At 32.2% G+C, this 115343-nt stretch carries 106 protein-coding genes (1 of these 106 running past the window's edge); 58 read left to right on the top strand and 48 right to left on the bottom strand.

Annotated features, from left to right (window positions below):
* Nucleotides 1-486, bottom strand: partial view of a sensor histidine kinase gene (locus BMZ09_RS06160; protein ID WP_090838569.1) — the 5' end (the start) only. The gene continues 657 nt to the left of window position 1, outside the view; the window shows 486 of its 1143 coding nt (coding positions 1-486); the start codon lies at nt 484-486; the stop codon falls past the left edge of the window.
* Between the two features lie 90 nt (nt 487-576).
* The gene (gene xerD, locus BMZ09_RS06155) at nt 577-1473 is read right to left on the bottom strand and encodes a site-specific tyrosine recombinase XerD (protein ID WP_090838567.1); all 897 of its coding nucleotides are present in this window, start codon (nt 1471-1473) and stop codon (nt 577-579) included.
* Nucleotides 1474-1830: 357 nt separating this feature from the next.
* Between xerD and BMZ09_RS06150 the strand changes: the two genes are divergently transcribed.
* Complete coding sequence (locus BMZ09_RS06150; RefSeq protein ID WP_090838565.1) at nt 1831-2421, top strand: outer membrane beta-barrel protein; 591 nt, start codon at nt 1831-1833, stop codon at nt 2419-2421.
* Nucleotides 2422-2501: 80 nt separating this feature from the next.
* Nucleotides 2502-2918, top strand: a complete 417-nt coding sequence (gene aroQ, locus BMZ09_RS06145; RefSeq protein ID WP_090838563.1) for a type II 3-dehydroquinate dehydratase — start codon at nt 2502-2504, stop codon at nt 2916-2918.
* 129 nt (nt 2919-3047) lie between these two features.
* Here aroQ and lpdA read toward each other — a convergent pair whose 3' ends face one another.
* A complete protein-coding gene (lpdA, locus tag BMZ09_RS06140; protein ID WP_090838561.1) occupies nt 3048-4424 on the bottom strand; it encodes a dihydrolipoyl dehydrogenase in 1377 nt (458 codons plus the stop codon).
* 119 nt (nt 4425-4543) lie between these two features.
* Between lpdA and BMZ09_RS06135 the strand changes: the two genes are divergently transcribed.
* On the top strand, nt 4544-5827 hold the full coding sequence (locus BMZ09_RS06135) for an NAD(P)/FAD-dependent oxidoreductase (protein WP_090838559.1): 1284 nt from the start codon (nt 4544-4546) through the stop codon (nt 5825-5827).
* Here BMZ09_RS06135 and BMZ09_RS06130 read toward each other — a convergent pair.
* From BMZ09_RS06130 to msrB (BMZ09_RS06120), 3 genes are read right to left on the bottom strand one after another with little or no spacing between them, the layout of a single operon-like run.
* Nucleotides 5824-6351: a DUF1572 family protein gene (locus tag BMZ09_RS06130; protein ID WP_090838557.1), complete on the bottom strand. Its 528-nt coding sequence runs from the start codon at nt 6349-6351 to the stop codon at nt 5824-5826. The two genes, BMZ09_RS06135 and BMZ09_RS06130, sit on opposite strands and share 4 nt — an antisense overlap.
* Nucleotides 6344-6739, bottom strand: coding sequence for a peptide-methionine (R)-S-oxide reductase MsrB (gene msrB / locus BMZ09_RS06125; RefSeq protein ID WP_090838555.1), 396 nt, complete (start codon nt 6737-6739; stop codon nt 6344-6346). Before msrB (BMZ09_RS06125) ends, BMZ09_RS06130 begins: the two co-directional genes overlap by 8 nt.
* Nucleotides 6732-7211, bottom strand: a complete 480-nt coding sequence (gene msrB / locus BMZ09_RS06120) for a peptide-methionine (R)-S-oxide reductase MsrB (RefSeq protein WP_090838554.1) — start codon at nt 7209-7211, stop codon at nt 6732-6734. Before msrB (BMZ09_RS06120) ends, msrB (BMZ09_RS06125) begins: the two co-directional genes overlap by 8 nt.
* A 134-nt stretch (nt 7212-7345) precedes the next feature.
* Here msrB (BMZ09_RS06120) and BMZ09_RS06115 point away from each other — a divergent pair, with 134 nt between their 5' ends.
* The 6 genes from BMZ09_RS06115 (at nt 7346) to BMZ09_RS06090 (ending at nt 16944) form a co-directional block, all read left to right on the top strand.
* Nucleotides 7346-8755 carry a glycogen synthase gene (locus BMZ09_RS06115; RefSeq protein ID WP_090838552.1) on the top strand — a complete coding sequence of 470 codons (1410 nt, stop codon included), beginning with the start codon at nt 7346-7348 and terminating at the stop codon, nt 8753-8755.
* Nucleotides 8756-8757: 2 nt separating this feature from the next.
* Nucleotides 8758-10023 (top strand): glucose-1-phosphate adenylyltransferase, encoded by a 1266-nt coding sequence (locus tag BMZ09_RS06110; protein ID WP_090838550.1) that lies wholly within the window; start codon nt 8758-8760, stop codon nt 10021-10023.
* 3 nt (nt 10024-10026) lie between these two features.
* Nucleotides 10027-11946, top strand: a complete 1920-nt coding sequence (gene glgB, locus BMZ09_RS06105; RefSeq protein WP_090838548.1) for a 1,4-alpha-glucan branching protein GlgB — start codon at nt 10027-10029, stop codon at nt 11944-11946.
* Nucleotides 11947-12103: 157 nt separating this feature from the next.
* Entirely contained in the window at nt 12104-14509 is a 2406-nt protein-coding gene (locus BMZ09_RS06100) for a glycoside hydrolase family 31 protein (RefSeq protein WP_090838546.1), read from the top strand.
* A 128-nt stretch (nt 14510-14637) separates the two neighbouring features.
* Complete coding sequence (locus BMZ09_RS06095) at nt 14638-15468, top strand: M48 family metallopeptidase (protein WP_090838544.1); 831 nt, start codon at nt 14638-14640, stop codon at nt 15466-15468.
* Between the two features lie 87 nt (nt 15469-15555).
* The gene (locus tag BMZ09_RS06090; RefSeq protein WP_090838542.1) at nt 15556-16944 is read left to right on the top strand and encodes an MFS transporter; all 1389 of its coding nucleotides are present in this window, start codon (nt 15556-15558) and stop codon (nt 16942-16944) included.
* Nucleotides 16945-16975: 31 nt separating this feature from the next.
* On the opposite strand, the gene BMZ09_RS06085 is transcribed toward BMZ09_RS06090, so the two are convergent.
* From BMZ09_RS06085 to BMZ09_RS06045, 9 genes are all read right to left on the bottom strand, one after another.
* Nucleotides 16976-18517: a polyamine aminopropyltransferase gene (locus BMZ09_RS06085; protein ID WP_090838540.1), complete on the bottom strand. Its 1542-nt coding sequence runs from the start codon at nt 18515-18517 to the stop codon at nt 16976-16978.
* A gap of 5 nt (nt 18518-18522) precedes the next feature.
* Nucleotides 18523-19287, bottom strand: coding sequence for a hypothetical protein (locus BMZ09_RS06080; RefSeq protein WP_090838538.1), 765 nt, complete (start codon nt 19285-19287; stop codon nt 18523-18525).
* Nucleotide 19288: 1 nt separating this feature from the next.
* Nucleotides 19289-19768 carry a DUF4178 domain-containing protein gene (locus tag BMZ09_RS06075; protein ID WP_090838535.1) on the bottom strand — a complete coding sequence of 160 codons (480 nt, stop codon included), beginning with the start codon at nt 19766-19768 and terminating at the stop codon, nt 19289-19291.
* On the bottom strand, nt 19768-20568 hold the full coding sequence (locus BMZ09_RS06070) for an ion transporter (RefSeq protein WP_090838533.1): 801 nt from the start codon (nt 20566-20568) through the stop codon (nt 19768-19770). Before BMZ09_RS06070 ends, BMZ09_RS06075 begins: the two co-directional genes overlap by 1 nt.
* 3 nt (nt 20569-20571) lie before the next feature.
* On the bottom strand, nt 20572-20934 hold the full coding sequence (gene speD, locus BMZ09_RS06065; RefSeq protein ID WP_090838531.1) for an adenosylmethionine decarboxylase: 363 nt from the start codon (nt 20932-20934) through the stop codon (nt 20572-20574).
* A 100-nt stretch (nt 20935-21034) separates the two neighbouring features.
* Entirely contained in the window at nt 21035-21814 is a 780-nt protein-coding gene (locus BMZ09_RS06060; protein WP_090838529.1) for a head GIN domain-containing protein, read from the bottom strand.
* Nucleotides 21815-21840: 26 nt separating this feature from the next.
* Nucleotides 21841-22923, bottom strand: coding sequence for a hypothetical protein (locus tag BMZ09_RS06055; RefSeq protein ID WP_090838527.1), 1083 nt, complete (start codon nt 22921-22923; stop codon nt 21841-21843).
* Nucleotides 22907-23458 (bottom strand): hypothetical protein, encoded by a 552-nt coding sequence (locus tag BMZ09_RS06050; protein WP_090838525.1) that lies wholly within the window; start codon nt 23456-23458, stop codon nt 22907-22909. Before BMZ09_RS06050 ends, BMZ09_RS06055 begins: the two co-directional genes overlap by 17 nt.
* Before the next feature lie 5 nt (nt 23459-23463).
* Nucleotides 23464-24018 carry an RNA polymerase sigma factor gene (locus BMZ09_RS06045; RefSeq protein ID WP_090838523.1) on the bottom strand — a complete coding sequence of 185 codons (555 nt, stop codon included), beginning with the start codon at nt 24016-24018 and terminating at the stop codon, nt 23464-23466.
* A 293-nt stretch (nt 24019-24311) separates the two neighbouring features.
* Here BMZ09_RS06045 and lon point away from each other — a divergent pair, with 293 nt between their 5' ends.
* The 9 genes from lon (at nt 24312) to BMZ09_RS06000 (ending at nt 34538) form a co-directional block, all read left to right on the top strand.
* On the top strand, nt 24312-26759 hold the full coding sequence (gene lon / locus BMZ09_RS06040) for an endopeptidase La (RefSeq protein ID WP_090838521.1): 2448 nt from the start codon (nt 24312-24314) through the stop codon (nt 26757-26759).
* A gap of 16 nt (nt 26760-26775) precedes the next feature.
* Complete coding sequence (locus tag BMZ09_RS06035) at nt 26776-27297, top strand: LysM peptidoglycan-binding domain-containing protein (protein ID WP_177183512.1); 522 nt, start codon at nt 26776-26778, stop codon at nt 27295-27297.
* 149 nt (nt 27298-27446) lie between these two features.
* The gene (locus BMZ09_RS06030; RefSeq protein ID WP_090838517.1) at nt 27447-28682 is read left to right on the top strand and encodes a lytic transglycosylase; all 1236 of its coding nucleotides are present in this window, start codon (nt 27447-27449) and stop codon (nt 28680-28682) included.
* 55 nt (nt 28683-28737) lie between these two features.
* Entirely contained in the window at nt 28738-29760 is a 1023-nt protein-coding gene (gene porQ, locus BMZ09_RS06025) for a type IX secretion system protein PorQ (protein ID WP_090838515.1), read from the top strand.
* Nucleotides 29761-29814: 54 nt separating this feature from the next.
* Nucleotides 29815-30240 (top strand): PaaI family thioesterase, encoded by a 426-nt coding sequence (locus BMZ09_RS06020; protein WP_090838513.1) that lies wholly within the window; start codon nt 29815-29817, stop codon nt 30238-30240.
* Between the two features lie 3 nt (nt 30241-30243).
* Nucleotides 30244-31359 (top strand): chorismate-binding protein, encoded by a 1116-nt coding sequence (locus BMZ09_RS06015; RefSeq protein WP_090838511.1) that lies wholly within the window; start codon nt 30244-30246, stop codon nt 31357-31359.
* Nucleotides 31360-31401: 42 nt separating this feature from the next.
* Nucleotides 31402-33153 carry a 2-succinyl-5-enolpyruvyl-6-hydroxy-3-cyclohexene-1-carboxylate synthase gene (gene menD / locus BMZ09_RS06010; RefSeq protein WP_090838509.1) on the top strand — a complete coding sequence of 584 codons (1752 nt, stop codon included), beginning with the start codon at nt 31402-31404 and terminating at the stop codon, nt 33151-33153.
* 124 nt (nt 33154-33277) lie between these two features.
* Nucleotides 33278-33622, top strand: a complete 345-nt coding sequence (locus BMZ09_RS06005; RefSeq protein WP_090838507.1) for a DUF2853 family protein — start codon at nt 33278-33280, stop codon at nt 33620-33622.
* Nucleotides 33623-33698: 76 nt separating this feature from the next.
* Nucleotides 33699-34538 (top strand): CvfB family protein, encoded by an 840-nt coding sequence (locus BMZ09_RS06000; RefSeq protein ID WP_090838504.1) that lies wholly within the window; start codon nt 33699-33701, stop codon nt 34536-34538.
* On the opposite strand, the gene BMZ09_RS05995 is transcribed toward BMZ09_RS06000, so the two are convergent.
* Both BMZ09_RS05995 and BMZ09_RS05990 read right to left on the bottom strand, forming a co-directional pair.
* Entirely contained in the window at nt 34522-34941 is a 420-nt protein-coding gene (locus tag BMZ09_RS05995) for an STAS/SEC14 domain-containing protein (protein ID WP_090838502.1), read from the bottom strand. The two genes, BMZ09_RS06000 and BMZ09_RS05995, sit on opposite strands and share 17 nt — an antisense overlap.
* A 202-nt stretch (nt 34942-35143) precedes the next feature.
* Nucleotides 35144-35569, bottom strand: coding sequence for a hypothetical protein (locus tag BMZ09_RS05990; protein WP_090838500.1), 426 nt, complete (start codon nt 35567-35569; stop codon nt 35144-35146).
* 289 nt (nt 35570-35858) lie between these two features.
* Here BMZ09_RS05990 and BMZ09_RS05985 point away from each other — a divergent pair, with 289 nt between their 5' ends.
* The 3 genes from BMZ09_RS05985 to BMZ09_RS05975 are packed head-to-tail and all read left to right on the top strand — an operon-like array spanning nt 35859 to nt 38295.
* Nucleotides 35859-36698: a 1,4-dihydroxy-2-naphthoyl-CoA synthase gene (locus BMZ09_RS05985; protein WP_090838498.1), complete on the top strand. Its 840-nt coding sequence runs from the start codon at nt 35859-35861 to the stop codon at nt 36696-36698.
* Nucleotides 36699-36701: 3 nt separating this feature from the next.
* Nucleotides 36702-37604, top strand: coding sequence for a 1,4-dihydroxy-2-naphthoate octaprenyltransferase (gene menA / locus BMZ09_RS05980; protein ID WP_090838497.1), 903 nt, complete (start codon nt 36702-36704; stop codon nt 37602-37604).
* Between the two features lie 13 nt (nt 37605-37617).
* Nucleotides 37618-38295 carry a metal-dependent hydrolase gene (locus tag BMZ09_RS05975; protein ID WP_090838495.1) on the top strand — a complete coding sequence of 226 codons (678 nt, stop codon included), beginning with the start codon at nt 37618-37620 and terminating at the stop codon, nt 38293-38295.
* 3 nt (nt 38296-38298) lie between these two features.
* On the opposite strand, the gene BMZ09_RS05970 is transcribed toward BMZ09_RS05975, so the two are convergent.
* Entirely contained in the window at nt 38299-39090 is a 792-nt protein-coding gene (locus BMZ09_RS05970) for an SDR family oxidoreductase (protein ID WP_090838492.1), read from the bottom strand.
* A 57-nt stretch (nt 39091-39147) separates the two neighbouring features.
* Between BMZ09_RS05970 and BMZ09_RS05965 the strand changes: the two genes are divergently transcribed.
* The 4 genes from BMZ09_RS05965 (at nt 39148) to BMZ09_RS05950 (ending at nt 45937) form a co-directional block, all read left to right on the top strand.
* Nucleotides 39148-40182 carry an o-succinylbenzoate synthase gene (locus BMZ09_RS05965; RefSeq protein WP_090838490.1) on the top strand — a complete coding sequence of 345 codons (1035 nt, stop codon included), beginning with the start codon at nt 39148-39150 and terminating at the stop codon, nt 40180-40182.
* Between the two features lie 3 nt (nt 40183-40185).
* On the top strand, nt 40186-41349 hold the full coding sequence (locus tag BMZ09_RS05960; protein WP_090838488.1) for a CPBP family intramembrane glutamic endopeptidase: 1164 nt from the start codon (nt 40186-40188) through the stop codon (nt 41347-41349).
* 3 nt (nt 41350-41352) lie between these two features.
* Nucleotides 41353-42411, top strand: a complete 1059-nt coding sequence (locus tag BMZ09_RS05955; protein ID WP_090838486.1) for an AMP-binding protein — start codon at nt 41353-41355, stop codon at nt 42409-42411.
* 91 nt (nt 42412-42502) lie between these two features.
* Nucleotides 42503-45937 carry a VIT domain-containing protein gene (locus tag BMZ09_RS05950; RefSeq protein ID WP_090838483.1) on the top strand — a complete coding sequence of 1145 codons (3435 nt, stop codon included), beginning with the start codon at nt 42503-42505 and terminating at the stop codon, nt 45935-45937.
* A 66-nt stretch (nt 45938-46003) separates the two neighbouring features.
* Here BMZ09_RS05950 and BMZ09_RS05945 read toward each other — a convergent pair whose 3' ends face one another.
* Genes BMZ09_RS05945 through BMZ09_RS05935 form a run of 3 tightly spaced genes read right to left on the bottom strand, consistent with a single transcriptional unit; the run spans nt 46004 to nt 50272 of the window.
* The gene (locus BMZ09_RS05945; RefSeq protein ID WP_090838481.1) at nt 46004-48001 is read right to left on the bottom strand and encodes a DUF3352 domain-containing protein; all 1998 of its coding nucleotides are present in this window, start codon (nt 47999-48001) and stop codon (nt 46004-46006) included.
* A gap of 12 nt (nt 48002-48013) precedes the next feature.
* Nucleotides 48014-48598, bottom strand: a complete 585-nt coding sequence (locus tag BMZ09_RS05940) for a hypothetical protein (protein ID WP_090838479.1) — start codon at nt 48596-48598, stop codon at nt 48014-48016.
* Nucleotides 48599-48643: 45 nt separating this feature from the next.
* Nucleotides 48644-50272, bottom strand: coding sequence for an acyl-CoA carboxylase subunit beta (locus BMZ09_RS05935; protein ID WP_090838477.1), 1629 nt, complete (start codon nt 50270-50272; stop codon nt 48644-48646).
* A gap of 212 nt (nt 50273-50484) precedes the next feature.
* Here BMZ09_RS05935 and BMZ09_RS05930 point away from each other — a divergent pair, with 212 nt between their 5' ends.
* The 5 genes from BMZ09_RS05930 (at nt 50485) to ettA (ending at nt 54255) form a co-directional block, all read left to right on the top strand.
* Entirely contained in the window at nt 50485-51015 is a 531-nt protein-coding gene (locus BMZ09_RS05930; protein ID WP_090838475.1) for an NADPH-dependent FMN reductase, read from the top strand.
* Between the two features lie 21 nt (nt 51016-51036).
* On the top strand, nt 51037-51492 hold the full coding sequence (locus tag BMZ09_RS05925) for a MarR family winged helix-turn-helix transcriptional regulator (protein ID WP_090838473.1): 456 nt from the start codon (nt 51037-51039) through the stop codon (nt 51490-51492).
* Between the two features lie 45 nt (nt 51493-51537).
* The gene (locus BMZ09_RS05920) at nt 51538-52251 is read left to right on the top strand and encodes a pirin family protein (protein WP_090838471.1); all 714 of its coding nucleotides are present in this window, start codon (nt 51538-51540) and stop codon (nt 52249-52251) included.
* Nucleotides 52252-52351: 100 nt separating this feature from the next.
* On the top strand, nt 52352-52534 hold the full coding sequence (locus tag BMZ09_RS05915; protein ID WP_028281998.1) for a CAL67264 family membrane protein: 183 nt from the start codon (nt 52352-52354) through the stop codon (nt 52532-52534).
* Nucleotides 52535-52563: 29 nt separating this feature from the next.
* Nucleotides 52564-54255, top strand: coding sequence for an energy-dependent translational throttle protein EttA (gene ettA / locus BMZ09_RS05910; RefSeq protein WP_090838469.1), 1692 nt, complete (start codon nt 52564-52566; stop codon nt 54253-54255).
* A 725-nt stretch (nt 54256-54980) separates the two neighbouring features.
* On the opposite strand, the gene BMZ09_RS05895 is transcribed toward ettA, so the two are convergent.
* Nucleotides 54981-55760 carry an MBL fold metallo-hydrolase gene (locus BMZ09_RS05895; protein WP_090838463.1) on the bottom strand — a complete coding sequence of 260 codons (780 nt, stop codon included), beginning with the start codon at nt 55758-55760 and terminating at the stop codon, nt 54981-54983.
* A gap of 169 nt (nt 55761-55929) precedes the next feature.
* On the opposite strand from BMZ09_RS05895, the gene BMZ09_RS05890 reads away from it, so the two are divergent.
* The 10 genes from BMZ09_RS05890 to BMZ09_RS05845 all read left to right on the top strand — a co-directional run bounded on the left by BMZ09_RS05890 (nt 55930) and on the right by BMZ09_RS05845 (nt 66900).
* Complete coding sequence (locus tag BMZ09_RS05890) at nt 55930-57270, top strand: coiled-coil domain-containing protein (protein ID WP_090838461.1); 1341 nt, start codon at nt 55930-55932, stop codon at nt 57268-57270.
* A gap of 231 nt (nt 57271-57501) precedes the next feature.
* Complete coding sequence (locus BMZ09_RS05885) at nt 57502-58560, top strand: hypothetical protein (RefSeq protein ID WP_090838459.1); 1059 nt, start codon at nt 57502-57504, stop codon at nt 58558-58560.
* Nucleotides 58561-58635: 75 nt separating this feature from the next.
* A complete protein-coding gene (locus BMZ09_RS05880; RefSeq protein ID WP_090838456.1) occupies nt 58636-60597 on the top strand; it encodes an AAA family ATPase in 1962 nt (653 codons plus the stop codon).
* 154 nt (nt 60598-60751) lie between these two features.
* Nucleotides 60752-61051 carry a GIY-YIG nuclease family protein gene (locus BMZ09_RS05875; protein ID WP_090838454.1) on the top strand — a complete coding sequence of 100 codons (300 nt, stop codon included), beginning with the start codon at nt 60752-60754 and terminating at the stop codon, nt 61049-61051.
* A 248-nt stretch (nt 61052-61299) separates the two neighbouring features.
* On the top strand, nt 61300-61884 hold the full coding sequence (nudK, locus tag BMZ09_RS05870; protein ID WP_090838452.1) for a GDP-mannose pyrophosphatase NudK: 585 nt from the start codon (nt 61300-61302) through the stop codon (nt 61882-61884).
* 5 nt (nt 61885-61889) lie between these two features.
* Nucleotides 61890-62513, top strand: coding sequence for a hypothetical protein (locus BMZ09_RS05865; RefSeq protein WP_090838450.1), 624 nt, complete (start codon nt 61890-61892; stop codon nt 62511-62513).
* Between the two features lie 145 nt (nt 62514-62658).
* Nucleotides 62659-63159: a PIN domain-containing protein gene (locus BMZ09_RS05860; RefSeq protein ID WP_143067788.1), complete on the top strand. Its 501-nt coding sequence runs from the start codon at nt 62659-62661 to the stop codon at nt 63157-63159.
* A gap of 4 nt (nt 63160-63163) precedes the next feature.
* Nucleotides 63164-64399: a DUF6638 family protein gene (locus BMZ09_RS05855; RefSeq protein ID WP_090838446.1), complete on the top strand. Its 1236-nt coding sequence runs from the start codon at nt 63164-63166 to the stop codon at nt 64397-64399.
* A gap of 67 nt (nt 64400-64466) precedes the next feature.
* Entirely contained in the window at nt 64467-65003 is a 537-nt protein-coding gene (locus BMZ09_RS05850; protein WP_090838444.1) for a hypothetical protein, read from the top strand.
* 130 nt (nt 65004-65133) lie between these two features.
* Entirely contained in the window at nt 65134-66900 is a 1767-nt protein-coding gene (locus BMZ09_RS05845; RefSeq protein WP_090838441.1) for a UbiA prenyltransferase family protein, read from the top strand.
* Between the two features lie 38 nt (nt 66901-66938).
* Here BMZ09_RS05845 and BMZ09_RS05840 read toward each other — a convergent pair whose 3' ends face one another.
* The 3 genes from BMZ09_RS05840 to BMZ09_RS05830 are packed head-to-tail and all read right to left on the bottom strand — an operon-like array spanning nt 66939 to nt 68729.
* A complete protein-coding gene (locus tag BMZ09_RS05840; RefSeq protein ID WP_090838439.1) occupies nt 66939-67415 on the bottom strand; it encodes a GNAT family N-acetyltransferase in 477 nt (158 codons plus the stop codon).
* A 2-nt stretch (nt 67416-67417) separates the two neighbouring features.
* The gene (locus tag BMZ09_RS05835) at nt 67418-67708 is read right to left on the bottom strand and encodes a hypothetical protein (RefSeq protein ID WP_090838437.1); all 291 of its coding nucleotides are present in this window, start codon (nt 67706-67708) and stop codon (nt 67418-67420) included.
* Nucleotides 67701-68729 carry a formimidoylglutamase gene (locus BMZ09_RS05830; protein WP_090838434.1) on the bottom strand — a complete coding sequence of 343 codons (1029 nt, stop codon included), beginning with the start codon at nt 68727-68729 and terminating at the stop codon, nt 67701-67703. Before BMZ09_RS05830 ends, BMZ09_RS05835 begins: the two co-directional genes overlap by 8 nt.
* Nucleotides 68730-68830: 101 nt before the next feature.
* Here BMZ09_RS05830 and BMZ09_RS05825 point away from each other — a divergent pair, with 101 nt between their 5' ends.
* Nucleotides 68831-69715, top strand: coding sequence for a chromosome partitioning protein ParA (locus BMZ09_RS05825; protein WP_090838432.1), 885 nt, complete (start codon nt 68831-68833; stop codon nt 69713-69715).
* Nucleotides 69716-69866: 151 nt separating this feature from the next.
* Here the strand turns inward: BMZ09_RS05825 and hutI are convergent, their stop codons facing one another.
* On the bottom strand, nt 69867-71102 hold the full coding sequence (gene hutI / locus BMZ09_RS05820; protein ID WP_090838431.1) for an imidazolonepropionase: 1236 nt from the start codon (nt 71100-71102) through the stop codon (nt 69867-69869).
* A 221-nt stretch (nt 71103-71323) separates the two neighbouring features.
* On the opposite strand from hutI, the gene BMZ09_RS05815 reads away from it, so the two are divergent.
* Nucleotides 71324-71851 carry a Crp/Fnr family transcriptional regulator gene (locus tag BMZ09_RS05815; RefSeq protein WP_177183511.1) on the top strand — a complete coding sequence of 176 codons (528 nt, stop codon included), beginning with the start codon at nt 71324-71326 and terminating at the stop codon, nt 71849-71851.
* 151 nt (nt 71852-72002) lie between these two features.
* On the opposite strand, the gene fumC is transcribed toward BMZ09_RS05815, so the two are convergent.
* Nucleotides 72003-73400: a class II fumarate hydratase gene (fumC, locus tag BMZ09_RS05810; RefSeq protein ID WP_090838427.1), complete on the bottom strand. Its 1398-nt coding sequence runs from the start codon at nt 73398-73400 to the stop codon at nt 72003-72005.
* 229 nt (nt 73401-73629) lie between these two features.
* Between fumC and BMZ09_RS05805 the strand changes: the two genes are divergently transcribed.
* Nucleotides 73630-75246: a sensor histidine kinase gene (locus BMZ09_RS05805; protein ID WP_090838425.1), complete on the top strand. Its 1617-nt coding sequence runs from the start codon at nt 73630-73632 to the stop codon at nt 75244-75246.
* Between the two features lie 107 nt (nt 75247-75353).
* Complete coding sequence (locus tag BMZ09_RS16150; protein ID WP_177183510.1) at nt 75354-75527, top strand: hypothetical protein; 174 nt, start codon at nt 75354-75356, stop codon at nt 75525-75527.
* Between the two features lie 144 nt (nt 75528-75671).
* Here BMZ09_RS16150 and BMZ09_RS05800 read toward each other — a convergent pair whose 3' ends face one another.
* The 4 genes from BMZ09_RS05800 to prfB form a co-directional block, all read right to left on the bottom strand.
* Entirely contained in the window at nt 75672-78092 is a 2421-nt protein-coding gene (locus tag BMZ09_RS05800; RefSeq protein WP_090838423.1) for a TonB-dependent receptor, read from the bottom strand.
* A gap of 85 nt (nt 78093-78177) precedes the next feature.
* Nucleotides 78178-78558, bottom strand: coding sequence for an ArsC/Spx/MgsR family protein (locus tag BMZ09_RS05795; protein ID WP_090838421.1), 381 nt, complete (start codon nt 78556-78558; stop codon nt 78178-78180).
* 47 nt (nt 78559-78605) lie between these two features.
* Nucleotides 78606-78947, bottom strand: coding sequence for an arsenate reductase (glutaredoxin) (gene arsC / locus BMZ09_RS05790; protein ID WP_090838419.1), 342 nt, complete (start codon nt 78945-78947; stop codon nt 78606-78608).
* 3 nt (nt 78948-78950) lie between these two features.
* Nucleotides 78951-80061 (bottom strand): peptide chain release factor 2 gene (gene prfB, locus BMZ09_RS05785; RefSeq protein ID WP_143067787.1). Its coding sequence is split into 2 segments (ribosomal slippage): nt 78951-79997 and nt 79999-80061, totalling 1110 coding nucleotides; the frame shifts between segments, so codons are not numbered across the junction.
* 101 nt (nt 80062-80162) lie between these two features.
* Here prfB and BMZ09_RS05780 point away from each other — a divergent pair.
* Together BMZ09_RS05780 and BMZ09_RS05775 are read left to right on the top strand one after the other, a co-directional pair.
* A complete protein-coding gene (locus BMZ09_RS05780; protein WP_090838415.1) occupies nt 80163-81182 on the top strand; it encodes a threonine aldolase family protein in 1020 nt (339 codons plus the stop codon).
* A gap of 212 nt (nt 81183-81394) precedes the next feature.
* Complete coding sequence (locus tag BMZ09_RS05775) at nt 81395-83626, top strand: OmpA family protein (RefSeq protein ID WP_090838412.1); 2232 nt, start codon at nt 81395-81397, stop codon at nt 83624-83626.
* A 72-nt stretch (nt 83627-83698) separates the two neighbouring features.
* Here BMZ09_RS05775 and BMZ09_RS05770 read toward each other — a convergent pair whose 3' ends face one another.
* On the bottom strand, nt 83699-84019 hold the full coding sequence (locus BMZ09_RS05770; protein WP_090838410.1) for a YbaB/EbfC family nucleoid-associated protein: 321 nt from the start codon (nt 84017-84019) through the stop codon (nt 83699-83701).
* Nucleotides 84020-84156: 137 nt separating this feature from the next.
* Here BMZ09_RS05770 and BMZ09_RS05765 point away from each other — a divergent pair, with 137 nt between their 5' ends.
* The 3 genes from BMZ09_RS05765 to BMZ09_RS05755 all read left to right on the top strand — a co-directional run bounded on the left by BMZ09_RS05765 (nt 84157) and on the right by BMZ09_RS05755 (nt 88777).
* The gene (locus tag BMZ09_RS05765) at nt 84157-86220 is read left to right on the top strand and encodes a S9 family peptidase (RefSeq protein WP_090838408.1); all 2064 of its coding nucleotides are present in this window, start codon (nt 84157-84159) and stop codon (nt 86218-86220) included.
* A gap of 73 nt (nt 86221-86293) precedes the next feature.
* Nucleotides 86294-87334, top strand: a complete 1041-nt coding sequence (locus tag BMZ09_RS05760; RefSeq protein WP_090838405.1) for a cysteate synthase — start codon at nt 86294-86296, stop codon at nt 87332-87334.
* A 183-nt stretch (nt 87335-87517) separates the two neighbouring features.
* Nucleotides 87518-88777 (top strand): cysteate-C-fatty acyltransferase, encoded by a 1260-nt coding sequence (locus BMZ09_RS05755; RefSeq protein ID WP_090838403.1) that lies wholly within the window; start codon nt 87518-87520, stop codon nt 88775-88777.
* A gap of 57 nt (nt 88778-88834) precedes the next feature.
* On the opposite strand, the gene BMZ09_RS05750 is transcribed toward BMZ09_RS05755, so the two are convergent.
* Entirely contained in the window at nt 88835-89956 is a 1122-nt protein-coding gene (locus BMZ09_RS05750) for a GTP cyclohydrolase (RefSeq protein WP_090838400.1), read from the bottom strand.
* A gap of 15 nt (nt 89957-89971) precedes the next feature.
* Complete coding sequence (locus BMZ09_RS05745) at nt 89972-91030, bottom strand: transporter (RefSeq protein WP_090838399.1); 1059 nt, start codon at nt 91028-91030, stop codon at nt 89972-89974.
* 109 nt (nt 91031-91139) lie between these two features.
* Between BMZ09_RS05745 and BMZ09_RS05740 the strand changes: the two genes are divergently transcribed.
* Genes BMZ09_RS05740 through BMZ09_RS05725 form a run of 4 tightly spaced genes read left to right on the top strand, consistent with a single transcriptional unit; the run spans nt 91140 to nt 96652 of the window.
* Nucleotides 91140-91382 (top strand): DUF4834 family protein, encoded by a 243-nt coding sequence (locus BMZ09_RS05740; protein WP_090838397.1) that lies wholly within the window; start codon nt 91140-91142, stop codon nt 91380-91382.
* Between the two features lie 30 nt (nt 91383-91412).
* Nucleotides 91413-93851, top strand: coding sequence for a YfhO family protein (locus tag BMZ09_RS05735; RefSeq protein ID WP_090838395.1), 2439 nt, complete (start codon nt 91413-91415; stop codon nt 93849-93851).
* Nucleotides 93852-93887: 36 nt separating this feature from the next.
* The gene (locus BMZ09_RS05730) at nt 93888-95171 is read left to right on the top strand and encodes a glycosyltransferase family 4 protein (protein WP_090838393.1); all 1284 of its coding nucleotides are present in this window, start codon (nt 93888-93890) and stop codon (nt 95169-95171) included.
* A 29-nt stretch (nt 95172-95200) separates the two neighbouring features.
* On the top strand, nt 95201-96652 hold the full coding sequence (locus BMZ09_RS05725; RefSeq protein ID WP_090838390.1) for an oligosaccharide flippase family protein: 1452 nt from the start codon (nt 95201-95203) through the stop codon (nt 96650-96652).
* Between the two features lie 71 nt (nt 96653-96723).
* On the opposite strand, the gene BMZ09_RS05720 is transcribed toward BMZ09_RS05725, so the two are convergent.
* Nucleotides 96724-97899, bottom strand: a complete 1176-nt coding sequence (locus BMZ09_RS05720) for a hypothetical protein (RefSeq protein ID WP_090838388.1) — start codon at nt 97897-97899, stop codon at nt 96724-96726.
* A gap of 163 nt (nt 97900-98062) precedes the next feature.
* Nucleotides 98063-98725 carry a hypothetical protein gene (locus BMZ09_RS05715; protein WP_090838386.1) on the bottom strand — a complete coding sequence of 221 codons (663 nt, stop codon included), beginning with the start codon at nt 98723-98725 and terminating at the stop codon, nt 98063-98065.
* A gap of 205 nt (nt 98726-98930) precedes the next feature.
* Here BMZ09_RS05715 and BMZ09_RS05710 point away from each other — a divergent pair, with 205 nt between their 5' ends.
* Nucleotides 98931-99980, top strand: a complete 1050-nt coding sequence (locus BMZ09_RS05710; RefSeq protein ID WP_090838384.1) for a DUF3667 domain-containing protein — start codon at nt 98931-98933, stop codon at nt 99978-99980.
* Between the two features lie 135 nt (nt 99981-100115).
* On the opposite strand, the gene BMZ09_RS05705 is transcribed toward BMZ09_RS05710, so the two are convergent.
* Both BMZ09_RS05705 and uvrA read right to left on the bottom strand, forming a co-directional pair.
* A complete protein-coding gene (locus BMZ09_RS05705; RefSeq protein WP_090838382.1) occupies nt 100116-100688 on the bottom strand; it encodes a hypothetical protein in 573 nt (190 codons plus the stop codon).
* 25 nt (nt 100689-100713) lie between these two features.
* Nucleotides 100714-103497: an excinuclease ABC subunit UvrA gene (uvrA, locus tag BMZ09_RS05700; RefSeq protein WP_090838380.1), complete on the bottom strand. Its 2784-nt coding sequence runs from the start codon at nt 103495-103497 to the stop codon at nt 100714-100716.
* Between the two features lie 234 nt (nt 103498-103731).
* On the opposite strand from uvrA, the gene BMZ09_RS05695 reads away from it, so the two are divergent.
* Together BMZ09_RS05695 and BMZ09_RS16145 are read left to right on the top strand one after the other, a co-directional pair.
* Nucleotides 103732-104316 carry an RNA polymerase sigma factor gene (locus BMZ09_RS05695; protein WP_090838943.1) on the top strand — a complete coding sequence of 195 codons (585 nt, stop codon included), beginning with the start codon at nt 103732-103734 and terminating at the stop codon, nt 104314-104316.
* A 56-nt stretch (nt 104317-104372) separates the two neighbouring features.
* Nucleotides 104373-104528, top strand: a complete 156-nt coding sequence (locus BMZ09_RS16145) for a hypothetical protein (RefSeq protein WP_177183509.1) — start codon at nt 104373-104375, stop codon at nt 104526-104528.
* 126 nt (nt 104529-104654) lie between these two features.
* Here the strand turns inward: BMZ09_RS16145 and BMZ09_RS05690 are convergent, their stop codons facing one another.
* Both BMZ09_RS05690 and BMZ09_RS05685 read right to left on the bottom strand, forming a co-directional pair.
* Complete coding sequence (locus BMZ09_RS05690) at nt 104655-105056, bottom strand: GNAT family N-acetyltransferase (RefSeq protein ID WP_090838378.1); 402 nt, start codon at nt 105054-105056, stop codon at nt 104655-104657.
* Nucleotides 105057-105094: 38 nt separating this feature from the next.
* Nucleotides 105095-105742 carry an endonuclease III domain-containing protein gene (locus BMZ09_RS05685; protein WP_090838375.1) on the bottom strand — a complete coding sequence of 216 codons (648 nt, stop codon included), beginning with the start codon at nt 105740-105742 and terminating at the stop codon, nt 105095-105097.
* Between the two features lie 35 nt (nt 105743-105777).
* On the opposite strand from BMZ09_RS05685, the gene bcp reads away from it, so the two are divergent.
* A complete protein-coding gene (gene bcp / locus BMZ09_RS05680; protein ID WP_090838373.1) occupies nt 105778-106233 on the top strand; it encodes a thioredoxin-dependent thiol peroxidase in 456 nt (151 codons plus the stop codon).
* Between the two features lie 71 nt (nt 106234-106304).
* On the opposite strand, the gene BMZ09_RS05675 is transcribed toward bcp, so the two are convergent.
* From BMZ09_RS05675 to gcvT, 6 genes are all read right to left on the bottom strand, one after another.
* Nucleotides 106305-107024 carry a YebC/PmpR family DNA-binding transcriptional regulator gene (locus BMZ09_RS05675; RefSeq protein WP_090838371.1) on the bottom strand — a complete coding sequence of 240 codons (720 nt, stop codon included), beginning with the start codon at nt 107022-107024 and terminating at the stop codon, nt 106305-106307.
* Between the two features lie 138 nt (nt 107025-107162).
* Nucleotides 107163-109208: a carboxy terminal-processing peptidase gene (locus BMZ09_RS05670; protein WP_090838369.1), complete on the bottom strand. Its 2046-nt coding sequence runs from the start codon at nt 109206-109208 to the stop codon at nt 107163-107165.
* A 17-nt stretch (nt 109209-109225) separates the two neighbouring features.
* Entirely contained in the window at nt 109226-109519 is a 294-nt protein-coding gene (locus tag BMZ09_RS05665) for a 4a-hydroxytetrahydrobiopterin dehydratase (protein WP_090838367.1), read from the bottom strand.
* Between the two features lie 25 nt (nt 109520-109544).
* On the bottom strand, nt 109545-110375 hold the full coding sequence (locus BMZ09_RS05660) for a sugar nucleotide-binding protein (protein WP_090838365.1): 831 nt from the start codon (nt 110373-110375) through the stop codon (nt 109545-109547).
* A 16-nt stretch (nt 110376-110391) separates the two neighbouring features.
* The gene (locus BMZ09_RS05655; protein ID WP_090838362.1) at nt 110392-111306 is read right to left on the bottom strand and encodes a glutaminase; all 915 of its coding nucleotides are present in this window, start codon (nt 111304-111306) and stop codon (nt 110392-110394) included.
* Between the two features lie 6 nt (nt 111307-111312).
* Nucleotides 111313-112383 carry a glycine cleavage system aminomethyltransferase GcvT gene (gene gcvT / locus BMZ09_RS05650; protein WP_090838360.1) on the bottom strand — a complete coding sequence of 357 codons (1071 nt, stop codon included), beginning with the start codon at nt 112381-112383 and terminating at the stop codon, nt 111313-111315.
* A gap of 260 nt (nt 112384-112643) precedes the next feature.
* Between gcvT and BMZ09_RS05645 the strand changes: the two genes are divergently transcribed.
* Entirely contained in the window at nt 112644-113279 is a 636-nt protein-coding gene (locus tag BMZ09_RS05645) for an SDR family oxidoreductase (RefSeq protein WP_090838358.1), read from the top strand.
* 219 nt (nt 113280-113498) lie between these two features.
* Here BMZ09_RS05645 and BMZ09_RS05640 read toward each other — a convergent pair whose 3' ends face one another.
* Together BMZ09_RS05640 and BMZ09_RS05635 are read right to left on the bottom strand one after the other, a co-directional pair.
* Entirely contained in the window at nt 113499-114389 is an 891-nt protein-coding gene (locus BMZ09_RS05640) for a tetratricopeptide repeat protein (protein WP_090838357.1), read from the bottom strand.
* 91 nt (nt 114390-114480) lie between these two features.
* Nucleotides 114481-114867, bottom strand: a complete 387-nt coding sequence (locus tag BMZ09_RS05635; RefSeq protein WP_090838354.1) for a hypothetical protein — start codon at nt 114865-114867, stop codon at nt 114481-114483.
* Nucleotides 114868-115343: the final 476 nt, after the last annotated feature.

The following is a 115343-nucleotide window of genomic DNA, read 5'->3' as shown; positions in this document are numbered from 1 at the left end:
ATTTTGAAGTTTACTATTTTGCTTTACTACAAGGTTAAAGGTGTCTATTATCTTTTCTTCGTTTTCAACATATTCAGTGATGTCCACGTGTGTACCAATAATTCTAGATGCTTTTCCTGATTTATCTTTTTCAACAATTTTACCGCGATCCAAAATCCAGCGGTAGGATCCATCTTTATGCAAAACACGGTGCTTATTCTCGTAGATAGGTTTTAGTCCTTTGGAGTGGTCTTGAAAATCGTTATAATATTGCGCTCTGTCATCTGGATGTACACGGTTGTTCCAATCTGTGGCGTTATTACCAAATTCGTCATTATCTTCAAATCCAATTAGAGCTTTAGACGGTTGAGAAAAGAAAATACGGTCAGAAGTTCCGCAATAGTCCCAAATACCCAATTTACTAATTTGCAACGCTAATTGCCACTTTTCATTTTCATGAATGGACGTATTTGGATTTGGCAGAACACCATTTATTAACTCAGACATACAGTAAAATTTTAATCAAGCTAGTTCAGGGATTCCGTCTAAATCATTCAGACTGTGTCAAATATAAATAAATATATCGAGAAAACCCAACTATTTTCTTGGATGAAAATTATTAATTACTGCGGTTAATTGACTGCGATCTACGTGTGTATAAATTTCGGTAGTGGTAATACTTTCGTGACCCAACATAAGTTGTATAGCTCTAAGGTCAGCACCATTTTCTAATAAATGTGTTGCAAATGAGTGTCTAAAAGTGTGAGGAGATATTGTTTTATCTAAAGCAATGGTAACAGCTAAACCTTTTATTATAGTAAATATCATTGCTCGGGTAAGTTGCTTACCACGTCTGTTTAAAAACAGGATATCCTGATGCTCAGGGTGTATTTTTATATGGTTTCGTATTTGGTTTTTATAAATAGTAATATATTTTTGAGTGTCTTCTAAAATAGGAACAAAGCGCTGTTTATCACCTTTTCCGGTGACTTTTATAAAGCCTTCATCAAAAAATAAATCAGATATTTTTAGATTAGTTAACTCGCTAACACGTAGACCACAACTGTACAATACTTCTAAAATAGCGCGATTACGTTCGCCTTGCGGGTGACTTAAATCAATAGCTTCAATTAAATTATTGATTTCATTTTCGCTTAATGTATCCGGAAGTTTTCGTCCAATTTTTGGAGAGTCTATCGTATCCAGAGGATTGTCTTTGCGGTAGTCTTCAAAAATTAAATAGTTAAAAAAACCTTTTAAACCTGAAATTAATCGGGATTGTGATCTAGCATTTAACAGTTTAGCAACCTCATAAATAAATTGTTTTACTGTTGTCGTATCTATGTCAATGGGTGAAACGCTGATAGTGTTAGTCTCTAAATAATTTATTAGTTTTTTTACATCAAGAATATAACTATTAATAGAGTTTTCAGAAAGCCCTCTTTCAATTTTTAAATACAATGAATAATCCGTTAGTGCTTGATGCCATTTCATGAGGTTAAATATAGTATTTATAAAGACGAAAATAGAGCAGATTGCTGATAGTTTATATATTAGTTTGATTGTGATAAAAAATAAAAGCTAAGCGTGTTAATATGATGAGAATAATGCTTAAAATACATGTTTTTTTTTCATAATGTTTAATATGTATTTTTGTTGCTATCCTTTTGATATCGGGACTTTACAAGATTTTTAACTACTTTTTATCAAAATAAAACGTTAAACTTTTACTCTAAATGTGTGATTGATAGTGACTTGTTTTTTAGCTCTTTTTTTTTACGAAAATTTACTTGTTGAAGGTGTTTATAGCTTCTAAATTTGCAGTTCAAATGATTTAAAATTATATCAATTATGAAAAAATTATTATTTACAGCTGCAATCGCAGTATTAGGATTTACAAGTGTTAATGCACAAGAGGAGACTACTGTTGGTGGTTTCGAAAAAGGTGATGTTTTTGTTTCTGGTTCTGTTGGTTTTGGAACTGAGAATACAGGAGATCTTGATTCAAATGTATTTAACATTGCTCCAAAAGTTGGATATTTTGTTTCTGAAAACATTGCTGCAGGTTTAAAAGTTGGTTACACTTCTTTTTCTTCTGATAACGATGGAACAGATTTAGTTGATGCAAATGAATTTGCTGTTGGTGCTTTTGGAAGATATTACTTTTCTCCAGCTAACCAATTTTCTTTATTCACAGAATTAGGAGTTGATTATACTTCAGGTGAAGACAAGTTAGCAGATGCTAAGTATGATGGATTTGATGTTGCTTTTGCTCCTGGTATTAGCTATTTCGTATCTAAAAACTTTGCTATCGAAGCTTCTGTAGGTGTTTTAGGATACTCTACTACTAAGCCAGATTTTTCAGGTGCTGAATCAACTGATAGCTTTAACATTGGATTAGACTTAAGTGATATTAACTTTGGAGTTGTTTACAAGTTCTAAGTTTATAAAACTTTATTATAAAAATACCGAAGCTTAATCGCTTCGGTTTTTTTATGCTATAACTTTTGTATTTTTACAGTATGAAAAAACTAATCATTATAAACGGACCAAACCTAAACTTACTTGGTAAGCGAGAACCTAATATATACGGAAGTCTTTCTTTTACCGAGTTTTTAGATACAATAAAGGCAAAATATCCAACTGCGGCTATTGAGCATTACCAATCTAATATTGAAGGCGAACTAATTGATAAAATCCAAGAGGTAGGCTTTAGTTATGATGGTATAATCTTAAATGCAGCAGCGTATACACATACGTCTATAGGTATAGGAGATGCTGTTAAAGCTATAGAGACACCTGTTGTAGAAGTGCATATCTCTAATACTTTTGGAAGAGAGGAGTTTAGACATCAATCCTTTGTATCTCCAAATGCAAAAGGAATTATTTTAGGTTTTGGATTACAGAGTTATGAATTGGCTATTCAAAGCTTTTTATAGTCTTTAATAATAACTATTACAATAATATCTATATTTTAAACATAAAAAAAGTTCCAGAAATTTCTGGAACTTTTTTAGTATTGTAGTTTTCTAAATAGATTTTAGTCCTAAAGATTAAAATGTTTAGATTTATAAATGTATTACTTCTCCATAAGCATCTGCTACAGCTTCCATAACCGCTTCACTCATTGTAGGGTGTGGATGTACCGTTTTTAATACTTCATGTCCTGTAGTTTCTAATTTACGTCCTAAAACGGCTTCTGCAATCATGTCCGTAACACCAGCTCCAATCATATGACAACCTAACCACTCACCATATTTAGCATCAAAAATTACTTTAACAAAACCATCTTTTGCTCCAGCAGCACTTGCTTTACCTGACGCAGAGAATGGAAATTTTCCAACTTTAATATCGTAACCTTGTTCTTTAGCTTGTTTTTCTGTTAAACCAACACTTGCAATTTCTGGGCTAGCATAAGTACAACCAGGGATGTTACCGTAGTCTAATGCTTCCACATGCATTCCCGCAATTTTTTCTACACATAAAATAGCTTCTGCAGAGGCAACGTGTGCTAATGCTTGACCAGGAGTAATATCTCCGATAGCGTAGTACCCAGGGATGTTAGTTTGGTAATAATCGTTTACTAAGATTTTATCTCTATCTACAGCAATACCAACAGTTTCTAATCCAATATTTTCTATATTAGATTTTATACCAACAGCAGATAATACGATGTCAGCTTCTAATACTTCTTCTCCTTTTTTAGTTTTTACAGTAGCTTTTACACCATCACCAGAAGTATCAACACTAGTAACTTCTGCAGAAGTCATAATTTTAATACCACTTTTCTTAAAACTACGTTCTAATTGTTTAGATACATCGTCATCTTCAACAGGAACAATTTTATCAAGGTATTCTACTATAGTTACTTCTGTACCCATAGAGTTATAGAAATAAGCAAACTCAACACCAATTGCACCAGAACCTACAACAATTAATTTTTTAGGTTGTTCGGGTAATGTCATAGCCTGTCTGTAACCTATCACTTTTTTACCATCTTGAGGTAAGCTTGGTAATTCTCTAGAGCGCGCTCCAGTAGCTATAATAATATGATCTGCACTATATTCTTTTCCTTCTACATCAATCTTTTTTCCAGTTTTAAGTGTTCCAAAACCTTCAATAACATCAATCTTGTTTTTTTTCATTAAAAACTTAACACCGTTACTCATGCCTTCAGCTACGCCACGACTACGTTTAACTACAGCATTAAAATCTTTGTCATAATCTTTAACAGATAAACCATAATCTTCTGCATGCTTTAAATATTCAAAAACTTGTGCAGATTTTAATAAAGCTTTGGTAGGAATACAACCCCAGTTTAGGCATATACCACCAAGACTTTCTTTCTCTACAACAGCAGTTTTTAAACCTAATTGAGATGCTCTAATAGCAGCTACGTATCCTCCAGGACCACTTCCAAGTACAATTACATCGTATTTACTCATTCTATTAATTTTTGTAGTTTTTAAGAAGTTACGAAGTTACGAAACCAAATTTGAATAAAGAATTTAGATTCTTAAAAAATTACAACTTTATGCTACCTTTGCACAGCAAGTTTTTTATTATGAATATACCTAAATCTAGTTTTCCTCGAATTGTAATTATTGGTGGTGGTTTTGCGGGCATTGCGTTAGCTAAAAAATTATCTAAACAAGAAGTGCAGGTCGTACTTTTGGATAAGCACAATTATCATACATTTCAGCCTTTATTGTATCAAGTATCTACCGGTGGCTTGGAGCCAGACTCCATAGCTTACCCGATTAGAAAGGTATTACAAGATTTTCCTAATTTTTATTTTAGACTAGCAAAAGTATCCGAAATAGATACTGAAAAAAACACAATACAATCAAATATAGGAGCACTTAAGTTTGACTATTTAGTAGTTGCTTCAGGATCTAAAACCAATTATTTTGGTAATAAATCTATTGAAGATAATAGTATGGAAATGAAAACCATACCGCAGTCTTTAAATTTAAGAAGTTTAATTCTTGAAAATTTTGAAGAAGCATTATTAACGTCTGATTTAAATCGAAGAAATGCATTAATGAGTTTTGTTATTGTTGGTGCTGGACCAACAGGAGTAGAGTTGGCTGGGGCTTTAGCCGAAATTAAAAAAGGAATATTGCCAAAGGATTACCCTGATTTAGATACGCGGTTAGCACAAATAAATTTAGTGCAATCGGGAGATACTATTCTAAAAACAATGAGTCCAAATGCCTCTAAAAAAGCAGAAGATTTTTTAGAACAATTAGGAGTTAACGTTTGGAAAAATGTTAGAGTAACTAGTTACGACGGTACAACGGTAACAACAGATAGCGACTTAACGTTTGAGTCTGAAACTGTAGTTTGGGCAGCAGGAGTAAAGGGCGCTGCTATAAAAGGATTGGATGCCGAACAATTTGTCTCTAGAGGTAATCGAATTTTGGTTAACGAGTTTAATCAAGTCAAAGGAATTGATAATATTTTTGCAATTGGAGATGTCGCACAAATGGAGTCTGAAAGTGTACCACATGGCCATCCAATGATGGCACAACCAGCGATACAACAAGGTAAATTATTAGGTGATAATATCTTGAAGCTGTTAGATAAAAAACCAATGACACCGTTTGTTTACAAAGACAGAGGATCTATGGCAACTATAGGTCGTAATAAAGCAGTTGTAGATTTACCTAATTTTAAATTCCAAGGTGTTTTTGCTTGGTTTGTGTGGATGTTTGTGCACCTATTTTCTTTAGTTGGATTCAGAAACAGAACAGTTGTTTTTATTAATTGGGTCTACAACTATATTAGATTTGATAGAGAGGCACGTTTAATAATAAGACCTTATAAAAAGAAACTAAAATCCTAAGTTTTAGGTTTACTAAATTTTTCTGAATTAAACTGTACCGATTGTCCTTTTGGTATAGATAAAGATTGCCAATCATTATTTTTAATAATAACACCTATGTAGGCTATTTGACCAATATGATAACTGTAATGTCCTAGTTGTCTAAATATGGCGTCGGCTACAGTATGACTTTCATTACGGATATACACAGTACGCTCTAAATCTTTGTTTTTAAGCGGTTTTATAGCATCATATACACATTGCCATCCTTTTTCCCAATTGGCAATAAGTTGGTCTTTATTTGTGTAGGTCGCTTCAAACTCTTGTTCACGCTGGCGCCAATCTTTCTCGCCATCTTCTATTAAAAAATTAGTCCATCGACTTAACATATTTCCAACCATATGTTTTACAATAATAGACACGCTATTAGAATTGTCGTGAGATTGCCAATTCATTTCCTCAAAAGATAACTGCTGGAGTGTTTTGTCTCCAGCAGTTTTATAGTAATCAAACTGTTTTATTATACTTGTAATGTAGTTATTCATCTTTAAAATCTACACTTGCAGAGTTAACACAAAAACGTGTTCCTGTTTCTGTTGGACCATCGTTAAAAACATGTCCTAAATGTCCACCACAATTAGAGCACACGACTTCCGTTCTAATCATCCCATGCGTTTTATCCAATATGTTTGTAACACTTCCCGGGATTGCTTCGTCAAAACTAGGCCATCCACAATTAGATTCAAACTTACTGTTGCTTTTAAAAAGCTTTTGGTGACAAGCAGCACAAGTATAGGCGCCATCTTCAAAATGAAGATTATATTTACCTGTATGCGGCATTTCAGTACCTTTTTTACGTAAAATACGGTATTGCTCATCCGTTAATTCTTTACGCCATTCGTCCTCTGATTTTGTTACTTTATAATTACTCATTATCTGGTTTAAAATTTAATGCAACTCCGTTTATACAATGTCTTTCTCCTGTGGTTTCTTTTGGACCATCATTAAAAACATGTCCTAAATGTCCACCACAAGCCCCGCAATGTTCTTCATCTCTTGTGTAACCAATTTTAGTATCAGTTCCAAATGCAACATTACCTTCTATTTCTTGGTCAAAGCTAGGCCATCCTGTTCCAGAATCAAATTTATCTTTACTTTTAAATAAAGGCGTGTCACAGGCAGCACAATGGTACGTTCCTGATCTGTATTCTTTATTTAAAGCGCTAGAAAAAGGACGTTCTGTACCGGCTTGTCTTAATACATAATATTCAGCATCCGACAATTCGGCTTTCCATTCTGTATCTGTTTTAGTCACCTCAAAGGTTTCTTTTTTTGTTGTTTCCTGTGCTTCACTTTTGCAACTAAACAAAAGGCAAGTTAGGAGTACTAATGCAATATTTTTCATAATTTTTCTTTTTTTTAAAGATATCTTAAAAACTTAAAATAGAATTAATACTGTCGTAATTTTAATTTAAAAATAACATTTCACTATTTGTAATTTTAAGTGTAACTTTTCAACTTCTAATTAAATTATTGTAAATGAAAATATTTCATATTAGCGCAGAATGTTATCCTATAGCCAAAGTAGGAGGATTAGCGGATGTTGTAGGCGCCTTACCAAAATATCAAAATGGGTTAGGACATTCGTCTTCAGTAATCATGCCTTTTTATGATAATAAATTCACCCAAAGCAATAGTTTTACTACTGTTTACAAAGATCAAATAGATTTTAATGGTTCTCAAATTAGTTTTAAAATATTAAAAACAACGGATGACGTTTTAGATTTTAATACCTTTTTTGTGGATATACCAGAGCTTCTTTTTAAAGATTATGTGTATTCTACGGATGATACGGATCGTTTTTTAGCGTTTCAAATTGCAACTTTAAATTGGATTTTGACTTTACAAGCACTACCGGAAATTATCCATTGTCATGATCACCACACGGGGTTAATTCCGTTTATGCTACAAGAGAGTTTTAGGTATAAAACATTAAACACAATTCCTGTGGTGACAACTATCCATAATGCGCAGTATCAAGGTTGGTTTAGCTATGATAAATTACATTTAATACCAGAATTTGATCTAAACAAAACAGGATTATTAGACTGGGATAATAGTATTAACCCATTGGCAACTGCTATTAAATGTGCTTGGAGAGTAACAACGGTATCGCCAAGTTATATGGAAGAGTTAAAGTTAGAAGCTAATGGATTGCAAGATTTATTAAAACATGAAAGTAATAAGTGTGTTGGTATTTTAAATGGTATTGACACCGCTGTTTGGAATCCAGAAACAGACCATTATATAGAAGAGAATTATAGTATAAATACAGTCGAAATTGGTAAACTAGCTAATAAATTAGCGCTTTGTAAAACATTTGATTTGGATGCAACAAAGCCTTTAATTGCTTTTATAGGGCGTTTGGTTTACGAAAAAGGTGCAGATGTATTTCCTTCAGCTTTAGAAAAAGCATTAGAAGATAAAAATTGTAGTGTTTTGGTTTTAGGATCGGGTAATGCTGAAGCAGAAGCGGCTTTACTTCAGCTTAAAGCGAAAAATAAAGGTTACTACAACACATTTATTGGATATGACGAAAAATTGTCACACAATATCTATGCTGGAGCAGACTTTTTGTTAATGCCATCACGAGTAGAACCTTGTGGCTTAAATCAATTATACGCCTTACGTTATGGTACTATTCCGGTAGTGAGAAGTATAGGAGGCTTAAAGGATACGGTTGTGGATATTAGTAAAAAAGGTGGCTTTGGGATTAGCCATGAGCAGGTTACCGTTGAAGAAATTTACCAAGCAATTAAAAGAAGTGTCGATTTATACCATAAAACTACTATCTTTAAGTCACTAACTAAGCATATCATGACAATTGACCACTCATGGCATGTATCAGCAAACGCATATATCAATTTATACCAATCTTTAAAAAAATAACTATGATTAATAATAAAGTTTTATCTATCATTTTAGGAGGAGGACAAGGCTCAAGATTGTACCCTTTAACAGCAACTAGATCTAAACCAGCAGTACCAATTGCGGGTAAATACAGATTGGTAGATATACCTATTTCTAATTGTATTAATTCTGATATCAAACGTATGTTTGTGTTAACTCAGTTTAACTCGGCATCATTAAATCGTCATATAAAAAATACCTATCATTTTAGTTTTTTTAGTTCTGCTTTTGTGGATGTATTAGCTGCCGAGCAAACGCCTGGTAACGAAGGTTGGTTTCAAGGTACCGCAGATGCTGTTAGACAAAGCATGCATCACTTTTTAAGTCATGATTTTGAATATGCTTTAATATTATCGGGTGACCAACTTTATCAAATGGATTTTAATGCCATGGTAGATGCGCATGTTAAGGCTAAAGCCGAAATTTCTATTGCAACTATTCCAGTAAATGCAAAGGATGCGACGTCTTTTGGGATTTTAAAAACAGACGATAAAAATGTAATTACCTCTTTTGTAGAAAAGCCTGATGCGTCCTTATTACCGGATTGGACGTCTAAAGTTAGTCCAGAAATGGAAAAAGAAGGTAAAAATCATTTGGCATCTATGGGAATCTATATCTTTAATAGAAAGTTGTTGGTGGAATTAATGAGTAATCCGGATACTAATGATTTTGGTAAAGAAATCATTCCGCAATCTATAGAGAAACATAAAACCTTAAGTTACCAGTTTGAAGGGTATTGGACAGATATTGGTAATATCGATTCGTTTTTTGAGGCCAATCTTGGTTTAACGGATGATATTCCTAAATTTAATTTGTACGACAAAGACCAAAGTGTTTATACACGTGCAAGGATTTTACCGACGTCAAAAATATCAGGTACAGCTTTAGATAGAGCGGTAATTGCAGAAGGTTGTATTGTACATGCATCAAAAATCGAAAAATCGGTTATTGGAATACGGTCAAGAATAGGTAAAGAAACTACGATTATTAACACCTATATGATGGGAAATGATTCTTATGAATCCTTATCCGAAATAGAATCGAATAAAATAAATATTTTAATGGGTATTGGAGAGCGTTGCTTTATTAAAAATACCATTATTGATAAAAACACTAGAATTGGAGATGATGTCCGTATTAACGGTGGTAAACATCTTGAAAATATAGAAACGGATACGTACGTTATTAAAGACGGTATTGTGGTTATTAAAAAAGGAGCAATAATACCTAATGGGTTTGTAATATAACATATGGCAGATGTAACAGTATTTAGTTTATTTACAGAATTTGATATTAATCTCTTTAAGTCTGGAAAGCACTATAAGTTATACGAGAAGTTTGGGTCGCATATCACGACTATAAATGGAGTAGAAGGTACTTATTTTTCTGTGTGGGCACCAACTGCCAAGCAAGTGTCTGTTGTCGGAGATTTTAATTATTGGAAGGAAGGCGAACATTTACTAAATGTGCGCTGGGATGAAAGCGGTATTTGGGAAGGGTTTATACCAAATATTGGTAAAGGAAGTGCCTATAAATATAAAATACAAAGTAATAATAACGGTATTGTAACAGAGAAAGCCGATCCGTACGCTAGACGTTGCGAGCATAACCCCAATACAGCATCTATTGTTTGGGAAGACGATTATAGTTGGAAGGATTCCAAATGGATGAAATCTCGAAAAAAGAAAAACGCACTAGACGCACCGTATTCTGTTTATGAAGTGCATTTAGGATCTTGGAAAAAGCAAATTGAAGAGAATCGGTTTTTATCTTATGTAGAGTTGGCGGATGACTTAGTAAAATATGTCAAAGACATGAATTTTACACATGTAGAGCTGATGCCAATCATGGAGTTTCCGTACGACCCAAGTTGGGGCTATCAAATTACAGGATATTTTGCACCAACATCGCGATTTGGATATCCTGAAGAGTTTAAATTATTAGTCGATAAACTGCATCAAAATGACATCGGAATTATACTAGATTGGGTACCCTCACATTTTCCTGAAGATGCACATGGTCTTGGTTTTTTTGATGGATCTTGCTTGTATGAGCATCCTGATAAGAAAAAAGGCTATCATCAAGATTGGAAAAGTTTAATCTTTAATTACGGACGTAACGAGGTTAAATCCTTTTTAATAAGTAATGCTATTTTTTGGTTAGAACAATTCCATGCTGATGGATTGCGTGTAGATGCTGTAGCGTCTATGCTATTTTTAGATTATAGTAGAGAAGAAGGCGAATGGGAACCTAATATTTACGGAGGACGAGAAAACTTAGATGCTATTGCGTTTATGAAAGAGTTAAACGTCGCTGTTTACGATAATTTTCCGGATGTACAAACCATAGCGGAAGAGTCCACCGCATTTCCTGGAGTATCAAAACCAGTCTTTTTAGGCGGTTTAGGTTTCGGGATGAAATGGATGATGGGTTGGATGCACGATACATTGCAGTATTTTGCAAAAGAACCGATTTATAGAAAACACCATCAAAACGATATCACTTTTTCTTTAACCTATGCGTTTACTGAAAATTTCATGTTGCCTTTAAGCCATGATGAAGTTGTTTATGGCAAAAAATCTATTTTAGGACGTATGCCAGGAGACGAGTGGCAGCGTTTTGCAAACCTGAGATTGTTATACAGCTATATGTTTACACACCCAGGAACAAAATTATTGTTTCAAGGGGCGGAGATTGGTCAAAGTGAAGAGTGGGATTTTCAAACTAGTCTAGATTGGCACTTATTAGAATATCAATCTCATAAAGGGATTAATCAGTTTATTAAGGCTATAAATACATTTTATAAATCGGAGCCTGCTTTATATCAAAAGCAATTTTCTCATGATGGTTTTGAGTGGATAGATTATGGAGATGCAGAGCATTCTGTTATTGTTTTTATAAGAAAAGGAAATCAACCAAAAGACAATGTAATTATTGCTTGTAATATGACGCCTGTACCTTTAGAAAACTATCGTATAGGTTTGCCTAAAAAAGGAAGTTTAATAGAGGTTTTTAATAGTGATAATAAATCGTTTTTTGGAACAGGAGATTTTAAAAATAAGACCTTAATTAGTGAAGGGGCGCTTTGGCATTCTCGAAAAAACTCGACAGAAATAACAATTCCACCTTTAGGAATGGTCGCATTTAAGTATCAAAAAAGCGCAAAATAAATTATATTAAATTCTCTTTTTATCTGCTGATAATAAAGGTTTTAATAATTTTTGTTACCGAAATCGTTATAGTTAATAATTTGTGGTAATAACTGTAATCAATGTTTTTATAACATTAAAATTTTCCGTTTTTTTACTTTATAAATAATATACAATTATGATTGTAAATACAGAATTAGAACAAAAAGGAAATTTGTTTCCATCAAAGTTCGTCTCTTTTAAAAAAGATGTCGATACATTATATTTTTCAACAGATAATAATGTTGTCCTTCAATTAACCGTTTTTAGAGACAGTGTATTACGATTTAGGTATACAACCACAGGTACTTTTGATAACGATTTTTCTTATGCTATCACTAAGTATGCTAGCAAAGGGTATAATCATTTAGAGATTGTAGAAAATGATGAAGAATACCATATTATTACCTCTAAATTACTTTGTAAAATTGCAAAGGAAAATTTAAGAATACGTATTTACGATGTCAAGGATAACACTTTGATAAATGAAGACGAAATTGGTTTTCATTGGGAAGAAAGCTATGAGTATGGTGGTAACATTGTTAAAATGAGTAAAACCATAAATGATCGTGAAAGCTACTTTGGCTTAGGAGATAAACCAGAACATTTAAACTTAAAAGGAAAGCGTTTTGAAAATTGGGTAACAGATTCTTATGCATTTGGTAAGCAAACAGACCCAATATATAAAGCTATTCCGTTTTTTACAGGCTTACACCATAACAAAGCCTATGGGATATTTTTTGATAATACATTTAGAACGTATTTTGATTTTGGTCAAGAAAGACGAAATGTAACAAGTTTTTGGGCACAAGGAGGAGAGATGAATTATTACTTTATCTACGGGCCTAAAATGAATGATGTCGTGGAAAGTTATACAGATTTAACAGGAAAACCACACCAGCTGCCACCACTTTGGGCATTAGGATTTCATCAATGTAAATGGAGTTACTATCCAGAAGCTAATGTAAAAGAAATCACCAACAAGTTTAGAGAGTTACAAATACCATGTGATGCCATTTACTTGGATATCGATTACATGGACGGATTTAGATGTTTTACTTGGAATAAAGACTATTTTCCGGATCCTAAACGTATGGTGAAAGAGTTATTGGATGATGGTTTTAAAACGGTCGCTATTATAGATCCAGGTATAAAGATAGATCACGAATATTCTGTATTTAAAGAAGCACTAGAAAAAGACTATTTCTGTAAACGTGCTGATGGTCCTTACATGAAAGGAAAAGTATGGCCAGGAGAATGTTATTTCCCAGATTTTACTAAACCAGAAGTTAGAGATTGGTGGTCAGGTTTATTTAAAGAATTAGTAGAAGATATTGGCGTGCAAGGGGTTTGGAATGATATGAATGAGCCCGCAGTTATGGAAGTGCCAAACAAAACATTCCCTGATGATGTTAGACATGATTATGATGGTAACCGTTGTAGTCATAGAAAAGCGCATAATGTTTATGGTATGCAAATGGCGCGAGCGACGTACCATGGAATGAAAAAATTTAATTACCCAAAACGTCCGTTTGTTATAACCAGAGCAGCGTACTCAGGAACGCAACGTTATACGTCTACTTGGACAGGAGATAATGTGGCGACTTGGGAGCATTTAAGTATTGCAAATATTCAAGCACAGCGCATGGCTATGTCAGGGTTTAGTTTTGCAGGTAGTGATATTGGTGGTTTTGCAGAACAGCCTCAAGGCGAATTATACACGCGTTGGATCCAATTAGGCGTATTCCATCCATTTTGTCGTGTGCATTCTTCAGGAGACCATGGTGATCAAGAACCTTGGGCATTTGATGATGATGTTACTGATATTGTTAGAAAATTTATTGAACTACGTTACCAATTGTTACCGTATTTATATACGGCATTCTGGAAGCTGATAGAACATGGGACACCATTATTACAGTCGTTAGTCTTATTCGATCAAGAAGACCAACAAACGCATTACAGAACAGATGAATTTGTATACGGAAATCAAATATTGGTGTGTCCAATTCAAGAGCCAAATGCAAAAGGACGTAGAATGTATATTCCTAGAGGAAGTTGGTATAATTTCTGGACAGATGAATATGTTGAAGGAGGAAAGGAAAAATGGGTAGATGCAGAAATAGACAGTATGCCAATGTTTATAAAAGAAGGTGCTATTATTCCTAAATTCCCTGTGCAACAATATGTTGGAGAAATTGAAATTGAAGAATTAGCTTTAGAAGTCTATTATAAATTAGGGAAAGAAGTATCTGAATTGTATGACGATGCACATGACGGTTATGACTATACTAAAGGACGTTATAGTTTTAGAACGTTTAAACTAACAGGTAAGGCTAACGAGTTAATTATACAACAGCATAAAGAAGGTAAGTATGAGGCGTCTTATAAAACCTTTAAACTTAATTTACATGGTTTACCTTTCGAGATAAAAGAGATTCAAATTGATAACGAAATTATTTCAATAGAAAATTTACAAGTAAACGAAACGCTATCAATGGTTGTCGATAAAAACTTTGCAGAAATTCATTTAATAGGAAAATAACACAATAAAATTAACAGTTTACAGGTTCTTTTTTGACGTTTATCGATGTTACTAACATGATAAATACGGTCATTACTTAATTGTGGCTAAGTTTTTGTAGTTTTATAAAAGAATTAACAACAATCCATATGAAATTTAAGAATACAATAGTTGTGACATTAACATTAGTGATGTTTATGTCTTGTGCAACAAATCCGTTTACGGGAAAAAAGACGCTAGCATTTGTGTCTAACTCTCAATTATTTCCGACTGCATTTGCACAATATAATCAAGTGTTGACAGAAAGCAAAGTAGAAACAGGTACGGCTCGTGCTGATATGATTAAGCGTGTTGGTCAGCGTATAGCAGTTGCTGCAGAACGTTGGTTAAATGCAAATGGTCAACAAGGATATTTGAATGATTATAAGTGGGAGTATAACCTAATTGATGAAGATATTATCAATGCTTGGTGTATGCCCGGAGGTAAAATTGTATTCTACACAGGGATTTTACCTGTAGCAGAAAACGAATCTGCGGTAGCAGCCATTATGGGACATGAAGTTGCGCACGCACTAGCAAATCATGGTCAGCAACGTATGAGTGCTTCATATTTACAACAAGGTTTAGCTGTAGCTGGAAATGTTGCCATTAAAGATGATCAAACAAGAAATGCGTTTAACCAATATTACGGTGTTGGATCTAATGTTTTAGGGATGTTACCTTTTAGTAGAAGTCATGAAACGGAAGCAGACAAAATTGGATTGTATTTAACAGCTATTGCTGGTTATAACCCAGATGAGGCTGCAAACCTATGGAGACGTATGGCAGCAGCAAGTAGTGGAGAGGCGCCACCAGAGTTTTTAAGTACTCACCCTGCAAATCAAACACGTATTGATAACTTAACAGCATTGTCGCCAGCTGCGAAAGCAGAAGCAAAGAAGTTTGGAGTTACTAGCTTTAAGCCATTAGGAAAATACTAGTTACTTATTAAAATATTTAATTATTTTTAAAGCTGCTCTTTTATAGAGCAGCTTTTGTATTTTTAGGCTCTAACTAACACTTATTAAATGGCAAATCTTGAAAAGGGAAGTAAAAAACTACTTAATGCTTGGGCTTTCTATGACTGGGCAAATTCGGTTTACACGCTAACAATAGCATCTTCTATATTTCCTATATTCTATTCTGCACTTTTTGTATCACAAGTAGAAAAAACAGTACCTGCTTTTGGGATGGTATTTAAAAGTACAGCATTAATAACCTATGTTACAGCATTTACATTTCTAGTTGTTGCTTTTACTTCTCCAATTTTATCAGGTATTGCCGATTATGTTGGTAATAAGAAAAATTTCATGAAGTTTTTCTGCTACGTTGGAGGTACAGGTTGTATTGGGTTATACTGGTTTAGTATAGATTCCATTCACCTAAGTTTGTTCTTCTATTTTATGGGATTAATTGGGTATTGGGGCAGTTTGGTTTTTTATAACTCTTATCTACCAGATATAGCTTATCCAGAACAGCAAGATAGTATTAGTGCCAAAGGGTTTAGTATGGGGTACATTGGAAGTGTTACACTATTATTATTAAACTTAGCTATGGTAATGAAGCCAGATTGGTTTGGTTTTGATATTAGTATTTCTGAATCAATCAGAGAAACAGGAACAGAAGGACAAATAGCAGAAGCATTAAAAGAGGCTAAAAATGCAGCATCTTTTCAAGCCATGCGTATATCTTTTATAACCGTTGGTTTATGGTGGATATTATTTAGTCAGTACTCTTTTTATGTCTTACCAAAAGGGGTATCTAAAGGACATAAGGTAACTAGAGCTGTTGTTTTTAATGGTTTAAAAGAATTAAAGTTAGTTTGGATTCAGTTAAAACAGAACTTAAGACTTAAACGTTACTTAACAGCCTTTTTTGTGTTTAGTATGGCGGTACAAACCATTATGTTGGTTGCGGTGTACTTTGGAGAAGAAGAGATTAATTGGGGAGGCGCTGATGCTAAAACACAAGGGTTAATAGTAAGTATATTAGTTATTCAATTAGTTGCTATTTTAGGTGCTTTTTTAACTTCAGTAGCATCGTCTAAATTCGGAAACATTAAAACACTTATTGTTGTAAATATAATATGGATGTTCCTTTGTTTTTACGCCTATTTTATGGAAACACCAATGCAATTTTATTTAGCTGCTGGTTTTGTTGGTTTAGTAATGGGAGGTGTGCAAAGTCTAGCACGATCAACGTATTCAAAATTTTTACCAGAAACAGAAGACACAACGTCTTATTTTAGTTTTTATGATGTAGCAGAAAAAATAGGTATTGTAATAGGTATGGTAATTTTTGCGACAATAGATCAATTAACGGGAAGTATGCGTAATGCCATCTTGTTTTTATTCATATTCTTTTTAATAGGTATTGTGTTGTTATTTAGAGTACCAAAAGAGGGCGATTTGAATTAGTTATTTAAAAGTTTAATTTTGGTAATATTTATTAATACAGATTCCAATTACCTTCTTTGTAATAAGTATACAGCTTAGGGTTGAAAATAGTATTAATTTTAATATCCGTTGTATCTGCTAATGGTTTTCCAAAAGACGTCAACAAACCAATTGAGCTATTATTAAGCCATTTTAAGGACGGTATACTAGAAACATCTACATCATGAACCTGTTTTGTAGTTATCTTGTTTTTGCTACCTATAATCCAGCCCCATTCTCCTAAAGTTAAAATTTGATTATGTAATGGAATGGTATTTAATTGCGCAGCACGCATTGTTTTTTCTATACAGTAAAAGGCTTTTGTTGCGTAATAGGGACTTCCTGATTGGGTTATCATTAAGCCATTATCGCTTAACTTATTCTTACATAAATAATAAAACTCTTTAGTGTACAGTTTGTTTAGATCAACATTGTTTGGATCTGGAAGGTCCACAAATATGACATCATATAATATGTCATTTCTTTCTAAAAAAGAAAAGGCATCATCTGCAACAGTTGTTACTTTAGGACTGTTTAGAGCATCGTTGTTTAAGGTTTTAAACGTTTGGTTGTCTTTACCAAGCTCTAGCATTATAGGGTCTAAATCAACCAAAGTAATAGTGTTAACTGACTTGTATTTTAAAATTTCTCGAGCTAAACAACCATCACCACCTCCTAAAATTAAAATATTACTTTTTTTTGGTGCTAATCCCATGGTTACGTGTGCCATAGGTTCATGATACATAAACTCATCAAAAGAGGATAGTTGTTGGTTTCCGTTTATATATAACGAGTGCCAGTCTTTCCATTTAGTAATAACTATTTTTTGATACTTAGTTTGTTGACTAAACACTATTTTGTCCTTGTATTTTACTTGCTCTCCGTATTGTACTATTGGGCTAGCAAAATAAACGCCTAATGCAATACAAGTGGATACAATCACGTAAGTTATGGAAAGCATTTTTTTTGTTTTTGCAGAAAATGTGTCTTTAAGTACAATAAACAACCAAAACGAAACACTTAAATTAAGAAACCCAAGTATAAATGGCGTGTAGGTTAATCCTAAATATGGTAAGCCTACAAAAGCAAAAAATAGTCCTCCAATTAAACTCCCAAAATAATCTTTCTCAAGAATATTGGAAATGTTAAGTCTCAGCTCTTCGTAGTCATCATTTATTCGGGTTGCTAGCGGGATTTCTAATCCAATTAATAAACCTATTAGTATTGAAAACATATAAATAATCAACCATGAAAAATCTGTAAATCCATAAACCAAATAGCAAATAATTGCTGAAAAGGATATAAATACAGAAAGCACTAGCTCGGTTACAATAAACGATAAAACAACATTACCAGTAAATAATCTGGATAACCGACTACCTAAGCCCATTGCAAATAACATAATTGAAACAATTAATGTAAACTGCAATATGGCGTTACCAATAAAATAAGATGCTAAGGTTGACAGAATATACTCTGCCACGATACCGCTTAAGCCTGTAGCAAATAAGGCTACTTTTAAAGCGGTAGATTTTTGTTTTTTAGTATAACTCAAAATTACTATTTTCCAGTTCCACCTGATCTAGATCGTGTTGAAGACCCTGATTTGTATCTTGAAGAACTTCTACTAGTTCTTTTTTCTAAATTATTCCAGCGTGAGGTATTTTTACTTTGTCTTGTAAAAAACGAAGACCTTGTTTTTTTCTGGTAACTACTTCTGGTACCGTATCCATAAGTATTATTGCTATTTTGTCCATAATAGCTTCTGCCACTAGTATTGTATGTTCTGTAATTAGTATAATCGCTTCTAAATATACTACGTCTAGAACCTAACCAAAGCCAAAAAAATGGACTAGTAGAATGTGTTCTCCAACGTCTATGTGTTGTTCCGGAATTGGACGTGCTTGTAGAGTCTTTTTTAGTCTCTTCCCATTCGCCATGCGCTGTATTTCCAATTGCCCAACCAAAACCTACGGGTTGTGCTAATGTTGAAACTTTACCATTATGCCTTGATAAAATTTCCATTCCTAAATCATTTTTATGATTAGAAAAAAAAGTTTGATTTACAACAGCCCAGTCTTTATCTGTACTGTATAACGAATCTTTTTTAAGCTCTAAAACTTTATACTTGTGTTTGTGTATAATTTGATTCTCAGTTTCTTCAATAGTCATATCATCCAATACTAACGAAAAATCGTTACTTGGTATGTTTTTTAATATGGCTTGAGAAGGCTCAACAGTTATTGTTTTTACCTCTTTTTCCGTGTTATCACACGAAAACAATAAAAGGCTAATTACAGTAGCACATATAATTTTGTTAATCATTTTATAAGGTGTTAATGTTGGTTATTTTTTTAGGTTTTATTTCTTTTCCATAAAAGGATTCAATACTTCCGTCACTCCATTTTTCAATAGTAATACAATTGTCTTTGTAATAAAATTGATAACTAGTTAAGGTTTCAGTGCTTGTAAAAATAGTCATATTTCTGTAAGAGCCTGAATATGTTTCTTCTAATTTATAATCTTTACCTTCAAAATTAAAGTAACCATCATCAATAATTTCATCTAAATCAATAGTTCCTAGATGCAATGTTTCGCTATAGATAACTTCAAATTCACCACGATAAAATTCGACTTCTAAAAATGCTTTTTCAGCACCACTTTCAATGGTGTATTCTACACTCATATTTCCTGTATCCCAACTATATTCACCAAGTTCAAGGATGGTCCATTCTTTTTTTAATAAACTAAATGAAAACCCCACTTTTAGTTTATTTAATGGATGTTGTTTTTTGTTTCCAAACATTATTCTATTATTTCTTTATTACAATGTGGGCAAATACATTTTTCTGTTTTCTTTTGGCTACGTATTTCTTCAATATAGGCAGAGCTAATAATACCGGTTGGTAAGGCTACAAAACCAATACCTAGTAAAGCGATAAAAGCACTCATTATTTTACCAAGTCCTGTTATTGGGTAAATATCTCCATATCCTACGGTAGTTAAGGTTGCAACTGCCCACCAAAGTGCTTGTCCAATATTTTCAAAAGCTTCAGGTTGTGCTTTGTTTTCTATATAAAACATTAAAGTAGATGCTATTATTAGTAATATAAATACTAATATGGCTGAAACTAATATTTCATTTTTTGTTTTAATTATTACAGAACGTATTACCGCTAAACTTTTAAAATTTCGATTTAATTTTAAAACTCTCAATAATCTAAATAAACGTAACAATCTGATTATTCTTAAATCTAACGTGACTATAAATGGCAAATAGAATGGCAATATTGATGCTAAATCTACTATTCCCATAAAAGAAAGCGCATATTTTAATCGCGCTTTGGTAGGAGATAGGTGTGGGTAGATTAAATCTGAAACCCAAATACGAATGATATATTCGATTGAAAAAACAATGATTGTAAATAGTTCTAGTAATTGAAAAAGGGATTTATAACTGGTATAGATGCTTTTATAGGATTCTAATATAATGGCTAATACATTTATTAGAATTAGTACTGCTATAAAATATTCTAATAGTGCTTCTCCTTTAGCGTTACCTTTTTCGTCATCAAAATATTTTGCAATTGATTTTTTAAAACTCATAACTTAATGTATTTTTTCTAAAAATCCTCTTTGAGAAAATTGCTGCTCTATTTTATCAGATTCAAATTGTTCTTGGATCCATAGTATACCTTTTTCAAGATTGTTAAAGGTACTGCATGTAAAAAAGTCTAATGCGACATAGTTATGTTCTGGCCAAGTGTGTATTGCAATATGACTTTCTTTAATTACAATTACACCACTAATACCAATAGGAGAGAACTGGTGTATAGTTGTGTTAACTACATTAAGGTTCATTAACTTGGCTGCTGTTTCTAAAATAGTGGTTATTGTTGAGACTGAATTGATGGTGTTTTTATTACAATTATAAAAGTCTACTGTAGTTTGATATCCTAAGCTTTTTTTCATGACTCAAATATAGCATTCTAAATCAATAATTTTAGAACATAAAAAAAAGGATTTTACAATTAATTGCAAAATCCTTTAAACTATAGATTCACTTAGAGTCTTAATTACTAATATCTCCAGAGCCTGTAACTTTTTTATTTACGTTTGACGGGTTACCTTTATAATCTATATCTCCAGATCCAGTAACTTTTGCTTTTAAACTGTCTTTAGCGTAAACTTCTATTCCGCCGGACCCTGTAACTTTTACATCTGCATTGTCAGACTTTAAACGCTCAGCATGGATGTCTCCTGACCCAGTAACACTTGCTTCTAAGTTTTTAGTAGTACCAGTAATGGTTAAATCTCCAGATCCAGTAACCGAAGCTTTTACATTTGTAGCTTCTACATCTAAAGTAACATCTCCGGATCCAGATACTTTAGTTTCAAAATTTTTAGAGTAGAATGTTGCATTAGAAGTAACATCTCCAGAACCTGATAAAGTTAATTTATCTATGTCTTCAAATGGAACCGTAATTTTAATTTTATTGCTTCCGCTTGGTTTTAAATTTGTGTTATTTTCTATTTTAATTACTAATCCGTTAGATTCAACTTCTGTAATAATGTAGTCTAATAAGTTTTCTTCACCTTCAATAGTAATTGTACCTTCTGTTCCTTTTACTAATTCAAAGTCCATCCAACCAGCTAATCTAATGGCATCATAATCTGATGTTGATCTAGTAATGGTGGTAACATTTCCGTTTCCTTTAATCTTTTTACCGTTACCCCATTGTGCATTACAAGAGGAGAAAGTAACTAGAGTTAATGCTAAAAGTAATGTTTGTTTTAATGTTTTACTTACCGCATTTGTAATTGGTAAGTGTTTGTGTGCTGAAAAATTCATAGTGATTGATTTATATTATTAATTGATTATTTTTTATCAAAAGTGACGCTTCCGTATTCTGAGTTTATTTTAACTAAATTTCCTGTACCATTTTTTAAATGGTAACCAGAGTAGTACTTGTCTGTGTTTTTTATACTTTTTGTTTGTACTTCAAAATGGTCATCTCCGTTAAGTCCACCATATTCTAAGTTAATATCAAAGTTAAAGGCGTATTCTGCATCAATACCTATTTTAATACCCACGTAATCAGATTGGATGCTTATGTTTTTAGCATTTTTGGCCATTTTTCCTATTTTAATAGAACCATAATCTGCATTTATATTAACATTTTTATACACATCACCTAAGACAACTGTAAGGTAGTTTCCGTTACCAGAAATGCTATTAAGTTTATTAACACGTAAGCTTCCGTAGTCACAGTTATAATCTATGTTTTCTACAATTTCTATAAGTGATTTTGTGTAATCGGCAACTATAGTCAAATCTTTACTTTTTGCTACGGTAAACCCACTATAGTCGGCATTTATTTTTCCACTTTTTATATACTCAAAATAACTATTGTTTGTATAATCAAATTGGATGGTGTTGTTATCTGCTAATAACTCTTTAGTTGTAATCTTACCATAGTCGCACTTTATGTCAGCATGTCCTTCAAGCGTATCTAATGTAATATTACCATAGTCGTTATTTAAGCTTACGTTATTTGTAATAGGCATTTTAATAACATAATTTATTTTCATGTTCACGTCATTATTACTAGACCAACTCCACCAAGAGTTTTTCTTCTTTTTACCAATAACAGTTTCGGCAGAGACATGGTTAGAGGATGCGTTAAACTCGACATCAATTTCATTTAATCTTTTATCTACTTCCTCTGGATCATTACCATTGGTAGTAATTGTTACTTCAATCTCTATTGTGTTTCCTGTCCAGGTAACAATATCTACGTTTCCATACTTGTTGGCTACTTTTAGCGTTGCATCTTTACTTACAGTATAGGTTTTGTTAATGGTCTTTTTCTTAGTGTGTTTGCCATCCCAATTGCCATTATTTGAAAACGCGAAAAGCGGCAGCAATAGGCATAAGGTTAGTTTATAAAGTAGTTTCATAATTGTTTTGTTTTAATGTTTTTATCGCTTCGATTTGTAAAAGCGTGCTTTGTAGCAAGTCTATTCTGTTCTGAAAGTTGGTAATCATTGCGTAAATAACACGTTGATCTTCTCCGCTTTCTGTTAAATTTAATTTTAGTGTTTTGTATTCTTTTTCTAGCTGTCCTAATCTTAGTAAAGCATCGTTTACTAGTTTTTCTGTTTCAGGACTTTTCTCTGTATTTAATTTGTTTAATTCAAAGGTGATTGTATTTGCAAAAAAAGTTTGTGTTTCTGCCATTTCTGGAGACACACTAGCTAAATCTTTATCACTAGTATCAGGTTTTAAATTAAACGTAATGGTTAATATTAAAACTATAGAGGCTGCTACCGCTAATAATGGTTTCCAATAACTAGCTTTAGTATTGGCTACTTTTACTTCAATTTGTTGGTTATTTAATTTGTCTAAAAACCGTTGTTGGTGTCCAAAATTTGGAACTTCAACATCAAATTGATTGTCTAGGTTTTTAAATAAGTCTTCTATTTTATCGCTCATAACAATTAGTTTAATTGTTCTAATTTTTTTCTTAAACTGTCTTTAGCTCTAGACACGGTGGTTCTGCAATTGGCATAACTAATATCCATGATTTGGCTAATTTCTTCATAATCATAACCTTCAATTAAATTAAGGGTTAACGCAATTCTGTAATTAGATTTTAAGACATTTAAAGTTTCTAATACTTGTTTTGCTTTAGTAGACGTAATTTGGGTTGTTGTATCTAATCCTTGTTGGTCTTCAATTTTATATAATACATCGTCCAGTGCTACGTCTTCATTTTTTTTATTCTTATTAAACGCATGGATGCTATTATTAACAACAATACGTTTAAGCCAAGCACTAAATGTGCTTATTTCTTTTAGTGTCTTAAGCTTAGTAAATGCGGTCAAAAAGGACTCTTGCATAATGTCTTCAGCTTCAAAACTATTGTTCACAATTCTAAACGAGGTATTGTACATTGCTTTGTAATATCTGTTGTAAATCTCCAATTGTGCTAATTGGTTACCAGATAAGCAAAGCATTATAAGCTCTTCGATATTGTGTTTGGTTAGTGTCAAAAAATGGTTTGTTTTATATAAAGAGGAAAGTTAAAACACTTTGTTACACTTTTAGAAAAAATATTTTAAATTTTATTGAATCCAATTCTATTAACTTCCACACGGAATCTATTCGGTTTGAAAGTAAAAACTTAAAAAGTGGCACATTAATTGAATTTTTAATAATGAAATTAAGCCATACTGTTTTGTTAACAACAAGTAAATCAATAAGATGGCTTTTTAATAAGAATAATTTTTAAAAACAAATAGTCCAAATGAAACTACTAATGTGACATTTTGGCTTATATATATCTATGAAAAAATCTAACTTTATATCACTTGACAGTTTGTCATTGCAGGATTTTGACGAAAATTCAGAGTTAATACCTTTAATGACACCAGAAGATGAAGAAAAAATAGCTAAAGAAGAATTACCAGAATCTTTGCCAATTTTATCGTTACGTAATACGGTATTGTTTCCAGGTGTTGTAATTCCTATAACTGCAGGACGTGATAAGTCTATTAAATTAATTAACGACGCTAATAAAGGCGAAAAAGTTATTGGAGTAGTCTCTCAAATTGATGAAGAGGTTGAAGATCCAAAAGCTGAAGAGTTACACCAAGTAGGGACAGTAGCTAGAATTTTAAAAGTTTTAAAAATGCCTGATGGTAACACTACAGTTATTATTCAAGGTAAAAAACGTTTTGAAATTGATACAGTAATCACTGAGGAGCCATACATTAAAGCAACAGTAAAAGAAGTACCTCAAGCAACTCCGGCTAAGAAAAACAAAGAGTTTGCTGCTATAATAGATTCTATTAAAGAGTTGGCTGTACAAATTATTAAGGACAGTCCAAATATCCCAACAGAAGCTACTTTTGCTATTAAAAATATTAAAAGTGATGCGTTTTTAATCAATTTTGTGTCCTCAAACATGAATTTGTCTGTAGACGAAAAACAAGCGCTTTTAGAAATTAACGATTTAAAAGAAAGAGCTTTAGAAACGTTACGTTTTATGAATGTCGAGTTCCAGAAATTAGAACTTAAAAACGATATCCAATCTAAAGTACAAAGCGATTTAAATCAACAACAACGTGAGTATTTCTTAAATCAGCAATTAAAAACCATTCAGGAAGAACTTGGTGGTGGTAATGCTGAAGAAATTGAAGCGATGAAAAAACGTGCTAAAACTAAAAAATGGGACAAAAAAGTTAAAGAGCATTTTGAAAAAGAATTAGCAAAAATACAACGTATGAATCCTCAGGTTGCTGAGTATTCCATACAGCGTAATTATTTAGATTTATTTCTAGATTTACCATGGGGTAAATTTAGTAAAGATAAGTTTGATTTAAAACGTGCCGAAAAAATACTAGATCGTGACCATTATGGTTTAGATGACGTTAAAAAACGAATTATAGAACATTTAGCTGTTTTAAAACTACGTAATGACATGAAGTCTCCAATAATCTGTTTATACGGACCTCCAGGAGTTGGTAAAACATCTTTAGGTAAATCTGTAGCAGAAGCTCTAGGACGTGAGTATGTGCGTATGAGTTTGGGTGGTTTACGTGACGAAGCAGAAATACGCGGACACCGTAAAACATACATTGGTGCAATGCCAGGACGTATTTTACAGAGTCTTAAAAAAGCAGGAACATCTAATCCTGTATTTGTATTAGACGAAATTGATAAATTATCTAACTCTAATCAAGGAGATCCATCTTCTGCATTGTTAGAAGTGTTGGATCCAGAGCAAAACTCTGAGTTTCATGATAACTTCCTAGAAATGGGGTATGATTTATCTAAGGTTATGTTTATTGCAACTACTAATAGTTTAAATACTATACAGCCTGCATTAAGAGATCGTATGGAGATTATTAATGTAACAGGGTATACTATTGAAGAAAAAGTTGAAATAGCGAAACGTCACTTATTACCAAAGCAACTTAAAGAGCATGGTTTAACGGACAAGCATATTAAGATTGCAAAACCACAATTAGAGAAAATAGTTGAAGGTTATACGCGTGAGTCTGGTGTGCGTGGTTTAGAAAAGCAAATTGCTAAGATGGTGCGTTATGCAGCAAAAAACATAGCAATGGAGCAAGATTATAACATCAAAATATCTAATGATGATATTATTGAAATTTTAGGTGGTCCAAAATTAGAACGTGATAAATACGAAAACAATAATGTAGCAGGGGTTGTTACAGGATTAGCTTGGACTAGAGTAGGTGGTGATATTTTATTTATCGAATCTATTTTATCTAAGGGAAAAGGATCGCTTAATATTACAGGAAACTTAGGTAAGGTGATGAAGGAGTCTTCTACCATTGCAATGGAATATATTAAAGCACATGCTGAAGAATTGGGTATAGATCCTGATGTTTTTGAGAAATATAATGTACATATCCACGTGCCAGAAGGTGCAACTCCAAAAGACGGACCAAGTGCAGGTGTAACAATGTTAACATCATTAGTGTCATTATTTACACAAAGAAAAGTCAAAAAGAGCTTAGCAATGACCGGCGAAATTACACTTCGTGGGAAAGTTTTACCCGTTGGTGGAATAAAAGAAAAAATATTGGCTGCTAAACGTGCAAAAATTAAAGAAATATTACTTTGCGAAGACAACAGAAGAGATATAGAAGAAATTAAGCCAGAATATTTAAATGGGCTAACGTTTCATTATGTGTCAGACATGTTGGAGGTTGTTGATATTGCTATTACCGACCAAAAAGTTAAAAACGCAAAAAAACTTTAAAGCACACTTTAGTAACATGAAAAGATTAATTGTATTAGCCGTATTATTTAGTTCGTTAACTGCATTTGCACAAGACGATAATTATATTGAAGTTGTTTTAGACGGAAAGCCTGCTTTGTTAAATACAAAAACGGGCCAGTTTAAAGCAATGAATAAAAAGGATTTGGCAAAAATGTCATCCAACAAAAATAATACAGCAAGTAAAACAGTTAGTAGTGGTAACACAACTGGCGGTAATACTCATACAGTTAATAGGGGAGAAACATTATATTCTATATCTAAACAATATGGTGTAAGTATGTCTCAATTAAAGTCTATAAATAATCTAGAAAGTAATGCCTTAAGCATTGGACAGGTACTTAATATCTCTTATGCATCTGCAACTCAAGAGCCTTCAGAAAGTGCTTGGATTGTTAAAAAAGGAGATACTTTATATGGTATTTCAAGACAATCTGGTGTTTCTGTTACAGATATTAAAGCTTTAAATAATTTAGAAAGTAACACGTTGTCAATTGGACAGCAGTTAAGATTAAAATAAGACGCTAAAACCGTCTGTAATTATATTTTTTAAAACACCATTATCCTTTTTAACTAAAGTATAATGGTGTTTTTTTTATGTTAAATTCCTTAATTATAGCGGATAATAAGCAATAGCTTATATTTGCAGAAAATAATCCATTTATAAAAATGAAAAACATACTATTTATTTTAGTGTTTTTATTTGCTAACCTAGGTATAGCGCAAGAAGTAGAAGAAGAGTTTTTACCAATAGTAATAGAAGAAAAAGAGGCGTTTATGTCTACTTTAACAGGAGAATATGTGTTTAGAGAACATGCAAAAACGGATCCTGAACAATTACAAACAACACCAAGTGGTGTAGTTTATAATAACATATCTACGCACGTTGTTAAAAAAGGAGAAACGTTATCTGTAATTGCAGAAAAATATAAGTTAGGTCTTACGCAGTTAAAAAAAGATAATAATCTAAAATCTAACGCGCTTAGTTTAGGACAAAAGTTAAAAATTATCAATAAAGTTTTAGTAAAATCAAGTAGCCCGGTAATTAGTTATTCTGGAGACGATCGTATTATTGCTAAATTAAGACCAGGACAATCACCATCTACATTAGCACCGCCACCATCACAGACATCACAAACAATGGAAAGTGATACTAAGATAACAAAAACAGTAAATCCAAAAGACAAAAAAACAAAAGTTAAAGGAAGTATCTATTCTAAACCAATGATTATTCCTACGGTTTCAGAACCATCAAATACAACAGTTCCAGTAACAACAATCGAAGAAGAAGTTGTCGCAGCTCCAAAGGTTGAGGTTCAAGAAACTGTAATTACAAATCAAATAACAGTTTTGGAAGCTTCGGAAGAAGTTAGAAGGGCAGAGAGACAATTGGAAGATGCTAAGCAACGATTAAAATCAGCTAAAAAAGCGCAACAATCTAAAGTAACAGCGCCTGTAAAGATACCTGCAGTAGTAGAGCAAAAGGAAATAGTTGAAACCGTTGTTAATGAAACAGTTATTGAAGATACAGTTATTGAAGATACAGCTATTGAAGATGCAGTAGTAGCTAAGGACGTGGTAAAACAGATTGTAAAACCTGAAGAAATGGTAGTAGTTGAAAAAGCTGTAGTTGAAGAAGCTATAGAAGAAACTGTGGAAGACGTTTTAGAAGAAGAAACAGAAGGAGCAACTGAAGATACAGTTAATGATACTGATGAAGACAAAGAAGAGTCTGAAGAAGAAGCTAAAGAAGAAGTAGAGGGTGTCGATTACCATATAATTGTAAAAGGGGATAACCTTTACAACTTGGCTTTAAAACACAAAACAACAGTTAAAAAGCTAACATTACTAAACAACGTTAAGTTTAATAATTTAAAAATAGGACAAAAGCTTAAACTTAAGTAAAAAATAAATTTACTATATCTGCGTTTTAGGGTAGATTTATTTACTTTGCGAAACTATGTTTAAAAATAAAATAGTCCTTTTATTGCTATTGTTTGGTTGCACGTTTAGTTACGCGCAATTGGGAGGGCAATCGACTTATCAATTTTTAAACTTAGTATCATCCCCGCGTCAAGCCGCTTTGGGAGGTAAAGTTTTAACCAATATAGATTACGATGTCACGCAGGGATTATATAATCCATCGGCTATTAATCCAGAAATGGATAACCAATTCGCATTAAATTTTAGTAACTATTTGGGTGGTATTACTTATGGTACTGCTGCTTATGCTTATACTTGGGACAGACGTACTCAGACTTTACATGCTGGGATGACCTATATTAATTATGGCGATTTTGATGGCTATGATGAAGACGGAATTTCAACAGGAACATTTACTGGTACAGAAGCAGCCTTATCTTTAGGGTATGCATTGCAACTAGGTTATTCTGATTTTTATTTTGGTGCCAATCTTAAATTTATTACGTCTACTTTAGAGCAGTACAGCTCGTTTGGAGTAGCAACAGATTTGGGTTTAATGTATGTCGATGACGATTTAGAGTTTCAAGCTGCATTAGTAGTCAGAAACCTAGGAACACAGATTACAACCTACGCAGGACAACAAGAAAGTTTGCCATTAGACATCACTTTAGGTTTGTCTCAAACGCTAGAGCATGTACCATTGCGTTGGCATGTCACTTTTGAAAACTTGCAACAGTGGCCTATTGGAACCTCTAATCCGGCACGTGCAACCACAGATTTAGAAGGTAATCAAACACAAGAAAAGGTTGGCTTTTTAGGCAATGTAATACGACATACTATTTTAGGAGCGGAGCTTTTCCCAGACAAAGGTTTTAATATAAGATTAGGTTATAACTTTAGACGTGCAGAAGAGTTGCGTATTGTTGATCAACGTAATTTTTCAGGTTTGTCTGCTGGATTTGCTATTAAAATCAACAAATTGCGTTTTAGTTATACACATGCCAAATACACTGCAGCAAGTAATGCTAGCTTTTTTGGATTGCATATCGACCTACAGTAAAACTAAATAAATGCCTATTGTTTTGTATTTTTGCAAAATAAAACAAACCCTTACATGAAGTATTCTAAAGCACAAGTGTTAGCAATAGCAAATAAAGCAAGCAAAAACACTTTAATGGAAACCTTAGAGATAGAAGTTGTGGATTATGGCGAGGATTTTTTAGTGTCCAGAATGCCAGTGACACCACGTGTGCATCAACCAGACGGTGTGTTGCATGGTGGCGCAACAGCAGCTTTAGCAGAAAGCGTTGGTAGTTTTGCTTCGCATATTTTTTTAGATTCAGAAAATTTAATGATTAGAGGTTTGGAGATAACTGCCAACCATTTAAAAAGTATTAGCTCAGGCTATGTTTACGCTAAGGCTACTTTTTTACATAAAGGACGTACAACGCAATTACTAGATATTAGAGTAACGGATGATGATGATAACCTTATTTCGTTATGCAAATTGTCAACCATTTCTTTACCTAAAAAGAAGTAAGTTATGACGTCTTCAGATTTTTTTGAACAGCTTGCTCAGCAGTTTACAAATCAGCTTCCTTTTGTAGCGTATAAAAAGCCCAATCAATTAGCAGTAAAAGCAATACTTCAGGATAGCAATCAGCTTCATTTTACGACAAATTTTGAGGCTAGCGGTTTTGTGTTTTCACCTTTTAAAAATGAAGATAATACGGTATTATTTCCTTTAGATAAAAGCGAAGTAATAGATTGTTTGTTTGATAGTAAACCGGATCAGTCTAAAAGCCAATTAAGTAGCACGATAAATGTTTCAGCGAAAGCGAAACATATCCAAATAGTAGAGAAAGCTATTTCCGAAATTGAAGATGGTAGTTTTAAAAAAGTAGTGATATCTCGAGTTGAAACCGAAACTTTTCCTGAAGACAATACGCTTTTACTATTTAAAAAACTGTTAGCGACTTATAAAACAGCAATGGTGTATTGTTGGTATCATCCAAAAGTAGGACTGTGGCTAGGTGCAACGCCTGAGACGTTGTTAAAAGTAGAAGGCAACCGCTTTTTAACCATGTCTCTTGCGGGTACGCAACAATACAAAAACACAGTTGATGTCCAGTGGCAGTCCAAGGAACAAGAAGAACAGCAATTAGTTACGGATTTTATAGTAGGTAGTTTAGAGGCATCAGTCAGTAGTATTAATTTGGGCACTACAGAGACTATCAAAGCAGGGAATTTATTGCATTTGCAAACTAAGATTTCTGGACTATTAAAGCCTGAAAATGGATTGCAGTCTGTTATTGCTAAATTACATCCAACACCTGCAGTTTGCGGTTTACCTAAAGAAAACGCTAAACAATTTATATTAAAAAACGAAGGCTATAATCGTGAATATTATACCGGTTTTTTAGGCGAAATAAATATTAAACAAGCCAAAACAAGAAATACCAATCGCAGAAACGTAGAGAATAACGCTTACGGATCCGTAAAAACAATATCGCATTTGTTTGTTAACTTAAGATGTCTGCAAATTAAGGATAACCAAGCATTAATCTATGTTGGTGGGGGAATTACAAAAGATTCTATACCTGAAAACGAATGGGAAGAAACCGTTGCAAAATCTAAGACTGTTAAAAACCTCTTATAATGGTTTTATTTAGGATTTGGGTTTCGTATTTTTGTATAACACATGAAACACCCAAAAATACCTTTAGCGCAAACGGTAATTCAGCTTTGTAAAGCCAAGAATATCCAACACATTGTACTGTCTCCAGGAAGCAGAAATGCGCCATTAACCATTGGATTTACTCACGATCCTTTTTTTAAATGTTATAGTATTGTGGACGAGCGTTGCGCAGCTTTTTTCGCATTAGGTATCGCACAACAAATAAAGCATCCCGTAGCAGTGGTTTGTACTTCTGGTAGTGCGTTGTTAAATTATTATCCAGCAGTGTCAGAAGCGTATTACAGCCATGTTCCGTTAGTGGTTTTAAGTGCAGATAGACCTAAGTACTTGGTCGGAATAGGAGATGGACAGACTATAAATCAAGAAAACGTTTTTAAAAATCACATACAATATTCGGCTAATTTAAAGCAAGATTTAAATCCTGAAAAAGAAAACGCTTTCGCGGAAGACTTGCCAATAATGAAGAGTATTGAGAATAAAATCGAACGCTTTTTAGGGCTACAACAAGGAATCCAACAATACAACGAAACCGAAATTAATAAAGCCCTTAATATAGCAATAACAACACAAGGCCCTGTACATGTTAATATTCCGTTTGATGAGCCTTTATATCAAATGATGGATGCACTTACGGTAACTCCAGAAATAGTGCCCGTACCAAAACCTAATATAGGTAGTGAAGATTATAACGCTTTCGCTGAAATTTGGAATAACTCCAAAAAGAAGTTAGTATTAGTAGGTGTTTTAGCTCCAAACAGCGTAGAGCAGCACTTTATTGATGTTTTAGCAGAAGATGAAAGTGTATTGATATTAACCGAAAGTACGTCTAACTTACATCACGATAATATTTGTCCAAGTATTGATAAATTAATTGGTGCGCTTTCTGAACAAGAGTTACAAGGCTTACAACCAGAAATACTATTAACCTTTGGAGGCTTAATAGTATCAAAAAAAATAAAGAAATTTTTAAGAACCCATAAGCCAAAACAACATTGGCATGTAGCAGAAAATGGGGCAAATGACACCTTTTTTGTGCTAAATAAGTTGTTTAAGCAATCAATAAACTCGTTTTTCCAATCTTTTATACCATTAACTAAAGCTTTAAAAAGTGATTATAATCCATTTTGGAAAAACCAAATGGATATTAGAAGAGAAAAGCATTTGGAATACATGGGGTTGATACCATTTTCTGACTTTAAAGCATTTGATGTGTTACTAAAAAGTATACCAAATCATACGCAATTACAAGTTGGTAATAGTTCTGCTATTAGATATACACAGCTTTTTGATATTAATCCAACGTTGGACGTTTTTTGTAATCGAGGCACTAGTGGAATTGATGGAAGTACTAGTACCGCAATTGGAGCATCAATAACAAGAGATAATCCAACCGTCTTTATTACTGGAGATTTAAGCTTTTTTTACGATAGTAATGCGTTGTGGAATAACTACATACCTAAAAACTTTAGGATTATAGTTATAAATAACGAAGGAGGAGGGATTTTTAGAATCCTACCAGGACATAAAAACACAGATAACTTTGATTATTTTTTCGAAACCAAACATAATCTGTCTTCAAAGCACTTGTGTCAAATGTATGGTTTAGAATACACCCAAGTAACCGACCCAGACCAATTAGAAAATGCTCTAGAGCATTTTTACGATAAAACCGAGCAACCTAAGTTATTGGAGGTTATGACGCCAGCAAGAGACAATGATAGTATACTATTAGATTATTTTCAATTTGTTAAATAGTTTAATCGGAGAAATTGACCGTTAATCGTAATTGTAATTATATTTATTTTGGCTTAAAAAAGAGACCGAGAAAAATTGTATCTTTAGTAAGCTAAAAATTATTAATTTAAATTATAAAAAAATTATGAGTAAACGTGATGACTTAATCGTAAAGTACGCTGCAGATTTAAAGGATAAATGTGGAGTTAATCCAGATATGGATTTTTTAACTAAAGTTACTATTGGTTGTGGACCATCTATATATAATAAAGATGCAGCGACAGTGTCAGGTTCTGACGAATCAGAATTAGCTACTGTAAAAAATAATTTTTTAATTAAAAAGTTAGGTTTAGCAGATAGTGCAGATTTAGATAAAGCTATAGATTCTGTAATTGAAACTTATGGAAGATCAAATAAAAATAAATACAGAGCAGTTGTTTATTATTTATTGGCAAAACACTTCAAAAAAGAAGCGATTTACAACAAATAGAAAAAAAATAGAAAAAAATATATAAAAAAAGCGTTACAGTTCTGTAACGCTTTTTTTATATGCTTACATTTGCAAAATGATACAAATAGGAGAATTCAATACGCTTGAAATTTTAAGAGATACAGAACCTGGATTATTTTTAGGTGATGCAGATAATAATGAAGTTTTATTACCTAACAGATATGTTCCAGAACATTTTGAAATTGGGGATAAAATAGAAGTTTTTGTTTATTTAGATAATGACGAACGTATTATCGCAACAACTACAGAACCGTTTATAATTAACGGGGAGTTTGCTGTATTACGATGTAATGAAGTATCTAATTTTGGTGCCTTTTTAGATTTTGGATTGGTAAAAGAATTGTTTTGCCCATTTAAAGAGCAAGCATTTCCTATGAAAAAGGGTGGTTGGTACTTAGTACGTTGTTATTTAGACGATGTTACAGAGCGTTTAGTTGCATCTAGTAAGACTAATCAGTTTTTAGATAATAAAGAATTAACAGTAGCGCAGTTTGATCAAGTGGATATTATTGTATCTCATCCAAGTGATTTAGGGATGAATGTTATTGTTAATAATATACATACAGGATTAATATACAAGGATAGTATTTTTCAAGACTTAAGTGTTGGAGACAAACTAAAAGGTATTGTTAAAAAAGTAAGACCAGGAAATAAGTTAGATATTGGATTAGGAGAAATAGGCTATAGAAATATAGAGCCTAATGCTGATAAGATTATGCAAGAACTTACGGATAACAATGGGTTTTTAGCTGTAACAGATAAATCTAGTCCTGAAAAAATTAAAGACCTTTTACAAATGAGTAAAAAAACATTTAAAAAGGCAATAGGGACGTTATACAGACAAAAATTAGTGGAGTTAAAACCTGATGGAATTTATCTTAAGAAGCAAGATTAGCACTACTAAGGCGTTTTGCCCAGTCAATAGCCTCGTATAAATTATCAAAGCGTTCAATCTCTACATTAGAAAATAATTTTTCCATTAAAGCATTAAACCAACTGTTTTCACTTTTGGTAACTACAGCATAGGCATTTAGTCTATTGTTACCACGATAAAATTTTAACCAATCAGATGGTTTTACAGAGTATTTATTTATACGGTTGGACACGTAACTTACGTTTATTGTTGGACCGTAAAATGCTTTTGCTGCCTCAATAACTTTTTTAGCTTCTTCCCAAGTGTAGGTAATACCTTCGTCAAGTTCTGAAATTATAACATCGTCTAAAAAATAGAAGTTACCATAATCAGAGATGTATACATCTTTAATTTGGTCAGCAAGTGTGGAATCTACAATTTTCATAAGTTTAATAGCTTATAGCAAATTTAGCGCATGAAATTTTTTTAATGTAGTTATGTGGTTGTTAACTAAATAGTTTTCGATATAAATTATGTTTTTTAGGTTTAACTCCAAAAAAAAAGTTACTTAAAAAGAGTTTAGGGCTCTTAAAAAGTAACTTATAAGTTTCTATATAATAGTAACTTGGGGGGACTAATTTACGCTATCAATTAATACTTACTTTATTTTGTGCAACTGTATTGGAATAAGTAAAAGCTTCATTAAGGGTATTAAATGTTAATGTTTTCATTTTACTAAATCGTTTTTCAATTGAAATATTCATTTCACTAAAGCTTGAATATCCGATAATACCATACATACATATATTATCAAATAAACTACTATATTTTGGATAGTCTAAAACTTCAATAGAGTACTTATTTATTCTATTAGAAATTAAACTAAACGGTTTTTTTCTTTTTTCATAAAAATCATATAAGATTTCTAAGCAATCTTGTAAAGAGTCTATATCTACGTGCATGCCTTCATGAACTTGAATTACAGCTACATTTTCAAAAAGAAATAAATCACCTAGGGAGAGATTGTGTTCTTTTGAAATTGAATTATATAGGTTAGACTTGGTTACATTCATTAATAGAGGGATTTTAATATGCTACAAATATAAAAGTTGTTTTTAATTGTATTATGCTAATTGCTAAAGTTGTGATAACAAATAGATTAAAGACTGATTTCAACGTTTAAAACCAAAAACTGAGTTGATTTTTCCTACATTTAACACCTGTAAATCAAGTATTTACAAGTATTGACGCTCTCTCATCTTGTTTTTTTAGCCAAAAAGTATTCGGTAGTTAACCTTGAATATCGCTTCTTAAAAAAGATTTATTCCGTATTTTTATGACTTGAAAAATTAAAGAAATTTTATGGATAATATAAATTGGAAGAAAGCCAAAGATTACGAAGACATTACCTACAGTAAATGTAATGGTGTTGCACGTATTGCTTTTAATAGACCAAATGTTAGAAACGCCTTTAGACCAAAAACTACAAAGGAATTGTATGATGCTTTTTATGACGCAGGAGAAGATACCTCAATAGGTGTTGTGTTATTATCCGCAGAAGGACCATCTACTAAGGATGGCGTGTATAGTTTTTGCTCTGGTGGAGATCAAAAGGCAAGAGGCCATCAAGGTTACGTAGGGGAAGATGGTTACCATAGATTAAATATACTTGAGGTACAACGTTTAATTAGATTTATGCCTAAAGCAGTTATAGCAGTGGTTCCTGGTTGGGCAGTTGGTGGAGGACATAGTTTACATGTTGTTTGCGATTTAACTTTAGCAAGTAAAGAACATGCTATTTTTAAACAAACGGATGCCGATGTTACCAGTTTTGATGGTGGTTATGGATCTGCTTATTTAGCAAAAATGGTAGGTCAAAAAAGAGCTAGAGAAATATTTTTCTTAGGAAGAAATTACTCTGCGCAAGAAGCTTATGACATGGGAATGGTAAATGCTGTGATACCTCATGACGAGTTAGAAGCTACTGCATACCAATGGGCACAAGAAATTTTAGAGAAATCGCCAACGTCTATTAAGATGTTAAAATTTGCCATGAATTTAACAGACGATGGTATGGTTGGGCAGCAAGTATTTGCTGGAGAAGCGACACGATTAGCTTATATGACAGACGAAGCTAAAGAGGGGAGGGATGCGTTTTTAGAAAAGCGTAAGCCTAATTTTCCAAAACAATGGATTCCATAATATATGAAGAACCTTACCAAATGGTTGTCGGCAATGCGCTTACGCACATTGCCACTATCTATTTCTGGAATTATTGTTGCAGCCTGTTTAGCAAAATATAATGGTGTTTTTGATAGTGTAATACTAGTGTTTGCTATATTAACAACGCTTAGTTATCAAATACTATCAAATTTAGCTAACGATTATGGAGACGGTGTAAAAGGGACGGATAACGACCAACGCATTGGACCTGTTCGTGCTTTACAATCTGGCGCTATTACACATCAGGACATGTATAAAGCTATTAGATTAAACGTAATTATTTGCGTAGTGCTTACTCTAATTTTACTTTATGTGTCTTTTAAAGCTGAATATTTGTGGTTAGCACTATTATTTTTTGTGCTAGCAGGAATCTCTATTTATGCAGCTATAAAATATACCGTAGGAAACAATGCGTATGGCTATAAAGGTAAGGGCGATATTTTTGTCTTTGTTTTTTTTGGTTTAGTAAGTGTTTTAGGATGTTATGTTTTATTTGCTAAACAGATAGATTTTATTGTTGTTTTACCTGCAGTTGCAATAGGATTATTAAGTACAGCGGTACTTAACCTAAATAACATGAGAGATATTGTATCTGACGTAACAGCAAACAAAATAACATTGGCTGTAAAATTAGGTGCAGAAAAGGCTAAAAAATATCATTATTTTTTAATTATAACAGCTATTGTATTATCAGTTTTATTTGGTGTTATTTACTATAAATCACCTTTAAATCTGATTTACTTTGTAGCGTATATTCCTTTAGGATTACATTTGAAAAAGGTCAGATCGGTTACTAACCCTAAAGATTTTGATCCAGAATTAAAAAAGTTAGCATTAACCACAGTATTGTTAAGTTTACTATTAGGTATCGGACATTTACTGTAATAAATACATTACCATGAAAATTACTTTTTACGGTCACGCCTGCTTAGGTCTTCAAATAGAGGATACACATATTTTAGTAGATCCATTTATTTCAGGAAACCCTAAAGCTGCTCATATTGATATTAATACTATTAAAGCAGATTACATATTGTTGACACATGCACATCAAGATCATATTTTGGATGTGGAAGCAATCGCAAAACGTACGGATGCAGTCATTGTTTCTAATTTTGAAATTGTAACACACTTTCAGAATTTAGGTTTTGAAGGTCATCCAATGAATCATGGTGGGACCTGGGATTTTGACTTTGGAAGTTTAAAATATGTCAATGCAATACACACCTCTTCTTTTCCTGATGGTAGTTATGGTGGACAACCTGGAGGTTTTGTTCTTGAAGGCGAACATAAAAATATTTATATAGCAGGAGATACAGCACTAACATTTGATATGAAGTTGATCCCAATGCAAACCAAATTGGATTTAGCTATTTTACCTATTGGAGACAATTTTACAATGGGTATTAATGATGCTATTATTGCTAGTGATTTTGTAGAGTGCGATAAAATTTTAGGATATCATTTTGATACGTTTGGTTATATAGAAATTGATCATGAAGCAGCTAAGCGTAAGTTTTTTGAAAAAGACAAAGACTTAATGCTTTTAGAAATAGGAGAAAGTTTAGAGTTGTAATTATTATCTAACTTGGCTCTTCATTACAAAACGATGCAATAGCTTTGGAAAAAAGCGTTTTAAATACACGCCTAAAATTTCCTTTTTTCCAATATAAGCTTCAAATTTTTCTTTTTGAATAGCTTGTATCATGCGGTCACAAAACTCAGGAATAGGTAATCCGTTTTCTGTGGCGTCATCTTGGCTGTTTTGTAAACTACCATCGCCAATCAATGCATTTTTTGCAATATTAGTATTTACAAATCCGGGACAGATTAGTGTTACGTTTACATTGTCTTTTTGGTGTTCCATACGTAGCGCATCAAAAAAACCGTGTAAAGCATGTTTTGCACCGCAATATCCAGAACGGTAAGGCGAACTGAATTTACCCATCAAACTAGTTACTACAGCGTAATGTCCAGTTTGATTTTTAATAAAATGAGGTAGTAACGCTTTGCTTAAAGCAACAGTCCCTAAATAATCCACTTCCATTAGTTTTTTATCTACACTTATATCCGTATCAATAATCAAGGCGCGTTGGCTAATACCCCCGTTATTAATTAACAAGTCTATTTTTCCATACTGTTTTATAGCTTGGGCTACAACTGGTTTCATATGGTTGTAATCCAATAAATCAAACGGTAGGACTGCAATATTATCTGGATTAGGACACAATTGCTTAAGTTGATTTAAAGTGCTACTGTTTCTTGAAGAAATTATTAATTGACACTCTAATTTAGCTAAGGCTAGAACTAACCCTTTTCCTATTCCGCTAGAGGCGCCAGTAATCCAAACTACTTTATTTTTAAACGTCATGTAATCCTATATTTTTAGGTGAAATTACAAAATTATTTAAGTATTTTTGATTTTCTTATGAAAGCAAGCTACAAGAAACACATTTTAGAATTTAAAAGACCAAGTGGTACCTCTCGAGGTGTTTTAAAAACTAAGGAAACTTGGTTTATTATTATAGAACATGACGGTAAACGTGGTATTGGAGAATGTGGTATTTTAAGAGGTTTAAGTGCAGATGATAGACCTGATTACGAAACGCAATTGCACAACACATGTCAAGAAATAGAAAAAGGGTTAGCGTATTTGTATGCCAAGAATAGAGAATTCCCGAGTATTCAAATAGGACTTGAAATGGCTTTTAAAAGTTTAGAGAGTCAAGCCCCTTTTGTTTTATTTCCTTCAGAATTTACAAGTGGCAGTGCTTCGATTGATATTAATGGTTTGATTTGGATGGGCGATCAGGATTTTATGAAACAACAAATTGAAGACAAAATAGCGTCGGGATTTAGTTGTATAAAATTAAAAATTGGAGCCATAGATTTTCAAACGGAGTTGGATATTTTAAAGGGTATCAGGCATAATTTCAGCGAAAGCGATATAGAACTACGTGTGGATGCCAATGGTGCGTTTAAACCATCTGAAGCTTTAGAAAAACTAAAACAGTTATCAGACTTTAATTTACACTCTATTGAACAACCAATACAAGCAGGTCAGTTTTCAGAAATGGCAAAACTCTGCGAGCAAACCCCTTTAGATATTGCTTTAGATGAAGAATTAATTGGTGTGTTTGATGATGCTAAAAAGGAAGCCTTATTACACGCTATTAATCCGCAATACATTATTTTAAAACCTAGTTTTATTGGAGGTTTTAAAGGTAGTGATACATGGATTGCTTTAGCCCAAAAACAAAAGATAGGTTGGTGGATTACTAGCGCGCTAGAAAGTAATGTTGGACTAAATGCAATAGCGCAATACACGTATACAAAACAAAGTAATTTGCCACAAGGTCTTGGTACTGGCGGTTTATTTACTAATAATATTACATCGCCTTTAGAAGTAGAGCAAGGACGATTACATTACAATAACAATACTAATTGGGATTTTAAATTATAGACTATGGATTTTATAAAACAAGCTTTTAATTTTAAACACGAATTTTGGCGTTACCTAGTAGGGTCTTTAATTATTGCTGTTTTTGCATCATTAGGGCAAATTCCGTTTACAGTTGCAGCTATGCTTAAATATGTGGCAAATGGTGGATCCGCTTATAATATGGACGAAAAACAATTGATGACAATTTTAGAGCCTAATCTAAATTTGTTTTTATTATTACTATCCTTTGCTATTGGTTTTATAGGGTTAATTATTGCTGTTAAATATTTGCATAAACAAACGTTGTTATCTGTAACGACTGCTAGAAATAAAATAGATTGGAAACGTGTTATGTTTTCTTTTTTGTTTTGGGGTGTAATATCTTCAGGAATGATATTGATTGACTATTTAACGACGCCTGAGAGTTATGTTTGGAATTTTGAGTTAGAACGTTTTTTAATTTTAGCTGTTATTGCAGTATTGTTAATACCAATTCAAACAAGTTTAGAAGAGTACATTTTTAGAGGGTATTTAATGCAAGGTTTCGGGACGGTTACAACTAGTAATCAATTTCCTTTTGGATTTATTTTTACGCTGTTGTCTATTCCGATATGTTCTAATATAATCATGATTTATGATCTTGATGTATGGGAAGGTATTGGTGCAATTGGCGCTGTAATTGGAGTTGGTGCTTTAGTCTTTGATATTTTAAAAAAGAAAAATGCTTTTGAGTCTGAATTTAATAAAAACTTAGTGACTTCTTTAAGAAAAAAATGGGTTCCATTACTTATAACCTCTGTTATTTTTGGAGGTATGCACGTGTTTAATCCTGAAGTTGGTAAGCTAGGTTATGGTGTAATGGTATATTATATTGGTACAGGTGTATTTTTAGGAGTACTAACGTTAATGGACGACGGGATGGAGTTAGCCTTAGGGTTTCATGCTGCAAATAATTTATTTGGTGCGTTATTGGTTACTGCAGACTGGACTGTATTGCAAACACATTCAGTTTTAAAAGACGTGTCAGAACCAGGAGCAGGTTTTGGAGATGTAATTATACCAGTATTTGTAGTGTTTCCTATATTGCTATTTATTTTTGCGAAAGTCTATAAATGGACTAATTGGAAAGAGAAATTATTTGGAAACATTGAAGCACCATTAAAGGAAAATAGTAACCTTTTAGATTAAGTAATGACACCAACATTTAATAAAGTACATAACCGATTTAAGTTAAACGGGAATAGTTTTTCTTTTCAAGACTTGAAAGAAGTAGCGTATAGTTTTATTAAAGAAGGTGATTTGTTTGAAAAAGAAATCGGTGATTTTTTATCAGATTGGTTAGATGATAATGACTTTATTTTAGTAAAAACATCAGGGTCTACGGGACAACCCAAAACAATTACATTAAGTAAACAAGCCATGGTGCATTCGGCTATTGCTACTGGAGATTTTTTTAAGTTGCAACCTATTAATACTGCGTTACTGTGTCTTCCGGCAACGTATATAGCGGGTAAGATGATGTTGGTACGTGCTATGATTTTAGGTTTAGAAATAGACTGTGTACAACCAACAACTAATCCGGAATTTAATAGTAAAAAGCATTATGATTTTTGTGCTATGATTCCTGCGCAAGCAGAAAAGACAATTCAAAAATTAAGCAATATAAAAACGTTAATTGTAGGAGGTGCTCAAGTGTCTTCCAAATTAAAACAACAGTTTAAAGGTTTAAAAACTAATATTTTTGAAACTTATGGGATGACGGAAACCATTACTCATATTGCGGTAAAACAGATTAATGGTAAAACGACAAACTACTTTAAAACGTTACCAAATATAACCATTAGTCAAAACGATAAGGAGTGCTTGGTTATTGATGCGCCACAATTAAATACAACGCAAATTATAACTAATGATGTTGTAAAACTACATTCTAAAACAACGTTTGAGTGGTTAGGACGTATTGACAATGTTATAAACTCCGGAGGTGTAAAACTATTTCCGGAACAGATAGAGGCGAAGCTTCAATCTAAAATTGGACCTCGTTTTTTTATAACTTCAGAAAAAGACGAGACGTTTGGAGAGGTCATTGTAATGGTAATTGAAGCGGAAGACAATACGTTAAGTCCTGCTGTTTTTTTAGACCTAACAGCAATACAAACGCCTAAAACTGTATATTCTATTCCCGCTTTCGCGGAAACAACCTCAGGTAAAATAAATAGGTTAAAAACTATGGCACTTGTTAAATCGTAGGTTTGCCTAATTGAAAAGTAGCGTTCCCTCAATATTGGTTTTGTAATCTTTAGTTTGGTTATAAGTTTGTTTTAATTTTAAAACAACCATCATGAAACTAATCAAACTCTTTTTCTTTTTTATCTCAATTCAACTATTTGCGCAAGAAGTGCCACGAATTAAACTTCAAGATTCTACTTTTTTAGCGTTAAAGCAATTGGATGTTAAAACAGAAGTTGTAGGTAATATTGCTACAACTACTTATAACATGACCTTTTATAATGGTACAGATCGTGTTTTAGAGGGGCAGTTGGCTTTTCCTTTGGGGCAGGGTCAATCTGTGACTAATTTTGCAATGGATGTAAATGGTAAACTTAGAGATGCTGTAATTGTTACTAAAGAGTTGGGTCGTGTTGCTTATGAGTCTACTATCAGACAAACCATTGATCCTGGATTGTTAGAAATTACCAAAGGAAATAATTATAAAGCAAGAGTATATCCAATACCGGCAAAAGGTTATAAATTATTAAGTATCACATTTGAGCAAGAAATGAATGTAAGTAATGGTAAACACTTATATCAGATTCCGTTACATTTTTTAGATCCTTTAGACTTTAATCTAGATGTTGTTGTTTATAATGTAAATCAAGAACCGAGGGTTATTGGTGATAATCTGTATAAACTTAAATTCAAAGAAGTAGATGGCGTATTAAAAGCATCATCTAAGCAGACTAAAATTATTGTAAATACGGCTGTTTTGTTAGAGTTCCCTATAGGTAGAATGGAGAGTGTATCCACTTATAACGCATATTTTAATGTTTATAAATCATTTAAACCGAAAAGTAGGATTAAAGAAAAACCTAGAAATATTACATTGTATTGGGATGCATCTTATTCTATGAAGTTTAGAGATTTAGAAACCGAAATTAAGCTTTTAGAAGACTATTTTAAATATTTAAAGACGGTTAACGTCAATTTAGTTGTGTTTAGTAATGTAACTCAAACACCAAAACATTTTAGTATTACTAACGGAAATTGGGACTTATTAAAAAAAGAAATTCAGTCCGTAGTGTATGATGGAGGTACATCTTATTTGGATATTAAAAACACGGTAAAAGAGGAGGTTTTATTTTTTAGTGATGGTATGTTTAATTTAGGAGAGTTGCAAAATAAGTTTAACGGTCGTTTGTATACCATAAACACTGTTAAATCTGCCAATCATCAGTTTTTAGAGCACATAGCAAATCAAAATAACGGAAAATATATTAATCTAAATTTCAACAAACCTGATGCTGCTTTACATGCCCTTAAAACGGAATCATTTAAGTTTTTAGGTACTGATAAAAACAAAGCAGTTTCTGAAGTGTATCCGCTACCAAATACAACTGTGAATAGTGATTTTTCAGTGTCAGGAAAATTTGATTCTAATACAGAAGTAAAATTAAATTTTGGTTATAATGGTCAAGTTACAGAGCATTTAAAAGTAAACTTAATTAAATCTAGTTTTAATGGATTAGTAAAGCGCTTATGGGCAAAAAAGAAATTACAAGCATTGAATATAGATAAAGAAAATAATAAAGATGACATTATTAAACTAGCAAAAAAGCATCATTTGATATCTGAATATACGTCGCTAATAATTTTAGATAGAATAGAAGATTATGTCAGGTATAAGATTGAGCCACCATTGGAACTAAAAACAGAATATAAAGCACTTATAGCTAATAATAGTCAAGCTGAAGCTGAAAGACAAGAAGAAATACAAGACAGAAAAGAAGATCTTATTAAAGATTATCAAGATTTAATGGATTGGTATAGCACTAAGTATCCGATCGTAACTAAGATTAAAAAATCAAAATCTTTAAATACAGCAACGGTGACAACAGAAAGTACTACAGTTAACCTGCCAAGTATTACAGAACCTGAAGTTATGCCTGTTAGAAGTGTGTTACCGGAAACAGAATTAGACTCCAGTAGTAGGATAATATCAGGAGTCATAACTGACGAAAACGGACTACCATTGCCAAGTGCTTCAATAATTGTAAAAGGAACGTCTAGAGGTGCAACAACAGATTTTGAGGGGAATTTTAGCATTAATGCCGACGTTGGAGATAGTATTGCTATTAGCTATGTGGGGTATGTAAGTAAAGTGTTTGTTGTTGGTAGTAATACTACTGTTAATAGTACTTTAGAACCGGATAATAATTTAGATGAAGTGGTTGTTACTGCTTACGCTTCTATAACAAGGAAAAGTGTGACAAGTTCAGTTCAAGTTGTTAAATCAGAATCTGTTACAGACGCAGTACAAACATTAAGCGGTAGAGTTGTTGGAGTTAATATAGAAGACGATTCAGGGCAACCAGGAGGTAGTCCTCAAATAATTATAAGAGGACAAAGTACTATTGGTAACAATACACCGTTGTATGTAATTGATGGAGTAATAGTTTCTGATACTGAATTTAAAAAAATAGATACGGATTCTATTGATAGTCTTACGGTGCTTAAAGATGCTTCAACAACCGCCTTATTTGGAAGTAGGGCTAGTAATGAAGTTATAATAATAAGAACTAAAGCTGGTCTAAAAAATAGACCAGAGGAAATAGAAGAATTAGATAATAAAATTAGGGAAGACATTAATTTTAAACCTTGGTCAGCAGAGAATGATTATATCAAATTGTTAACGGCGCAAACTAGCATTGAAGATGCTTATAAAACGTATTTAAAGCTGAGAGGGAAATACCGCAATACACCATCTTTTTTTATGGATGTCGCAGATTTTTTTGATTCTAAACAAGAAACAAAATTAGCAATTAAAGTGTTGTCTAATTTAGTTGAAATAGATTTGGATAATCATGAAGTAATACGTGCTCTGGCTTATAAGTTAGAGTATTTTAAGCAAGATCATCTGGCACTGCATGTTTATAAAGAAATTTTAAAGTTGAGGCCAGAAGAGCCACAATCTACAAGAGATTTAGCTTTAGCTTTTGAAAACGTTGGACAGTACCAAAAGGCTTTTGACTTATTATATACATTAATAGATGGACAATTAGTTGAAAAGGATTTAGATGAACGCTTTTATGGAATAGAACACGTAGCATTTATCGAGGCTGGTCATTTGATACAAAAATATAAAGGTCAGATACAATTAACTGAAGTACAGAAAAAACGAATGCAGCCAATTAAATTAGACCTGCGTGTTGTTGCAGATTGGAATCATAACGATACTGATTTAGATTTATGGGTAGAAACACCTGAAGAAGTATCGATAAGCTATAAAAAGACCATATCAGATTTTGGAGATCATTTGTCAGAAGATATGACTGAAGGTTATGGACCGGAAGAGTTTATGATTAAAAAAGGACTGAAAGGAACATACGAAATTGAATTAGATTATTTTGCTGACGACGTTCAGAAAATTTCGGGACCAACCACTTTAAAAATTACAATATTCAAGAAATACGGAAGTAAAGAAGAAACGAAAGAGGTTAGAGTTTTTAGACTAGATGCTGAGAAAGATCTATTGGAAATCGGAACAATACAATTTTAAGTTTTAATTGTTACTAGTATTTAAAATAAAAAAGGAGCGCTAAAAGCGTTCCTTTTTTATTTTGTTTTAAAACCGTTTCTTAAAAATTAAATCTTCATTTAAATCGTAAACACGCCAAGTACCAACTTGTTTGTCTTTTCTGTATTTACCAGAAATTTTAAGAACTCCGTTGGAATAGTAGGATTTATAACGTCCGTGTTTTAAACCATCTTTTAATTCAACACTAAATTTGGTGTTTCCGTTAGCGTATTTTTTAGAAAATTGATCAGCAGTTAGATCTGTTGGATATATTTCAGGAATATTAAATACAGTAGTCTGATCAATAGTATCTTTATTAATTAATGAAGATGTATTACTATTTGGTTTGTTCGGTATAGTGGCATCTATAAAAGTATAATTAGATTTTACTTGATCAGGTGCCTGATAGTCTATTACTATTTTACTTTCAAAATAACGTTGTTCTGGTGTTAGTTGTATTCCTATTAATGGAAAACATATCACATAGTCTTTATTTACACTTAACTGTTGTTTAGTGGCATTATCTACAAATTGATAAGCGTTGTTGTATAAGCTAGGTGTATTGATGTAAGCGAAGACGCTAGAGCGTTTATCAAAGCGGTCGTCAAAATTATTAAAAGCCTCAAAATTACTTAATGTTTGTTTGTTAGTATACCCATTAATGATACTTTTTAAGGTGTTAGGCTCATTACTAAAAACAACATAATTATCTATAATGGTGTAGTATGGCTTTTCTATATCTGAAAACAAATCACCTAAAAGAATTTTAAAGAAGCCCTTTATGGACATAAAATTAATAGTATAGCCTTTGTAGTCAACCGCTTTGAATTTAACAGGAGATCGTTTTCTAATTTGTTCTAGAATAAAGTCTAGGTTTTCTTTGGCGTCATCAATGTTATTTATTTTTATAACTAAGGCAACATCTTTTTTAGAATCTGAAACGTTGGAATGGAGTTGTAGTAAAGCAATCTCATCATCAACCCAACTTATGAAGTGTTTTTTAATGTTTATTTTTAAAAAGTTTTCAATCTGTTCTGTACCGTCCAAATAGCTTTTAAATTGTTCTGGGTTTTCTTTTTGAATAGTCTCAAAATTGTTGTAAAAGTCTTTAAAACTACTAAAACCGAAGCTAAGATATAAAGCAGTTTCTTTTGGAGCAATACGACTTATTGTACGTTTTCCTTTTCCTGATTTTTGAAGTGCTTTTAAATAGGACGACGCTTGATTGTTTGTATTTGTAATTCCGTTAGCAATAATGGTATTATCGTCCAAGTCAAAACTAAAACCACTATACTCAAGACTTTCATTTAAAACTTGTGTTGTATACCCAGTAGTATTAGAAAAGACCTTAACAAACTGGTCTAGATAGTCATATTGAAAATACAGTCTAAACATATCATTATACCCGACTTGCTTTTTGACTTCAATAAAATTTAAATCTCTACCAATTTTAGGTTCAGAATACTGATCAATAGAAGCTTCTACTAAAGTATGCGTATAGGACGCAATCATTTGGTTTTCTATAAAACTAATATAAAGTGTTTCTCTGTTTTTAACATCGTAAACCTCTGTTATTTGATGGTCATGATATTTACGTTTACTAACCTTATAATTACTGTTTATTAATGAGTTTAAATTGTTTTTAAGTAAATTAAGTTTAGATATTTTCTGTAAATCTACAACATAGAAAAACCCATATTTTTTAGGCGCATAAACATGTGCAGAGATTAAAATCTCACGATTACCAATGCGATTAAATGTGCCTTGCTTTTGCTTAAAAATAGTATCTAACTTATTTAAGTTTTGAGCAAGGCTATTAAAATAGGTGTTGGTGTTTAAATGTTTCCAGATATCACTTTTACTAATGGCATCCCAATTGTCTATTGGTTTTTGGCTTTCAATAACATAAACCGCATCTTTAGGTACTAGATAGATGGATTGTATGTTGTTGTTATTGTCAAAATAAAACACATAAATTTGGTATAAACCATAACTAATAAATAGTGCAACTAGTAATGATAATATACCTTTTTTATTAAAACTCATAAAGGTTATTTTCTATAAAGCGTGCTCTTTTTTAAGCGCAAATACCATAGCATTAGCTATTTCTGGATTAAAATGACTGGCTTTAAAGTAATATCTTCCTGCTTTGTCAATTACAATTGTAAAATCACAGACTTCGTAGTTTTTGTTAAATAAAGAATACAGTAGTTTCTTTTCGTCTTTAGTACTATAAGTCGATTTTTTATTGTCATAATGAGCAAATACTAGGTCTGATACTATTTGTTGCTTTAATTTATCTGCATTAATCTTAGCTTGTTTAGAGTTAATATTTGCATAATTATCATACCAACAATCACCTCTTGATTTTAAATAAGAAATAGTTAAATATTCTGTATCATTAATTTCAATATTAAATAATTCTTTTATGTAACTTTTAAAAATAGGCAATGCTTCTTCTGTTAAAACACCTTTTTCAAGATTCTTTAGATGTTCCTTATACTCTTGGAAGTATTCTTTATTAATAGTTTGAGAGTTACTGTTGAAAGTTTTTTTTGAGTCCACTACTTTTGTACCACAACTACTTAATAATAAAAAAAATAAAACAGTAGAAAGAGCTAGAGATAATGCTTTTGTATTCATAAAAAAATAAGATTAAAAGTTAAAAGTTAAAAGTTAAAAGTTAAATTAAACCTGTAAAACCCCCATGTTAAATTGTTTCTCAATAGGTGCGTGGTTTGCAGCTTCAATACCCATGCTAATCCATGTTCTAGTATCTAAAGGATCAATTACAGCATCAGTCCAAATACGTGCAGCTGCATAGTACGGAGAGACTTGCTCATCGTAACGTGCTTTTATTTTATTAAACAGTTCGTCTTCTTTTTCTTTAGTAATAGTTTCACCTTTCTTTTTAAGTGATGCTGTTTCAATCTGTAATAATACTTTAGCAGCGCTATTACCACTCATTACAGCAAGCTCTGCACTTGGCCAAGCAGCAATTAATCTAGGATCATACGCTTTTCCGCACATTGCATAATTACCAGCTCCATAACTATTACCTAAAATAATAGTAAACTTTGGCACCACGCTATTACTAACAGCGTTTACCATTTTGGCACCATCTTTTATAATTCCAGAATGTTCGCTTTTACTACCAACCATAAATCCAGTAACATCTTGTAAAAAGACTAAAGGGATTTTTTTCTGATTACAATTAGCAATAAAACGGGTAGATTTATCGGCACTATCATTATAAATCACACCACCAAATTGCATTTCTCCTTTTGCATTTTTAACTAAGGTACGTTGGTTTGCTATGATACCGACAGCCCAACCATCTATTCTAGCGTAAGCAGTTATTATAGATTTACCATAATCGGCTTTGTATTCATCAAATTCAGAGTCGTCAACAAGTCGCTTAATAATCTCTTTCATATCATACTGATCCGCTCTAGATTTAGGCAAAATACCATAAATGTCTTGTGGGTCTTCTTTTGGTTTTTTCGACTCGTTTCGGCTAAAGCCAGCTTTGTCATAATCACCAATTTTATCAATAATACGTTTAATTTTTTCTAAAGCATCTTTATCATCTTTAGCTTTATAATCTGTTACACCACTAATTTCGCAATGTGTTGTTGCTCCACCTAATGTTTCGTTGTCTATAGATTCTCCAATAGCAGCTTTAACTAAATAGCTACCTGCTAGAAAAATACTTGCAGTTTTATCCACAATAATAGCTTCGTCACTCATAATAGGTAAGTAAGCACCACCAGCAACACAACTTCCCATGATAGCTGAAATTTGTGTAATTCCCATACTACTCATAATTGCATTGTTTCTAAAAATACGACCAAAGTGTTCTTTGTCAGGAAATATTTCGTCCTGCATAGGTAAGTATACACCAGCAGAATCTACTAAATAAATAATAGGTAATTTGTTTTCGATTGCAATCTCTTGAGCACGTAAGTTTTTCTTTCCTGTAATAGGAAACCAAGCGCCTGCTTTAACAGTTGCATCATTGGCAACAACTATACATTGTTTACCCTTTATGTAGCCCATTTTTACAACCACACCTCCAGAAGGGCAACCGCCATGTTCTTGGTACATATTTTCTCCAGCAAAAGCGCCGATCTCTATACTTTTCTTTTTACTATCTAATAGATAATTTACACGTTCTCGGGCAGTCATTTTTCCTTTTGCATGTAATTTTTCTATGCGTTTTTCTCCACCACCTAGTTTAACTTTAACTAATTTAGACTTAAGGTCAGAAAGTAATAGCTTATTGTGATCTTCGTTTTTATTGAAGTTTATGTCCATTGCAATTGTTTTATTTGAGGTAAAAATACAAAAGATAATAGTGTAATGAAACTACTATTTTCTAATTATAACAAGTATTATGCTGTAATCCATAATTTACAGCTTATAATTAGCATTTTTTTTGTTTCATCTGTAATACAAAACAAGGAATTAGTTTCCATGTAATATATATTAATTTATTTTGTATATTTGTAATCTATAAAATTAGATACATGAAAAAATTAATAGCATTTGGAGCAAGTAACAGCTCAACATCAATAAATAAACAATTAGCAACTTACGCAGCGTCTTTAGTACCAAATACAACAGTAACGGTTTTAGATCTTAACGACTTTGAAGTACCTGTTTATGGAGTAGACTTAGAGCAAGCTTCTGGTTTTCCTGAAAAGGCACAATTATTTTTTGATAAGCTTAAAGCAACTGACGGAATTATTATATCCTTAGCAGAGCATAATGGAGCGTATACCGCAGCTTTTAAAAACTTATTAGATTGGATGTCTAGGATAGACGTAAAAGTGTTTCAGGATAAACCAATGTTGTTAATGAGTACGTCTCCGGGTGCAAGAGCAGGACAGTCAGTGTTTGACATGGCAAAAGATAGATTTCCAAGACATAATGCTAACATTGTTGCCACTTATAATTTCCCATCGTTTAATGATAATTTTAAAGATGGAAGTATTATTGATACAGATCTTAATAAAGTATTAGTGCATGAAATTGCTAAATTTTCTGACAGTTTATAACAGCTAATAACACCAATGATCATGGCTAATTTCGCAGAAGAGATAAATTCAAAATTTGATAATAACAGGATAAAGGCAATGCTTAATATTCTGTATACAGCAAATTACATTACAAGTCATCAAAACGATTTTTTTAAACCTTTTGGGGTGTCGCCACAACAGTATAATATTTTAAGAATATTGCGTGGCGCAAAACAACCTATAAAAGTGCAAACCATAAAAGAAAGAATGGTAGAGCGCGCACCAAATCTAACACGTTTGACGGATAAGTTGTGTGATAAAAAACTAATTAAACGGATTCCTTTTCCTGGAGATCGCAGAGTTGTTTTAATTGAAATAACAAAAGATGGATTAGATCTTTTAAACGAAATTATGCCTAATAATCCATTGCATCATTTATTGGATTCGTTATCTAACGAGGAAGCGGGTCAGCTAAGTGATTTATTAGATAAATTGCGTGACAATAACGACGCATAAATTACGGTATACGGTATTGATTACTAAAATAAATATTAAAACAAAATGAAAACAGTTATACACCAAGCTTCAGATCGTGGTTTTGCAAATCATGGTTGGTTACAAGCAAATCATAGTTTTAGTTTTGCTCAGTTTTATGACCCAAATAAAATGCAATTTGGAGCGTTACGTGTATTAAACGACGATGTCATAGCACCTAGTATGGGGTTTAGTACACATCCTCATGATAATATGGAGATTATTACTATCCCTTTAAAAGGTACACTTAAGCACAAAGACTCTATGGGTAATGCATGGCAAACCATAGAAGCAGGAGAAGTACAAGTCATGAGTGCAGGGACAGGCTTGTTACATTCTGAGATGAATGCTAAAACGGATGAGTATTTAAGCTTGTTTCAAATTTGGGTGATACCCAATAAGCAAAATGTAGCGCCACGTTACGATCAACGCTTTTTTAACGCAGAAGATAGGCAAGGTAGGTTACAAACCTTAGTAACATCTATAGATAGTGAAGAGGATGGTTTAAAAATTCATCAAGACGCTAAGTTGTCCAGAATAGATTTAAAAGCCAATCAAAGCTTTAAGTATCATTTAAAAAGTGATAACCACGGAACCTACGTTATGGTTATGTCTGGAGGTGTAACTATAGATGATAATGTATTGCAAACAAGAGATGCTATAGGAGTTACTGAAACAGATAATTTTGAAATAAAAACGAATACAAATACGCAATTACTTTTTATAGAAGTACCAATGTAATAGCTTCAAATTAAGCGATATCAAAAAAGCATCCTAAATAGGGTGCTTTTTTTGTTGAAATAAACGATATTTGTAATTCACATTTTACTAAAAATAGATTATGGCAATGAATAAAAATACTGTGTTAGCTTGGGCTACCACAATAATGATAATAGTAGGATTAGCATTAATCGCATTAGGAGCCTTTAGATACGATGATGTAGCAGGTTGGGGTTTTGCAGCTGTTGGTGTCGGTTTTTTTGCTGTGGCTTGGGTGTTTAACGCACTTAAGGGAAGAGTATAATCAAATTAATAATTAAAACATTACAATAAATGTCTGACGATAAAAAAGTAATTTTCTCAATGTCTGGTTTGACCAAGACATTTCAAAGTGCACAAACACCTGTACTTAAAAACATATATTTAAGTTTCTTTTATGGAGCAAAAATTGGAATCTTAGGTCTTAACGGTTCTGGTAAATCTACTTTACTTAAAATTATTGCTGGAGTTGATAAAAATTATCAAGGAGACGTAGTCTTTTCTCCAGGATATTCTGTTGGTTACTTAGAACAAGAGCCAGAATTGGATAATGACAAAACAGTAATGGAAATTGTACGTGAAGGTGCAGCAGAAACCGTTGCTATTTTAGATGAATACAATAAAATTAACGATCAGTTTGGTTTAGAGGAAGTATACTCTGATGCAGACAAGATGGAAAAACTAATGAATCGTCAAGCCGAGCTTCAAGATCAAATTGATGCTTCTAATGCTTGGGAGTTAGATACCAAATTAGAAATTGCTATGGATGCGTTACGTACTCCGGATGGTGATAAAAAGATAGGTGTATTATCTGGAGGTGAAAGACGTCGTGTTGCTTTATGTCGTTTATTACTTCAAGAGCCAGATGTATTATTACTTGATGAGCCAACCAACCACTTGGATGCAGAATCTGTACATTGGTTAGAGCATCACTTAGCACAATACAAAGGAACAGTAATTGCTGTAACCCACGATAGATACTTTTTAGATAACGTAGCAGGATGGATTTTAGAACTAGATAGAGGAGAAGGTATCCCATGGAAAGGGAACTACTCATCTTGGTTAGATCAAAAATCTAAACGTATGGCTCAGGAAAGCAAAACAGCGTCTAAGCGTCAAAAGACTTTAGAGCGTGAGTTAGAATGGGTTAAGCAAGGAGCTAAAGGACGTCAAACAAAGCAAAAAGCACGTTTGAAAAACTATGACAAGTTAATGAGTCAAGACCAGAAACAACTGGATGAAAAACTTGAGATTTACATTCCTAATGGACCACGTTTAGGAACCAATGTTATTGAAGCAGTTGGTGTAAGTAAAGCTTTTGATGATAAATTATTATACGAAGATCTAAACTTTAGTTTACCTCAAGCAGGTATAGTTGGTATTATTGGTCCTAACGGAGCAGGTAAGACCACTATTTTTAGAATGATTATGGGAGAAGAAACTCCTGATAAAGGTGAGTTTAAAACAGGAGAAACTGCAAAGGTCTCTTATGTTGATCAAGCACACTCAAATATAGATCCTGAAAAAACAATTTGGCAAAACTTTAGTGATGAGCAAGAGTTGGTTATGATGGGTGGAAAAGAAGTAAATTCTAGAGCTTATTTAAGTCGTTTTAATTTCTCAGGAGGAGAGCAAAACAAAAAGGTAAAACTATTGTCTGGTGGAGAGCGTAACCGTTTACACTTAGCAATGACACTTAAGGAAGAAGGTAACGTATTACTTTTAGATGAGCCTACCAATGATTTAGATGTAAATACATTACGTGCATTGGAAGAAGGTTTAGAAAGCTTTGCAGGATGTGCAGTAGTGATTTCTCACGACAGATGGTTTTTAGATAGAGTGTGTACTCATATCTTAGCATTTGAAGGAGATTCTCAAGTGTATTTCTTTGAAGGTGGATTTAGTGAGTATGAAGAAAATAAGAAGAGTCGTTTAGGTGGAGATTTAATGCCAAAACGTATTAAGTATAAAAAATTAGTAAGATAAGTTTATTGATTTTTAAGCATAAAAAAAGCAGACTAATTAGTCTGCTTTTTTTTATGTCTTATTTTTATTGATATAAATGACCGTCCGTAAAATCGTTGTAATCATTACTGTTATTTTGTTTATTCAATAACGCTTCTATTTTTTTGTTTTCTTCATCAAGCGCAATTTGGTTTTTCCTCATTTTTATTTTTTGTGAACCTAATAATGCGCAAAAAATAACAAATACAAAACCAAATAGCAGAGTAATAAATAACGTGCTCATATTTTAATTATAAATTTTAAAGGGTTTTAATTAAGGTTAAAGTTAGTGTAGACTTTAATATATGTGATTATTATTAGTTTTGTAATTGAATAAATCTATGCTTTCAATTTTACTATTTTTAGTATCAAATTGACTTAATGCTTTATTCCATTTTCTTCTTAAAATATAAGATCGGTAAATAGGAAATAAAAACATTAATGTAATTAGTATACAATATATTATTTGAAAAGCTAACATAAAGGTTATTTAGTTTTAAGTAGCTTAATTTCCTTTTTTAGTTGGTATACTTTATAAATATTTAGCGTAACTAAAATAGTCATTGTTATTAAAGCAATAGACAGAATTGTTATTATTTTTTCAGTTCTAACAGTTGTGGTAGTTTCCGTTAAACTTTGTAAAATAAATAAAATTTTAGGTGTCATAAACTGTTAATTTGTTGATTTATCCATTCCAAATATAATAATTAATTTTTAGGATACCAATCTAACTGTATAACCTCAATTTCAGAATTACCAGCGTTAACTAAAGTTTTAAATTTAGCAACATCACTTAAACCCTCTGTTCCTCTGTAATGATAAGGATACACTTGTTTAGGTTTAAAATCTAATACTGCACTAGCTGCACTTTCTACTGTCATGGTGTAAGGTAAGTTCATGCAAACAAAAGCTTTGTCTATGCTTGTAAGCTGTCTCATTTCAGGGATGTCTTCTGTATCTCCAGAGATGTAAATACGTTCTTCACCAATAGTTAGTACATATCCATTTCCACGTCCTTTAGCATGAAACTTTAAAGCTTCCTCACGCAAATTGTACATAGGTATTGCTTGTATAGTAACCGTATTAACCATTGCAATGTCATCATTAGCCATAACTTTAATAGTTGGCTTAAAATCTTCAGGAAACTTATCTACTACCGCTTGAGGAGCAACTAATAATGCGTTTTTTAAATCTAATGCTTTTAAAGTCTCAATATCAAAGTGGTCACCGTGTATATCTGTAACTAAAACTAAAGTTGGTTGTTTTTGACCTTCAAAAGCTTCTTTTCCACCAGTTGGATCTACGTAAATAGTTTCGTTTGCATAATTTAAAACCAATGTAGCATGCGTAATTGGTATAATTTCTAAACTGTTTTTAGTAGTTGAGGTTGTTGGTTTTTCAGCTTTAGCGGTATCAGTTTTCTCTTGATTTTTACAACTAGTTAGTAATAAGGTTAATGTAAGTAAGGTAAATAATAGTCTTTTCATTTTTAGATTTTTGTTTTAAAGATACTTGTTTTTTAATTCTTGATAATAATCTGTAACATTTTAATAACAATTAATACTTATATTATGAGCAATAAATATTTTCTTAACTAATATTTTTTAACGAAATTGCTTACATAAATTTTATCCAACCTTAAAAACAAGAATATATATGTCTGATGATTTTGATTTATTAGAAACAAACTCTAATGAAAAAACCGAAAAAGTAGATGTCAATTGGGGAAAAGCAATTGATACCATGAAGTCTAAGTTAGCGCAAGAGGACGATCCAGAAAGTCGTCAAAAAATCTTAAACGCAACTTTGGATGATGTTGTTGGTATGGCAGAGAAAGATCGTACAACGCTTTTAGATGCTATTAAAGATTTAACAGACTACCAAGATGAGGTTGGTATCTTGTTTGAGCGTTTTTCATCATTAAACGCAAAAGAGCAAAAAGTTATTGACGATGCTCAAAAAGCATTAGAGCGTTCAAAAATCGAATTAGAAGACGCACAAAATAAGCCTGACACATGGTGGAATAACCTTTGGGGACGTAAAAGCAAAATCAAAGCAGCAGAAAAAGCTTTAGAAGCATCAGAAAAAGTACGTGCAGGAGCAGACAACAAAGCAAAAGCAATGTTTCAAGAGCGTATAGAGAGCGCAGACATCCAAACACTATTAAGTGAGTTGTCATACAAATCTCAAGCAGCAGTAACACGTCTTAAAAATCGTGAGGTAGAAATTAAAGAAGTAGAAGATAAGCTGCAAGTAGCTATCGTAGAAGCCTCTAAAAACCATACTAAAGCCCTAGAGAAAAAAGCAGAAACAGAAGCTAAATTAGAGACACAATATGCTGCATTAAAGCAAGCACGTCAAGCATTAGAAGAAGTTGCAGATAAACAATCACCACAGTACTCTGAGGCATTATCTCAAGTCACTAAATTAGAACAAGAGATAGAAGAGTTAGAAGGACTTAAAAACGCCTACACAACACTTGCAGCATCTAAAGACAGTTTTGTACACAAGCATAATTTAACTATTAAAGTATTAACGTCTTTACGTAGTAACTTACAAACGCACCGTGCTAAATTAAAGTCGGATACAGAAGAGCGTTTAAAGTATTATGACGGTTATGTAGTAGCTTTAAAAGCACGTACAGATCAAGAATTTGCTGCTATTTTAGAGCATTTAGGAGTTAAAACGGACGAGCATATTGGAGAGACATTAGCATCAATGCATACAGCAAGTGCTAAAGCACGTCAAGAAATGATGGATAATATCCCAGTTCACGAAAAAGTTATGCAAGGTGTATACCGTAGTTATGCAGAGGCTTTGCATGAGATTAGAGCAAAAGATGTGGATATTCAAAAGAATTTTGCAGACCGTTACGGAATTGACATGAAAGAGATTTTTGAAGAGTATTACAACTCAGATAATACAACGCCTTCAGGAGATGATGCACCAGCAGGAGCACCAAAACCAGAAGCATCAAACGACGATTTATTGTCTTAAAATTAATAGAGCGTAACCTACTTTAGCTATTAAGGGCTAAAGTAGGTCAGGCTTTACGCTATATCTTTTGCAAAAAAGCAAAAGGATGCCACTTCAATCCTTAACGCGCTTACTCAGGTGTTAAAGTGCGTATAAACATGCTATCATAATTTAATAAAGTCAAAACAGTTAAGCTAATTAATCTTGATTTAGTAAACACTGTTTCTTACAACTGAATATTGAAAATTTAAAATGAGTATAAACCACATTGTAACACCATTAGATTCGGCTATTTTAAATAGCAAAGATCAATATGTGTTTTATCATAAAAAGGTAGATTTTGCCTTAAAAGAGCTAATAGTTGGCGTTCAACAAAATGGCTTATGTACACCACAAGAAGTTATATTCTTCAAACAATACTGCGACCTGTTATTGTACTCCATAGAGGCCATGCGTGTCAAATACATGTATGACGAGGAAGATAACATGAAGATAGATGTTACAGATTCAGGTTTCCCAAATTATTTAGAATTTAGATATCTATTTAACGACCTGTCTTTACGCGACAACTATTTAAACAAATTAAAAGACGTCTCTGTACTTCAAGACGAATTTCTAGATCAATTATTGCGTAAAAAACAACCCGTAAGACGTGATAAATTATTTCAAGCAGCCTCAATTGTCTATTACACTTCAGTAGAGCAACAATACATATTCAATCGTTTTGTTCAAGGTAAAATTATAAAAGCACCGGAAGGTAGCGAAGCAGACTATATGACTAGTTGGAGTTTTTACGATGTGTCTTTAAACAGACCTTTTGTATGCTTTATGTACTTTGACTATGATGGTAAAGATCCATTTACAAATAAAGAAGAAATTTACGAGGCATTAAAAGCAGTAGCTGATCGTAAAATGAATATGGATACCATGGCTTATGGTATTGATAGACGTTTAAAAAACGTATATCCAAAACACATAAAACGTCTAGATATAGGTGCGTTTCATAACGTGTTTGCAAAGGATGATAACGACTTAACGCATACTATTTTAGAAGCAATAGGTAAAAAGGAAATCCCTTTAGAAGCCTATGCATTATCTTTTAAAATTCACGAAGTATTTACTGGAGGAGAATTTAAAGAGGGAGGGTACTTTAGCAAACAAACACTTCAAAATTGGAGCACTCCAATCAAGGAAGGTTATGTGTTTGCACCACACCGTATCATTCAATTACTATACAACAAAAATCCAGAGATTATGAATAAGTTGGCAAAGCCACCATTTCAAGTAGCGGATTTAATAATAGAAAAATAAAATCAATAACAGTGGTCGTAGTTAGCTTTATAAAATATTGATAAATACGTATTACACACTGAAGACTAATAAACCATGGAACACAACTCAACTTTCCCTATAAAAAAATCAGAATTAGACGTTTTACGTGACGAAGCCTCATCATACTTAAAAAGTATAAGTTGGGAGCAAGGGTCGCGTGCAAAAAATAAAGACAAAGATGCTAAAGACGAGTCGATCCTACTGTATTTATCAAAAGCAAATAATGGATCGTCAGCGTCAATTACATCGGTTTCAAAAACAATACTGGCATTAAAAAAACGATTATTGCCAGACTCGGTAGCTATACCAATTCTTTTAAATCAAACATTATACGCAGTACAAGAAGGATTAACTTTAGGTATTTGGATAAAAGATAGTTATTATGATGCGTCGGGATTATCTAGTCTTAACGAGCGTAAATCGGCATTAGATAATGATGGTAAACGTGAGTTTGAAAGTAAAATGCAAACCGCAACTGCTTTTATGTTATTTGCTTCGGCTTATAAAATATTACACTTATTAAAGCCACATGCTTCTGACGATTTAAGTGTTATGAAACAAAAGTTTGCTGGTATACCAGAATTGTCTTTAATGTCTCCTTTAAAAGGGGTGTCTTGCGCCTTATTTTATTTTGATAAATATTTAGCACATCCGGATATTGTTAAATCGGATAAAGATGTTGCAGATTTTACAGTTGTCTATTTTGAGGCGTTGTTGGCAGAGATTAGTTTAAGAAGAAGTAGTTTAGAGTATACAGAGACTATTGTTGACAGAACTTATAAATTAGAAAATAGTGATTTTGCCATTTCAGGATGGGAAAATACATTTCAGGGCACAGCAAAAAGTGTTGAGTTTAACAAAATACAATTCGAACAAATCGTTGGTAACAGAGATGCAAAACACTTTGCACGTCGTTTAACAGAGCGTATGTTGAGTTACGATTTTGAAGCAAAGAAAAACCCGTTCCAAGAACTAGGTGGTTTTATGCCAGTTTTTATGGGGTACGGTATTCCTGGAACAGGAAAAAGTATGCTAATTGCAGCTATTGCTACACGATTAAAAGAGCATTGTGACCATTTAGACATTCCATTTTTATTCCATCCAATGCCGGATACTTTAATTAGTACATTTCAAGGTGGATCGGCAGAAAAGATGGTAGATTGGATGAAACCAATGCAGGATCCAACTAAACTTATTTTTGCACCAATTGATGATGCAGAAAACAATTTGCAAGAACGTACAGCGCAAGGTGTATCTGCCGGTGTAAAAGAAGTTATTGGTGTCTTTTTAAGATACACGGAAGGGGCGTATGCTGTTAATTACGGAAATAGCTCGGTAGGGTTATTTACCAACCTTCCAGAAATGTTAGATAAAGCAGTTATTTCTCGTGTTCAAGGACGATTTAAAATTGATGGTGCACGTAATGAGCATGATTTTATTGATCAAGATCATATCTGGTGGAGAAAACTAGATAGTACAATGCCTGATTTTGTAAATATGAGTAATCCTTCAGATTACAACTATTTAGATGCGCAACATGTTGCTAAAAACTTGGGAGATATTTTAGAAAAAGTAGACAACCCAACTGAGCAACGCGTTTTAGAAACATTTGAAAAAGTAGAGGCAAAATATAAAGATACAGAGCATATGTTTTATGCTAATTTATATACCGAAATTCAGAAAATATTTCCATTTTTCTCATCTCGTGATGTACGTAATATTCAAAAATCAGTATCGCTACGTTTAACGGATTTTGATTTAGAACCAGATTGGTTTGAGAATCCTGAAACGTATTTCAAAAAAGATTACGATACTAAATTTGGAATGTTACAAGAACTAATGCGTGCCAACATGAAAGGATTAGACTTTTCAGATATTAGAAGACAAGAGGTTGTGCGTTATTTAGATAACGTTGCAACTATTGCAGATACAGATTTTAAACGTAAAGTGGATGCTAGAGTAAATCAATTAAATATTGAAACTAAAGCTAGAGAACAATACGGTGTTAGTAAATAACAATTTGTCATTCTGCGCTACGACGCAGGATCTACAAAAAGTAAAATAAGTAAGATTCAAAGTAATTAGAGTGTAGAATACTGTATTAGTTTTAAACTTAAACGAAGTAATAATAGTTTGTCATTCTGCGCTTTGACGCAGGATCTATAAAAAAATGAAAGTAAATAACCGTCAATACTATGTTTATATCCTTTCTAGTAAAAAAAATGGCACATTATATATGGGAGTAACAAACAATTTAGAACGAAGACTAATCGAACACAAACAAAAGTTAGCTTCTGTATTTACTTCAAAGTATGATGTAAATAGACTAATGTATTTCGAAATAATAGCAGACATTAATGAAGCTATCAAACGTGAAAAACAGCTTAAAAACTGGAACAAGCAATGGAAAATTGAGCTTATTGAAAAAGAAAATCCAAATTGGAAAGATCTGTCAATAAATTGGAATTAAAAATAGATTCTGCGTCGTAGCGCAGAATGACATGTAAAAAAAAGTAACATCATTTGTCATTCTGCGCTTCGACGCAGAATCCACAAAGAGTAAACAAGATATAATTCAAATTAAATAGATTTTAAAATAATGCATAATTTTAAAATTCTAATTGGAAAGATTTATCATTAAATTGGAATTAAAAAGGGATTCTGCGTCGTAGCGCAAAATGACATAAAAATTTAAACAAAACACAAGCTGAATAACAAATGAGTACTGATAGAATCAAAAATTTAAAAACCGAATTATTATCTGATAATTGGTACACTCTAAACAAGTTAACATTTGACTATTTACAAAGTAATGGCGAGTGGCGATCAGTTACTAGAGAATGTTACGATAGAGGTGATGGAGCAGTCATTCTGTTGTACAATAAAGTAAAACAAACGGTTGTATTAACCAAACAACTTCGCATACCAACATATGTAAATGGTAATAAAGAGGGCTTTTTGATCGAAGCCTGTGCAGGTATGTTAGACAATGATAAACCTGAAGATTGTATCAAAAAGGAAGTTGAAGAAGAAACAGGATATCGCATTACAAACGTAGAAAAGGTAATGGAAGCCTATTCATCTCCAGGATCTGTTACAGAAATTTTACATTATTTCATTGGCGAATATTCAGACCAAATGAAAGTCAATGAGGGTGGAGGAGCAGCTAATGAGACAGAAGACATCGAAGTATTAGAGCTAGCGTTTAATACAGCTGTAAATAGCATTAAAACTGGCGAAATTAAGGATATAAAGACTATTTGTTTGTTGCAGTATGCTCAAATTAATAATATAATGCAGTAATTAATATGGAAGATAGCAAACACGGTAGTAAATTATCTAATCTTGGTATTCAAGATTTTTTATCCATTGGATACTTATTTTTATTAGTGCTAGGTGTTGTGCATGAAACCATTTACTATAAATTTATTGGGATTAATATATTGGATTATTCATCTGTTTTAGATGTTTTGATTAGTCCAATAGCTGTTATTACAGGTAATTTAATTCTAGGTTTAGCAGTCTTATTTAGTATAGTTATGGCTTATGTAGTGGTTAAAATAACGCCTAAGTATTACAAATGGTTAAGTAAAAAGAAAAAGTACCAATCAGGAAAAAATAAAATAAAATTAGAAAAGGCACAAGTTAAAATTAATGCTAAAGACGCGGTAATAACAATGATTGCCTTTTATGTATTCAGTATTTTTATAGGCTTAGGTGTTGGAAGTGGTCATAAAACGAAGAAAAGAATAATTAGTAATGATTATAAAATAACACATCAATTAACATTTGAGGATGGTTTTACACAAGACATAAAAATGTTAGGTAAAAATAGTTTGTATGTGTTTTATGTTTTAAAAGATGATCCTGAGGTAATAATTGCGCCTATTGATGGAAATATTAAAATGATTAAAAATTTAGAAAAATTATAATTTGAAAAAGGCTTGGTACATATACAAAAGGTATTTTTTACCACCCCAAATATTGCTATTTGTAATACTTGGTATTGCATTGGTTAATTTGGATAAAAGTGAAACCCAATACCCTTTAATATTTATTATTTTAAGTTTATTTATTATGCTCTCATTACTAAGTGTAATGCGCTATTATAATTATGAGGTTTTAAGACCAAAAAAAATAATTGAGGAATTAAATTCTGAGTTATTTAACGAATTTAAAAGAAATGGGTTTAAATTAAAAGGTAGGGATTGGGTAGGTCAAATTAGAGACTACACGGTACTTGCAGGAATAGAATGGGAGAATCATCAAGAAACTCCTGATTATAGATTTAGAGTTTTGTTTGATCCGTTGTCATTAGGGCGGAATTTGAGTCTTGAAGAGTATGTAAATTATAATGATTTGGAAAAAAACAACTTCGATGTAAATTTAAGTCATTTAGAAAAATCGCATAATTTAAAAGCTTCTTCAAATCTCAATTATAATAGACCGTTAACTGTAATAAATAGTATGGTTGATTATTTAATTATTAAGAATTTAATCCCAATAACGCATAAAGAGTGGGGAAAGCATGTTTTTAATATTGAGAGGATGGAAAAAAAATATTTGAGTAAAATTTAATGTAATGCAAAAACTAAAACAAGCAAATCTATACAGAAGCGAGCTAATTCCAATAAGTGGTAAATTAGTGGAGCGTTACAACCAATGCCTTCAAAAATTAGGGTTTACGCCGACTAAACTGACTAGTTTTTCAATTGATGGTATTGGATATAGTCCAGAAATAGCAGAAGAAAAAGGAACAACCATGTATCTTAATAATGGTGAAGCCAATCCGCATGCTATTATTATTTCGCCTTTACAAAAAGGAAAACCAGTGTATTCTGAGTTTCATAGTTTTGATAGAGAAATGATGAAACAGGTGTTTCAAGTACATGGTCAAAAAATTAATGATATTACAAGAGATTCAGCAATATGCATTGATTTTGATCAAGATATAGATGCTTTTTATGAGCCTTTAGATGTTCTTAAATACAATAAGGTTTACATTAAATTTCATTTAGTAAATAATTTAGATAAACTACAAAAAGAACAACAACAATTAATAGATACTTTTAGACAAGGTAATAATTTTATTGACGAGGATTTACATGCGCAACTATTAGCGTCTGCTAAAGCTAATGGCGATTTACGCGGGCGAGATTTAAGCTTACATAGCTTGCAATATCAAACAGATTCGTTTTACACTAAATCCTTTGGAGGTATTTATGTATTGCGTGATTTTATATCACCAATTGTTGTCTTTGAAGATGAAAAATGGTATAAAGAAGCGATTAAGGATACTGTTCATGATGTTACAATTTATCATATTGAGCAACCAGAACTAATGGATAAATTGCGTGATCATGTTATTATTGAGCATGACTTGGAAGAAGCACTAAATACGACGCGTTATCAACGCGTAAAAAAAATGGAATTTGCGATGGCTTTAAAAGACACGCAACATCCGTTACGTGACATTTTAAACGATGCTGTATTGTTTAAAAGTTATTTAAACAAGTTAGATATTGATACTAGAAAACGTGTCATGGGTGTGGAGTTATATTTAGACAAAATTGAAGTTAGTAACCAATATAAAATTGCAGATATTGTAGATGTTAATTTGTTTAATGCGTTGCATATACCGCATTCGTCTTTAACAGCTAAGCATCAAGATTTAATTTGGAAACTATTAATAAATGTTTCGCCTAGAGATGTTCTGTTCTTATATTGGTATGATAAAGAAGAATTTTATAAGCAATACAGTACTTGGGAGGATTCTTTTAAGGATTGGGTTATTGAAACTATTAGTAACAATATTTAAAAATTATAGACTAATTTAGTACAGGCTTTGTAATAAGCCTTTTAAATAATAAAACACAAGCAAAACCATGGGTTTAGAAATTATTATATTTTTTGGAGCAATTCTTTTCGGAATTTTTATTTATTGGACAGAATCTAAAGGAAACGGAGTTTATAGATTTTTTAATAAACTATTAAATAGTAAAGAATTACAAATGAAATCAGGCAATGTAAAAGGCTTTATTTATAAGCAGGACATTTTACCTAGGGTTTTGTTTGTTGCATTTGGATTTTTAATTGTGGCTTTAATTATTCAGTTTTTAACACCTATCGTTATTTTTAGTACTTATTATGGGGTTTCAGCTTTTGCAATGGCCATTTTTGGAACATTGATTGGGACGTATGTTGCTAATTTTGTGCTTAAATCTGGAGAGGTTATAGAAGAGCAAACAGATAGTATTGAAGATGTTGTAAAAGATGGTTTTAATAAAGGTAAAGAGTTTTTAGAGGATTTAAAAAACACAGATACTAAAGTGATTAAAGAGGCTAAAACCGAAATTAAAGAAGAAGCTAAAGCACCTGAAAAAACTGCAAGAGAACGATTGAAGGATAAAGGATTAATGTAGTTTTTAGGCAAAAGGCAAAAGGCAAAAGGCAAAAGGCAGAAGGCAGAAGGCAAAAGGCATAAGGCAGAAAAATAAACAAGGAAACACTATTCGGTTAAAAGCGTAAGCTAAAAACCAAAATATAAGTTATATGATTAAAAGGTATTGGAATCAAGGAGGTAAGCAAAAAGCAGTTGTTATTATTTTAGGACTAATTGTTTTTGCATTATTGTTTTTTTTAAGAGATGATTATCAACCGTTACTATTATTTATACGTAAGTATATTTTTATCATTTTACTAAGTGGTATATTATTGTTTTTTGGATTGCGTAGTTTCCGTAATTCAGCAGCAACAGGAAAACGACTAGGTGTTTTAGCAGGACTATTAGTGTTTTTTGGACTGTTGTATGTGGCAGGTTGGGAATATCAATTATATGATTATATGAGAACATATAATGTGTATAATAATTTAAATAAAATTGAAATTAACGAACTACCATTAACACAAAACGAACGTATTCAACCATTAAAAAACGTCCATTCTATGGGTAATGAAAGCGTTGGAGAGACTAAAGATGTGTCGTTGCCACACTTGGTTCGTATTGGAGATGAGAATAAATGGACGATGGCTATTCAGCCTACAGAAAAATATGTGTGGCAGGGTATAAGTGATAATACTGAAGAAGTGTTTTCTGTATCAAGTACAACACCTTTTCCTCGTTTTTCTAATGAAAACCGAATTCCGGTAACGTTTTCTATTGGAGAATCTTTAAAATTTAGTCGTAATACTTACAATGCAGTAGTACAACGTTTTAATCCTTGGATGTTATTTAATTATGAACCAAGCGATACATTTTACATGAAAAACGATGCTGGTCAATGGGTGGAAGTAGTAAGTCTTATTAAATGGAAAGGATTTTTCTTTCCTTATCCAACCTTTGGAGGGGTGATGGTTATAGATAATGGCGCACATGATTTTAGCGATTATATTGAGCGTGTTACTATAGGTAAAGGGACGTTTATAAGCCCAGAAGAGATGAGAAATCATCCTTACTTGACACGTCAAAATACGTTGTCAGAAAAAGTATCACGCTTACAAGCGGAATCTTTAAAGTTTATTGGTGGATTTAGTGATCCTTTACCTTGGAACATGAAAACAGCAGTTAAAATTCCGGATTTAGAAGATGATCAAAATCAACTGCCTTTTGTAACGGATTTTAATTTTGAAGATACTAAAATAGATGCCTACAGTGGATTGTACCATTGGTTTGGTTTAGAGCCTTTTGGAGACGAGCGTACTAGTTTAACATACAGTGTTTTTGTACCAGCTGATGGTACTGATAAATTTTATTATTATGATCATGCAACAAAAAAACAAGGTTACGCAGGTATTTCTGCGATGCCTTCTAAAGTTAGAGAGTCTAGGAAAGAATACGATTGGGATGTTAATAAGGCTGTAGAGTTTAGGCCTTATATAAAAAATATTGCAGGGCGTAAACGTTTATTCTTTTTAGGGACAGTCGCTTCAATTAGTAAAGACTCTGATAATTTTGACGGTTCTGCAACCCCAGATTTGGCATTAATTGATAGTGAGTATAGAGATGTTGTTTGGATAGATGTTAAACATCCAAGTACATGGGAAAAAACTATTTATGATCAACTTAATGAAGCTTGGAGAGCAAGTGAAGGTATTGACACTTATTTTGTAGATGAAGAAAAAGCCACAGAGGCTATAATGAAGGATTTAAACAATCAATACATTGCTATTGATACTACAACGGTAAATGGTAACACTGTTGACAATAAAGAGACGCTAGAGGCTTTACAGCGCAAATACGACTCTATAGTAAACAAGCGTAAAGCTGATGATATTGCTAAATTAAAACAAAAAATAGATTCGTTAGAAAATAATAATTAATCATAAAAAAAGTACTAAATTTTATTTAGTGCTTTTTTTTATGCGTTTAAATCATATTCCATTTTTATATTGGACCTTTTGTATGGCGAATCTTGCTCTAAAGTAATTTCCTTAAAGCCAAATTTTAAATATAAATAGATTGCGTTTTCTAATGTTTTACTAGAGTAGAGAAGTAGCCTTTTAAATTGGTTGGTTTTGGCAAATTCAATACTATGTTGCAACAATTTTTGACCTATTTTATGTCCTCTCATATCCGGAGAAACCGCCATTTTAGTTAATTCAAAACCAGGTTGGTCTTTTAAGGGCATAAAAGCATAGGTGCCAACTATTCTGTCTTCAAACTTAGCAAAAAAGATAAAACCACCTTTATCTATAATATAGTCTTTAGGATTGCTTAAAATAGTTTGATCAAAAGGCTCAACATAAAAGTAAGTTTCCAACCATTCTATATTTAATTGATAAAAATCTTTAGAATACAGTTGATTAAACGGGATTATTTTAATGTTTTCTGTCATCTTTAATTTAATATTTTTATTGCAAAAAGCATTAATAGAATTGAAATTACAGAAATAAAAAACGTTAAATTAAATATAGATTTATCTGCAACTTGTTTTCTAATTAAATCAACAATCATCCAGATTGGAACAGCTACAATTAATACAAGAACGGGTATTGTTATGGCCTGTGCAGTGTTAATAAACCAATCCATTTGTACTTGGTTAATAAGCACAAATAATAGTGTAATAATAAAGATAAATACTAAGGTTGCTATCGCAAGTCTTATATATTCTACTTGTAATTTAGTCATTTTTATTTGAGTTTGAACGTATAAAGTCTGTTATTAAATAGCTGATTAGTTTACCTACTTGTGCAGCATTTTTCTTTTTTGCTGAAGCTTCGCAAATATGCAAATAATTAACATTATTTAGTTTTGCAAAGTGATGAAGAAATTGCCTTGTTTTTTCTACGGTAAAACCACTAGGTGTTTGTGCGCTACTAGGTGTGTTTATTATGGCATCACAATCTATTTCAATTCCAAATTTTGATTTATTAACATGTGATTCAGCACGCTGTAGTTCTGCTAAAAACTTCTTTTCATGTCTGATAGCAACAGCTTCGTAAGTATTATAGTCTAAATGTTTATTGTCTTTAAACTGACTAAAAATGTCTGAAGACGTATAGTTTTCGTGTAAACCAAAAACAAAATAACGTTTTAAGAAACCTTCCGCGTAAGCGTAACTAAACCCATTACCACTATGTCTACCTTCCAACGCTCTAAAATCTGTGTGTGCATCAAAATTAATACTGTTTACAGGTTGTTTTAAGGCTAAACTTGTTCCTTTAATCATTCCGTAGGCATTATTGTGTCCACCACCAATGGCAATAGGGATTTTACCTGCACTAACAATTTTAGAAACTAAGTCTACAATATGTTTATCTATTTCTGTTACTAATTTTCTAGCTTTAGAAATATGTTTAGGGTTGCTCTGTTTTAGTTTGGAGATTACTTCTTGTTCTTCAGAAAAATCTAGATGTCCCAGAATTAGTACTTTGTTGGGCACATTAAACGTGTTACTTTGTGTATTTAACAAAATTTTAATTGTAGCCTCCCAAGTGCTTGAAGTGCCTGATTTACCGTGATTTGCAAATACACCGACGTCTTCTGGTATGCCAAATATAACATGCGTAACGTCTAAATTTTTAAGTGCATCGTATATATTTGAAACACTGGTTAATGTCTGAACATGTTCACCAAATTTAGTTTCGCCAGAGCGTGTATTAAGTAGATCTGTAATAATCGAGTTATTAAATAAAACTAATTTATTCATTTACTTTTTATGTAGTTTTGAAAAATTAAAATTACGTTTTTATTATTAAAGTTTTAACAAGAAACAAGAATTAACGTTTAACAATTTAAAAACAAATAATTATGGCAAATAACACCGCAAGTACAGGACTAAAAGTAGCATTAGGTATTGCTTTAGCATTATTTATTGGTACTGGAATTTACACGTCGTCTTTATATAACGACAAACAAAAAAATGAACAAGAATTAACGCAGCAAAAAGAGAGTGTTTTAAGTGATTTAAACATTATGGCTGCAAAGTATGACGTAGCATTAGGAGAAAATAAAGTAGCAAATCAAAGTTTAATTGATGCAAGAGAACGTATTCAAGGTTTGATAGACTCTTTAAAAGTATCAGAAAACAATGTGGGTAGTTTATGGAAGTATAAAAAGAAATACTTAGCGTTGCAAGATGAAATGGATGTGTTGTTAACTGAAAACGACAGATTAAAAGTTGAAAACATGCAATTAGCAACTACTTTGGATAGTACAAATGTGAGATTTGAAAAAAGCAGAATGTTTAACGATTCGCTTTTAGTACAAAATACAGCGTTGGCTAATGTAGTAGAAAATGCAGCAGTATTGTCTACTGCTAATTTAAAAGGGTTTGGTGTTATTGAGCGTAATAACGGTAAACTAATACCAACAGAAAGAGCAAGAAGAAGTGACAAGATTAGAGTATGTTATACAGTTGCAAAAAACAAGTTAGTACAATCCGGAGATAAGGAGTTTTTTGTACAAGTTTTGGATCCTAAAAATAATGTTTTAGGAGTTAATGAGCAGGTTAAATTTGGAGAACAATCACTTAATTATAGTGTGATTAGTAAATTTAATTATGAGAATGGAAATTTAGATATTTGCGAATTTGTTACAAATAATACAGATGATGATTTTGAAAAGGGGCTTTACCAAGTCAATGTTTTTAATGCAAACGAATTGGTTTCTAGTTCTCAGTTTACTCTAAAATAAAAGTATTACTAATAGTAATTTATTATTCCATAAAAAGCCTGAAAGTATATTGCTTTCAGGCTTTTTTAATGCGTTTAATTTAACGTGAATTTTTCTTTTGTAAGCTTCTTTAGTAATTAAAAGAATAAATAATAATCTTGATAAGTTTAAACTATATAACTTGTCCGTTAATTATAACAGTATCAATATGATTATCTCCAAAAGCATATGGTAAATAGTTATAACTTGAGATTGGTTTTGTAATAATTAAATTGGCTTTTTTTCCTTTGGTGATACTTCCATATTGATTAGATATTCCCATTGCATATGCGCCATTTATTGTAGCTGCATTTATAGCTTCTTCTGGTGTCAATCTCATTTTAATACAAGCTGTGCTTACAACAAAGTTCATGTTTCCTGATGGTGTAGATCCTGGATTATAATCTGAAGCCAATGCTAATGGTAAACCTGCATCAATTATTTGACGACCTGGTGTATATGGAATGCTTAAAAAATAAGAGCAAGAGGGAAGCGCTACAGCAATTGTATCACTGTCTTTTAAGGCTTTTATATCTTTAGGATTTAACTGCTCTAAATGATCTACGCTTAACGCATTATGCTTAACCGCTAATGCAATACCTCCAAACGCATTAAATTGATTAACATGTATTTTTGGTATTAAATTATAGTGTTTGCCAGCGTTTAATATTTGTTCTGTATCGTTTAAGTCAAAATAGCCTTTTTCACAGAAAATGTCAATGTATTGGGCTAAGTTTTCTTTGGCAATTTGAGGTAGCATAACGTTAATAATCTGATCTAAATAGCCTTGCTTATTATCTTTGTACTCTAAAGGTAATGCGTGAGCACCTAAAAAAGTGGCTTTTACTTTTAACGGAAATTCTTTTTTAATACGTTTTATTACGCGCAGCATTTTAAGTTCAGCCTCAGGTGTTAATCCGTAACCAGATTTAATTTCTATTGCTCCTGTACCTAACTTCATAACATTCTTTAAACGTGCAATGGATTGGTTGTAAAGCTCGTCTTCACTTGTATTTTGAAGTATTTTAGCGCTATTGGTAATTCCGCCGCCACGGTTTGCAATGTCTTCGTAACTTAAACCATTGATACGATCTACAAACTCTTGAGAGCGGTCTCCAGCGTATACAATATGCGTGTGAGAGTCGCACCAAGTAGGTAATACTAGTTTACCTGTAGCGTCAATTATTTTATCGGCTTTTATGGTACTTACGTCTATCATGGATCCAAAATCAACAATTGTATCATTATCAATTAGTAGATAAGCATCTTTAATAGTAGGTAATTCTTTCATCTGATTTCCAGATAACTTTAAAGTGTTTTCCTCTCTTACCTGCAGTAATTCTTGAATATTTGTAATAAGTATTGACATAAAAAAAAGCTGTAATTTATATTCAAATATAGACAAAATGCGTAGTACAGAATACTACTTGTCAGATTAGTTGTTTTAAATTTTAACATGTCATACGTCGAAAACTTCTTTGGCCAACCAATAAATATTATAATTTAGCATACGTGTAAATAAAATATATGTTTGAGAAGGGAGAAAAATATTATAATGATATATATAACTATATAACTTCATTTTACCCCATGTCTAAAACCTCATTTGATCAGATGTTAGGTGCTTCTAGTTGCAAACAGCTAAAAGCAGGAGATATTCTGGTTGATTCTGGAGATGTGCCAAGTAAAATTTATATGTTAAATAAAGGCGTGATGCGTTCTTTTGTTAGGTTAGAAAGTGGAAAAGAAGTGACTAAATCACTTTTTTTGCCTATCACGATTTTGGCATCTTTTGATGCTTTGCTAAATCAATCGCCTTCAAATAGTATTTATGAAGCTCTAACAGATTGTGATATTTATATTTTAGAATATTTTCAGTTTAAAGCATTGTGCGAATCTAATATTGAAATCCTAGGGTTTTATGCTAAATTTTTAGAAACCTTGATTTGCGAAAAGGATAAAAAGCATATTGAATTATTAACCATGGGAGGAAAGGCGCGTTATTTAAACCTAAGAAAAATGATTCCGAATATTGATAATTTGATACCGCAATATCAAATTGCGAAATATTTGAGTATTACGCCAGTACAACTTAGTAGGATAAGGGCAAAATTGTAATATTTATTAACATATGTTAATGTGTATAAATATAATAAGTTATAATCTTGCAGTGGTTATTTAAACCATCCCTATTATTAAAATTAATAACTAACTAAAAAAAACCGATAAGCTAGCTTACCGGTTTTTTACTTTTATAAGAGTTGTCACATTATTTTAATGCACCAACCATATTTTCTGGTTTTACCCATTCGTCATAATCTTCTGCAGTAACATAGCCTAAATTAACAGCTTCAACTTTTAAAGTTGTACCGTTTTTATGAGCAGTATTTGCAATTTCAGCAGCTTTATAATATCCTATTTTAGTGTTTAAAGCAGTTACAAGCATTAAAGAGTTGTTTAAAAGTTCTTTAATAACATCGTAGTTAGGCTCTATACCAGCTGCGCAATTAATATCAAAACTAACACATGCATCTCCAATAAGTTGTGCAGATTGTAATATGTTAGCAGCCATCATTGGTTTAAATACGTTAAGCTCATAGTGTCCTTGTGTACCTCCAACAGTTACAGCAACATCGTTACCCATAACTTGTGCACATACCATTGTTAAAGCTTCACATTGTGTAGGGTTAACTTTTCCTGGCATGATAGAGCTTCCTGGCTCGTTAGCTGGAATAATTATTTCACCAATTCCAGAACGTGGTCCTGAAGCCATCATACGGACATCATTAGCTATTTTGTTTAAAGAAACCGCTAATTGTTTTAAAGCACCGTGACTTTCTACAATAGCATCGTGTGCAGCTAAAGCTTCAAATTTGTTTGGCGCAGTAATAAATGGTTGTCCTGTAAATTCTGCTATATATTCTGCAACACGTTTAGAGTAGCCTTTAGGTGTGTTTAAACCTGTACCTACAGCTGTACCTCCTAAAGCTATTTCGCTTAAGTGTGGCAATGTATTTTCTAAAGCTTTAATACCATGGTCTAATTGAGACACATAACCAGAAAACTCTTGTCCTAAAGTTAAAGGTGTTGCATCCATTAAATGCGTACGACCTATTTTTACTACGTTTTTAAATGTATCCGATTTCTTTTTTAAAGTGTCACGTAATTGTTTTACACCAGGTATGGTTGTTTTAACAATTTTTGTGTAAGCTGCAATATGCATTCCTGTAGGGAACGTATCGTTTGATGATTGTGATTTATTAACATCATCATTAGGTTGGATTGTTTTTTCTCCTTCGCCAACAATTTTACCGGCTAATTGGTGTGCTCTGTTAGCAATAACCTCATTAACATTCATATTAGATTGTGTCCCAGAACCTGTTTGCCAAATTACTAAAGGAAATTGATCATCGTGTTGTCCTTTTAAAATTTCGTCACAAACCTGTGCTATCAAATCGCGTTTTTCAATAGGTAAAACCCCAAGTTCACAATTTGTGTAAGCTGCAGCTTTTTTAAGATAAGCAAAACCATAAACCACTTCAAGTGGCATTGATGCAGCCAAACCAATTTTAAAATTATTTCTAGAACGTTCTGTTTGTGCACCCCAAAGCTTGTCTGAAGGGACTTTAACTTCGCCCATGGTATCTTTTTCTATTCTGTATTCCATCTGAAAATTAATTAAATTATAGCAGTAAAATTACAAAATTTTGAGGTTTTAGATTGTCAGATTTGGATAATAAAATTAAAAAATAATGTACTGTATTTGATGTTAGTGTTTTTGTAAAATTTTTAATAGTAAAAAATTGATTGGAAATAATTTAAGATGTGTTAAATACCCCTATTTCTTTGAGAATAAATACATACCTTTATCTTTTATTAGCAACTTAACCTAGTGCATGATTTTTAATAAGATAATTAAGAATGTAAAATATTATTTGCTTGTTTTTATAGTTTTATTTGTAGGTGTATTTTTATTACACAACCTATTGGATAACAATAATGCTTTAGAACAGCAAAAAATAGAACAGAAACTTAAAGAGGAGCATGCAAATGCTATAAATAGTGCAAAAGCAGGCTTGCAAGTGTATGCAACGATAGTGTCTTCTATAAAAAGTTATACTAAAAATGAAGCTACATTCCCTGATGAATACCAGCTCCAAAAGTATCTTAACGATTTATTAAAAGATATCAATTTTAAGGATTCGATTTTAATAAGCCATGTAGGGATTGACCATGCTTTTAAATATGTAATAACTCCTAATCAAATTGATCCTAAAAAATTAAAAGGTGTTTCTACAAAATCATTTATTTCTAAGAAAAAGATAGCCGCATTAGATCGTTTAATGCAGTCTGAGGATATCGAATTGTTTCCACCTATAAATTTGAGAGAAGGATGGGCTGGTTTTCCGTTTGATTTTTCGGCAAGAAATAATAAAAACGAAATTTTAGGATATGTTGCTCCCGTTATAAATGTGAAGTATTTGTTGGATTATTTTTATGAAAACAATGATGCAGAAACTTATGTACACAAATTTATTGTTAATGATTCGATAGATTTTACTCGAGAAGCAGTCCATAATAACACTGAAATATTTAATGCTACCGAAGATGCAGAATATTATAAAAACTTTGATGTTAAGGATCGTGATTATATCTATTCCAGTATACAGCTGTTTGGTTTAAAATTAAGAATTGGTAGTGCTTACAAGGTTAAGCCTTTAGTGGATAAGAGTAGCACAAATATAGCGTATGCTTGGTATGCTTTAATTTCTCTTTTAGTGTTGTTATCATTATATCAGTTTCTTAAAAACAGAGCCTTAAATAATAGTTTACATGATGCTAACGATTTAGTTCTTGATAAAAATAAAGCGTTGGAGGGTAACTTGCTTAAAATTCAGACCTTGATAAAAGAGATTCACCACAGGATAAAAAACAACATGCAAATGGTGTCCGGTATTTTATTAATGCAAGAGGATGAGTATGAAGATGAAAATATTAAAAAGGCTTTAAGAGATAGTCAAAACCGAATACAATCAATGTCTCTTGTACATGAAAAACTTTATGCAAATGCGACTTTAAAGGAAGTAAATACAAAGGAGTATATAGAGCAATTATTGATGTATGTTGAGGATACTGTAAAGTATAAAGCATTAGAGTTACAAAAAGAAATTGTTATAATTCAAGAGTTGTACTTTGATGGTGACACCTCTTCGGATTTAGGATTAATAATTAACGAATTGGTTACAAATTCTTTTAAGCATACTTTTAGAGAAGGACGTAATAATAAATTACGAATTGAAATTATTAAAGAAGAGTCGTTTTATAAATTGATATATAAAGATTACGGTAAAGGATTAGCCGATAATTTTGATTTTAAAAGTGCAAAAACTTTAGGAATGCAATTAATTACAATTTTAACTGAGCAATTAGGAGGGCGATTGGAGTACAATAAGTCGCCGGATAGCACTTTTATTATCTATTTTAAACCATTAGAAAAAAGTTTCAAGGCGTAGGTCGGAAAATTATTAACAAGTCTGTTAATAAATTTTAACTTTGTATTGGATAAAAAACAACTTTACTTTATCTTTGCCATAACAATAAACAAGAAATTAAACGCATTATGTTCGAATTTGACCAATATTTAGGCTTTTTAGCATTTTTAACTATCTTAACCATAGGGTTTTGGTTGATGATATTTTTAATCACTTTTGTTATTCCTTACTGGATTGGAGGAAGTGTAATTGAGCGTTTAAACGAAATTAAAGAAGAGAAAAAAGCTAATCATAGCGCATAAGCTTTTAAATAGTATATTAAAAAAGGGAAATTCGAAAGGGTTTCTCTTTTTTTGTGAATAGTATTTTGCTAGTTAATGTTGAGCATAAAAAAAGGAGCAAGTAATTAATTACTTGCTCCTTTTTTATTAATTGTATTTTACCTATTAACCTTCAAAATCATCACCATCTCCGTAACCACCACGTTCTGGACGTTTCTTTTTCTGATTGAATCTATATGTAAAGGCTAAATTAAAGCTACGTTCTCTCCATTGAAACTCACTATAAGCATCATAAGTAGGAGTAGTAGTAGTCTGCTGTCTTTTTCTACTGTTAAATAAATCGTTTACATTAAACGCTATTGACGCTCTATCTCCAAATAAATCCTTACTTAACGCCATTGTGGTAGTAAAAATACCGTCAGTCTTATTTTGAGCATCTTCACTTGGACCTCTATAATTTAAGTTAGTTTGCCAATCAATTTCGCCAGGCAATGTGTATTTATTACTTACTCTAGCAAACCAGCTTGTATTTGTGTTGTCTAAAGATAAACCGTTTGGTGTATCTCCTTTAGTATCGTTTTGAAAAAAGTTAAAGTTTCCGTTTACTCTCCATTTTTTAGAAGGACTGTAAGTTAAAGTGAATTCAAATCCATATCTATCTTCCGTAGCTAAATTAATTGGTGTACGTTGTATAATTGGTAATTCTTCTCCATTTACAATAGCTGTATCGCCGGTATCAAAACTTACATAGTTAAAAGCGTCTGTAGCATGAGAATAGTATAAGGATGAATTAAATGTGAATTTACCAAAACGTTTTAAATATCCTAAATCAAATTGTCCTGAATAACTAGGGTTTAAGTTAGGGTTACCTTGAAAATAGTTGGTAACACTAGATCTTGATGGGAATGGGTTTAAAAAGAATCCTCTAGGACGACGTAAACGTCGTGCATATCCCAATGTAATGTTTTCTCTGTCCGTTATTTCGTAACTTAAATTTACTGTTGGGAATAATCCTGTAAAATCTCTTTTACTAAAATCGCCTGTAGTAGGTTGGTCTATTGTTAACTGTGTATTTTCTAAACGCAAGCCTAATAAAAATGAAAAGTCACCAATTTTACTTCCAAACTGAGTGTAGACTGCATTTAAATATTCTCTAAAATTTAAAACGTTAGATAAATCTGTACTTAGTGCAAATTGATTACTATCAGTATCTAAAAACTCTACTTGAAAATCTGTTGTCGTTGTATTAAAATTACCTCTGTAACCTGCTTCAAATTGACTATTTTCTCCAATAGGAAGTACATAATCTGTTTGTAGTAAAATTTGTGTTTGATCTTCTAAAGTAGCAACACGCTCTGAAGTAATATCATCTACTTTTACTAAAGAGTTTTCGTCTTCTGAACTTTTTTCATATTGAAAATCAAAAGTAAAAACATGACCACTTTCTTTGAAATTTTTCTGAAAGTTTAATGCGTACTGCATTGTTTTGTCCTCTTCAAATTCTGGGTCTAAACGTACCGTTGTAGATAGTAAGTTTTTATCAGAATCAAATTGTTGTAATAAGTTAGTCGTGTTGTTTTCGTCATCACTATTTCTATATAAGAAAGAAGCAGTTAAAGATGCAGAATCATTGACATACCATTCTACACCAAAATTAGTAGTAAGTCCTTTTCTAATTCTATCAAATTCGTTAGTTTCATCTAAAAAATTTCCTGTAGATACGTATTGAGTAGAAGAAGAGGAGTTACCAGGTGCTTCTCTGTAGCTATAACCTGTAGTATTAAATATATTGATGTCTCCCGTTCTGTAATTAATGTTACCATTAATTCCTGCAGAAGGATTGTAACCAACATTAGTTGTTATTGCGCCATTTAAACCTTCTAATTTACTACGTTTAAGAATGATGTTTAATATTCCTGCAGTTCCTTCCGACTCATATCTTGCGGATGGCGATGTAATTACTTCGACACGTTCTATAGATTCGGCTGGTAGTTGTCTTAAAGCGTCAGTCGAATTTAAACCAACTAAACCTGATGGTTTTCCGTTAATCAAGATGCGCACGTTATCATTTCCGCGTAAAGCGACATTACCTTCTACATCCACCGAAACAGAAGGGACGTTATCCAAAACATCACTTACCGTTCCGCCACGCACGGTTAAATCCTTACCAACGTTATATATTTTTTTATCTAATCTAATTTGTACTGTCGTTTTTTCAGCAACAATTTCAACTTCATCTAATGCTTCCGCATCCATAAATAAATACTGCGTTTTTAAATTCTGGTCAGCAGTAATTGTTTTGTTAGGAATTGTTTCGGTTTTAAAACCGATATACTCAAAACTAATATTATAAGTTCCTTTGTTTATTTCAATGGAGTAGTTACCAGTACCATCTGTAATACCTCCTGAAACATCTGTTGGATTTTTAGTGTTTTTAAATACAACTGTTGCATATTCTAAAGGTGCATTGGTATCCTTTTCTAAAATTTTTCCTGTAATAGTTACCTTGTCATCAGCTCCACTTTGTGCAAATGCTGTATTTAATGCTAAAAAGAGCAAGCAAACGGTAATAATATTTTTTGTCATAAGTTTTGGTTTCTTAGTATGACCTCAAAAATACCGATAGGTTTAAAGGGGATTGGTTAAAGGTTTGTTAAATAAAAAATGCACCTTATTTTAAAGGCGCATTTTCTTGCTGTACGATATCAAATATGCGTTTTGGAGGATCTCCGATAACAGCTTTTTCACCGTTTATAATTATGGGGCGTTCTATAATATCTTGATACTCGATCATGATATCTATTAAGCTGTCGTCATTAAACTTGTGTCCCTCGTCTACAAGAGGCTTGAAGTTATCTATCCACGTTTTGCTTTCTTTTCTAATTAATTCTTCAGGTTTTATATTTAAAAGTTTTATTATTTTGGTAAACTTGATTTTATCTAACGGTTTGTCTTGATATTTTATAACTTGACTATCGTTTTTATGTGTTTCCAGTATTTCAAGGCAAGCGTTTGAGCCTGTAGACTCAGGATTGTGATATATAACTATCATTAGTTTAAGGGAAAATTTTAATTGCTATTAATTGCTAAGAACTTATATTACAATATTGTTTGAATTAGCTCTGTTGGTCTGCCTATTACTGCTTTGTTATTATTAACAACAATAGGTCTTTCTATTAGCTTTGGATATGCTACTAACGCATCAATTATTTGATTATCCGTAAGTGTTTTTGTTTTGTAGTTTTCTTTCCAAATGGCTTCATTTTTTCTTACCAATTCCATTGGCGTAATATCTAAAAGCTTGATTATTTCTAATAATTGAGCTTTTGATAATGGATGGTCTAGATATTTAATAATTTCAAACTCTTGGTTAGAGTCTTCTAATAACTGTAACCCTTGTCTAGATTTGCTGCATCTAGGATTATGGTATATTTTAATCATCTTTTATAGGTTTTGGTTATCTGTTTCTTGCTGCCCCATCATCATTAAATAGGCTTTTAAAAAGGGTTCTATATTACCATCTAAAACAGCATCAACATTTCCTGTTTCATGGCTACTTCTTACATCTTTAATTAATTTGTATGGGTGTAATACATAGTTTCTAATTTGACTACCCCATTCAATTTTCATTTTTCCGGCTTCAATATCATCGCGTTGTGCTAATTGTTTTTGCAACTCAATTTCGTACAATTGAGACTTTAACATTTGCATAGCTCGAGATCTGTTATCGTGTTGTGATCGTGTTTCAGAACATGATATTTGTATACCAGAAGGCTTGTGTGTTAGTTGTACTTTAGTTTCAACTTTATTTACATTTTGTCCACCAGCACCACTTGACCGGGCAGTAGTAATTTCTATATCAGCTGGGTTTATTTCAATCTCAATAGTATCATCTACTAAAGGATATACATATACGGAGGCAAAACTAGTGTGTCTTTTTGCGTTACTATCAAAAGGAGAGATACGCACCAATCTATGGACGCCATTTTCACCTTTTAACCAACCAAAAGCAAATTCGCCTTCAATTTCTAAAGTAACGGTTTTGATACCGGTAACATCACCTTCTTGAAAGTTAAGCTCTTTGACCTTAAATCCATTTTTTTCGGCATACATTAAATACATACGCATCAACATGTTTGCCCAATCACAACTTTCTGTACCACCAGCACCAGCTGTAATTTGTAATACGGCACTTAAATTGTCTCCAGGTTCTGACAGCATATTTCTAAACTCAAGATCCTCAATTAAGGACAAGGCTTTATTATATCTGTTTTCTACGTCAGATAAAGTGGCTTCATCTTCTTTATAGAATTCGTATATAACTTCTAAATCTTCAACAAGTATTTTGGATTGGTTGTAGTCATTGATCCATTTTTTCTTTTCTCTAATGGATTTCATTACTAGCTCAGCGCTTTTTGAATCATTCCAAAAGCTAGGATCAAAGGTTTGTTCTTCTTCGTTTTGAAGTGCAATTAGCTTAGCATCAATGTCAAAGATATTGCCTTAACAAATTAAGGCGTGTATTAAGATCTTTAATGTTTTCTGAAGTAATCATATATTAGGTTTGCGTATCTAACAAAAATAGAATTAATACTAACATTTAAAAATATTTGCCAACTATTTTTAATAGTTTTATGCTGAAAAATAAGAATTAAGATGATTATAGATTTAAGAAGTGACACGGTTACTAAACCAAGTCCAGGAATGTTGGATGCTATGATGCGTGCCAATGTTGGTGATGATGTTTATAAAGAAGACGAAACTATAAATGCATTAGAGTCAAAAGTTGCAGACATGTTTGGTAAGTCTCATGCCATGTTTTTTCCAACAGGGACAATGGCTAATCAAACTGCACTTAAATTACATACTAATCCAGGAGATCAAGTAATATGTGATAAATATGCCCATATATATAATTACGAAGGTGGAGGTGCCTCTTTTAATAGTGGTATATCATGTAATTTACTTGATGGGAGCAGAGGGATGTTTACAGCGCAGCAGGTAATTGAGGCTATAAATCCTCCAGAATTTTACCATAGTCCATTAACAACGTTGGTGGAAATTGAAAATACGACAAATAAAGGAGGAGGTGCTTGTTGGGATTTTCAAGAAGTTTTAAAAGTAAAACAAGTTTGTAAAGATCATAACTTAGGATTTCATTTAGATGGTGCACGACTTTGGAATGCATTAGTAGAAAAAAAAGAAACGACACAACAATACGGAGATGCGTTTGATACGATATCTGTCTGTTTAAGTAAAGGTTTAGGATGTCCAATAGGATCCGTTTTAGTAGGAGATGAGCAAATTATGAAAAAGGCACTCCGAATTAGAAAAATTTTAGGTGGAGGTATGCGACAAGGTGGTTTTCTAGCTGCTGCGGGATTATACGCTTTGGATAATAATATTGAAAGACTGTTAGAAGACCATAAAAAAGCTAGGGAATTAGGGGACGCATTATTAAAGTCTTCTTTTGTTAAAAAGGTAGAACCTGTTGAAACAAATATTGTCATATTTGAGCTTAATGAAAAATACTCAGAAAACCAATTTATAGAGCTGTTTTCTGCGAAAAATATTAAGTTAATTGGAATGGGAAGTAACAAATTAAGGCTAGTAACGCATTTGGATTATTTTGATAATCAGCACGATAGGGTATTAGAGATTATCAATAATTTGTAATTTTTTTTTACTAGAGTTGTTATGCTGAATCTAAAAGTGTAAAAACAAGTGTTTTTAAACGGAATTTTAACACACTTTATCGAAATGTTAACTCAATTTTAAGAATAAATACCGAGAATAGTCAGATATGTGTTTTTTTTGCATCAAATTAGTGAACAGTCGTTATTAGTTCGGCTATATATTTTAATAAATAACAATTTAAATTAACAAAAATGAAAAAAGTATTACTAACAATTTTATCTTTTGTAGTCTGCTCAGCAGTTTTTGCACAAGATTTACCTACAAATCCTGAGCCAGGGAAATGTTACGTACGTTGTGTAACTCCTGATGTATGGGTTAACCAAGACATTACAGTTCAGGTTGCACCAGCTTACAAGAAATTAAGCGTGGTTCCTGCACAGTACAGAACAGAAAACGAAGAAGTTGTAACTCAATCTGCTGGACAAGAATTATCTGTTGTACCTGCACAGTATGAGACACAAACTTTTGAAGTTGTTACTCAAGGAGCGTCACAGAGATTAGAAAAAGTAGCTGGATCTACGGATACAACTACTGAAGAAATGACAATCCAACCTTCTTACCAAGAATTAGCAGTAGTACCTGCTAAGTATGCAAACGAAACTTTTGAAGTTGTTACAGCTGAAGCTGGTCAAACTTTATCAGTAGTTCCTGCTAAATTAGGGTCTGAAAGTTTTGAGGTTGTAGTACAAGAAGCTGGTCAACGTTTAGAGTTGGTACCTGCAAAATATGAAAACAGAACAGAGACTGTATTAGTACAAGCTGCTTATACTAAGTTACAAACTGTACCTGCAAAATACGAAACTAGAACAGAGACTGTAGTAGTACAAGCTGCTGGTCAACGTTTAGAAGTTGTTCCTGCAAAATGGACAACTGAAAATGTAACTGTAGTAGTACAACCTGCTTCTTCTAGATTAGATTTAGTTCCTGCTCAATATGGTACTGAAACTGTAGAAGTAGTTGTTAAAGAAGCTGCTCAACGTTTAGAAGTTATTCCTGCAAAATGGGGAACTGAAACGTTATCTTATAAGAAACAAGAATTTGGTTCTACTTTATCTGTAGTACCTGCTAAATTTACTTCAGGTTACCAAACTATCGAAGTTAAGCCAGCTACAGCTAAATGGGGTATGAGTGATACACCTGCTGCTGATTGTGCTTCAAGTGATCCTAACGATTGTAGATACTGGTGTTACAAAAATGTACCATCTCAAAACATTACAATTAACACAACTGAATTAGCTTCTGATGCGCAAGTAATGACTAAGCCAGGATGTGATCAAGGAACAAACAATGCTTCTGATTGTGGTATGGGTACTTATACAAGACGTGTAGTTCAAACTCCAGCAACAACTAGAGTAATTGATATTCCTGCTGTTACTAAAACAGTTAAGAAAACAGTAATGACTACACCTCCAACATCTAGAGTTATTGAAATTCCTGCTGTTGAAAAAACAATCAAGAAAACAGTATTAGTATCTCCAGCTACAACTAGAGTAATTGATATTCCTGCTGTAACTAAAGATGTAACAAGAAGAGTTATGGTTACACCTCCAACAACAAGAGTTGTAGATGTACCTGCTGTAACTAAAGAAGTTACTAGATCTGTAATGGTTACACCTCCAACAACAAGAGTTATTGCAATTCCTGCTGTTACAAAAACTATGACACGTACAGTTGTATTAGAGCCAGCTACTACTAGAGTATCTGAGATTCCTGCTGTAACTAAAACTATGAAACGTACTGTAATGGCAACACCTCCTACAACGAGAGCTATTGATGTACCTTCTAAGTCTACAACAATCAGAAAAACTAATATTACTCCTGAGTCTACTAGAGTTGTTGCAATTCCTGCAGTAAGTACTACAATGAAGCGTACTGTTATGACTACACCTCCTACAACTAGAGTTATTGAAGTTGCTCAAAAAACTGCAACTTTAAAGCGTACAGTTTTAGCTAGTGATGCTAGAGTAGAAGAAACTACTGTTCCTGCTGTTAACAAAACAGTAACGAAAGAAGTATTACAGAAAAAAGGTGGATTAACTACTTGGACTGAGGTTGATTGTAAAATCGTTGAATATAACGACTTAAACATAAACTGGAATTTAGGTTCTGCTTCTTTAACTGCAGCTGCTAAAGCTGAAATCGATGCTAAATTATTACCTGTATTAGCTAACGGAGTATCTGTAGAGATTGCTTCTCATACTGATTCAAGAGGTTCTAAAGAATCTAACAGATCTTTATCTGAAAGAAGAGCTCAAGCTGTAACTAACTACTTAATCACAAAAGGAATCAATTCTTCAAGAATTGTATCTAATGGATATGGTGAAGCTAGATTAGCAAACAGATGTTCTGATGGTGTTTCTTGTACAGAAAGAGAGCACTTAGCAAACAGACGTACTCAATTTAGAGTTATCAATGCTAACTAATTAGTATATACTTTTATATAAAAAAAGGAAGCCAATTTGGCTTCCTTTTTTGTTTTAATAAGGTTTTGTTTCTTAAAACAAATCCATTCCTGGAATGTTAGGCATTCCTTCTTTAGTAACAGCAGCAATCTCAGTATCATTAATCTCAGTGGCTTTTACAATAGCTTTGTTAAGTGTTAAAATCAGATAATCTTCCAGCTGTTCTTTATCATTTAATAAATCATCACTAATAGTTATAGATTTAATTTGACGGTTAGCAGTTATTGTTACCTGTAATAAATTATCTGTACTACTTTGATCTATTAAAACAGTATCCAATCTTTTTTTAGTGTTTTCTACTTTTTGTTGGGTTTCTTTTAATTTACCCATCATACCTTTAAGGTCTCCAAACATGTCTAATAATTTTAAAATTAATAGTGCAAATTTATTAAATGAATGTTTAAAATTCATTTTAATTAAATATGAAAAAACTGTTTTTGCTAATTATATTAAGTTTTACATTTGTAGTATCCCATTAAATAGAAAAAAGTATGACTAAAAGTAATATAGTACCTCCTGTTGCAAAAAAAGTAAAAAAGGAATTAACCATACATGATGACACTAGAATAGATAATTATTATTGGCTAAATCAAAGAGAAGATCAAGAAGTAATAGATTACTTAAATGCAGAAAATAGTTATACAGATTCTGTTTTAAAACATACAGAGCCATTTCAAAAGTCTCTTTTTGACGAAATGAAGGCTAGAATAAAAGAAGACGACCAAAGTGTACCTTACAAACAAAATGGGTATTGGTATATTACTAGATTTGAAGAAGGAAAAGATTATCCAATTTATACTAGAAAAAAAGATAGTTTAGAGGCGGATGAAGAAGTCATGTTTGACTGTAATACAATGGCGGAAGGATTTAGTTACTTTAAGTTGGGTGGTATTTCTATCAGTACCGATAATACATTAGCAGCTTATGCTGTAGATACCGTAAGTAGGAGACAGTATACCATTTATGTAAAGAATCTTATTACAGGTGAAATATATACAGATAAAATAGAAAACACATCTGGAGGTGCAACATGGGCTAATGATAATAAGACTTTGTTTTACAGTCAAAAAGATGAAGTTACATTACGATCTGACAAAATTTTTAAACATAAACTAGGAACTGAATCCTTACAAGATGTTTTAATTTTTAACGAAGAGGATGAGACCTTTAATACATACGTTTACAAAACAAAATCTAAAAAGTATTTAGTTATTGGAAGCTCTAGTACATTAACTACAGAATATAGCATTTTAGAAGCAGATAATCCAGATGGTGATTTTAGAATTTTTAATGCACGTACGCGTGATTTAGAGTATTCTATTGCGCATTTTGAAGATAATTTTTATGTTATTACCAACAAAGATGGCGCAACAAATTTTAAGCTTCAAAAAACTAGCGAATTGAATACTAGCAGTGATAATTGGGTCGACGTTTTACCGCATAGATCTGATGTTTTGTTAGAAGATATCGAAATTTTTAAAGACTATTTAGTAGTTAACGAAAGAGAGAATGGATTAAATCAACTACGTATTATTAGTTGGAATGGTAAGGAAGATTACTATTTAGATTTTGAAAATGAAACGTACACCGCATTAATTGGTAATAATCCTGATTTTGATAGCGAATTTTTACGTTATGGTTATAATTCTTTAACAACGCCGAGTTCTGTTATAGACTATAATTTTATTACAAGGATTAAAACAGTTAAAAAAGAACAACAAGTACTTGATCAGAACTTTGATAAAGACAATTATACCTCAGAACGTATTTGGGCAACAGCTAGAGATGGGGAGAAAATCCCAATGTCTGTAGTATATAGAAAAGACACAGAGCTTAGCGGTAATAACCCAGTATTACAATATGCTTATGGCTCTTATGGTTCTACAATAGATCCTTATTTTTCTACAATTAGATTAAGCTTACTTGATAGAGGTTTTATATATGTTATTGCACATATTAGAGGAAGTGAATATTTAGGTAGACCTTGGTACGAAAACGGTAAGTTGTTAACCAAGAAAAATACTTTTACAGATTTTATTGATTGCTCAAAACATTTAATAGAACACAACTATACGTCTAAGCAACATCTATACGCCATGGGTGGTAGTGCAGGAGGACTGTTAATGGGAGCTATAATTAATATGAATCCAGAGTTGTATAATGGCGTTATTGCTGCAGTACCATTTGTAGATGTTGTAACTACAATGTTAGACGATTCTATTCCGTTAACAACAGGAGAGTATGATGAGTGGGGAAATCCAAATGATAAACCTTATTATGATTATATGAAATCATACTCACCTTATGATAATATAGAAGCTAAGGCGTATCCAAATTTATTAGTAACAACAGGTTTACATGACTCGCAAGTACAATACTGGGAGCCTGCAAAATGGGTTGCAAAATTAAGAGAGTTAAAAACAGACGCTAATTTATTATTGTTAAAAACAGACATGGAAGCCGGTCACGGTGGTGCTTCTGGTCGTTTTGAAGCTTTAAAAGAGGTGGCTTTAGAGTATGCTTTTATATTTGATTTAGAAGGAATAAATAAATAATGAAAAAAAATGCTTATTTTTGCACGGTTTGATTTTTAAAATCAAAAAAATAAGTAGCTTTTAAATAGCATTTATGAAACAAAAGAAACAAGTTTTTGATAGCGTATTAGATTTAATTGGTGATACGCCAATGATAAAACTAAAAAAAATTACATCAGAATTTAAAGGAAATTACCTAGCAAAGGTAGAGGCTTTTAATCCTGGTCATTCTTCTAAAGATAGAATTGCACTATATATTATTGAGCAAGCAGAAAAGCAGGGTATCCTTAAACCTGGCGATACAATTATAGAAACGACTTCTGGTAATACAGGATTTAGTATTGCTATGGTTAGCGTAATTAAAGGATACGACTGTATATTGGCTGTAAGTTCTAAATCTTCTGCAGATAAAATAGACATGTTAAAAAACATGGGAGCTAAGGTTTATGTTTGCCCAGCAAACGTAAGTGCGGATGATCCTAGAAGTTATTATCAAGTTGCAAAACGTTTGCACGACGAGATTAAAGGTTCTGTTTACATTAACCAGTATTTTAATCAGTTAAATATAGATGCACATTACCAGTCTACTGGTCCAGAAATTTGGAACCAAACAGGTGGGGAGATAACACATTTAGTAGCATGTAGCGGAACAGGAGGAACTATTTCGGGTACAGCTAAATATTTAAAAGAACAAAATCCAAACATCAAGATTATTGGTGTAGATGCATTTGGTTCTGTACTAAAAAAATACCACGAAACTAGAGAGTTTGACGATAAAGAGATTTATCCATACAGAATTGAAGGTTTAGGTAAAAACTTAATTCCAACAGCTACAGATTTTGATAGTATTGATAAGTTTATCAAAGTATCTGATGAAGAAAGCGCACACACAGCAAGAGAATTGGCTCAAACAGAAGGTTTGTTTGTAGGATACACTTCTGGAGCTGCGATGCAAGCTTTAAAGCAGTTAAACGAATTAAATGAATTCAAGGAGACAGACAACATTGTTGTTATTTTTCCTGACCACGGATCACGTTATATGAGTAAAATATACAGTGATAAATGGATGAGTGAACAAGGCTTTTTTGATAGTAAAAATGAAGCTGCTGCTCAAAGCATTCAATATGTAAAGTAATTATTACAATAAACATATAAAAAGTTAACTTTAATATAATTAGAGTTAACTTTTTTGTTAATAACAGTTAGGCTATTTGTTATGCACGTATAATAAAAATGCCTAATTTTGTATTATCTAACTAAATTATAATAGCTTAAGCCAATTATTTCGCAAATAATAGCTTAAAAATCGCGTTTTACAATGAAAGATTTATTTGAAAAAATATACAAGGACAAAGGACCACTAGGTAAATGGGCTGCGCAAGCAGAAGGTTATTTTGTGTTTCCTAAATTAGAAGGAGAAATTTCTAATCGTATGAAATTTCAAGGAAAGGAAGTTATCACTTGGAGTATCAATGATTATTTAGGATTAGCAAATCATCCAGAAGTTCGTAAAGTGGATGCAGAAGCTGCAGCACAGTACGGATCAGCTTACCCAATGGGAGCAAGAATGATGTCGGGTCATACAGAATTACATGAGCAGTTACAAAACGAACTAGCAACTTTTGTACAGAAAGAAGCAGCATATTTATTAAACTTTGGTTACCAAGGTATGGTATCTACTGTAGATGCTCTAGTTAGTAAAGATGATATTATTGTTTATGATGTTGATGCACATGCATGTATTATTGATGGTGTAAGATTACACCATGGTAAACGTTTTACGTACAAGCACAACGACATGGAAAGTTTGGAAAAAAACTTAGAACGTGCTACTAAAATGGCAGAGACAACTGGAGGAGGGATCTTAGTGATTTCTGAAGGTGTTTTTGGTATGAGAGGAGAGCAAGGTCGCTTAAAAGAAATTGTTGCTTTAAAAGAGAAGTTTAACTTTAGACTTTTTGTTGATGATGCACATGGTTTTGGTACTTTAGGTAAGACTGGAGCAGGAGCTGGTGAAGAGCAAGGTGTGCAAGATGATATTGACGTTTATTTTGCAACGTTTGCAAAGTCTTTAGCAAGTACAGGTGCTTTTATTGCTGCTGATCAAGAAATTATTGATTATTTAAAATATAACTTACGTTCTCAAATGTTTGCTAAGTCATTGCAAATGCAATTGGTTGTTGGAGCATTAAAACGTTTAGATATGTTACGTACAATGCCTGAGTTAAAACAAAACTTATGGAAAATTGTAGATGCATTACAGTCAGGTCTTAAATCACGTGGTTTTGATATCGGAACAACACAAAGTTGTGTAACTCCAGTATATTTAAACGGAAGTATTCCAGAAGCGATGGCTTTAGTTAGAGACTTAAGAGAAAATTACGGAATATTCTGTTCTATTGTAGTGTATCCAGTAATACCAAAAGGATTAATTTTATTAAGAATGATTCCTACTGCAACGCATACATTAGAAGATGTAACAGTTACTTTAGACGCTTTTGATGCGATTAGAGAACGTCTAGAAAACGGAACTTACAAACGTATGTCGGCTGCTTTAATAAAAGCAATGGGAGAATAAGAAGTAATAAATATAATATATAAAAAAATCCGATTCGTAAGAATCGGATTTTTTGTTTTAGTGTAGTTCCTTTTTGAAGGTACAACGTCTAATATATACTTCTGGATCAAAATGCTTCCATATTTTATGTATAGCTTCATTATCTTCTAGTTCTGGTGTTCTGTAACAGGTTTGTATACCTTTTTCAGTAAATGTGTTATAGTATTCATTAAAAATAACAGCATGGACACCCTTATTTTGATAATCAGGATGTACACCAATTAAGTAAAACATAACATCTTTACTTTCTTTTTTAGCTTTTAGTAACTTCAAAAACCCTAAAGGAAAAAGTTTACCATTCATCTGTTTTAATGCACTTGCAAATCTTGGCATTACGACCGCAAAAGCAACTAGTTTTTTATCTTTATCTAGTACAAACTTGATGTACTCTGGATTTATAAAACTGATAAATTTCTTTTTAAAATATTCCTTTTGAATGTCTGTAATAGCCACAAAGGATGACAAAGATGCATAGCTATCATTAAATAAATCAAACATCTGATCTACGTATGGCATAACTTCAGATGTTTTTTTCAAATCTAAAGCAGTTAACTGATAGCGACGCTTGATTAATTCTTGCGCTTTATAGAAAAATTCTGGTTTTACGTTTTCAAAAGGAAAGCGATTTTCAGAGTATTTTTTTTCAACAGAAAAGCCATGAGCTTTATAATGGTTAACATAATAGGGGTGATTATACCACGTTATCATGTTTCCAACAGTATCAAAACCTTCCGTAATAACACCAACTTTATCTAAATTAGAAAATCCTACAGGACCTTCTGTGTAAACTAAGCTGTTTGCTTTTCCTATGTTGTAAACCTCTTCTAATAAAGCTTTACTGACGTCTTGGTCATCAATAAAGTCAAACCAACCAAAACGCATTTTTTTGATGTTTTGATCTTTTACTTCTAGCCAGTTTATTATGGCAGCTATACGCCCTACAATTTTATTGTCTTTATAAGCTAAAAACAATGTGGCTTCAGCATCATTAAAGATTGGATTTTTTTTTGTATCAAACGTAGCTAATTCTTGGCTAATAATAGGAGGAACCCAATACTTGGAATCTTTATATATATCGAATGGAAATTTAACAAATGCTTTGTAATCTGCTTTTGAAACTACTTTTTTGGTTGTAATCATATAAAAAAGAAAGGGTTAATTTTCGTCATCGAAATCAATTTCTTGAGTTTCTTTTTTTCGTTTTCCTGAATCTTCTGGAGTATCAGGGTCTCCATCTTTTTTCTTCTTCTTTTTCTTATTTGCTTTTCTTTCGTATTCTTCTAAAACATCAGTACCATTGTCTTTGTCTACTTCAGGGTCTTTATGAAAATCTAAACGGTAAGAAGCACCAATGTTTACTCCAAATACAGATGGTGTATCTTTAGTATTAAAAGTCACAGCTGTATCTAATTGGAAATCTTTATTCCATAAATAGGCGCCACCAAACCTAAATAAGTTATCTGCGTAGTAGTCACTTTTAATCCCTTGCGTTTCTCCAAATAACACCCATTGTTGATTAATGGCTTTAGTTAATGTTACTATATATTCAAAATCAGAAAAATCTGATCCAATTCTGTCTTTAGAAAAATTGGTTACTAATACCCATCCACTGCTAAAGTTGTTTTGAGTAGCAATCATTACTTTAGGTGTAAAACCACCTTCGTAATTAGGGCTTGTAAACGGGTTGCTATAAGGAACATAACTGTTGTTGTCAGCATCATAGTTAACTCCCACATATACGGCAACTGCTGGTATTAAATTACTCCATTTAAATTTCTTGTTTGCATGGTAGCTATATAAATTCGGTTTTTCTTCACCTCTTTTTTTATAAGGATCGTAAACCAAATATTTAGCACCAACTGTCAAATATCTAAAATTAGCACGGTCTGATTCTACAGGAAATGCAGAAGAGCGGTTATCAGTAAAGGTGTCATTTTGGTAACTTCCTTCAATATTTAATTCTAATTGCTCCCAAACCAAACCATAACGTGCCGCAAAGTCAATTCCAAATCCTGAAACTTCATTTTTTAGTGGCGTATGTTCTTCTTTAACTATATAAGGACCAACTTCTAGTTGGGCTACATTTTTTCCTACAGCAAAAGCACTTCTAGATACTCCAGGTCTGTTAGAATTTATGACATCTGTATATTGGGCAGTAGCAGTGATACTTGCTAATAGCAGAATATACTGCAATATTAATTTTGGGTTAAGCATATATTATTGTTTAAAGTCAAATATAAGATTTTATATTTTTTTTATGTATTTAAAACTTAATTTAAAACTGAAGAATTGTATTTTTGTTTTATAACAACTTTTTTTTCACATGAAATTTATATTATACATATTATTATTTTATTTCGCCTTAAAGTTTTTGTCAAAGCTTTTTGCACCTGCGCTTTTTAAATATGCAGTCAAAAAAGCGGGTCAACGTTTTAATGGCGGTTTTAACCAACAAAAAGCAGAACCAACTACAAAAGAAGGAGAAATATCTATAGATAAAATGCCTAATAATAAATCTTCAAATAAAAATGTAGGGGAGTATGTAGATTACGAAGAAATTGAGTAATTTTCAACCTCATACTTTTTAAAATCATTTATGCAATTTTCGTTAAAAAAAATCTTACCACATCTTTTAGTTTTGGTAGGATTTATTGTTTGCTCTTTAGCCTATTTTAGTCCTGTTTTACAAGGTAAAGTTATTTACCAAAGTGATATTGTGCATTACACCGGAATGGCTAAGCAACAAAAGGATTTCAAAACCAAAACAGGTGAAGAAACATATTGGACTAACAGCGCATTTGGAGGTATGCCAACCTATCAATTAGGAGCAAAATACCCACACAATTATATTAAAAAATTAGACTTATCCTTACGGTTTTTACCAAGACCTGCGGATTATTTGTTTCTATACTTTTTAGGTTTTTATATTTTACTTTTAGTATTAAAGGTAGATTGGAAACTTGCTGGACTGGGGGCACTAGCCTTCGGTTTTTCTACATATCTGATTATAATTCTTGGTGTTGGACATAATAGTAAAGCACATGCTATTGCTTATATGCCATTAGTTTTAAGTGGTATTTTACTAACATTTAGAGGTAAGTTTGTTGGGGGTTTCTTGTTAACAGCAATTGCTATGGGCTTAGAGTTGGTGGCTAACCATTATCAAATGACCTATTATTTGCTTTTATTAGTGTTGGTATTGGGTATTGCTTATTTAGTAGATGCTTACAGAAAAAAAATGTTGCCACATTTTTTCAAAGCGGTTGGTGTCTTATCGGCAGCAGTAGTGTTGGCAATAGGTTTAAATGCTACAAATATATTAGCTACGCAAGATTATGTTAAGGAAAGTACACGTGGTAAAAGTGCTTTAACCATAAACCCTGATGGCTCTAAAAGAGAAAGCAGTAATGGGTTAAGTAAGGAGTATATCACAGAATATAGTTATGGAAAACTTGAAACTTTTAACTTATTTATTCCAAGATTTTTAGGAGGAGGTAGCGGTGAAGATGTTGGAGAAAACTCTGCTGTATTTAAATATATAGTGGCGCAAGGTGTACCTGCCAGTAATGCTAAAGAATATACAAAAAGCTTGCCTACGTATTGGGGAAGTCAAACCATAGTGGAAGCGCCTGCTTATATTGGAGCAGTGGTTATCTTTTTGTTTGTACTTGGTTTGTTTTTAGTCAAAGGACGCTTAAAGTGGTGGCTAGTTGGCGGTACTATCTTATCGTTATTATTATCGTACGGAAAGAATTTAGAGTTTTTAACTGACTTATTTATAAATTTTGTACCACTATATAATAAGTTTAGAGCAGTTAGTTCTATACAAGTTATTTTAGAATTATGTATTCCCGTTTTAGCTGTATTTGCTTTGGTTAGACTGTTTAATGACGTTGTTAAAACAGAAGAAAAAGTAAAGGCTTTAAAATATACGGTATTTATTACCGGAGGGTTATCCGTTTTATTTTTGGTTGCTAAAACCATTGGTCTTTTTGATTTTGTAGGCGGAATGGATGGACGCATTAGAGAAGGTAATGGTCAAGCGTTTTTAGATGCGTTAAAAGTCGATAGAGCTAGCTTTTTTACAACAGACACACTTAGAACGTTGCTATTTGTTTTGTTAGCTGCAGGTGTTATTTACTTATTTTTAAAACAGAAATTAAACGAAACCAAAGTCATTATTATTTTAGGACTTTTAATTGTTGTGGATTTAGTTAGTGTTGATAAGCGTTATGTAAATAATGATGATTTTGTGTCTAAGTTCCAAATGGAACGTCCTTACGAAGCTAATAAAGCCGACTTACAAATATTAAAAGACAAGTCTAATTATAGAGTATATGATATGACGTCTGGCGGTGCAAAAACCAGTTATTTTCATAATGCTTTAGGAGGATATCATGCTGCCAAACCAAAACGTTTTCAGGATTTATATGAATTTTACATCTACAAAAACAATATTAATGTATTAAGTCTGCTTAACGCGAAATACATTATTGGTGCAGGTGAAGATGAAAAACCATTTCCTTACGTTAATAATGATGCAAACGGAAACGCATGGTTTGTTTCAAATCTTGAAAAAGTAGCTTCAGAAACGGATGAGTTATTGGCTTTAGAGTCTTTAAAATCAAAAGAAACAGCTGTGTATTCATCAGAATTTAAAGGGAAAACTAATTTACCTAAATCATTTACAACGGATTCTTTAGCTTCGATTAAAGTAAAAGCGTACGCTCCCAATCTAATTGAATATAGCTCTGAGAACAGTAACAATGGTTTTGCAGTGTTTTCTGAAATGTATTATGCTAATGGTTGGAATGCTTATATAGATGGGCAATTAAAACCACATTATAAGGTAGATTATGCTTTACGTGGTATGGAAATCCCTAAAGGGAAACACACCGTGACTTTTAAATTTGAACCTCAAGTGGTTAAAACGGGAGGTACTATTGCTTTGGCTAGTTCTGTGTTATTAGCTTTGCTTGTACTTGGAGGTTTGTTTTTTGGATATAAAAATTATCTAGGAAACCAAAAGGATTAATACGTCAAGGCATAAATTCCGCGAAAGCGTTATATAATGAATAAAAAAAAAGTACTTATAATTACTTATTATTGGCCACCAGCAGGAGGTCCAGGCGTACAGCGGTGGTTAAAATTTGTAAAGTACTTACCAGAATTTAATATAGAACCTATTGTATATTGTCCGTCAAACGCTAGTTATCCTATTACAGATGCTAGTTTGGCTGATCAGGTTAATCCTGATTTAACAGTTATTAAACAACATATTAAAGAGCCTTATAAGATAGCGCAATTGTTTTCTAAGAAAAGTAAAACGATTAGTAAAGGGATTATTGCCGAAAAGGAAAAGCAGAGCTTAATGGAGCGTTTGATGCTATTTGTAAGAGGTAATTTTTTTATTCCTGATGCGCGAAAAAATTGGGTAAAACCGTCTGTTAAATACTTGTCAACTTATATTAAAGATTTTAATATAGATACGATTATTACAAGTGGTCCACCGCACAGTTTACATTTAATAGGTTTAGAATTACAGCAAAAATTAGACGTGACTTGGATTGCGGATTTTAGAGATCCTTGGACAACTATTGGCTACCATAAGCAACTAAAATTAACGTCTGCATCTAAAATTAAGCACAAGAATTTAGAAAAAAAAGTACTTAATAATGCTAATAAAATTATAGTAACTAGTCCTAGCACTAAGGTAGAGTTTGAGCAAATTACAACACAGCCTATTCAGGTTATTACCAATGGTTATGACCATGAAAAAGTAACAACATTTGGATTGGATAAAAAGTTTACACTCTCTCATATTGGTTCGTTATTATCAAAAAGAAACCCTGAAGTATTGTGGAAAGTATTGCGTGATTTAATTAATGAAGATTCAGATTTTGCATCAAATTTTCAGTTGAATTTGGTTGGTGCTGTTGGTAAAGAAGTGCTTCAATCTATTGAAATTAACGATTTAACTAACAGTTTAAATAACATTGGTTATGTTTCACATAGTGAAGCAATTATGTTTCAGAAAAAGTCGCAATTATTATTATTGATTGAGATAGATTCTGAAATTACTAAAGCAATAATACCAGGTAAGTTATTTGAGTACATGGTTGCTAATAGACCTATAATTGCATTAGGCCCAATTGGTGCAGATGTGGCTTCTATTATTAAAGAAACTAATACAGGACAGTTTTTTAATTACCAAGATTACGATGCTTTAAAGTTGACTATAAAACAACATTTTGAAGCCTTTAAAAAAGGAGATTTAAAAACAAATCCAATTGGTTTACAGAAGTATTCTAGACAACAACTAACCAAGAATTTAGCACAGTTTATAAATCCTTAATACCTTAGGGTTTTAATATCTTTTAATTTATGGGAATAGTCATTAATCAATCTATAAAAAACACTATTGTCACGTACTTTGGTTTTGGAGTAGGCGCTATTAATGTTATTTTTTTGTACACTCAATTTTTAACGGAACAGTATTTTGGTTTAATAACTTTTATATTGTCTACCGCTAGTATATTAATGCCATTTATGGCATTTGGAGTACATAATACTATCGTTAAGTTTTATTCGTCGTTTAAGACAAGACAATCGCAAAATAGCTTTTTAAGTTTGATGTTGATACTGCCTTTGTTTCTTATTATTCCTTTAGGTTTACTGACGCATTTTGCTTTTGATGTGATTGCGAATTGGCTATCTAAAAAAAATGCGATAATAAAGGATTACACGTGGTTAATTTATGTGTCTGCAGCTGCATTTGCTTATTTTGAGGTGTTTTATGCGTGGAGCAAAGTGCAGTTACAAAGTGTTTTTGGTAATTTTATGAGCGAAGTCTTTCATAGAGTAGCAACCTCTATTTTATTAATAGCACTTTATTTTGGTTATCTAACGGTAGACCAATTAATTTATGGGATTGTTATAGTATATATAGCGCGTGCTTTGATAATGAAATTGTATGCTTTTAGCTTGAGAATGCCTAGTTTTAAATGGACTAAAATCCCTAATTTATCTAGTATTTTAAAATACTCTGCTTTAATTATTATAGCAGGCTCTGTAGCTAATATTATCTTAGAAATAGATAAGTTTATGTTAGGACAGTTTCAAGCGCTTAATAATGTAGCTTATTATGGTGTAGCAATCTATATTGCTACGGTAATTGGTGTGCCAGCAAGAGCAATGCACCAAATAACTAATCCTTTAACTGCAAAATTATTAAACGAAGGACATAAGGAGGAATTAAAGACCTTGTATCAAAAAACGTCTATCAACTTATTTATTATAAGCGGTTTTATTTTTTTGTGTATTATCATAAACATATCCAAGTTATATCTTTTGATTCCTGAGAATTATAGCGAAGGGTTTCTTGTGGTGTTAGTTATTGGTTTAGCTAAGTTGTCTGATAACTTAATAGGAAATAATAATGCTATTTTGTTTAATAGCGATTATTATAGGGTAGTGCTAGTATTTGGTGTAATGTTAGCAATATTGACCGTGGTTTTAAACTTAGTATTTATTCCTATATATGGAATTAACGGAGCAGCTTACGCGAGTTGTATCACGATATTTACTTATAATATTATTAAACTTAGCTTTGTGTATCGTAAGTTTAAAATGCATCCTTTTACAGGTTTAACACTAAAAACGTTGCTTTTAATTACGATTTGCGGATTAGCTTTATTCTTTTGGGAGTTTTCGTGTCATCCGATTTTGGCTATTTTGTTAAAAACAATGCTACTTAGTATTGTATATGGGATTTCTGTTTATAAATTTAATTTGTCTGAGGATATTTCTAAACTATTAAATAAGTTTATTCCATAAAAAAATCCTACTTCCAGTTGCTTTAGGGCAAACAACCGTTTGTAGGATTCTAATCTTGTAACTATTCTATGTTAATTTCTAGACCTTGTACTTCTTGTTTTAGAAGATGTACTTCTAGAGCCTGTTGTTCTTGGTTTAGAAGTCGTTTTTCTAGTTGTTGTCGTTCTAGTATTACTTCTATTTGATTTTGTACTTACTGTATTTCTTGTTCTAGGTTTACTAGTTGTTGTACTATTGTTTCTAGTTCTAGGCGTAGAGGTTGTTGTTTGGTTCCCTCTTGTTCTAGGCGTACTAGTTGTAGTGCTATTATTTCTAGTTCTAGGCTTAGAGATCGTTGTTTGGTTTCCTCTTGTTCTAGGTGTACTAGTGGTAGTATTATTGTTTCTAGTTCTAGGCTTAGAGTTAACTGTTTGATTCCCTCTTGTTCTAGGCGTACTAATCGTAGCATTGTTATTTCTAGTTCTAGGCTTTACAGTAGTATTACCTTTTGTTCTAGGTGTTACTTTGTTATTTCTTGTACGTGGTGTACTGTTTGCTCTAGGTGTTCTTCCTTCGTTTCTAGAAGCTAAAGCTCTATTTCTAGTAATTGTGTTTCCTCTTCTGCTAGCAACCGCTGTTCTACGTCTATTGTTGTTTACATAAGGTCTATCATATCTGTATCTAGTAGGTGTGTAATTTTGTCTGTAAGGTGTAGAGTATAATACACGGTAATGTATTGAAGGTAATACATAATATGCATGCCATGATCTGTATACATATGCTCTGTTATACACGTTAATAAATCCTGTACAGTGAGAATAACGGTTGTATCGGTTATAGTGTACATATAATCCACCAACACGGTTTACATATCCTCTGTTGTTATAGTTTATATAAACATTTCCAACTTGACTTACACGACCATAATAGTCATAGAATACTGGAGTGTTTTCTACTTGTATAATAGCTCCAAATTCGTCATACTGCACATACGCACCATAATCGTAACCTGTATTAAAGCTAATACTTGTGTTTCTGTTATTTACGTCTACGTTAACTTGTGGTCCGTAATTTGGCATGTAGAAGTCAAACTGCCCATCAGCATAAACAGAAAATTCTATTCCTGCTTCTTCAAATATAAAAGAGTTACCATAACCTCTAACGTAAGAGTTGTTAATAACACCGTTATCTACAGTGGTATTTGTGTCTGCATTAACAGTAAATCCACTAAGGACTAATGCTGTTAATAAAAGGAATATGTTTTTCATAATGTATTGTTTTAAGATTGAACAATTAACTAATTACAAGCATCGTGCCAAAAATCAAAAACCTAGTAATAGTAAGGGGTTTAGGTGTCTTGTTTTAATTTTATCACATAAAAAACCCCGTAAATAAAAATTTACGGGGTTTATCTTTAGGGCAAAAAAGATATTATTTTCTTGTTTTAACAACTTTAGTCTTTTTAGTTTTTACACCTTTTTTATAATAGTAGTTATCATCATTAGTATTATAATCATTGTATGTATTATAATCTACAGTGTTATTATGGTGTTGACCACCATAGTTACTTGTATTTGCTCTATTAACATGACCAATGGTTTTAATTAAATGCCCATGTCTGTTGTATTTTAAACGCATGCTTCCAATTTGACTAACTAAACCTTGACGGTTGTAGGCGATATATACAGATCCTAAACGTTTGATTTGTCCGGTTCTGTTATAGTTTAAAAACACATGTCCAATACGTCTTACTTTACCATCACGATCATGTGTTACAATCATACCTCTGTCTCTAGGGGTAGAATAGGTAACTTGTGTTCCTGGTGCACCATAAGTTGTATTTACAGATCTACGATTTGTAGTGCTACGTCTGTAATAATTGTCACCTTGTGTTTGTTCTAATTGTGTATTAAAATCAAAACTTCCGTCAGGAAAAATTAAAAATTCTACACCACGCTCTACAAACAATATTGGTTGTGCGTAATAATTTCTGTTTAATACTAAATCTTCACCTTGCGATGCAGATTTAGTTTCTGCTGTTACGGTAGTTAATCCAATTAACATACCTGTAAATAATAGTACTAATTTTCTCATAGTATTAAGGATTTAGATTTTGCCTACTAATTAAGCGTTTCGGCATTCGCTATATTGATTAGATAGTTTCAATAGCTGTGCCAAACTTGTTAAACGTTGGTTTTACTAGTGTTTCAAACCGTTTAAAGACATGGTTTTATTCTTGATGTAAACCAAAAAGTATTAAAAAGAATGCTATATTTACTATCGTAAAAACCAACCACCAATGTCTTTAAAGTATAACACGTGTAAAAATTGCGAGAGTGATTTTAAATCTGGATTTGATTTTTGTCCGCATTGCGGAATGAAGGATAAAGAGGATTTAACGCTTGGAATTTTGTTTTATAATACTTTAAACAACTATCTACTATGGGATTCTAAATTCTTCAAGAGTTTTATACCCTTAATGACTAAGCCGGGTTTTTTACCAAATCAATTTATAGGAGGGAAGCGTTTGTCTTTTTTGCATCCCGCCCAATTGTACTTATTTATAACATTTGTATTTTTCTTTTTGTTTTCTTTTCAGATGAACAAAGTAGAACAAGACCTAAATGAAGGTTTTAAAGCCGAATCAAACAACGTATTAAATCAGATTCAAACTAAGGATGTAGATTCCGTTAAAAGAGAAGAAATGCGTACCGCATTAATTAAAAACAAAACACTGACTAGAATGTCTGATAAAGCGATTGACTCCATAGTCTCTCAAAAGGATATTAAGTCAAATAATTCCGTATCCTTTGGATATAATACTCAAGAAATAGATGCTCTACTAGCTGCAAATGCCTCTAATGACACTATTTATAAAGCAATGGGAATGGCCGACAATCCGGGTTGGTTTGACAAGATGTTGTATCCTCAAATGTTAAAATTTCATAAGGACAGAAAAGCAGGTTCGATATGGATCTCTATGATAAATGCCACACCAATTGCATTATTTATATTGTTACCTATTTTTGCTTTATTTCTAAAGTTGTTTTATTGGAAAAAAGGACGCTATGCTTATCATTTAGTATTTTCGTTCTATTTTTTCGCTTTCATTTTTATGGTGTTTAGCATCTTATTAATTACCAACCTTATTATAGATGTCCCTAGTTGGGTTAATTTGTTGATTACGCTATCTGTTTTTATCTATTTTGTAATTGCTGTCAAGCATTTTTACAATCAACGTTGGCGCTATAGTATACTAAAAAGTGGTGTTATTTCCTTTGTGTTTTTGGCAATATTGGTTCCTATTGCTTTTGTGGTGTTAGCGTTTGTTTCTTTTTTGTTTTATTAAATCAAAATTTAAATAGGGAAGTAGTATTCTAATTTTTTTTCGGTTAAACCGAAATTAAAAGCCTTATAAATAAAAAGGTATAGACTTAATGAAGCTGCTTTTTTGGGTTACAACTATTGTTTGTAAACCGAAACACTAAGACGTTGCATGCCAAATAGGAAGGTTAAAATGTTTGCTTAATACTTCAGCATCAATAATAATAGTTTTTAGTTTGCCATGATCCACCACATTAATTCGTGAAGCATCTTTTAGTACTAAATTAAGTTCAAAGCTTTTGTAATTACCATTCTCACCAGATATAGTTTCGCCAATAATCTGTAAAGCAACAATGTTTGATAATACAGTACTTTTCTTTGAGCTGTGTTTATTAAATCCGCGATAAAAACGATTGGAATGTTTATTAAAAACAATGGGCGAAAAATAAGAAATCAGTAAATAGTTACCTGCAATAAAAAACATAGTTCCTACTAATGTTACAAGACTAAATATAAAGTCAAAATTTTGAGTCTTTATATACAAGGCAATACCTGCGTACAAAAAGGCATAAGCAACACTAACAAATAACAGTGTAAATAGGGCAAAGCCTAAAGATGGCTTAAATTTAAACCCATTTCTAGTCTGAGACAAAACATGTGTTTCAAAATTAGCACCTCCACTTACTGCGGGTTTTGTAGATACCTTTTTTTTGATAGGTTCTAAATCACCCATTTAACGTTGTTAACTGTAATGTTTATTATAGTTTGTCTTTTAAATATTGCGCAGTAACACTAGCTTTTACCTTTATAATCTCTTCAGGTGTTCCAAAAGCGACTAATTTACCACCATTTTCTCCACCTTCAGGACCTAAATCTATAATATGATCTGCACATTTAATCAATTCTAAATTATGCTCCACAACAATTATAGAATGTCCTTTAGCTATTAAAGCATAAAAGGATTTTAATAATTTCTGAATGTCATGAAAGTGTAAACCTGTTGTAGGTTCGTCAAAAATAAATAAGGTTTTATCTTTTGTGTTTCCTTTACCTAAAAAAGTAGCTAGTTTAATACGTTGTGCTTCTCCACCTGAAAGGGTAGAACTGCTTTGGCCTAAAGCAACATAACCTAATCCAACATCTTGCAATGGTTGTAATTTATTTTTGATTTTAGAAACGCCATTTTTATCAAAAAAGGCAATAGCATCATCAATAGTTAAATTTAAAATGTCATCAATGTTTTTATCTGCAAAAGTGACTTCTAAGACCTCCTTTTTAAAACGTTTTCCTTTACAAGTTTCACATTCTAAATGGACATCAGCCATAAATTGCATTTCAATAGTCACTTCACCTTCACCTTTACAGGTTTCGCAACGTCCACCATCCACGTTAAAACTAAAGTGTTTAGCTGCATAATTACGGATAGTACTTAGTTTTTGTTTAGAATATAACGCTCTGATGTCATCATAAGCTTTAACATAAGTCACCGGGTTTGATCTAGACGATCTTCCTATAGGGTTTTGGTCAATAAATTCGATGTTTTTTACAATACTATAGTTTCCTTTTAGTTCTGTAAACTGTCCTGCTTTATCACTAAAACCAGTTAAGTGTTTTTGTATTGCCGGAAATAATATTTTTTTAACCAATGTACTTTTTCCACTTCCAGAAACACCAGTAATAACTGTTAGCATTTCTAATGGAAAAGAGACATCTATATTTTTTAAATTATTTTCTCTAGCACCAATAATATCAACACTATATTTACTAGTACGACGTGTTTTAGGCACTTCAATTTTTAGGGTTTCATTTAAATATTGTGCGGTTAAAGAGTTTGATTTTAGAATATCAGCATACGTACCAACTGCAACAACTTCTCCTCCTAAAGTACCAGCTTCAGGACCAATATCTATAATTTGATCCGCTTCCTTCATGATATCTTCATCATGTTCTACCACAATTACAGTATTTCCTAAATCACGGAGTTGTTTTAAAACTTGTATCAAGCGTTCAGAATCTTTTGGGTGTAAACCAATACTAGGTTCGTCCAATATATACATAGATCCAACTAAGCTACTACCTAAAGAGGTTGCTAGATTTATACGTTGGCTTTCTCCTCCGGAAAGGGTATTAGATTTTCGGTTTATTGTCAAATAATCTAATCCTACGTTATGTAAAAAGCTAAGTCTGTTTCTAATTTCTATTAATAAACGTTCTGCAATTTTTGCATCGTAGTCGTTTAACACGATCGTATTAAAAAACACAGCCAATTTATTTAAAGGTAACTCTACTAATTCCGTTAAGGTTGCATTACCAACTTTAATATAGTTAGTTTCTTGTCTTAATCGTTTTCCGTGACATACTTTACATTGTGTTTTACCTCTGTATCGGGATAACATCACACGGTTTTGAATCTTGTAAGCCTTGCTTTCTAACTCTGCAAAAAAGCTATTTAAACCTTCAAAGTATTCATTTCCTTCCCAAATTAAGGCTTTATGTTCTGCGCTTAATTCAAAATATGGTTTATGAATTGGAAAATCAAATTTATGCGAGTTGTTAACCAATTGGTCTTTATACCAACTCATACTGTCACCACGCCAAGGAAAAATGGCATTTTCATAAACAGAAAGTGCTGTGTTTGGCACGACTAAATCGTCATCAATACCTATCACATCACCATAACCTTCACATTTAGGGCATGCACCATAAGGGTTGTTAAAACTAAATAAATGTACGTTTGGCTCTAAAAACAGCACGCCATCTAATTCAAATTTATTACTAAAATGACGGGTTGTATTATCAGCTAACGTTTCTATATAACAATTGCCTTTACCTTCAAAAAAGGCAGTTTGTATGGCATCTGCTAATCTGTTATAAAAATCCTCATCGTCTTTTGTTACAATACGATCTACTACCAAAAACAAATCTTTGGTTGATGTTAATTCCTTAGCATCGTCTATTCTTATAACTTTATCTTTTACTTTAATTCTGGCGTAACCTTGCGCATTTAATGCACTTAATTTATCTTGTAATTCACGACCTTCTTCTAAAACTAAAGGCGCTAAAAGCAGTAGTTTTTCGTTTAAACCTAATCCTTTTATATAATTTGTAACGTCTGTAACAGTATCTTTTTTAACTTCTTGACCAGAAATAGGAGAGTAGGTGCGTCCAACTCTTGCAAAAAGCAGTTTTAAGTAATCATAGATCTCAGTAGTTGTTCCAACCGTAGATCTAGGATTTGTACTATTTACTTTTTGCTCGATTGCAATTGCAGGCGCAATACCTTTAATATAATCTACTTTAGGTTTGTTTAGACGACCTAAAAACTGTCTAGCATAACTACTTAAACTTTCTACATAACGACGTTGCCCTTCGGCATACAAGGTATCAAATGCTAAACTTGACTTTCCAGAACCTGATAGTCCTGTAATAACAACAAGTTTGCGTCGTGGTATTACAACATCAATATTTTTAAGATTGTGCAGTTTTGCACCTTTTATAATAATGTTTTCTTTTGGATTTACTTCAGAAAGCGGTGTAGTCATAGTTGTTTTTACGTCTAAAACACAAAGATAACACAAGTTGAGCACCTTTTAAATAGGTTTATTGTGCAATAAAATGTTAAAAAAAATGTTTTTTTTTGCTTTTACGGAATGATTGTTGTTATATTTGGAACATATCATATTATTAACAAAACTTTATAGCCTATAGTATAACATTACTTTTTAATTTATAAACCCCAGACCAAAACCTGCTTTTGGTGCTTAAAAGTAATGATTATGCAAAAAATAACCATAACGGATGCTATCCTTGTTAGTAACTATATTAAAGGAGATGAGTCTTCTTTAGAGATTCTTATTAAAAGACACAAACAACGTATTTACAGTTTTATCTATTCTAAAGTATTTGATAGAGACATCGCAGAGGATGTTTTTCAAGATACCTTTATTAAGGTTATTCGTACCTTAAAAAGAGGTAAGTATAATGAAGAAGGTAAATTTTTACCATGGGTTATGCGTATCGCACACAACTTAGTTATTGATCATTTTAGAAAGAATAACAGAATGCCAAAATTTGATAATTCAGGTGATTTTGATATCTTTTCTGTAATTAGTGATAACTCTTTAAACGCTGAAAAAGTGATGGTTAAGGAGCAAGTCGAAGCAGATGTACGTCGATTAATAGATGAGTTACCAGAAGATCAAAAAGAAGTTTTGGTTATGCGTATGTATAATGATATGAGTTTTAAAGAAATATCAGAACGTACAGGTGTAAGTATTAATACCGCTTTAGGGCGTATGCGTTATGCATTAATTAATATGAGAAAAGTAATTGAAAAGCATAATATTGTTTTAACAAATTAGAAATGCAATAAATCAATTGATTGCTCGTTATCTGTATATACCTTAAACATATATACATGGCGAAAATTTACTCTGAACATTCGAATACCCCAAAAAAACAAAACTTTAAAATAGAACCAAAAGCAGAAACAATTAGTTTTATTTTAAATTACTCTAAGGCTTTAAGTGTTATAAATTATAAAAATTTGAAGTTTGAAGCACTTCAAAACTAAACTTTGAAAACGTCCTGATAGTCTCAGGACGTTTTTATTTTTAAGGCATTTTAGTAATTAACCTTAATGAAAATGAATTATTGTACTTTTTCAGGACCTATTATATCAGAAAAAATGTGATTATAATTATTCAGTTCGCGGAATTATAAAACCATTTTTAATAGTATCAAAACCTATTTTTGGATAGTATTCCATTGCTAATGGTGCCGAAAGTAAAATTAGCGTCGTTTGTGGTCCAATCTCTTTTTTGGTAAGGTTTATTAGATGCTTACCAATACCTTCTTTTTGATATTCGCTATTTACCGCTAAATCTGATAAATAACAGGCATAGCAAAAATCTGTTAGTGAGCGTGCTATTCCTACCAATTCGTTGTTTAACCAAGCAGTTATAATTAGATTAGAATTTTTATACATTTTTGAAATCCGATTACTATCGTTGGTAGGTCTTGTTATTCCTGAGCTATCATAAAGTTTAATTATCTCCGATGTGTTAGGACGTATTCCGATTTTGAATTCGATATTTTTCATGTGTTACAAATGTTTTTCAGCTTATTAATCTATCAGTTCTACTTATAATAATCTTTTAAAACGGTAGCACGACCAATAGTTTTGGTAATAATATCTTTTTCTAAATCCCAACCTCTAGCAGGAGAATACTCGCGTCCATACCAAATAATTTGCAAGTGTAAATCATTCCAAGTGTCTTTTGGAAATAAGCGCTTGGCATCTTTTTCTGTTTGTTGTACGTTTTTACCGTTGGTTAAATTCCAACGGTACATAAGTCTATGTATGTGTGTATCCACAGGAAAAGCAGGTACACCAAAAGCCTGACTCATAACTACACCAGCTGTTTTATGTCCAACAGCGGGAAAGGTTTCTAATGCTTCAAAAGACTGTGGTACAATACCGTTATAGTCTTCGACTAACATTTTTGATAACCCGTAAATACCTTTACTTTTCATTGGAGACAAACCACAAGGTCTAATAATAGCTTTGATTTCTTCCACACTCATTTTTATCATATCATACGGGTTATCTGCTTTGGCAAATAATAACGGTGTGATTTGATTAACTCTAACATCTGTACATTGTGCAGATAGCAATACAGCAACTAATAAGGTGTACGGATCTTTGTGGTCTAACGGAATAGGTATTTCTGGATAAAGTTTATTTAACGTATTTATAACAAAATCTACCTTTTCTTGCTTAGTCATTAGTCGTATTTTTGAATGAAACCAAAATTACAACTATGAATACATTAAAACAAGGCGATAAAGTACCAAATTTTACAGTAAATGATCAAGATGGAAATCCAGTGTCATTATCGGATTATAAAGGCAAAAAACTAATTGTTTTCTTTTATCCAAAAGCTAGTACGCCTGGTTGTACAGCCGAAGCTTGTAATCTAACAGACAACTATACACTGTTACAAGATAAAGGTTATGAGATTTTGGGGGTAAGTGCAGACTCAGAAAAAAGACAAACTAATTTTAAAAACAAATACAGTTTCCCGTTTCCGTTATTAGCGGACGAAGAGAAAGAAGTTATTAATGCTTTTGGTGTTTGGGGTTTGAAAAAATTTATGGGTAAAGAATATGATGGCATCCACAGAAAAACCTTTTTGGTAGATGAAGATGGAGTAGTAGCCCATGTTATTGATAAAGTAAAAACTAAAGATCACGCAGCACAAATTTTAGAGCTGTAGGATTATAATTTAAGTATAAAAAAAGCGACCATGAGGTCGCTTTTTTTGTTGCTATAAGTTTGAAAGAACACTTATTCTGTAGTTTCTTCCATAGTATGATATACGTTTTGCACATCATCATCTTCTTCTAATTTTTCTAATAATTTTTCAATATCTGCTGCTTGTTCCGGTGTTACTGCTTTTGTAACTTGAGGAATACGCTCAAATCCTGAAGATAATATTTCGATATCACGACTTTCAATTTCTGCTTGGATAGCTCCAAAGCTTTCAAAAGGCGCGTAGATTAAAATACCATCATCATCAGCAAATACTTCTTCTGCACCAAAATCGATAAATTCTAATTCTAACTCTTCTGGGTCTAAACCTTCAGCATTTACTCTAAAGTTACACGTGTGGTCAAACATAAATACTACAGAACCTGACGTCCCTAAACTACCATCACATTTATTAAAATAACTACGCACATTTGCAACTGTACGGGTGTTATTATCTGTTGCAGTTTCTACCAATACAGCAATACCATGTGGTGCATAACCTTCAAATACAACTTCTTTAAAATCACCAAGACTTTTATCACTTGCTTTTTTAATAGCACGCTCTACGTTGTCTTTTGGCATGTTCACTGCTTTGGCATTTTGGATAACTGCACGTAAACGTGAGTTACTAGCTGGATCTGGTCCACCTTCTTTAACCGCCATCACAATATCTTTTCCTATGCGTGTAAAGGCCTTGCTCATCGCAGACCAACGTTTCATTTTACGTGCTTTTCTAAATTCGAAAGCTCTTCCCATGGTTATATATGTTTTTAAATTTCCGCTTAAGCGAAAACTAAATAGTTAAAATTAATTTTACAATTACAAATTTAAAAAAACTTTTACTTTTAATTTAATCTTTAGACAGGTGTCTACGTAATTAGTTTGCTTTTATTACTAATTTTTAAGATTAAGTAGGTCTTTTAAAATTGTATAAGATTCTGCAATATAAATATCTTTTGATAATTGCGTGATTATATCCGCATTTAAGGTTTGATTTTCTTTATTAATATCTAATAATTTTTGTGTTGCTTTAGTATTAGACACTTTAATTAATGGTAAATCGTCTTGTTCAGGAAAAATCTGAAAATATAAGTCGCTCTTAGTTTCTCTGGTTTTTTTTATACCTTCTAACGTCAGTTGATATTTTTCTCCTTTTTCAAAAATACTGGCTCTTAATTTTAGGTTGTTTTTAGCAATGTCTTTAAAATTAATGTTGTTGGCTAATCGCTGCTTATTATTACTAAATATAGAGGCGTAATCTACTGTTTTAAACGGTCTAAATCCCATTTGAGGCGTAACTGTATCTTTGGTTAAAGCATAGTCTAAATACCCTTCTCCGCTATCTAAATTATCATAAATAGAAGGGAGTTTTATATCCGGAATTACTCCAGTTGCCTGATGACTTTGGCCTGTGATACGATAAAATTTTTCGACAGTAATTTTGCAAAACCCTAAATTGCCCGTGTCATCTAAAGCAAGGATACTTTGCGCACTGGATTTACCATGTGTTGTAGAACCTACAATTAAAGCACGATTATAATCTTGCATTGCAGATGCAAAAAACTCTGATGCAGAGGCGCTATAACTATTAACCAGTACTACGACAGGTTTGTTAAAAAACGTACCACGCTTACTATCTCTAATGGTGTAGGTTTCTTTTAAGTTAGTTTCAATAATGGTTATTGGACCTTGATCTATAAACATGCTAACAAGTTCCATTGCTTCTTGCATGGATCCGCCACCATTAAATCTAAGATCAATAAGTAATGCGTCAATATGTTGTTTTTGTAGTTTGTAAAGTTCTTTAGCAAAGTCAGAGGATATACCACGACCGTTTAGAGACTCGTCATTAGTATAAAAACTAGGTATCTTGATATATCCTAAATCTTGATTTTCGCCAAGTAAATAGCCTTTAATGGCATTGTCTTCTACTTTAATTTTGGTTTTAGTTATGGTAATGGTTTGTTCTGTTCCGTTTTTCTTTTTTACTAAAAAGGATACTGTTTTATGGTCTTCTTTATTACTAAATGCTTCGATCTCATGATTAGAAATACAAAACGTATTTAAGGTAACGCCATTAGCGGTTAATGACATGATGATATCGTCCGTTTCTAAGTTTCCGTTATTAAAAGCTGCGCTTCCTGGTGTGATTTCTGCTATAAAAATCTGACCTTCTTTATTTTTTTCGGTAGTAATACCAAAAGACAATTGATTACTAGATAAGGAGGTTTCGTAAATTAATTTTTCAGTAGGATTAAAAAACACCGAATGTGGATCGTGATACTCTAAATAAGCATTAATAAAGGCATCTTTTACATAACGATCAATACCACCGCTGGTGTTGGTAAACTGCTCAATTTTGCACAGTTGATTTTTAATAACATCCAATCTAGCGTTAACTTCCAGAGTTGAAAAGTTAGATTTAATAACTTCTATAGCGTCATTACTATCCAATAGGTTGGCAATAACCTTATAGGCTACTAATTTTTCAAGCATTTTTTGTAATCCCTGATAATCTTTGGGGTAAGTGATAAATTTTGAAGGCGAATATTGTAAGGTTAGCCCTCCAGAATAATCAGGAACAGTTGTGTTTAATTGCTCTAAAATAGTTTTAGTGTCGTTAATACGTTGTGATAATACTGTTTTATAAGTGTCTAAAAAGTCGCAATTATCAGACAGTAAATAATTATCAAATTGCAGTTGATCTGATTTAAATTGGTCAATATCTGTTTTTAAAAAGTAATCCTTATCAGGATCTAAGCCTTTTAAAAACAGATTAAAAACACCTTTTGATAAACTATCATTAATCACTTTTGGTTGGTAATGGTTATTTTTTACCAACTGTTTTACAGCCACTAACTGCTTACAAAATATAGAATCTGATTGCGCCAAACTGACGCTAGTACTTAATAGAAAGAGCAGGAGAAGGTGTTTATACATTTGGGGCGTTTAAACGGTTAGTCTTCGTCTTCTTCAACAATATGCTCAATAGCTAATGCTAATTTAAAATCTTTATCAGTAACGCCACCTGCATCATGCGTTGTTAAAATTATTTTTAAAACATTATACTCGTTAGTCCATTCTGGATGGTGGTTTAATGCTTCGCACTCAAAAGCAATTCTGCTCATGGCACTAAAACAATCTTTGAAATTTTCGAATTCAAACTCTGCATGTATTGCATTATCAGCATAGTCCCATTCTGGTAATCTTAATAAACGTTGTTCAATTTCAATAGGGGTAAGTGTAGACATAAATTTTTATTTAAAAATAAGACATTTATACTTCTAATTCTGTTAAAATATCATGACTTAATAGCTCTAAATTTTTTGGAAGCGCATTTGTTTTAGATAGTACTGCTAAATAACGGTCGTCATTAGTAGTAAACACTTGCTTAAACACTGGGTTTATAACACCTAAAGACGCTATTATTTCTTTAAAAAAGTCGTCATGATGCACTAAATCTGTACTTCCAAGATGGAAAATACCGGATTTTTTTTGATTGATAATATAATGAATTTGTTGTGTCACCTTTGTATCTGTAGTGACATTCATTATTAAATTCGGAAAAACTTCAATGGGTGATTTTTCTTTTAAAAAAAACTTTATTTCTTGTATTCTTGGGGATTGCGCTCCAAAAACCATGGGTAATCTTATTATTGCGTAGTTGCGTTTAGGCAAGCGCAGTAGCATGTTTTCAATCTTAATTTTAAAATGACCATACATACTATGGCTTAATGTTTTATCATCTTCATAACTAGGATACTTACTATAAGCATCAAAGACATTTGCAGAAGATAAAAAGATAAACTTACTATTATTAGCCACCACATATTCTGCAATATGATGATGCGCAATAACTTGTGCCGAAAAATTACCACGTACTGCCGAGATTATAATTGTAGGTTTTACAATCTCTAGAATTTCGAAAATATCATCCTCTTCCATATTATATTGGAAGTAGTGCTGATTTTTACTAAACGCTTTATTATCTACACAATACGTCCCGTAGGTATTAAAATAGCCACACAACTCTTTATATAAAGCTTGTCCTATAAACCCACTAGCGCCAAGTATAAGTATGCGATGTTTGTTATTTATCGTTTTCATTTAAAGACTATAACGTTTAGAAAATAGATAAATTGGTTTGGGTAGTAAATTGTTCTAAAGCTTGCATTCCAATTAAAGAGTTTCCTTTAGCATTTAGTCCTGGAGACCATGTAGTAATTACAAATTTATTTGGTAGAAGCGCCACAATACCGCCACCAACACCACTTTTACCTGGTAGACCGACTTCAAATGCAAACTCGCCAGATTCGTCATAAAAGCCACAAGTCAACATAATAGCATTGATCCGTTTGGCTTGACTAACGGTAACATGTTGTTTGTTATTAACACATTTTCCGCTGTTAGCAAATACATAAAACGCTTTAGCGACTTGCGCACAAGTCATCTCTAAAGCACATTGATGAAAATAAAAGTCCAAGACCACCTCCACATCATTATGCAAGTTGCCAAAAGACTTTAGTAAGTTGGCAGCCGCATAATTATTATAACCAGTAAGCTTCTCTGAAGCCGCCACTTTATAATTGTAGTTTATGGACTGATCATTACTAATATCTCTAACGTACTGTAAAAAGTCTGCTTTTGGATTTTTAAATTGTGTACATAATATATCTGCCACAACAATAGCACCAGCATTTATTAAAGGATTTCTAGGTATTCCGTTTTCTAATTCTAATAACGATAAATGGTTAAATGGGTTTCCAGAAGGCTCCACATCTACACGGGTCCATAAGTTGTTATCTTCAAACGCTATGGCTTTAGATAAGGTTAGAACTTTAGATATACTTTGTATGGAAAACGGGACATTAGCATCTCCAGCCATAAATGTACGACCGTCCATGTGCTGCATAAAAATACCAAAGTGATTAACATCCTGTTTTGACAATTCAGGAATATAAGAAGCAACAACACCCTTAACAACTTCGTTTTTTAAGTCGCTATGGATGTTGTTTATAATAGTATTAAAGTCTAGCATAAATAATTACGCTTTGTAAAACGGAAGTTTTACTACCGTTGCTGGCACTGCGTTTTTACGGATTTGTATGTTTATTTTGCTGTTTACATCAGTAAATACGGTTGGGACATAACCTAAGCCAATACCTTTACCCAACATTGGAGACATTGTACCAGAAGTAACAACACCAATCTTTTTACCTTGACCATCTACAATATCATAACCTTGTCTTGGTATACCACGTTCGTCAAGCTCAAAAGCGACTAATTTACGGTCTACACCACGACGTTTTTGATCCTCTAAAGCTTCACTATTAGTAAAAGTTTTACTAAACTTAGTAACCCATCCTAAACCAGCTTCAATAGGTGATGTTGTATCGTCAATATCGTTTCCGTAAAGACAGTACCCCATTTCTAGACGTAAGGTATCACGTGCAGCTAAACCAATAGGTTTAGCACCAGCTTCAGTTACCTTATCCCAAATTTGTTTAACCTCGTCATTTTTACAATAAATTTCAAAACCACCACTTCCAGTATAACCAGTTGCAGAGATAATAACATTGTCAATACCTGCAAAATCACCAACTTCAAAGTTGTAAAATTTAATAGCAGATAAATCATGACTAGATAACGCTTGCATTTTTGCTACAGCATTAGGACCTTGAATAGCTAAAAGCGAATAGTCTGCAGACAAGTCGCGCATATCCGCATTCACTGTGTTTTTAGAACTAATCCAATTCCAGTCCTTTTCAATATTACTAGCATTAACAACTAATAGGTATTGTTCCTCTTTTAGTTTGTAAATAATCAAATCGTCAACAATTCCACCATCATCATTTGGTAAACAAGAATATTGCGCTTTACCAATAGTTAATTTAGTAGCATCATTACTACTTACACTTTGGATTAAAGCTAAAGCGTTAGGACCAGAGATTAAAAATTCTCCCATGTGTGATACATCAAATACACCACAATCTTTTCTTACGGCTTCATGTTCGATATTTACACCATCATATTGTACAGGCATGTTATAACCTGCAAAAGGAACCATTTTTGCACTTAGTGCTTCGTGAGTTGCTGTTAAAGCTGTGTTTTTCATTCTTAATATATTTTTGATTTTACCGTCAAGCGGAAATGATTAGCAATTGTCTAACAAAAGTATTGAAAATTATCGAGTTGCTTTTTAGTAATAGAAATAATATCAAGTTAAAATTTATAATCGAAGCATGTCCCGTTTAGAAGTATTTCAAATGTTAAAAAAATTAGTAGTTGCTTGTAAAACCAAGTGTTTTCTATTAAACTAAAGTTAAACCAATCCTTGAAATTTGGTAAGCGGGTGTGTAGCTGTTATCTTTAAGTATGGAAAATATATTAGTAGCAGGTGCCAACGGTACCACAGGAAAAAAAATAGTAAATCTTTTAAACGAATCTCAGTATTTTAACCCAATTGCAATGGTTAGAAAAGAAGAGCAAGTCGCTTATTTTAAAGCCAAAAATATTGATACGGTTTTAGCAGATTTAGAACAAGACGTTTCTGTAGCTTTTAATAACACTATAGACAAGGTTGTTTTTGCTGCAGGATCTGGAGGAAAAAAAGTAGTGGAAGTAGATCAAGAAGGCGCAAAGCGTCTAATTGATGCATCTAACAAAAACAATGTCAAAAAGTTTGTGATGTTAAGCTCAATGGGAGCAGACCATCCAGAACAAGCAGAACAACTACAAGCGTATTTAAAAGCAAAACATAACGCAGACAAGTATTTAAAATCAAGCGGATTAAATTATAGTATTGTTAGACCAGGATCTTTAACTAATGGCGAATTAACTAACAAAATACAGTTAGACACTAAGCTAAATAAAAGTGGAGACATTAGCCGAAACGATGTAGCTCAAACCTTAGTTAGATCTTTAAATGACGATGTTGCAAATAATGCCACTTTCGAAATTTTAAAAGGAGACACCTTAATTGGCGATGCCTTAAATACATTGTCTAAATAGAATAAGAATTTCTTGTTTTTAAGATATTTGATTAATAAAAAAAGCTACCGTTTGGTAGCTTTTTTTTTGTTTTCGGGTTTAAAATAACGTGTTCGTGTAAGGATAGTTGCGTGGTTAAACAACTAACTTAGTAAAAATGAACCAAACCAGAGGGAAATCCGCAGGATTTTCCGAGTAGGCAAGAACCAAGCAATTATTTTTACACGTTGTTATGCTTTGTTATTTATTCTGTTCAATTATTGTTTTGGCATTCTTATTTTTAGAATTAAGCTCTAATGATTTTTTATATGCTTTTATACCTTCTTCTTTTTTCCCTAATAGCAAAAGACATTCTCCATAGCTATCATATGTGTTAAATCCATTTGGATAAAGTTCTGTATTGAGTTTAAATATTTTTAAGGCTTCTTTGTTTTTTCCTTGGCCGATTAAGCTATAACCAAAACTATTAATTCCACTTTCGGATATGTCAAATTCAGAGTCTGTTTTATTCTGTGATTTAATGATTTTAACTACATTATCAATAGATTTTCCTTGTACCAAAAGTTCAGATATTTTTTTTCTATTCATACGCTTAACTTTCTCTCTTTGTTCTGCTAAAGTTTCTACGCCATATTCAATCCTTTTTTCATCCGAAATTTGAGTGGTATCAATTTTTCTTAATTCCCAAGGTTTACCTCTCATTCTGAAATATTGAGTTCCATAAATTTGAGGTTTATTTCTACTTATTAAATTTCGGTCAATTGCGGCAGCCAATAGCCATTTGTTTGCTGTAGAATCTAATTCAATAGATTTACGCATTAATTTTACAGCCATTCCATATGCAACAGAATCACCTCCGTGTTGAAAAATCATTGCAGCATTGTGATAATCTTTTGAAGTTCGCACTTTATTAGAGTCCAATAATTGATAAATTCGAACTTCCCTTAGGCTATCATTTTTTGATACAACACTCCAATCTATGTTTTCTATTCGTCTATCAGCTTGGTCGTTTTTGTAGATTTCAATTAGTTCAGTATTGTCCGTTAAAGGTGATTCAGAAATTTCTTTTTCTTTGTTCGTTTTACAAGAAGTAAGTACAAGAATTAAAATAATTGAAATAATGTTTTTCATATGAGTGATTTTTAAAAAAGCATAACGGTGACGTATAAGAATTGTGCTTGTTTGATTTAGGAATAAACTTACGCATTATTTTTATACAATGTTAGCATACGTTTTTTTCTATTAGCAAAAATATAGCTGTAATTATAAAAATCGGAAAGCTCCCAATATTTACGCTATACCAACCATAATATCCTTTATTTTTTAAATCTCCATTGTTCTTTATCCAAATTCCGTCTGACAATCTTCCCCATTGCATTTGAAAAGCTTCTCTTTTAAAAACTTTTTTATAAAACTCAATAATCCCTTTTGAGATTAACAAAGTCAGAAAAGGTGAAAAAGTCAGAAGAGTGCAGTTAAATGGACAGAAATAAGTCCAATTCATTAACTCCATTATAATTCCAAGAAATCCAATTAAGAAAGTAATTTTTAAATATCGTTTATAATATTTGTCATCTTTTAGGTCTTCCGTAAATGTTATTATTACCATACTAAAGAGTTGGTAAATTATAATAATTATATAAAAATATACTTCGGAAAGTGTCATTTTCAATTGTAGGCTAACTTAAAACTGATCTAAATCGTTTTTAATAAATTATATCAGTAGTTATTTTAAATTCGAAGGTAATGGTTTTATTTTGTAAAGTCAAGGCCTTATTGCATTGTAATAATCTAAAAATTAAACTCAAACCTTAGTTAGATCTTTAAATGACGATGTTGCAAATAATGCCACTTTCGAAATTTTAAAAGGAGACACCTTAATTGGCGATGCCTTAAATACATTGTCTAAATAGAATAATGATTTCTTGTGTTTAAGATATTTGATTAACAAAAAAAGCTACCGTTTGGTAGCTTTTTTTTTATTTTCGGGTGTCTAGTCCTGAAATATGGCTACAGGTTAAAATTGAATTTAGGCTGATAATTTGTATACCATATTAGGTGTTTTATAGTCTAAAGATAAATGTA

The sequence above is a fragment of the Olleya namhaensis genome, assembly GCF_900114005.1.
GTDB classification, from domain to species: Bacteria; Bacteroidota; Bacteroidia; order Flavobacteriales; family Flavobacteriaceae; genus Olleya; species Olleya namhaensis.
The sequence above is the reverse complement of the archived record's forward strand: the minus strand, read 5'-3'. Positions and strand labels throughout refer to the sequence as shown.

What these genes read in the sequence shown, in the direction of transcription:
- xerD (WP_090838567.1), bottom strand. Translation starts at nt 1,473, where the DNA reads ATGAAATGGCATCAAGCACTAACGGATTATTCATTGTATTTAAAAATT.
- BMZ09_RS06150 (WP_090838565.1), top strand. Translation starts at nt 1,831, where the DNA reads ATGAAAAAATTATTATTTACAGCTGCAATCGCAGTATTAGGATTTACA.
- aroQ (WP_090838563.1), top strand. Translation starts at nt 2,502, where the DNA reads ATGAAAAAACTAATCATTATAAACGGACCAAACCTAAACTTACTTGGT.
- lpdA (WP_090838561.1), bottom strand. Translation starts at nt 4,424, where the DNA reads ATGAGTAAATACGATGTAATTGTACTTGGAAGTGGTCCTGGAGGATAC.
- BMZ09_RS06135 (WP_090838559.1), top strand. Translation starts at nt 4,544, where the DNA reads ATGAATATACCTAAATCTAGTTTTCCTCGAATTGTAATTATTGGTGGT.
- BMZ09_RS06130 (WP_090838557.1), bottom strand. Translation starts at nt 6,351, where the DNA reads ATGAATAACTACATTACAAGTATAATAAAACAGTTTGATTACTATAAA.
- msrB (WP_090838555.1), bottom strand. Translation starts at nt 6,739, where the DNA reads ATGAGTAATTATAAAGTAACAAAATCAGAGGACGAATGGCGTAAAGAA.
- msrB (WP_090838554.1), bottom strand. Translation starts at nt 7,211, where the DNA reads ATGAAAAATATTGCATTAGTACTCCTAACTTGCCTTTTGTTTAGTTGC.
- BMZ09_RS06115 (WP_090838552.1), top strand. Translation starts at nt 7,346, where the DNA reads ATGAAAATATTTCATATTAGCGCAGAATGTTATCCTATAGCCAAAGTA.
- BMZ09_RS06110 (WP_090838550.1), top strand. Translation starts at nt 8,758, where the DNA reads ATGATTAATAATAAAGTTTTATCTATCATTTTAGGAGGAGGACAAGGC.
- glgB (WP_090838548.1), top strand. Translation starts at nt 10,027, where the DNA reads ATGGCAGATGTAACAGTATTTAGTTTATTTACAGAATTTGATATTAAT.
- BMZ09_RS06100 (WP_090838546.1), top strand. Translation starts at nt 12,104, where the DNA reads ATGATTGTAAATACAGAATTAGAACAAAAAGGAAATTTGTTTCCATCA.
- BMZ09_RS06095 (WP_090838544.1), top strand. Translation starts at nt 14,638, where the DNA reads ATGAAATTTAAGAATACAATAGTTGTGACATTAACATTAGTGATGTTT.
- BMZ09_RS06090 (WP_090838542.1), top strand. Translation starts at nt 15,556, where the DNA reads ATGGCAAATCTTGAAAAGGGAAGTAAAAAACTACTTAATGCTTGGGCT.
- BMZ09_RS06080 (WP_090838538.1), bottom strand. Translation starts at nt 19,287, where the DNA reads ATGATTAACAAAATTATATGTGCTACTGTAATTAGCCTTTTATTGTTT.
- BMZ09_RS06075 (WP_090838535.1), bottom strand. Translation starts at nt 19,768, where the DNA reads ATGTTTGGAAACAAAAAACAACATCCATTAAATAAACTAAAAGTGGGG.
- BMZ09_RS06070 (WP_090838533.1), bottom strand. Translation starts at nt 20,568, where the DNA reads ATGAGTTTTAAAAAATCAATTGCAAAATATTTTGATGACGAAAAAGGT.
- speD (WP_090838531.1), bottom strand. Translation starts at nt 20,934, where the DNA reads ATGAAAAAAAGCTTAGGATATCAAACTACAGTAGACTTTTATAATTGT.
- BMZ09_RS06060 (WP_090838529.1), bottom strand. Translation starts at nt 21,814, where the DNA reads ATGAATTTTTCAGCACACAAACACTTACCAATTACAAATGCGGTAAGT.
- BMZ09_RS06055 (WP_090838527.1), bottom strand. Translation starts at nt 22,923, where the DNA reads ATGAAACTACTTTATAAACTAACCTTATGCCTATTGCTGCCGCTTTTC.
- BMZ09_RS06050 (WP_090838525.1), bottom strand. Translation starts at nt 23,458, where the DNA reads ATGAGCGATAAAATAGAAGACTTATTTAAAAACCTAGACAATCAATTT.
- lon (WP_090838521.1), top strand. Translation starts at nt 24,312, where the DNA reads ATGAAAAAATCTAACTTTATATCACTTGACAGTTTGTCATTGCAGGAT.
- BMZ09_RS06035 (WP_177183512.1), top strand. Translation starts at nt 26,776, where the DNA reads ATGAAAAGATTAATTGTATTAGCCGTATTATTTAGTTCGTTAACTGCA.
- BMZ09_RS06030 (WP_090838517.1), top strand. Translation starts at nt 27,447, where the DNA reads ATGAAAAACATACTATTTATTTTAGTGTTTTTATTTGCTAACCTAGGT.
- porQ (WP_090838515.1), top strand. Translation starts at nt 28,738, where the DNA reads ATGTTTAAAAATAAAATAGTCCTTTTATTGCTATTGTTTGGTTGCACG.
- BMZ09_RS06020 (WP_090838513.1), top strand. Translation starts at nt 29,815, where the DNA reads ATGAAGTATTCTAAAGCACAAGTGTTAGCAATAGCAAATAAAGCAAGC.
- BMZ09_RS06015 (WP_090838511.1), top strand. Translation starts at nt 30,244, where the DNA reads ATGACGTCTTCAGATTTTTTTGAACAGCTTGCTCAGCAGTTTACAAAT.
- menD (WP_090838509.1), top strand. Translation starts at nt 31,402, where the DNA reads ATGAAACACCCAAAAATACCTTTAGCGCAAACGGTAATTCAGCTTTGT.
- BMZ09_RS06005 (WP_090838507.1), top strand. Translation starts at nt 33,278, where the DNA reads ATGAGTAAACGTGATGACTTAATCGTAAAGTACGCTGCAGATTTAAAG.
- BMZ09_RS06000 (WP_090838504.1), top strand. Translation starts at nt 33,699, where the DNA reads ATGATACAAATAGGAGAATTCAATACGCTTGAAATTTTAAGAGATACA.
- BMZ09_RS05995 (WP_090838502.1), bottom strand. Translation starts at nt 34,941, where the DNA reads ATGAAAATTGTAGATTCCACACTTGCTGACCAAATTAAAGATGTATAC.
- BMZ09_RS05990 (WP_090838500.1), bottom strand. Translation starts at nt 35,569, where the DNA reads ATGAATGTAACCAAGTCTAACCTATATAATTCAATTTCAAAAGAACAC.
- BMZ09_RS05985 (WP_090838498.1), top strand. Translation starts at nt 35,859, where the DNA reads ATGGATAATATAAATTGGAAGAAAGCCAAAGATTACGAAGACATTACC.
- menA (WP_090838497.1), top strand. Translation starts at nt 36,702, where the DNA reads ATGAAGAACCTTACCAAATGGTTGTCGGCAATGCGCTTACGCACATTG.
- BMZ09_RS05975 (WP_090838495.1), top strand. Translation starts at nt 37,618, where the DNA reads ATGAAAATTACTTTTTACGGTCACGCCTGCTTAGGTCTTCAAATAGAG.
- BMZ09_RS05970 (WP_090838492.1), bottom strand. Translation starts at nt 39,090, where the DNA reads ATGACGTTTAAAAATAAAGTAGTTTGGATTACTGGCGCCTCTAGCGGA.
- BMZ09_RS05965 (WP_090838490.1), top strand. Translation starts at nt 39,148, where the DNA reads ATGAAAGCAAGCTACAAGAAACACATTTTAGAATTTAAAAGACCAAGT.
- BMZ09_RS05960 (WP_090838488.1), top strand. Translation starts at nt 40,186, where the DNA reads ATGGATTTTATAAAACAAGCTTTTAATTTTAAACACGAATTTTGGCGT.
- BMZ09_RS05955 (WP_090838486.1), top strand. Translation starts at nt 41,353, where the DNA reads ATGACACCAACATTTAATAAAGTACATAACCGATTTAAGTTAAACGGG.
- BMZ09_RS05950 (WP_090838483.1), top strand. Translation starts at nt 42,503, where the DNA reads ATGAAACTAATCAAACTCTTTTTCTTTTTTATCTCAATTCAACTATTT.
- BMZ09_RS05945 (WP_090838481.1), bottom strand. Translation starts at nt 48,001, where the DNA reads ATGAGTTTTAATAAAAAAGGTATATTATCATTACTAGTTGCACTATTT.
- BMZ09_RS05940 (WP_090838479.1), bottom strand. Translation starts at nt 48,598, where the DNA reads ATGAATACAAAAGCATTATCTCTAGCTCTTTCTACTGTTTTATTTTTT.
- BMZ09_RS05935 (WP_090838477.1), bottom strand. Translation starts at nt 50,272, where the DNA reads ATGGACATAAACTTCAATAAAAACGAAGATCACAATAAGCTATTACTT.
- BMZ09_RS05930 (WP_090838475.1), top strand. Translation starts at nt 50,485, where the DNA reads ATGAAAAAATTAATAGCATTTGGAGCAAGTAACAGCTCAACATCAATA.
- BMZ09_RS05925 (WP_090838473.1), top strand. Translation starts at nt 51,037, where the DNA reads ATGGCTAATTTCGCAGAAGAGATAAATTCAAAATTTGATAATAACAGG.
- BMZ09_RS05920 (WP_090838471.1), top strand. Translation starts at nt 51,538, where the DNA reads ATGAAAACAGTTATACACCAAGCTTCAGATCGTGGTTTTGCAAATCAT.
- BMZ09_RS05915 (WP_028281998.1), top strand. Translation starts at nt 52,352, where the DNA reads ATGGCAATGAATAAAAATACTGTGTTAGCTTGGGCTACCACAATAATG.
- ettA (WP_090838469.1), top strand. Translation starts at nt 52,564, where the DNA reads ATGTCTGACGATAAAAAAGTAATTTTCTCAATGTCTGGTTTGACCAAG.
- BMZ09_RS05895 (WP_090838463.1), bottom strand. Translation starts at nt 55,760, where the DNA reads ATGAAAAGACTATTATTTACCTTACTTACATTAACCTTATTACTAACT.
- BMZ09_RS05890 (WP_090838461.1), top strand. Translation starts at nt 55,930, where the DNA reads ATGTCTGATGATTTTGATTTATTAGAAACAAACTCTAATGAAAAAACC.
- BMZ09_RS05885 (WP_090838459.1), top strand. Translation starts at nt 57,502, where the DNA reads ATGAGTATAAACCACATTGTAACACCATTAGATTCGGCTATTTTAAAT.
- BMZ09_RS05880 (WP_090838456.1), top strand. Translation starts at nt 58,636, where the DNA reads ATGGAACACAACTCAACTTTCCCTATAAAAAAATCAGAATTAGACGTT.
- BMZ09_RS05875 (WP_090838454.1), top strand. Translation starts at nt 60,752, where the DNA reads ATGAAAGTAAATAACCGTCAATACTATGTTTATATCCTTTCTAGTAAA.
- nudK (WP_090838452.1), top strand. Translation starts at nt 61,300, where the DNA reads ATGAGTACTGATAGAATCAAAAATTTAAAAACCGAATTATTATCTGAT.
- BMZ09_RS05865 (WP_090838450.1), top strand. Translation starts at nt 61,890, where the DNA reads ATGGAAGATAGCAAACACGGTAGTAAATTATCTAATCTTGGTATTCAA.
- BMZ09_RS05860 (WP_143067788.1), top strand. Translation starts at nt 62,659, where the DNA reads ATGCTCTCATTACTAAGTGTAATGCGCTATTATAATTATGAGGTTTTA.
- BMZ09_RS05855 (WP_090838446.1), top strand. Translation starts at nt 63,164, where the DNA reads ATGCAAAAACTAAAACAAGCAAATCTATACAGAAGCGAGCTAATTCCA.
- BMZ09_RS05850 (WP_090838444.1), top strand. Translation starts at nt 64,467, where the DNA reads ATGGGTTTAGAAATTATTATATTTTTTGGAGCAATTCTTTTCGGAATT.
- BMZ09_RS05845 (WP_090838441.1), top strand. Translation starts at nt 65,134, where the DNA reads ATGATTAAAAGGTATTGGAATCAAGGAGGTAAGCAAAAAGCAGTTGTT.
- BMZ09_RS05840 (WP_090838439.1), bottom strand. Translation starts at nt 67,415, where the DNA reads ATGACAGAAAACATTAAAATAATCCCGTTTAATCAACTGTATTCTAAA.
- BMZ09_RS05835 (WP_090838437.1), bottom strand. Translation starts at nt 67,708, where the DNA reads ATGACTAAATTACAAGTAGAATATATAAGACTTGCGATAGCAACCTTA.
- BMZ09_RS05830 (WP_090838434.1), bottom strand. Translation starts at nt 68,729, where the DNA reads ATGAATAAATTAGTTTTATTTAATAACTCGATTATTACAGATCTACTT.
- BMZ09_RS05825 (WP_090838432.1), top strand. Translation starts at nt 68,831, where the DNA reads ATGGCAAATAACACCGCAAGTACAGGACTAAAAGTAGCATTAGGTATT.
- hutI (WP_090838431.1), bottom strand. Translation starts at nt 71,102, where the DNA reads ATGTCAATACTTATTACAAATATTCAAGAATTACTGCAGGTAAGAGAG.
- BMZ09_RS05815 (WP_177183511.1), top strand. Translation starts at nt 71,324, where the DNA reads ATGTCTAAAACCTCATTTGATCAGATGTTAGGTGCTTCTAGTTGCAAA.
- fumC (WP_090838427.1), bottom strand. Translation starts at nt 73,400, where the DNA reads ATGGAATACAGAATAGAAAAAGATACCATGGGCGAAGTTAAAGTCCCT.
- BMZ09_RS05805 (WP_090838425.1), top strand. Translation starts at nt 73,630, where the DNA reads ATGATTTTTAATAAGATAATTAAGAATGTAAAATATTATTTGCTTGTT.
- BMZ09_RS16150 (WP_177183510.1), top strand. Translation starts at nt 75,354, where the DNA reads ATGTTCGAATTTGACCAATATTTAGGCTTTTTAGCATTTTTAACTATC.
- BMZ09_RS05800 (WP_090838423.1), bottom strand. Translation starts at nt 78,092, where the DNA reads ATGACAAAAAATATTATTACCGTTTGCTTGCTCTTTTTAGCATTAAAT.
- BMZ09_RS05795 (WP_090838421.1), bottom strand. Translation starts at nt 78,558, where the DNA reads ATGATAGTTATATATCACAATCCTGAGTCTACAGGCTCAAACGCTTGC.
- arsC (WP_090838419.1), bottom strand. Translation starts at nt 78,947, where the DNA reads ATGATTAAAATATACCATAATCCTAGATGCAGCAAATCTAGACAAGGG.
- BMZ09_RS05780 (WP_090838415.1), top strand. Translation starts at nt 80,163, where the DNA reads ATGATTATAGATTTAAGAAGTGACACGGTTACTAAACCAAGTCCAGGA.
- BMZ09_RS05775 (WP_090838412.1), top strand. Translation starts at nt 81,395, where the DNA reads ATGAAAAAAGTATTACTAACAATTTTATCTTTTGTAGTCTGCTCAGCA.
- BMZ09_RS05770 (WP_090838410.1), bottom strand. Translation starts at nt 84,019, where the DNA reads ATGTTTGGAGACCTTAAAGGTATGATGGGTAAATTAAAAGAAACCCAA.
- BMZ09_RS05765 (WP_090838408.1), top strand. Translation starts at nt 84,157, where the DNA reads ATGACTAAAAGTAATATAGTACCTCCTGTTGCAAAAAAAGTAAAAAAG.
- BMZ09_RS05760 (WP_090838405.1), top strand. Translation starts at nt 86,294, where the DNA reads ATGAAACAAAAGAAACAAGTTTTTGATAGCGTATTAGATTTAATTGGT.
- BMZ09_RS05755 (WP_090838403.1), top strand. Translation starts at nt 87,518, where the DNA reads ATGAAAGATTTATTTGAAAAAATATACAAGGACAAAGGACCACTAGGT.
- BMZ09_RS05750 (WP_090838400.1), bottom strand. Translation starts at nt 89,956, where the DNA reads ATGATTACAACCAAAAAAGTAGTTTCAAAAGCAGATTACAAAGCATTT.
- BMZ09_RS05745 (WP_090838399.1), bottom strand. Translation starts at nt 91,030, where the DNA reads ATGCTTAACCCAAAATTAATATTGCAGTATATTCTGCTATTAGCAAGT.
- BMZ09_RS05740 (WP_090838397.1), top strand. Translation starts at nt 91,140, where the DNA reads ATGAAATTTATATTATACATATTATTATTTTATTTCGCCTTAAAGTTT.
- BMZ09_RS05735 (WP_090838395.1), top strand. Translation starts at nt 91,413, where the DNA reads ATGCAATTTTCGTTAAAAAAAATCTTACCACATCTTTTAGTTTTGGTA.
- BMZ09_RS05730 (WP_090838393.1), top strand. Translation starts at nt 93,888, where the DNA reads ATGAATAAAAAAAAAGTACTTATAATTACTTATTATTGGCCACCAGCA.
- BMZ09_RS05725 (WP_090838390.1), top strand. Translation starts at nt 95,201, where the DNA reads ATGGGAATAGTCATTAATCAATCTATAAAAAACACTATTGTCACGTAC.
- BMZ09_RS05720 (WP_090838388.1), bottom strand. Translation starts at nt 97,899, where the DNA reads ATGAAAAACATATTCCTTTTATTAACAGCATTAGTCCTTAGTGGATTT.
- BMZ09_RS05715 (WP_090838386.1), bottom strand. Translation starts at nt 98,725, where the DNA reads ATGAGAAAATTAGTACTATTATTTACAGGTATGTTAATTGGATTAACT.
- BMZ09_RS05710 (WP_090838384.1), top strand. Translation starts at nt 98,931, where the DNA reads ATGTCTTTAAAGTATAACACGTGTAAAAATTGCGAGAGTGATTTTAAA.
- BMZ09_RS05705 (WP_090838382.1), bottom strand. Translation starts at nt 100,688, where the DNA reads ATGGGTGATTTAGAACCTATCAAAAAAAAGGTATCTACAAAACCCGCA.
- uvrA (WP_090838380.1), bottom strand. Translation starts at nt 103,497, where the DNA reads ATGACTACACCGCTTTCTGAAGTAAATCCAAAAGAAAACATTATTATA.
- BMZ09_RS05695 (WP_090838943.1), top strand. Translation starts at nt 103,732, where the DNA reads ATGCAAAAAATAACCATAACGGATGCTATCCTTGTTAGTAACTATATT.
- BMZ09_RS16145 (WP_177183509.1), top strand. Translation starts at nt 104,373, where the DNA reads ATGGCGAAAATTTACTCTGAACATTCGAATACCCCAAAAAAACAAAAC.
- BMZ09_RS05690 (WP_090838378.1), bottom strand. Translation starts at nt 105,056, where the DNA reads ATGAAAAATATCGAATTCAAAATCGGAATACGTCCTAACACATCGGAG.
- BMZ09_RS05685 (WP_090838375.1), bottom strand. Translation starts at nt 105,742, where the DNA reads ATGACTAAGCAAGAAAAGGTAGATTTTGTTATAAATACGTTAAATAAA.
- bcp (WP_090838373.1), top strand. Translation starts at nt 105,778, where the DNA reads ATGAATACATTAAAACAAGGCGATAAAGTACCAAATTTTACAGTAAAT.
- BMZ09_RS05675 (WP_090838371.1), bottom strand. Translation starts at nt 107,024, where the DNA reads ATGGGAAGAGCTTTCGAATTTAGAAAAGCACGTAAAATGAAACGTTGG.
- BMZ09_RS05670 (WP_090838369.1), bottom strand. Translation starts at nt 109,208, where the DNA reads ATGTATAAACACCTTCTCCTGCTCTTTCTATTAAGTACTAGCGTCAGT.
- BMZ09_RS05665 (WP_090838367.1), bottom strand. Translation starts at nt 109,519, where the DNA reads ATGTCTACACTTACCCCTATTGAAATTGAACAACGTTTATTAAGATTA.
- BMZ09_RS05660 (WP_090838365.1), bottom strand. Translation starts at nt 110,375, where the DNA reads ATGAAAACGATAAATAACAAACATCGCATACTTATACTTGGCGCTAGT.
- BMZ09_RS05655 (WP_090838362.1), bottom strand. Translation starts at nt 111,306, where the DNA reads ATGCTAGACTTTAATACTATTATAAACAACATCCATAGCGACTTAAAA.
- gcvT (WP_090838360.1), bottom strand. Translation starts at nt 112,383, where the DNA reads ATGAAAAACACAGCTTTAACAGCAACTCACGAAGCACTAAGTGCAAAA.
- BMZ09_RS05645 (WP_090838358.1), top strand. Translation starts at nt 112,644, where the DNA reads ATGGAAAATATATTAGTAGCAGGTGCCAACGGTACCACAGGAAAAAAA.
- BMZ09_RS05640 (WP_090838357.1), bottom strand. Translation starts at nt 114,389, where the DNA reads ATGAAAAACATTATTTCAATTATTTTAATTCTTGTACTTACTTCTTGT.
- BMZ09_RS05635 (WP_090838354.1), bottom strand. Translation starts at nt 114,867, where the DNA reads ATGGTAATAATAACATTTACGGAAGACCTAAAAGATGACAAATATTAT.